The sequence below is a fragment of the Arthrobacter sp. JSM 101049 genome, from assembly GCF_041679245.1.
Classification (GTDB): Bacteria; Actinomycetota; Actinomycetes; order Actinomycetales; family Micrococcaceae; genus Arthrobacter_H.
The window spans coordinates 115,344-230,686 of sequence record NZ_JBGFFC010000001.1 but is presented as its reverse complement, the minus strand read 5'-3'; the positions used below and the strand labels follow the sequence as shown (position 1 = coordinate 230,686).

Genomic DNA, 115,343 nt, shown 5'->3' with positions numbered 1-115,343 from the left:
GTTCACGCTCCGCTTGCCGCGAGTCGGCCATCGCGACGCTGACCTATGTCTATGCCGACTCCACCGCCGTGTTGGGGCCCTTGGCCACCTACCCGGAACCGCATTGTTACGACTTGTGCCACGAGCACGCCCAACGCCTGACGGTGCCGCGCGGCTGGCAGGTGCTGCGCCTGGAATTGCCCGACGCGCCGCGGCTGGCCTCGGACGAGCTCTCGGCCCTGGCCGATGCCGTTTCCGAGCCCCGCCGTCCCGCACAGCACCGCGCCGAGACCACCGTCGAGCCGCAGGGCGGCGGTGCCCCGTCGTCGTCCGCCCGGAACGCGCCGGCACCCATGGAACCGCCGGCCGACGCCGACGGCGGCCGCGGATCCCTGCGCATTCTGCGCGAGCCCCGCTAAGCCCATAAACTGGGGCGCATGGCCCATATTTCATCTGAACTGCTCGGGATCCTGCGCTGCCCCGTGACCGGTTCGACACTGGAGCAGCACGGCGCCGAACTCGTCGCCACCGCCCAGGACGCCGCCGGCAACACCCCGCGCTACGCCATCCACGAAGGCATCCCCGTCATGCTGCGTCCCGACGACGCCGCCCCCGCCACAGCACAGGAGTCACCCACAGCATGAGCTTCGACTACAAGATCGCCGACATCTCCCTCCACGAGGCTGGCCGCCACCAGATCCGGCTGGCCGAGCACGAGATGCCGGGCCTGATGGCCCTGCGTGCGGAATACGGCGCCTCCCAGCCGCTGGCCGGTGCCCGCATCGCCGGCTCGCTGCACATGACCGTGCAGACCGCGGTGCTCATCGAGACGCTCACCGCCCTGGGCGCCGAGGTACGCTGGGCCTCCTGCAACATCTTCTCCACCCAGGACGAGGCCGCCGCCGCCGTCGTGGTCGGTTCCGGAACGCCCGAGGACCCGGCCGGCGTGCCCGTGTTCGCGTGGAAGAACGAGGCCCTCGAGGACTACTGGTGGACCGCCGAGCAGATCCTCACCTGGCCCGGCGCCGACCAGGACCCGGAACTGGGCCCGAACATGATCCTGGACGACGGCGGCGACGCCACCATGCTCGTGCACCTGGGTGTCCAGTTCGCTGCCGCCGGCGCCGTGCCAGGGGCCACCGACGCCGACAGCCACGAATACACCATCGTGCTCGAGACCCTGCGCAAGGCCCTGGCCCAAGACCCGCAGAAGTTCGTGCGCATCGCCGCCGGCATCCGCGGGGTCACCGAGGAGACCACCACCGGCGTGCACCGGCTGTACCAGCTCGCCGCCGCCGGAGAGCTGCTCTTCCCGGCCATCAACGTCAACGACTCGGTCACCAAGTCCAAGTTCGACAACAAATACGGCATCCGCCACTCCCTGCCCGACGGCATCAACCGCGCCACCGACGTGCTCATCGGCGGCAAGGTCGCCGTCGTCTGCGGCTACGGCGACGTCGGCAAGGGCGCCGCGGAGGCCCTGCGCGGCCAGGGCGCCCGCGTCATCATCACCGAGATCGACCCGATCTGCGCCCTGCAGGCCGCCATGGACGGCTACCAGGTCGCCCGCCTCGAGTCCGTCGTCGGACAGGGCGACCTCTTCATCACCACCACGGGCGGGACGGGCATCATCATGGCCCACCACATGGAGGCGATGAAGGACAAGGCCATCGTGGGCAACGTCGGGCACTTCGACGACGAGATCGACATGGCCGGCCTCGCCGCCGTGCCGGGCATCCGCAAGGTCGAGATCAAGCCGCAGGTCCACGAGTGGGTCTTCGGTGCCGACACCGCGGACGCGCATTCGATCATCGTGCTCTCCGAGGGCCGCCTGCTCAACCTCGGCAACGCCACCGGCCACCCGAGCTTCGTCATGTCGAACTCGTTCGCCAACCAGACGATCGGCCAGATCGAGCTGTTCACCCAGCACGGGAAGCAGAACGACGCCGGAACGGGCCCCGTGTACGACAAGCAGGTCTACGTGCTGCCGAAGATTCTCGACGAGAAGGTCGCCCGGCTGCACCTCGACGCCTTGGGCATCGAGCTGACCGAACTGAGCCAGGGCCAGGCCGACTACCTCGGGCTGGACCCCGCCGGCCCGTACAAGGCGGACCACTACCGGTACTGAGCCGGCAGCGGGGGACCGGCCGTCGTCGGCCGGACGATGACCGGTCCCCGGCCCCCGGTCAGGCGTCGAACGGCAGGCGGTGGATGCGTTCGCGGATCGACTGCTGCCGTTCGGCCAGGGCACCCAGCCGCCGGTAGTCCCGCTCGCGCCGTTCGGCGACCACTGCGACCAGAAACTGCTCCGGCGGGCAGCCCGGCGGCGGGGCGGGGGAGACATGGGCCAGCAGGTGCCCGGCAAGCTCCGCGGCAATGCGCTCCCGCGAGCCCGGCGCCATGGACGGGGCCTGCCGGATGAACCGGGCCATCCGCCCGGCCAACGCGTCGGGGATCCGCCCGACATCGGCCAGTTCGGCCCACGGCCGCAGCTGTTGCGGGACCGGCACCACCAACGGGGCCACCTTCCCACGGCGTTCCCGCATCGAATAGGTGCCGGCGAGCATGTCGCCCAGGCGCTTTCCGCGTTCGTTGGAGAAGGAGACGATCAGCGCCAGGGAACCGAACAGCGCCAGGATCTCCAGCAGGGCGAGCATCGCGCGGATGAACGCATGGCGGAAACGGATGGCCCCGCCGTCGTCCCTCACGATCCGCAGGCCAGTGGCCAACCGGCCCAGTGACTTGCCCCGGCCCCACGTCTCCACGGCCACCGGCACCGCCACCAGCCACAGCACCACCACGGCGATGACCAGCGCCCGGCCGGCCGACGCATCGAGGCCCCCGGAGAGCCGGTCCAGCAGGATGAGCGAGCCGATGAGGCCGATCGCGTAGACGAGGTAGTCGATGATGGAGCCCACGGCGCGCAGCACGAAGCTCGCCGGGCGCAGGTGCAGCACCACGGCTTCGCCGGTGATGATCGTGCTCACGGGATCCCTCCGAGGCGGCTGGGTGGCTGGAGGCCGGTTCCCGGGCTGACCCGGCGCAACGCGGCCCTCCTCCCAATCTAGCCGACACCGCCGGGATAGGCTGGGACGGTGGATCTCGACGCGTTTGTTGCCGTGCATCGGCAGGAGTGGGACCGCCTCGACGTCCTCTCCGGCCGCCGTCGGTTGACCGGTGCCGAGTCCGACGAGTTCCTCGGCCTCTACGAGCGCGTGTCGACCCACCTGTCGCTGGTCAGCTCCATCGAACCCGACGCGATCGTCTCCGCCGACCTCTCGGCGCGCATCTCCCGCGCCCGCACCCGCTTCACCGGTGCCCGGACCTCGCTGCTGGAGGAGATCGCCACGTTCTTCGTCTATTCGCTGCCCGCCGCGTTCTACCGGATCCGCGTGCTGACCGTGGTGCTGGGCCTGCTGTTCTGCGTGATAGGGGTGGCCGCGGGGCTCTGGGCGGCGAACACGCCGGGGGTGCTCAAGGCCATGGGCTCCGATGCGGACCTGCAGCAGTACGTGCACCACGACTTCGTCGACTACTACTCCCAGAACCCGGCGGCCTCGTTCGCCGGCGCCGTCTGGACCAACAACGCGCTGATCGCCGGCATGTGCGTGGCGTTCGGGATCACCGGGCTCTACGTGCCATACGTGCTCTACCAGAATGCCGTCTCGGTGGGCATGGCCGGTGGGACGATGTCGGCCCTGGGGGAGCTGGACACGTTCTTCCTCTACATCCTGCCGCACGGGTTCATGGAGCTGACCGCGATCTTCATCGCCGGGGCGGCAGGCCTGCGGATCTTCTGGGCGTGGGTCGCCCCCGGGCCCAGGACACGGATCCGGTCGCTGGCCGTGGAGGGCCGTTCGCTGATGACGGTGGCACTGGGCCTGGTCCTGGTGCTCTTCGTCTCCGGGCTGGTCGAGGGGTTCGTGACGCCCAGCAACCTGCCGCACTGGATGCGGCTGGGCATCGGGCTGCTGGTACTGGCCGGCTATTGGACCTACACGCTGGTCCTCGGAAAGCGGGCCGTGCAGGCAGGCGCCAGCGGGGACCTGGGGCAGTACGACGCCGGGGCAACTGTCGACGTCGCATGATGACTTTGAACGCGAACAGGGAAGGACACACCCATGGAGAACAAGAACGCCGTGCCCGACGGGGACGAACGGGCGGGCGGGCCGAGCCCTCGACCGGCATCGCGGGTTCCCGACGCCGAACTTCCTGAGTTCCTCAAGGGCCCGGATCCGGAGGACCCGGAGCCGGCCCACCCCGAGTCGGGGACGGCCGGCGGCGAGGCCGCATCGGCCGATGCCACCGAGTCGGCTGGTTCCGACGGTTCCGCGGCGGCGTCGGAGACGTCGGGGGAGGCGGCCATGGGCCGCGACGACTGGGAATCGGCTTTCGCGGACGCTTCGGACGCGGAACCTGACGATGTGCCGGCAGGCACCGCCCGCGCAGACGCTGCGCGCGAGGACAGCTCACGCGAGGACGGAACCCCGGTAGCGGCGGCCGTCGCAGCCGACCACGACGCATCGCACACCCAGGCCCTGCCGGCGTGGGACCAGAAAGACTCCGGGACCCGCGCCATGCCCACGACGCCTGACGCCGGGGCAGACGACCGGAAGGCAGCCGCCCCGGCAGACGGGGTCGGAGACCGCGAGGCGGACGGTGGGCCAGCCGACGAGCCGGCTGCCGCCGGGGACCACGACACCACCGCCGCAACTGGCGAAGGGGCGGCCGCTGCGGCCGGAACGGCGGGACCCGACACCGGCACTGCCGACGAGACCCAGCGCACGGATGCCGTGGCGGCGGCCAAACGCCGCGGCGGGACCCCGCGCCAGCCCGCTGCCGACGCGGACCCCGAAGCCCAGCGCCGGCACGAGGCCCGGGAAGCGGCCCTGACCGCCAAGCCCATGTTCGCTCGCGTCGTGCAGACCCTGCTGGCGATCGCCTTCCCGTTCATGCTGGTCATCGCGGCCATCCGCGTCGTGGCAAGCCCTTGGTTCCTCTGGCTGGAGTACCACCGTCCGGGATTCCCCGCCGACATGTACGGCTTCAGCCCGGACGAGCGGCTGACGTACGGGAACTACGGGGTCGACTACATCAACAACTCGGCTCCCTCGGCCTATCTGGGCAACCTCATGGACGCGAACGGCAACCCGCTGTTCCTGGCCACCGAGGTCTCCCACATGGCGGACGTGAAGGCCGTCGTCGGGGCCAGCTATGCGGCCGGGGCGATCCTGTTCGTGCTGGCCGTCATGGTCTGCCTGTACCTGGGGCGGCGCTACGCCGGGGGCATGCGCCGGGCGTTTTTCGCCGGGTCGGTGGCCACGCTGGTCGTGATGATCGTGCTGACCGTGTTGGCCGTGCTGAACTTCCAGACCTTCTTCACGGACTTCCACGAACTCTTCTTCTCGCAGGGCAACTGGACCTTCCACGCCAACGACACGCTGATCCGGCTCTACCCCACGCAGTTCTGGATCGACGCCGGCATCGTCATCGCCGCCCTGGTGCTGGTGACCTCGCTGGTCTTCCTCATCACCACCTGGCCCACACGCCGGCGCCGCGAGCGCTCGCGGCTGCTGCAGGTCAACCGGGACCTCGGCCTGGACTGAGCAGGCAGACGACGACGGCGGGCCGTGGCCCCGGGAATCCCGGGCCGCGGCCCGCCGTGCGTGCGCCGGCAGCCGGTGGGGCCTACCGGGAGTAGAGTGCCTCGATCTGGGCCTGGTGGGATTCCAGGACGGCCGAGCGCTTGAGCTTCAGGGACGGTGTCAGGTGCCCGGAGGCCTCGGTGAAGTCCGCGTCGAGGACCATGAACTTGCGGATGGCCTCGGCCCGCGAAACGGTGGCATTGGCCGCGTCCACGGCCGCCTGCACTTCCGCCAGCACCGCAGGGTCGGAGGCCGCCTCGGCGGGGCCGAGTGCCGCCGCGCCGCGGTTCCGCTGGAACACGCGCAGCTCCTCGGCGTCCAGGGTGACCAGGGCCCCGACGAAGGGCCGGCCCTCGCCCACCACCACGGCCTGGGAGACCAGGCGGGAGTTGCGGATGAGCTCCTCCAACGGGCCGGGCGAAACGTTCTTCCCACCGGCGGTGACCAGCAGGTCCTTCCGGCGCCCGGTGATGGTCAGGAACCCGTCACCATCCAACGAGCCCAGGTCCCCGGTGCGCAGGAAACCGTCGTCGTCGAAGCATTCGGCCGAGGCCTCCGGGTTGTCGTGGTAGCCGGCGAAGACGCCGATGCCGCGGATGAGCACCTCCCCGTCCGCGGCGATCCGCACCGTGGTGCCCGGCACCGGGATGCCCACGCTGCCCACCCGCGTGTTCGCCGGCATGTTCACGGTCGCCGGGGCGGTGGTCTCGGTCAGCCCGTAGCCCTCCAGCAGCACGACGCCGGCCCCGCGGAAGAAGTGCGCCAAGTCCGTGTTCAGCTCGCTGGCCCCGGAGATCGTGTACTTGGCCCGGCCGCCGAGCACGTCACGCAGCTTCGGGTAGAGAACCCGGTTGAACACGGCGTGTTTGGCCCGGTCCAGGGGCTTCACGCGGGCCGCGGGACCGGTCAGGCCCCGGGCGCGGGCGTCCCGGGCCCGCGAGACGGCGATCGCCACGCGTTCGGCCTCCAAGAACAATCCGGCCTTGCCCGCGGCCTCGGCCTTTGCGTAGGCGCCTGCGCGGATCTTCTCGAAGATCCGGGGAACGGCCAGCAGGAAGTCCGGGCGGAAGTCCCGCAGGTCCGCCAGCAGGTCGGCGGCCCCCGCGGTGTGCCCGACGGTGACCCCGGCGTATACGCAGCACTGCTGGACCGCACGGGCCAGCACATGGGCCAGCGGCAGGAACATCAGGGTGCGGCTGCCCTCGGCCACGACCTCGCGCATGTGCGGCACCAGGTTCACCGCGATCTCCGCGAAGTTCCCGTGGGTCATCATGCAGCCCTTGGGCCGGCCCGTGGTGCCGGAGGTGTACACCAGGGTCGCCACGTCGGCCAGGCCGCGGGAGCGGCGGGCCGCCTCCACGGCCGCATCGGTGACCGCACCGGCATGGCCGGCGGCGGCCAGCGCCGCGATCCCGGGGGAGGCGACCGCATCGGCGGGCACCGGCGTCGTCCCGGAATCCCGGGAGGCGGGGCCGGGCACCGGGGCATCGTCGGCGAGGGCGTCGAAACCGAGGACGAGCACGTCCGCGTCGAGGGCCGCCGCCGCGGAGCGGACCACGGCGGCCCGGGCCTCGTCCTCGGTGAAGACCACGCGGGCCCGCGAATCGCGCAGGATCCATTCGACCTGGTAGGCCGAGCTGGTCTCGTAGATCGGCACGGAGACCCCGCCGGCAAACCAGATGGCCTGTTCGGCGACCGCCCATTCGTACCGGGTGCGGGACATGATCGCCACGCTCTCCCCGGGGGCCAGGCCGGCGGCGATGAGGGACTTGGCCACGCCCCTCACGGTATCGGTGAAGGCGGCGGTCGAGACGTCGAACCAGGTGTCCCCCCGCTTGACGCAATGGATCGGGGCGCCGCCACCGCGGGCCAGCCGGTCCACCAGCAGCTGGCTGGTGTTGTAGCTCGGATCGAGCTGGGTGCGCAGCGTCGTGCTGGCTTCGCGCATGGGGTCCTCCGGGGGATCGGGGTGCTTCTGGCTCGGTTCGATCGTATCCGCCGGCTCAGCCCCAGCTGGGCATCCACAGGCGCAGCCGCCACGCCTCGTAGGGGATGGTCTGCCCGGTCCACACCGGCCAGAAGAACGCCGAGACCAGGACCACGACCGCCAGGAACGCGGTCACGCCGAGCAGTCCGGCCCGGCGTCGGGCCACTGTGGTGCCGGCCCCGCCCAGCGCCAGGGCCAGCACGAAGACCAGCGCCAGGACCATGAAGGGCTCAAACGTGATCGTGTAGAAGAAGAACATGGTCCGCTGCGAGTACATGAACCACGGGCCGAACCCGGCCAGCATGCCGGCCAGGATGGCGCCGGCGCGCCAGTCGCGGCGGCCGGCCCACCACAACAGCACCACCAGCAGCGCCAGGGTGGCGGCCCACCACAGGATCGGGTTGGGCAGGTCGGTCACCACGGTGGAGCAGGAGCCGGTGGGGCAGCCGGGGTCGCCGGCTTCGCTGCCCTGGTAGTAGAAGAGCACCGGCCGCCCGGCGAAGAGCCAGGTCCACGGTCCGGACTCCCAGGAGTGCGGGGAGCTGAGCCCCTGGTGGAACTCGTAGGCGCTGCGGTGGTACTCCCACAACGAGCGCAGTGGAGCCGGCAGCCAGCCCACCCCCTCGCCGGGGTGCTCGGCGGCCCAGTTCCTGTCGTAGCCGCCCGCGGTGGCGAACCATCCTGACCAGGTCGACAGGTAGGTGAGCACGGTCAGCGGGATGATGAGGAAGAACGCCGGGACGCCGTCGCGCAGGATGCCGGCGGTGAACCAGTGGCGCACGCCGACCACGCGCCTGGCCTGCAGGTCCCACAGCACCGAGAGCAGGCAGAACACCGCAACGAAGGAGAGCATCGACCACTTCACGCCCAGTCCGCCGCCAAGTGCCAGGGCGAACACCAGCCGCCACGGCCGCCAGGCCATCCAGGGTCCATGGTCCAGGAACCCCGGAGGCGGCATGCCGGTGGCAGGATCCACCGCCGCGGCGACCTTGCGTGCGAGCATCCGCCGGCCCTGGGTGCGGTCCAACAACAGGGCGTGGAAGGCGGCGACGATGAAGAACATCTGGAAGATGTCCAGCAGGGAGGTCCGCGAGAGCACCAGCTGGTGCCCGTCCACCGCGCTCAGCCCGCCGGCCACCGCGCCGAGCGTGACCGAATTGAATAGCCGTTGGGCGATCAGCGTGACCAGCAGGACGGCCAGCGTGCCGACGACCGCCGCCGAGAACCGCCAGCCCAGCCCGTTGTCGGTGCCGAAGAGCAGCATCCCGACGGCGATCATCCACTTGCCCAGCGGCGGATGCACCACGTATTCGGCACTGTCCAGCGGCGCGGGGTTGCCGTCGATGAACGCCTGGTTGGGGTCGTCCGGCCACTCCATCGGGTGGCCGTGCGAGATCATCGTGTAGGCGTCCTTGACGTAGTACGTCTCGTCGAACGTCAGCGCGTGCGGCTCATCCAGGTTGACCAGCCGCATGGCCCCGGCGATGAGGGTGATGACCAGCGGGATGAGCCAGTTCAGGTACGACGCCGGTGCCGCCACCCCCAGCAACCTGGTCTTCAGTGCCTCGTACGTGAACGCCGAGCGGGGGGTCTGGACCCAGCGGGGGCGGGACGTTGTCGGGGCGCTCACGCCACAACTCTACCGGCGTCGTCCACCGGTAGGCTGGCCCGGTGAACAACGATCCCGCAGCCCCGACGCCAGAGTCCATCGCCCCCGCAGCGGCCGGGGGATTCGGTGGCCAGATCGTCCTGGCCGCGACCCCGATCGGCAACCTCGGGGACGCCTCCCCGCGGCTCATCGAGCTGATGACCAGCGCCGACATCGTCGCCGCCGAGGACACGCGCAGGTTCCACCACCTGGCCCAGGCCCTGGGCCTGAAGGTCGCCGGCCGCGTGGTGAGCTACCACGAGCACAACGAGGACGTGAAGACCGCCGAACTGCTCGCCGAGGTCCGGGCAGGCAAGACGCTGCTGATGGTCTCCGACGCGGGCATGCCGGCAGTCTCCGACCCGGGCTTCCGGCTGGTGGAGGCCGCCGTCGCCGAGGACCTGGTCGTCACCGCCGCCCCGGGCCCTTCGGCCGTGTTGACCGCCCTGGCGCTCTCCGGGCTGCCCACCGACCGGTTCACGTTCGAGGGTTTCCTGCCGCGCAAACCCGGCGAGCGGGCCTCCCGGCTGGCCGAACTGGAGAAGGAACGGCGCACCATGGTCTTCTTCGAGGCCCCGCACCGCCTGGCCCCGATGCTCCGCGCGCTCGCCGACGCGTTCGGGCAGGACCGCAGGGCCGCGGTCGCCCGGGAACTGACCAAGCTGCACGAGGAGGTCCGCCGCGGCACCCTGCTCGAACTGCTCGAATGGGCCGAGGGGCAGGTCCGCGGCGAGATCGCAGTCGTCGTCGGCGGTGCCGCGGAGGACGCCCCGGCCCGGGCCGTGGACCATGTGGCCTCCGTCCAGGAGCTCGAGCGCGGCGGGCTGCGGCTCAAGGACGCGGTCGCCGCCATCGCCGAACGCGAGCGCCTGCCCAAACGCGAGCTCTACGCCGCCGTCCTGGAGGCCCGCCGGTAATTGGCTCGAGCCCGGTAGGATCCTAGATCCAGCCCAGCCGTTCGATCCGGGACACCGACAGGACCACGTGGTCGGCGAATTCACGGGTGGCGGGATGGGTGGACACCAGTTCATCCCGCACCGATTCAAATGCCTCCAGTGCCCGGGAACGGATGCGCTCGACCTCCTTCGCAGCCCACCCGGAGTCTATGCGTAAGGTCTTCGCCGCCGCTGCGAGTGTGGTTGGGCTGATGGACTCGAACCGGTATTCTCCGCCGACTTTCATGGCCGAATACGTCGTGGCGCCTTCCTGCCGGTAGGGGGCGAAGGTGGCCAAGTCATACAGTGGCGATGCGGCTACACGGGTCCCGTCCAGCATGAGGGCGAAGTTCTTGTCGTGGGCATCGGTGCACTCGAGTGTGACATTGAAGACCAGCCACCTGTAGAACGCCGTCGCCACGGCGGCACGGTCGGTGGCTTCCGGCAGGCCAGCAAACAGTGCCCCGCCTCTGCGACACCCGGCCCGCCGTCTTCATGCTGGTATTTCTTGGCGGGCGGGACCGAAAGCGCCTGGCACAGGTCTTCCTGGTGCAGGCGCCGCCACCGACCGTCCTCGACCCGTCGGTCGTACGGGGTGGTCACGAATGCCTGGACCGGGCCGAAGTCCTCCAACCACGTCTCGGCCACGTCGAGTCCCAGGTGGGCTGCGGCCTTCATGGTGAGGTGCTCGACGACGTCGATGCGGCGGAAGTCCCCGGACACGGGTTTGAGGATGTGGGTGCTCGGCGTGGATCCACGTGGTGCGGCCCACTGGCCGTCCGCGGTCAGGCACAAGGCGGTCTTCGCCTGCGCTCCGGCGAGGCCGAATAGGCAGCTCCGGCCCTCGGGTGCGCGCCCGTCGCGGTACTCCTCGAGCATCATCGCGAGCTCCTGCTGAACCTCGGCGTTCGTGAGGACGACAAGATCCGTGGACCAACCTGCGCCATCGGTGGGGTGGACGCTTCGGGAAGGATTTGCAGGGCTCCAGCCACGTCGGCGCCCATATGCGCCAGAAGGCCGAACGGGTTGTTCGGGCTGACGCCGAAGCGGGTGGCCGTGGCCTGGCGGGCCTTGTCGTTATCCGCAATGAGGCCCCCGAAGAACGGCCGAGCGACACGATTGGGGTGCTTTGAGAAAGCCAGCGGCATGGAGAGTGAGATGGGCGTCGCCGAAGAAAGAGATCGGTTTTCCGATTCATAGTGGAAGGTGGTGTCGCCGGATCTTGTCCGTTCCAGGTGTCCGGACAGGATGCCATCGAGGTGGACGTTCAGAATTGCCACGCTCCACCATCCCGGTGGGTGATCTGCAAGGTGGCGCCGAGGGCATCGAAGCATTCCAAGACCAGGGGAAAGTCGACGTTGGGCTTCCCCTTCTCCAGATTGAACAGGCAACGGGGCGATACACCGGCCTTTTCGGCGAGTTCCTCGCGGCTGAGGCCGGCCTCTTCGCGCATCCTGCGCACGGCCATGCCGAATTCCCGTGTGGTTCTCATGCGGCCTCCCTCCGAGTTGGTTTGCGGTGGCACATACGTGCATTCAAACCAATTGGCACGTACGTGCAGTTTGGCAGAGAGGCACGTACGCGCGTATGGCTGTGCCACGAGCCGTGCGGGACAATGGGTCTCCAAGAGTGCGTGAATCTTTTCAATGCATTCGCCGTGATCATTCTGGCCATCGCAACCGCTCGTCTTGCGGGTCCCCGCATCATCGCCGTTGACCGCCCGGTCACTCCGGTGCGGAAGTGAGATCCGACGGAATTGCAGGAGCTCACATCCGCGGCTGCAGCGGTGGCAGGTGGCACCTGTTCGAGTACTCTGAATCTGCGCAAACTGGCCTCACCGCAGAACAGTGTGGCCTATAGAACCGGCGACGAAAATGCTGTCCATCCGCGACCCTATGCAACTCCAATCCGGCGCCGTAACGTGGGCAGATGGAAGCACTGCTCGTTCCCCAGCGGATCACGCACGCGGTCGGCACCAGCCGGACCTCCGAACAGGTCGCCGACGCCCAGGAGCTGGTCTATGGCCCGATCCTGGACTGGGCCCGCAACAGCCCGTTCCACACCGGTATCCTCGGCCACTCCCTGCACCCGATGCTCACCGACGTCACTCTCGGCTGCTGGACCGGTGCGACCATCCTCGACATGGCCGGCGGCCCCACGGCGCGGCGCAGCTCCCTGGTCCTCGTCGCCGCCGGGTTGGTTGCCGCCGTCCCGACGGCGCTCGCCGGCGCCGGGGACTGGGCGGGCATGACGGGCGCGGACCGCAGGATCGGGGCCGTCCACGCCCTGGGGACGGACCTCGCCATCTTCCTGTTCGCGGGGTCCCTCATCGCCCGGGCCCGGGGCCGCCACCGCCTGGGGGTAGGGCTCGGGATTGCCGGCAACGCCGTCGCCGCGGGAGCCGGATTCCTCGGCGGGCACCTGGCGCTCAACCGCGGGACCGCCCGGCGTTAGCGGCGTCCGGGCGGATGCACAACAACCCCCCGGCGTCATGATGCAACCCTGCATTTACACTGGCTCGCCCGTCTCGCTAACGTGACGGGTGATAGAACGCCATCCATCCTGACGTGGGAGAGACCAACGATGACCATCACCCCCGAGCGCGAAGCAGAACTGCTCGCCACCGTGCCCACCGGCCTGCTGATCAACGGCGAATGGCGCGATGCCTCCGACGGCGGCACGTTCGACGTCCACGACCCGGCCACCGGCAAGGTGCTGGCTACCCTGGCTTCGGCCACCAGCGAGGACGCGATGGCGGCCCTGGATGCAGCCGACGCCGCCCAGGCGTCCTGGGCCCGCACCGCACCGCGGGAGCGCGCCGAGATCCTGCGCCGTGCCTTCGACCTGGTCCAGGCCCGCGCCGAGGACTTCGCCCTGCTGATGACCCTGGAGATGGGCAAGCCGCTGGCCGAATCGCGCGGCGAGGTCACCTATGGCTCCGAGTTCCTGCGCTGGTTCTCCGAGGAGGCAGTGCGCGACTACGGCCGCTACCTCACCACCCCGGAGGGCAAGAACAAGATCCTCGTCCAGCGCAAGCCGGTCGGCCCCTGCCTGCTGATCACCCCCTGGAACTTCCCGCTGGCCATGGCCACCCGCAAGGTCGGCCCCGCCGTCGCCGCCGGGTGCACGATGGTGCTCAAGCCCGCGAAGCTGACCCCGCTGACCAGCCAGCTCTTCGCCGCCACGATGATGGAGGCCGGCCTGCCCGCCGGAGTGCTGAACGTGACCTCCTCGAAGTCGGCATCGGGGATCTCCGGGCCGATCATGCAGGACCCGCGCCTGCGCAAGGTCTCCTTCACCGGATCCACCCCGGTGGGCAAGCAGCTGCTCAAGGACGCCGCCGACAACGTTCTGCGCACCTCCATGGAACTCGGCGGCAACGCCCCGTTCCTGGTCTTCGCCGACGCCGACCTGGACCAGGCCGTCGAGGGGGCGATGGCAGCGAAGATGCGCAACATGGGCGAGGCCTGCACCGCGGCCAACCGCTTCCTGGTCGAGAAGTCAGTTGCCGCCGACTTCACCGCCAAGTTCGCCAAGGCCATGGGCGCGCTGACCCTGGGCCGCGGCACGGAGGACGTCTCGACGGTCGGCCCGCTGATCGACGGCGGCGCCCGCGATGACGTGCACTCCCTGGTCACCGCCGCCGTCGAGGCTGGCGCCGAAGCCGTCACCGGCGGTGCCCCACACGAGGGCGACGGCTACTTCTACCAGCCCACAGTGCTGGCAAACGTCCCCAACGATGCGGAGATCCTGCGCAGCGAGATCTTCGGCCCGGTCGCCCCGGTGACCACGTTCGAGACCGAGGAGGAGGCCATCTCCCTGGCCAACGCCAGCGAATACGGCCTGGCGTCCTACCTCTACACGGCCGACTACAACCGCATGTTCCGGGTCTCCGAGCAGCTGGAGTTCGGCATGGTCGGCTTCAACGCCGGGGTCATCTCCAACGCGGCGGCACCGTTCGGTGGCGTCAAGCAGTCCGGGCTGGGCCGCGAGGGCGGCTCCGAGGGCATCGCCGAGTACACCACCGCCCAGTACATCGGCATCGCCGACCCGTACGCGGTGTAATCCGACAGGGGAATCCCGGAAGCAGGATCAGAAGCCGATGGCAGGGGCTGGCGCCCCTGCCATCAGCCTGCCGGTTGGTGGCACGTCCACGGGAGCCGGGGACTCTGGCGGGTCAGCCGCCGTAGCCGCCTTCGTCCAGCGCCGCGATGTCCTGCTCCGCGAGGCCGAGGTCCTGCAGGATGGCGCTGTCGCGTTCGGTGTCCACCTGTTCGGGCAGATCCCGCTGCGCCTGTTCCACCTTCTCTCCGCCGCCATGGGACGTGAGGTATTCAAGGATGTTCGCGCGGCCGATCAACATGGTGTTTCCTCCCTCTGGCCCCGAGGTCAACGCCCCGGGGTCGCGATTCTCCTGGCTGTAGCACTAGCCAAACACATCGAGTCCGCGGGCAAAAGAGGCGGGGTGTGGACGTCATCTCCCCCAGCTGCGCAGCAGCGAGACCGGCCACGCACGGGCCAGGAACTGGCGCCCCGGGGTGGCCGCATCGGAGAGCTCCTGTTCGATGTCGTCCAGCGCTGCGGTCAGCGCCTCATCGAGCGGCAGTTCGCGGGTGGCCCGTTGCCGGTGGATGCCGAGGGCCGGGCCGCGGGGGACCAGCTGCGGACGCGGACCGGCGTCGCGGGAGAAGACCGCCCGCTCGTAGGCCTCGCGGACCCTGCCCACCGAGGGGGCCACGTCGGGCAGGTGTGCCTGGAGCCGGAGGGCGTAGGCGGCGTCCGTTTCGCTGGGTCGCTGGGCCAGCCCGTAGTCCCGCCCCAGCGCCAGCAGCTCCTGCCAGGCGGCCCGGGGCCCGTCGCGCCAGTCGACCGGTTGCCGGATGCGCCGCAGGCGCCGCGCCCGGGCCCAGCGCCGCACCCCGAAGGGTCCGAAGAGCCCGGCCAGCACCACCAGCATGGCCCCCGCCGGGGCCGCCCAGGAGGCACCGGCGTCGTCCATGGTTTCCTGGGAGCCGGCGGCGGCGGGCGTGGAGGGTTCGGCGCTGGGGCTGCTGTCCCCGCCCGTGGCCGGACGGGTCGGCGCGTCGTCCTCGGCCGGTGCCGGCAGCGGCCCGCCCGCCGGGCTGTCGCTGGCGTAGGAGGGAGTGGTACCGCGGCCCGGGGTGGGTTCGAAGGGCACCCAGCCCAGGCCGGGGAAGTAGAGTTCGGGCCAAGCATGGGCGCTGCGGGCGCTCAGTTCGTAGCCGGCCCACTGCTGGCCGTCGGTGCCCAGGGCGCTGGCCCCGTTGGTCCGGCCCGGGGCGTAGCCGACGACGATGCGGCTGGGGATGCCCAGCGAGCGGGCCATCAGCGCCATGGCCGCGGAGAAGTGGGTGCAGTAGCCGGACTTCTGCTGCAGGAAGGCCTCGACGACGCCGACTCCGTTGCCGTCGTAGCCCTGCTCCAGCGGGGTCTGCTCGGAGTATGTGTAGTCGGGGCTGCGCAATTCCTCTTGCAGTGCCACGGCCTGGTCGTAGGCCGTGGTGGCACCGGCCGCGCGCGTGATCCGGCGGGCGGTCTCGGGGATGACCCGGGGCAGGTTGGCGGGGATCTCGGTGTAGGCGGGGGCCAGTTGCCGGCCTGCGTACCCCGGGTCCGCTGCCAGGATCGCCGAGCTGGCCTCCAGGGCCGCGGCATCGATGACCGGCACCTCGGAGGTGACGGTGTAGTCCAGGTCCAGGCTTGCGGTCCGGGAACCGGAGAACATCGTCTCGGTGTCCGGGTTGTAGCCCCAGATGCCGGCCAGGCCGGTGGCCCGGATCGCCTCGCGGGGCATGGGCAGCCAGGGGCTCTGGTAGTTGCCCGTCACGATCCGGGTGTGCACCGTCGTCGTGCTGGCCGGCGCTGCCAACGAGGCCCCCGGGACCCTGCCCGCGGCTGCCGGACGGAGGTTGGCGGTGGTGGTGTCCCGGTCGACGTCCACGTCGCTGGGCTCCCAGCGGTCGGCACCCAGGTCGGAGATGACGGCCGTGCGCAGGTAGAGCGGATCGGGCGAGTCGGTGTAGTACGTGATGTTGGTCAGGCCGAGGCGGTCGCGCAGGTTCACGCCCAGGTTCAGCACGGGGTTGACGCCGCTGGGTTTGCCGAACAGGTACAGCCGCTGGCCCTGCGGCATCACGCCCTGGGAGAACCCGGGCAACGCCAACGGGACCAGCAGCATCAGCGCCAGCGATCCGGCCGCGATCACCGCCGCCTGGCGGGCCACCCCGGTACGCAGGGCCGACCGGGGCGCCGTGGAACCGGCGGCCAACCGTGCCGCGGCCAGCACCGCCAGGTAGCCCAGGGCCGTCAGGCCCACGTGCAGTAGGCCGGCACCATCGGTCTTGACCAGCGAGGCGGCGACCAGGAAGACCGAGAGCGGCACGGCCCCCCAGGCCGGGGCGCGCAGTCCGACGACCACCAGGTGTGCCATGAGGGCCGTGAGCCCGGCGGCCAGGCACGTGACGAAGACGATCGGGTCCTCGGGCAGCACCGGTTGCGACTGGGTGAGCACTGCCTGTTGGGCTTGGGGGTACAGTGCGAGCGCCCGGCGCAGGGTCTCGGCGGTGGGGAGGAGGCCGAGCACCGCCGTGGCCGGGAAGAACTGCAGGGTCAGCACCATGGCCAGCCCGGCGACCGCGGCGCCGAAGGACGCGGCATACGGGCGGACCAGGGTGCGCACGAGGGTGGCGGCGGCCAGCGTGGCGGCCACGGTGACGGTGGCGTTGTCGAACCAGCGGCGGCCGTCGATCACGTCCCACAGGCCGCTGACCGGCGCCAGGATGGCGGCGAGCAGGGCGGCGAAGAGCAGCCACTGGGCTCCCCGGGGGCGCCGGTTCCGGCCGGGGGGCGCCGGGGGTGGCGTCGGTGGGGCAGGTGCCGGGGCCAGTGTGGTCATGGCCGCACCTGCGGGCCGGCCCGCCGTTCGCCGGCGGCCAGTCCGAGCCAGGCCTCCACCAGTCCGGTGGCAGGGTCCGTGGGCAGCGCCGTCCATCCCGCCGCGCGGAAGGTGCGGGTCGCCGTCCGGGCCCCGGCGGGGCGGCTGGCGACGACCAGGGCGACGACGTGGCGGTGGGTGCCGATCGCCTGCACCCAGGCCCCGGCCTGCTCCGCGGTGAGGGCACCGGTGAACAGCAGCAGCGGGTGGCTCCCCGCGCCGGCCGCGAACAGGGTGGGGTCCGCCGGTGCGCCGGCGGGCTTCAGCCCGACCGGGGCCAGGACCAGCTGCAGGTCCACGGCGGCATCCGGGCCGGCGAACCTGCCGGGGCCGCGGGAGCCGCCGGAGCGGGGGGCATCCGAGGGGCCGGCCAGCGGCGCGCCGGTCTCGTCCAGGACGTCGAGCTCGTGGCCCAGCGAGGCCAGGTGGGCGCCGATGCCGATGGCGGCGCGGATGGTCCAGTCGAAGCAGGCGGTCGTGGTGCCGGGGGCGGCCAGGAAGTTCGGGATCGCGGTTTGCGCGTCGGAGCCGACGTAGCTGCCTTCGTAGGGCCCGAGCCGGGTGTCCACGACGAACGTGGTCTGTGGGGTGCGCTGGAATTCCTCCTGGCGGACCATCAGCGTCTGGTGCCGCGCGGTGGCGGGCCAGTGGACGCGCCGCATGGAGTCCCCGTCGCGGTATTCGCGGGTCATGACGTCATCGTTTTCGGGGGTGGCCTGGTGGTGCGAGGTCGCGGTGCCCTGCGCGCCGATGCTGCCCAGCACGCCGGTGGGTGGCAGATGGGTGATTGGCGGGACGACGGTCAAGGGCGAGGGGCGGTCCACGGACAGCGGGCGCACCGCCAGCCCGAAGGGATCGCCCAGCCGCGCCCGGAGGGGGCCGACGGCGTAGACCCCGCGGTGGGTCGGGCGCAGCCGGTAGCGGTGGATTGCCGTCGTCCCATTGGCGGTCCTCCCGTTGGCGGTCCTCCCGTCGGCGGCCGCTTCGGCGTCCCCGTCGACGGTGAACGAGGGCGTGCTACCGAAATCGGCGGGCAGCTGTTCGTCCAGGACCGTCCCGGCGGGCAGCGGCCGGGGATGGTGCACCGCGAGGGTGACGACGGTCGAGGAGCCGGCGGCAACGGGATCCGGCTCGAAGGTCCGCCGCACGTGCACGCGGGTGCGTCCGAGGCTGACCGCGGCGGCGGCGAGCAGCGGTGCGGCCAGGAGGAACACGGCGATGTTGACCAGTTCGCGCCGGCCCAGGAACCAGGCCAGCAGCAGCGCCCCGGCACCACAGACCAGCAGGGCCCAGCCGCGCGGGGTCAGGAACGCGGGTTTGAGGCGGGCCCGCAGCGGCAGGAGGGATCCGCCGTCGTTCCCGGGGCCCCGTCCTGTCTCCACCGTGTGTTCCCGCTGCCCTAGCGCTGGGCCGGGGCGCGCACCGGGACCTGGGCCAGCAGCGTCTCAACGAGGTCCTGCACGGTCATCCCGCCGACCTCGGCCCGGCGCTGGAGCACCAGGCGGTGGGCCAGCACCGAGGGGCAGTTGGCGACCACGTCGTCCGGAAGCACGAAGTCGCGCCCATTCAGGGCGGCCTCGGCCTTGGCCGCCCGCAGCAGCTGGAGCAGCGCGCGCGGGCTGGCACCGAGCCGGATGTCCGGGTGGGTGCGCGTGGCCTGGCCCAGCGCCACGATGTACTCCTTGACGGGGCCGGAGACGTGTACCGCCTGCACGGTGCCGATCAGCCGCAGCAGCGTCTCGGCGTCGACCACGGGGCGGACCCGCCCCAGCGGGGACTCGGACTGGTGGGTCTGGAGCATGGCCAGCTCGGCGGTGGTGTCCGGGTAGCCCATGGAGACCCGGGCCATGAAGCGGTCGCGCTGGGCCTCGGGCAGCGGGAAGGTGCCCTCCAGCTCGATGGGGTTCTGCGTGGCGATCACCATGAACGGTTCGGCCAGCGCGTAGGTGGCCCCGTCGACGGTCACCTGGTGTTCCTCCATGCACTCCAGCAGCGCCGATTGCGTCTTGGCCGAGGCCCGGTTGATCTCGTCGCCGATCACCAGGTTCGCGAACACGGGGCCCCGGCGGAACTCGAACCCGTGGGTGTCCTGGTTGTAGATCGACACGCCCGTGACGTCGGAGGGCAGCAGGTCGGGGGTGAATTGGATGCGGTTCACACTCGCGTCCACCACGCGGGCCAGGGTCTTGGCCAGCAGCGTCTTGCCCACCCCCGGCACGTCTTCCAGCAGCAGGTGGCCCTGGGCGAGCAGCACCCGCAAGGCGGTCCGGGCGACCTCGGCCTTGCCGTCGATCACGGTGGCCATGGCCTGAAGGATGCGGGTGGTGACGGCGTCGAACTCCTCCGCCGAGGGCAACGCGAGATCCGTGGCTGTCGACACTGCGGGTGCTCCCTCGTTCGCTCCGGCGGGTTCCTGCTGCCCAGCCTACCCATCCCGGGCGTGACGTGGGACACCCTGCGGAGATCATTCCGCCTCCAGCTCCGGGAACGGGGCCGAGGGCGGGGCCGCGGACGGGGCGCGGACGGGGCCGGGCACGCCGGCGTCGGCGGTACCCTAGGCACGACGCCGTTGCCCCCTTTTTGCAGGAGTTTGCCCCATGTGCCCTTCCGATCCCGCACAGCAGCCGGACGCCACGCCGGCGCCGGCCGGTGCCACCCCTGCGGCCTACCGCGCCGAGGCGGCGGACGGAACCGCCGGAGGACCGGCGGCCGGGGAGCCGCGACGTGACCCGCAGGCGGCCAACGGCAAGAAGCGCGACACGTCCTACCCCCCGGCCCCCGAGCCGCTGGCCGTGCCCGTGGTCGACAACCACACCCACCTGGACTTCCGGGACGGCGAGGTCACCGTGTCGGTGGGCCAGGCCCTGGATGCGGCCAACGCCGTCGGGGTCGCCGGCATCATCCAGGTCGGCTGCGACGTGGAGTCCTCCCGGTTCGCCGTCGAAGCGGCCGAAGCGGACCCGCGTGTGCTGGCCGCGGTGGCCATCCACCCCAATGACGCCGCCCGGCTGGCGGCCCGCGGCGACCTGGACGCCGCGCTGGCCGAGCTCGACGCCCTGGCCGCGCACCCCCGGGTGCGGGCGGTGGGGGAGACGGGGCTGGACTACTTCCGCACCGGCGTGGAGGGCCGCCCGGCCCAGCAGGACTCGTTCCGGGCGCACCTGGAGCTGGCCGTGGCCCACGGCAAGGCCGTGCAGATCCACGACCGCGACGCCCACGAGGACATCGTGCGGATCCTCGGGGACGGCCCGAGACCGGACACCGTCGTCTTCCACTGCTTCTCCGGGGACGCCGACCTGGCGCGGATCTGCAATGCGCACGGCTGGTACATGTCCTTCTCCGGCACCGTGACCTTTAAGAACTCGACGGCGCTGCGCGAGGCACTGGCCGTGGCCGACCCGGCCCTGGTGCTGGTGGAGACCGACGCGCCGTTCTTGACCCCTCACCCGTATCGCGGCCGACCCAACGCCAGCTACCTCATCCCCTACACCGTGCGCTCCATGGCGCAGACGCTGGACGGGGACGTCGATGCCCTCTGCACGCGGATCGCGGCCAACACGACCGCCGCCTACGGCCGGTTCCGGCCCTAGCCTGCCGGTCGCCCGGTGGCAGGTCACGACGCGGTCACCGCCGGGTGAATTCCATCACGGCCCGGACTCGGGAATCCCGGCCATGCCGCAGGCTTTCCACGGTCGGCGCGGGTGGAAGCTTGTCACAAAATAACGAATCGGTTACGGTAGTGGCTGAGTAGCCGGGATCGGGGAAGGTCTTCGGGGCTCAACCACAGGCAGCTGCCGCCGCTTGGACGTTCCGTTCGTACGCCCAATCAACGCCTGCCTGCGGGCGAACCACTGCAGAACAGCCAGGGCCCGGCCCTCCGTGCGATTCGGAGGGAACCACCCGTCCCGGCTCTCTCCCCGTGCCCGGAGCACCACTATGACTGGAAATCCGTGCAGAAAGCCTTCAAGAACCGCTGGGTCAAGACCGGCGCCCAGGCGGTTGCCTTGACCGCATTGATCCTCGGCCTCGTCTCCTTCGTTGGGGCCAACAAGACCGTCGCGGTGACCGTCGACGGCCAGACGCAGAGCGTCCAGGCCTACGGCAACACCGTCGCCGACATGCTCGCCTCCGCCAGCATCCCGGTCGGCGCCGGCGACAAGGTCTCCCCGTCGCTGGACGCCGCCGTGGACGACGGCGCCGCCATCACGGTCAACCGCAACAAGTCAGTTGATGTCTCGATCGACGGCGTCGACCGGGTCGTGCACACCACCGGGCTGACCGTGGCCGACGTGCTCGACCAGCTCGACGTCGGCGACTCGGCGGATGTCTCCACCGGCCCCCAGCTCGAACTGGCGGCATTGAGCAGCCCGCTGGAGATCTCCACCGAGAAGACGCTCGCGCTGACCGCCGACGGCAAGACCCGCAAGCTGACGACCACCGAGGCGACCGTCGGCCAGGCCCTGAAGGACGCCGGAATTACCGTCGGCAAGGACGACCACCTCTCCGTGGACCCCGACACTGAGGTCAAGGACGGGCACGAGGTCATCCTGGTCCGCGTCGAGACCACCACCGAAACCGTCACCGAGGCCATCGACCACGACGTCGAGAAGACCAAGGACAACGACCTGGCCGTGGGGAAGACCAAGACCCTCGAGCAGGGCCACGACGGCGAGCGCACCCTGACCTACACGGTCACCACCCACGACGGCCGCGAGTTCTCCCGCAAGCTGCTCGACTCCAAGGTCACGACCCAGCCCGTGGATACCGAGGTTGCCGTGGGCACCAAGAAGCCGGAGAAGAAGGAACCGGCCAAGGCCTCCACCGGCGGCGGGACCACCGCCTCGGCCGGCGGCGTCTCCTCCGCCTGGCGGGCCCTCGCCCAGTGCGAATCCGGCGGGAACTGGTCCATCAACACCGGCAACGGCTACTACGGCGGACTGCAGTTCAGCCGGAGTAGCTGGCTCGGTGCCGGCGGTGGCAAGTACGCCGCCTACCCGCACCAGGCCAGCCCCGCCGAACAGGTGGCCGTCGCCGAGAAGCTGCGCGCCAGCGGCGGATGGGGACACTGGCCGGCCTGCTCCTCCAAGCTCGGCCTGCGCTAGGCCCACTGGCCACCGGCCCGGCGCCGGCCACGCACCCTCGAAGGGCCCCGACCGCGGGGCCCTTCGCCATCCCGGGGGCGGCGGGCTCTCCACGCATGCCATCGAGCGCATGCGGCCACCGGGCCGACCTCAACTAGGATTGGACCCGTGACCGACGACCCCCAGAACCCCCAGACCGCCGCCAAGCCGGCAGCCGACGCGTCCGCCACCAGCGACCCGGCCGGTACCCGCCTGCTGGGGGCCACCGAGATCCGGCGCCTGGCCGGGGAACTGGACGTGAGGCCCACTAAGACGCTGGGCCAGAACTTCGTCATCGACGGCAACACCATCCGCCGCATCGTCGCCGCGGCCCACCTGGCTCCCGACGAAACCGTTCTGGAAGTCGGCCCCGGCCTGGGATCGCTGACCCTGGGCCTGCTGGACGCCGCGGCCCGGGTCGTGGCCGTGGAGATCGACCCCAAGCTCGCCGCCCGGCTGCCGCAGACGGCCGCCGAGTTCCGCCCCGGGAAGGCGGGAAACCTCGACGTCGTGCTCTCCGATGCCATGAGGGTCACCGAGCTGCCGCACGCCCCGACCGCGCTGGTCGCCAACCTGCCCTACAACGTCGCCGTCCCGGTCGTGCTGCACCTGCTCGAGCACTTCCCGAGCCTGCGCCACGGCCTGGTCATGGTCCAGGACGAGGTGGCCGACCGGCTCTGTGCCGGGCCCGGCAACAAGACCTACGGCATCCCGAGCCTGAAGGCCGCCTGGTACGCCGGCATGCGCAAGGCAGGGGTCATCGGGATGAACGTCTTCTGGCCCGCGCCCAAGATCCACTCCGGGCTCGTCGGCTTCGAACGCCGCGAACCGCCGGCTACCACGGCGAGCCGCACCGAGGTCTTCGCCGCCATCGACGCGGCCTTTGCCCAGCGCCGCAAGACCCTGCGTGCCGCACTGGCCGGTTGGGCTGGGGGAGCGGACGCCGCCGAGCGCGCCCTGCGCCTGGCCGGCATCGACCCGCAGGCCCGCGGTGAACGCCTCGTCATCGGCGATTTCGCCCGCATCGCCGAAGCCCGGAACCAGCTGCGTGCCGAACAGGGGGACCGCCCATGAGCCAACCGGTCACCGCCCGGGCCCCCGGCAAGATCAACATCTACTTCCGCGTCGGCCCGCCGCGGGCCGACGGGTACCACCCGGTGGCCAGCCTCTACCTGGCCGTGTCCCTCTTCGAGGACGTCGCGGCCACACCACGCGAGGACGGGGAAATCACCGTCGGACTCAGCGAGGCCTCCACCGCCGTCGAGGATCCCGAGGCGTTCCCGCTGGGCGAGGACAACCTGGTCGTCCGGGCCGCCCGGCTGCTGGCCGAACACACCGGCCATGTCGCCGGCGTGCACCTGGACATCACCAAGCGCGTGCCGATCGCCGGGGGCATGGGCGGCGGCTCGGCCGACGCCGCGGCCGCCCTGGTGGCCTGCAACAGCCTCTGGGGCACCGGCCTGACGCGCGCGGAACTCGGCCGCCTCGGGGCCCGGCTCGGCGCCGACGTGCCCTTCGCGCTCTCCGGGGGAGCCGCCGTCGGACTGGGCGTCGGCGACGAGCTCTCCCCGCTGCTGCTGCGCAGCCGCACCGATTGGGTGCTGGCCCTGGCCAGCTACGGGCTCTCCACCCCGGCGGTCTACCAGCAGCTGGACGCCCTGCGCGGCGACGCCGAGGCGGCCATCCCGCAGGACGTGGATCCCGACGTGGTCCATGCGCTGGTGGACCACGACCTGCTCATGCTCCCGGGCCTGCTGGGCAACGACCTCACCGCCGCCGCCATCCACCTGGCCCCCGAACTGCAGGCCGTGCTGGACATGGGACGCAGCGCCGGGGCCCTGACCGCTCTGGTCTCCGGCTCCGGCCCCACCGTCGCGCTGCTGGCCGACGGGCCCGGCCACGCCCGCCAGCTGGCCACCCAGCTTGGCGACGAATCGGGCATCGACACCCGCATCGTCCACGGACCCGTCCCCGGGGCACGACTCATCTGAACCGCCACCGGCCCGGGACGGGCCGGTCCATGGCCTGCACACCACCACCACGAAGGACACACCTTGGCACACCTGCTCGGCGCGGAGAACGTCTCCGTCGCCTTCGCCACCCGCACCATCCTGGACGGGGTCACCCTCGGACTGGAGGAGGGCGACCGCATCGGCATGGTCGGGCGCAACGGCGACGGCAAGTCCACGCTCATGCGCCTGCTGGCCCAGCGCCAGAGCCCGGACTCCGGCCGCGTGACCCGGCGCAAGGACGCCACCGTCGGGTACCTGGACCAGCAGGACGTGCTGGACGGGGACCTCGAAGTCGGGACGGCCATCGTCGGCGACGCCGCCGACCACGAATGGGCCTCCAACCCCAAGATCCGCGACGTCATGGGCGGTCTCGTCGGCGAGGTCGACTGGCACGCCACCGTCTCCAGCCTCTCCGGCGGCCAGCGCCGCCGCGTCGCCCTGGCCAAGCTGCTCATCGGCGACGACGACGTCATCATGCTCGACGAGCCCACCAACCACCTCGACGTCGAGGGCGTCGCCTGGCTGGCCCGCCACCTCAAGCGCCGCTGGCGGGCGACCGAGGGCGCCCTGCTCGTGGTCACGCACGACCGCTGGTTCCTCGACGAGATCAGCACCCGCACCTGGGAGGTCCACGACGGCATCGTCGAGCCCTTCGACGGCGGATACGCCGCCTACGTGCTCGCCCGCGCCGAACGCGACAGGATGAACGCCGTCGTGGAGAACAAGCGCCAGCAGCTGGTCAAGAAGGAGCTTGCCTGGCTGCGCCGCGGCGCCCCGGCCCGCACCTCGAAGCCGAAGTTCAGGATCGAGGCAGCCAACGACATCATCGCCGACGTCCCGCAGCCGCGCGACACCGTCGCCCTGTCGAAGATGGCCACCGCCCGGCTGGGCAAGGACGTGCTGGACCTCGAACACGTCTCCCTCGCGTACGACGGCGCAGCCCCCTTGTTCAAAAACGTCACCCTCCGCCTGGCACCGGGTGAGCGCCTCGGCATCGTCGGGGTCAACGGTGCCGGCAAGTCCACCCTGCTGCGCCTGCTCAACGGCGAGGTCGAGCCCACCGAGGGGCGGATCAAGCGCGGCAAGACCGTCCAGACAGCCGTGCTGACCCAGGAGGTCACCGAGCTCGACGAGCTGGCGGACCGCCGGGTCATCGAGGTCATCCAGGACGAGAAGAACGTCTTCCAGATCGGCGGCAAGGAGGTCTCCGCCGGGCAGCTGATCGAACAGCTCGGCTTCACCCAGGAGAAGCAGTGGACCCCGGTCCGCGATCTCTCCGGTGGCGAGCGCCGGCGACTGCAGCTGCTGCGCCTGCTGGTGGGCGAACCCAACGTGCTGATGCTCGACGAGCCCACCAACGACCTGGACACCGACACCCTGGCCGCGGTCGAGGACTTGCTGGACTCCTGGCCGGGCACGCTCGTGGTGGTCAGCCACGACCGCTACCTGCTCGAACGCGTCACCGACCACCAGGTGGCATTGCTCGGCGACGCCAAGCTGCGCGACCTGCCCGGCGGCGTCGAGCAGTACCTGCAGCTGCGCGAGGAGGCCGGCAGCGGCGGAGGCGGGGCGACCACCGGCCCCGCGGCCCCGGACGCACCGGGCGGCGGCACGGCCGGGGGCGGACCCAGCGAGGCCGAAAAGCGCGAGGCCCGCAAGGAACTGAACAGGGTCGAACGGCAACTGGCGAAGCTTTCCGCCCAGGAGGACAAGCTGCACGCCAAGATGGCAGCAGCCTCCGAGGTCGGCGACTTCGACGAGCTGGGCACGTTGAATGCCGAACTCAAACGGATGCAGGTCGAACATGAGGCACTCGAGGAGGCCTGGCTCGAGGCAGCCGAAACCGCCGGGCAGTAGCGGCCCTCGTTTATGGCAGAATAGATAACCGTGTTCCCCCGGGAGCATGATCCGCCCTGGTGTAATGGCAGCACCCCAGCCTTTGGAGCTGTGGAGTATAGGTTCGAATCCTATGGGCGGAACCACGCGCTTTCGGCCGTCGTCGAAAACTTGCCACTACGAACTAGGATATGTCGTGATGGCTCCTCGACTATTCCAAGGACGCCTCAACGGTTCCTTGGGGAGGGGGCGGAGTGCACACCTATCGGCTGGCTCATGGCAGCGACGAGGAAGCCTGGAGTTTGCCCGGCGACAGGGAATGGGTCGAATCGGTGGCCCAGACGGCCGCCGCGGGCAACGGCATCGTCCTCTATGGCGAGCCCGGGGCCGGGCAAGACGAATTCGCTTGGCGCATCGCCCGCCGGATCGCTGCGGACAGCGGCGTGCTGGAACTCGCCTGTCCACCCGACGCCGCAACGACCTCCTCGCTCACCGCGCTGGCTGATGGCCAGCGCGCCAGCGGCCGAGTCCTCCTCATTCCTGACATCGCCGCGTTCGCCGGTCCCGACGCCGAAGTCGTCGCACGGCTGGTGCTACGCCACCGGGCCATCGTCGTAGCCATTGCCTCGGACCCCCAGGGAGCGCCCGAAGCGCCGCTAATGCAACTGCTGCACCTGGACAAGGTCCGGATCCGAAGCCTCCCGGCTGCGGCCGGAACCAGCTATCTGGAAAACGGGCTCGGGGGGCCGCTCAGTGACCGCTCGGCCTACGCCGTGTGGGACAGCGGTGCCGGAAACCGGGCGATGATGCGCATGATCGCGGAGGATTGGCGGGAGTCCGGCTATCTTGTCCGCGAGGACGATGTCTGGGTCATCCGGGGCGCCAACCCGCCGGCGGGCCGGCGTCTGGCAGCCTACTGGCACCAGTGGCTGGCAGAGCAGACACCGGCGGTCCGGGACCTATTCGAGATCTTGGCCCTAGCGGGGGACGTTCCGCTGCCCATCGTGCTGCAGGTCTGCGGCACCGAGGCCGTCGACAGGGCCCACGAACTGGGGTACTTGCGCTTGCGTGAATCCACCGGACGGGAGGTGAGCCTGCGCGGAATGATCAATGCCCAGTCCATTGCCGGACAGGTGCCGCCGGGCAGGAGCAGGACGCTGTTGGACCGGGTGACGGAGTACGTCGATGGCCAAGGCCTGCACCGGCCAGCGGGCCTGGTCCCCTGGCGGTTGCACTGCGGTCTGCCCGTCAGGCCGGAGCGGTTCATCGAGGGGGCGGAACACCTGTTGGCCCACACTTCGCCGAGCGACGCCCTGGACATGCTGAAACGGCTTCCCGGAGACGTCGAGCCCGATCGGGTGCATGCCCTGCGCATCGGCGCCCTGCTGGCCGCTGGACAGTTCGTGGACCTGTGGACCCACATCGGGCACTTGAGGCTGGCCGCGGCAGCAGGCGACCGACCCAGCCCGACCGGGGCAGGCGACGGCGACGATCGCCTCACAACAGCACCCGCTTCCGAGCTGATTGCCGCCTCCTGGAGGGGGGACTTCCAGCCGATCCTCGGTGCGTCCGCTGCCCAGCCGCGGTTGTCCGATGCCGTGGGCTGGCTGTGGCAACAGGTGACCCACGAAGCACAGGTCCTCACCGGCAAGGTCCAGGAGGGGCTCCATGCGGACCGGGAACTCGTCCACCTGCTCGAACAGTCGGATACGGCGTCGTTCCTGGTCCAACGAGGACGTCTGGGCCTGTTCGACATGGAGTGCCTGGCCGGGGAATGGAAACGGGCCGCCGCCACCCTGGCCGGAGGGTGGAATGCAGCATCCGGTGCGCCCGGGCAGGGCAGGACCGGCGCTCTCTACAACGCCACGGCCCACGTCCTGAGCGCAGAGTTCTCCCGCGCCGCCGAGGTCCTGGGCCGGGAGATCCCACAGCTGAGGGCCGTCGGACGCCACGACCTGCTGCCGCTCGCCTATTCGCTCCATGCCGTCTCGTTGGCCCGCATCGGCCGCCGTGCCGAAGCGCTGGTCGCGCTCGCTGCCGTGGACATCCCGCGGATTGAAGGCGGGGGCATCTGGAGGCTGATCTGGGCAGCCACCTACTTTTCGGCCCAAGCCATGGGGTACCTCGGACGGGCGGGCACCGCAGTTGAGCGTCTGGTCGCCTTCGCAGAACTCGACCGGCGGCTGGGAAACCATTCGCAGGAGCTTCTGACGCTGACCGCTGCCGTCCAGTGGGGGCACGAACCGGCTCTCGACATGCTGGCTGCCGTTGCCACCCGGTCCGATGGCCGCTTCGCCGAGGCCTGCACGTGGGTGACCCGGGGGCTGCAGCGCGGGGACCCGGAGGAAGTGGAATACGGAGCCCTGCTCTCACGTAGCCTGGGGCAACACTTCTTCGCGGACTACGCTCAGACCAAGCTGGAATCACTCAATGGGCCCTGTCCCCACGCTGCCGTCGACGACCGGCCGGACGACCCAGATGAGCCGCAGATCATCGTCGCAGCCTCTCCGGCAGCGAGCATCCACGTGCTGACGCCACGCCAACGCGCTGTGGTCCAGGACGTACTCGACGACAGGAGCAATGGCGACATCGCCCGCAGCATGGGGGTCTCCGTCCGGACCGTTGAGAGCCATCTGTACCAGGTCTACGCGAAACTCAATGTCACAAGCCGGACAGAACTGCGATCCGCACTCACCGGCCACTCTGTGGATTCACGCGGGAGCGGCAAAAACACTTAAGTACTGACCCGTGAAAACAAGTAGCCCGCCCCGCAGGGTACTGGTGTTTCGTCCGCTGATTCGATCTACGATGATGAGCAATTCGGTACCACCCGGTACGTAGCCGGGTGGGACCGCAGCGTAGGAACCGAACTGGGGCGGTATTCAAGTGCAGGCGATGTCGAATGCGAAGGTCCAAACGGCGGGGGAGACCCCGACACGGCATGCCGAGCGCGAGCACCCGGCGGCACTGACAAAACATGCGGCGGAACTGCGGGCCCACCTCGCGGAAGGGGCCACCGGGGGGGCTATCGTCGTGGGCCGTAGCGGCAGTGGCCGGCGCGTGGCGATCGAGGAGGCCCTGGCGCATCTGCCGGCACCGGCGAAGGTTGTCCATCTCAGCGGGAGCGCCTACGCCGCGCGGATGCGCCACGGGGCCTTGACCTTCCTGCTCTCGCAGCTCACGGCCAACCAGCAGGGCGCGAGCCGCCACGAACTCGTGCACGGGCTGGCACGGCTTCTGTGCCCCGAGGGGAAACGCACCATCATTACCCTGGGCAGCCCGACCCTGATCGACGCCGAATCGGCTGCAATCCTGGCGCAGCTGGCGGCGATGAGGAAGATTGCGCTAGTGGCCGTGTGCGAACGGCTCGCCGACCTCCCGGAGGACATGCTGGCCCTGCACCGATCAGGCCAGCTGCCCCGCGTAACCGTTCCGAGCATGAACCTCATCGAAACACGCACCTTCCTCGAAGCGGAGATCGGTGGCCCGATCTCGATATTCGCGGCGGCCGCACTCTGGCACCTGACGCACAGCAACCGCGACCTCCTCCATGAGCTGGTCAGGGATCTGGTAGCGGACGGGAAGCTAACGCTGGAAGACGGCTGCTGGGTGTTCGCCCCCGGGTCGATCCGGTTCGGACCGGCGCTCATGGCCTATCGGGCCCGCGCGTTGGCCGGCCTGGACCACGGCGAGCGCTGTCTGCTGCGTGCCCTGGCCATCGGTGGTCCGGTCACAGCCGCGGAATTGCGCCGCGCTGACCTCGTGGACGACCTGGCGGGACTGCGTTCACGCGAACTCGTCACCGTAGGAGAGGCACCGGTCGGGTCGATCGGCATCACCGTTCCCATATTGGGGCACATGCTGCGCGACATGGAGGACGAGCACCAGGAGGAAGTCGACCAGACGACGGCCAGATTGCATGCCGACGAGCACGCCTCACGGATCCTCACCGAGGTGCGTGGCATGCAGGAACTGGGCAACCAGGAGGCGCTGGTTGCCGTCGTCGACGACTTCGCTGACTGCGGTGGGTTCTCGACCGAAGCATGGCAAGCCGACGCCGTACGGCAGGCAGCAATCCTGAAGACCGGCGTCGAGACGTTGTGCGCCCTGGGCGAGCGCAAGCGTGCCGAAAAAAGACTGTCGCGTGCGACGGCACAGTTGATGGCTGCCCTGCAGGAGCATCCCGACGAGGCGCAACTGAACCGCGCAGCCCAGCTGTTGCATGTCAAGAGCGCCCGGATCGCGTTGCTGGACACCCATGCCGAGGCGGTGCCCGACCTGCTCGCGACGGCGACGAGAGCTGCCCACGCCAACCCGTCCACGGCCGTTGCCACGTCGGACGGACGGACCCGCCCGATTGAGGGCACAACGGTGGGCACCGTGTGGGAAACGGAAGCCCTGCACTTCAAGGCCCTGGCCGTTGAGGCCGAAGCCTGGGCCATGACGGCGAGGCAACGCGAGGCGGTGCTGGTGGTCCAACGCATCCTCTCCGACATCGAAGGGCTGCAACTGACTGGAGTCCTGGACCAGGTGATGACCCCTTCGGACTGCGCCGACATCGAATGCACCCTCTTGCGCGTCCAATTACTCGCCGGCGAATGGCAGTCCGCCGCCGAGGCGGCAGCCGGACTCGCCGCAGGGCGCTACGCGGATCCCCGTTCCATCGCCTACGGCGAGCTCGTTGCCGGCCTACTGAAGGCGCTGTCCGGCGAAGCCGACGCGGCACTCGGTATGCTGTTGCCGTCCCTGCACCAGCTCACAGCCTCGGTCGATGCAGCCGAACTGGCCGTCGTCGAGGCGGCCATTGCATATTGCATGGCCGACCAGGAACGGAACTCCGAGGCCGTCGAACTGCTCCTGCGCAGCCCCCGCATCACGGAACGGGACATGCCCCTGACCTTCTTCTCCTGGGCTGCAGAGATCTTCTCCTCGTTGGCCGTCGCGCGTATGGACAACAGCCAGGCCGCAGCCGTTCGTCTCATGGCCCTGGCGGACAAGGCGCGGGACCATGGAACGACCACCCTGGAGATGAATTCGCTGGCCTTGGCGCTCAGGTTCGGCCGTTCCGACGTGGCCTCCCGGCTGGGGTCCCTCTGCAATTCAGCGCCGGGCCCCGCGGCCAGCGGGTTCCTGTCGCTGTCCCGGGGGACGCTCGAATCAGACCCGTCCCTGATAGCCCAGGGGCTGGAGGAACTCGCCGACCACGGGCTCATGTTGTACGCAGTCGAGGATGGCAACGCCTTGTTCTCCGCTCTGGGCCATAAGGATAGGAGACGCGTCTTCGCTGCCATGGTGCGGTCACGCGACGACCGTGGACCCGGTACAGCCACGGAGTCCGTGCCGGCCGGGCATGCGGACGACAAGCCCGCCTGGCTCGACCAATTGACCAAACGCGAGGCACAAGTGGCCCAGCGCGTTATCGCCGGCATGTCGAACTCCGACATCGCCCGACTGAGTGGAGTCTCCGTGAGGACCGTCGAAGGGCACCTCTACCAGGTCTACTCCAAACTCCAAGTGCGCAACCGTCAGGAACTGACGTCGCTGGACCGCGCCAGCCGCGGGACCGTGGAGGCCCGGTGACCGCCGAGCACCGGCTTCGGGTGGACCGGTCAGCCGAGTATGCCGAACTCGTCACCATCCTCACCGGCCGCGGTCCCGGAGGCGCGCTGGTGCTCGGCGGGCCGGGAATGGGCAAGACCAGCCTGGTCCAGGCAGTCCTCTCCCGATCTGGTGTACCCACACCGGCCATCCGTCTTCACTGCACGCCGACCTTGGCGGCCATACCCTACGGGGCGTTGTCCCCCTACCTGAGTACTTTGGACCGCGTCGAAGATCCCGTCCAGGTCCTCCGCGAGGTCAAATCGACCCTCGAGGATGCCGGGAATGGTGAGGACATCCCCATCGTCGTCGTCGAGGATGCCCAGTTCCTGGACGCGGAGTCCTCCTTCGTGCTGTCCTTGCTCGTCGAAAACGCCGCCATTAAGCTCGTTGCCATCGGCGCGGGCCGGATCGACGGGGAATCGACGCTCTTTTCGCTCACCGAATCCGGGCTGCTCTCCACACTTGTCGTCCAGCCATTCGACGCGGCCGGCGTCCGCTTCCTTGCGGAAGAACTGACCTCGGGCACGCTGACCGAGGGGGCTGTCGAGACCATTCGGCAGATGACGGGCGGCAACCCGAGCTTCGTCAAGGCGTTCGTGCAATCCTGTCTGGACCAGGGCATCCTGGTGCGCGACAGCGGATCGGCGCCGGGCCTGGAACACCGGGACCTCTGGCTTCTGGCCCGGTTGTCCCCGGAACCCGACGAAGGACTCATCGAACTTGTCCGCGAAATGCATCTGGCCCTTCCCGAGCGACAACAGCGGATCTTGGACCTGCTGGCATTGGGAGGTCCAGAGCCGCGGGAACTGCTCGTTGCCTGTGGCGGCGGTGATTTCCGGTACCTGGTGGAGTCGGGCATTTTGGCTGTCAGCCGCGAGGGGCTGGTCGGCATCCGCGCCGAGATCCACGCGTCGGTCCTTCGACACGGCGTGCCGCCGGGACGGAGCACGGAACTCTACGGGCAGTGGGCCACCCATCGCGCCGAGCTGGGGATTCCGCCGACGCCCCTGCAGGTGCTCTGGGCGTTGGAGATCGGGGCCAGGACCTCTGCCGACGAGGTGATGAACGCCGTCGCACGCGCGAACAATGACCTCGACTATGCACTCGCCTGGAAACTGTGTGCCGTGGCGGGGCTGTCGGCAGAATCCGAGTCCGGTATGTTGCTTGAAGCACGGACGCTGTTGGGCCTGGGCCGCTACTACTCCGCGCGTGCCCTGCTCATGGGCCTGGCCGGGAAGACCAACGACCCGACGATTCTGCAACGGGCCTTGAACATGCTCTTCATGGTCCTCGTGCAGCTGGGGCTCGATGACCATGAATTGGATGCCCTGGAGCAGCTGTGGGAGGAACGGTCCTCACGTCCCGGCAATCATGAGGCGTTCACAGCCGCTTCTGCCCAACACCGAAGGACCAACGAGCTGTTGGCTCTCTGGCGTCGTGTACAGGACGCCGATACGGAGGAGCTCCCGATTGCGGAAGCGCAACGAATCCTCGCGAACCCGGAGCTAGCCGCCGAGGGGCGGGCTATCGCGCTGCTGGTCCTCAGCGATCTGCATTCCATCTTCGGTCGCACCGAAACGGCTTTGGGGTTGGCACGCCAAGCCATGTCGGAGCTCGACCAGGACCCCAGTCTGGCCGGCAACTACCAGTTGAGCGTGCTTGTACGCATCGGCTGGAACCTGGTGCTCTCGGGACGATACGACGAAGCCGACGAGTTTCTGGCGGCGCATCGTGGCGCTACCGTGCGACTGCAGAGGCACCGTCACGGATCCCTGTCACTGGTCCGGGGCGTCGGCGAATTGCTTCGGGGCCGCTCCGGCCGGGCCCGTCGAGCCTTGGCCGAATCCATTGCAGATTTCCGGCTGCATGACCCGTCCCAGCTGCTTCCGCTGGCACTGGCCCTGGACGGCTTCGCCGAGCGCCGCGTCAGGAACGTGTTGTCGGTGCGAATGCCGACTGCACGGGACGACCACAGGCAACAACCCGGGGCCGGGGCGCCTGCTTCCACCCCTGGGAGATTGCTCGTCCGTGTCATTGCCGCCGGGGCTGAGGGATCGGGAAGCGACACCATAGATCGCTATCCCTTATTGGCCCGCGAGGTCTTGGCGGGATCCTCGGCACGGTTGCTGGGTACCCGGAAGGAAGCCCAGGAGTTCGGCTCCCGCCTGCACGAGCTGGCAAGTGGTATGGAAGGACAGCGTTCAGCTTTCCTGGCCCGGATGGCAGACCCGCAACTGGCCGGGGATGCCCCGGCCGCGGAAACTCTGGCACGCGAGGCACGGGATGCGGGTGAGTTCCAAGTCGCGGCGGAATCCCTGGCACGGGCGGCGACGTTGTTCTCTGCGGCGGGGGAGAGCCGTCGATGTGGTGCCATCCTGCGGGAGTTGATGGAACTGGTGCGCGAACGGGAACTGACCCCGGATGCCTATGTGGCGCGGGCCCTGGCGCTGGCTGAATTGACCACGAGGGAGGAGGAAATCGTCGAACTCGCCCGTTTGGGGAAGAACAACGCAGAGATCGCCCGGGCCCTGACGGTCTCCCAACGCACGGTTGAGGGTCACCTGTATCGGGTTTTCTCCAAGCTGGGGATCGCCGAACGCTCCGAGCTTGCCGGACTACGCCTCTACGCGGGTACCCAGCGTGGCCAAAACGCGTAGTCCGACATCGAAGATGGGGTACGGTCCACGCGTGCAGGGTCGGACACCGTTTCATAAGCTCACTGCAGGAACAGGGGGCCGAGCCGGACTCGCCGCTGATCCCCGAGGCACCGGTGCAGCAACTTCGCTGCCGGCACTGGTGTCTCCCCAGAACGGAGTCGGCGGTTAGTGGGTCCCTTGTGGATCCAGCCCCCCAGCGGCCGCCGACTCCTTGAATGACGGTCCCGCACCCCTCCCCACCAGGACGGGTGCGGGACCTTTTCCATGGGTGGAAGGGCCCTCGTAGGACAACCGTGACGCCCTGAGTACGTACCGAGTAGGACGCGGGTGCCCGCGCGGTAACGAACCGGCCAAAACGAGTATCCCGTCACTCGTGTGCTGGTGAGGGCCGCGACCTAGGCTCGGTGCCAGCAGGCCGACGAGGCCAGCCCGGCCGCTGGGCCGGAATGCCAACTCAGCACTTTGGGGGGACTCACCAATGCGAATGAACACGGCCCGAAGGGCCGCCGGATGCGGCGGTCTACCGGAACAGATCGCGAGGCCAGGGCATGTCGCAGCTTAGCGGGAGGATGTCCGGTACCGGTTTCGAAGCGGTCCCTGAGTGGGCGCCCGGGGCCAGCCGGAGAGGAACCCAGCGTGCGGCCTCGGCCATCCACTGGCGCCAGCAATACCGCCGTCGTCTTCTGGCGACCGACGTCCTGCTGGTCCTGGCGGCGGTGACCATTCCGGTCCTCGTGGCCGCCGCCGGACTCCCGGGCACGGTCGGCGCCGGGACACGCGTGGCGCAGTGGACCGGGTCCATCGCCGGCCTGGAGGGCGGATTGGCCAGGACGGCGGGCTTGGCGCTGCTGGTCGCCGTCTCATGGCTGCTCATGCTTCATCTGTTCCAAACGCGGGCGGCAGGCAGGATCGCCATCGGCGTCTACGAATACAAATCGGTGGTCGATGCCACCGCGGCGCTCGCCGGCTGGGTCGCAGTGCTGGCCGTGCTGGGCACGGATACGGGCCTTCGCGGCTTCCTCATCATCGCCCTGCCCTTTGGTCTGCTGGCGCTGCTGGTGGGCCGCTGGTCGTGGCGCCGTTGGCTCCAGGCCCAGCGCCGCCTGGGACATGCGCTCAGCGACGTCGTCGTCTATGGCCAGGCCAAAGACGCCCCGTATGTGGTGCGTCAGATCGGCAAGAAATCGGGCGCCGCCTACCGCGTGGTCGGCGTCGTCCTGGACGGCGCCCCGGACGCAGACGCCGAGAACCTCATCCGTGCGACCAGTCCTGGGCTGCCATTGATGCACGGGGGCGCCGGGATCGAGCAGGAAGTGAGTCGGCTGGGTGCCGACGCCGTCGTCGTCGCCGGGGCGCTCCAGGGCGGCAACCGGGCGATCCAGGACCTGGGCTGGCGGCTGGAACGTACACGTACAGAGGTCATTCTGGTCTCCTCGCTGACCAATGTGGCCGGTCCGCGTATCCGCATGCGGCCCGTCGAGGGGCTCCCGCTGATGCACGTTGAGCTGCCCACCTTCACCGGTTGGCGGCATGTGCTCAAGCGGGCCATGGACATCGCCGTCTCGTCCGTTGCGCTGCTGGTGTTAGTCCCCCTATTCCTGGTCATCGCGCTGCTCATCAGCCGCGATAGCAAGGGCGGCGTGTTCTTCAAGCAGGAGCGCACCGGGCGCCGGGGCCAGCCGTTCACGATGTACAAGTTCCGTTCCATGGTCGCCACCGCGGAGCAGGACCTGCAGGACCTCAAGGACCTCAACGAGGGGGCGGGCCCGCTGTTCAAGCTCAAGCAGGATCCACGCATCACCCGGGTCGGGACTTGGCTGCGGAAGTTCTCGCTCGACGAGCTGCCCCAGTTCTACAACGTCCTCAGGGGCGACATGGCCGTCGTCGGCCCCCGTCCTCCGCTTCCCTCCGAGGTTGCAGCCTATGAGGGCCATACCCACCGTCGCCTCTACATCAAACCCGGGGTCACCGGGCTGTGGCAGGTCAACGGGCGTTCCGACCTGGATTGGGAAGAAAGCGTCCGTCTGGACCTCTATTACGTCGAAAACTGGTCCGTCACGGGAGATCTGATGATCATGTGGCGCACCTTCAAGGTCATGATCAACCCGTCGGGAGCCTACTGATGAGCATCGCACCGGAAACCACCGTCCACCCCGCACTGCGCGTCGCCGTGATCGGCGCCGGCTACTGGGGACCGAATCTTGCCCGCAACTTCGCCATGAACACGGAGTGGGACCTGGTCGCGATCTGCGACATGGACGCCGACCGGGCGGCAGCACTGGCCCGCAAAACCGGGGAACCGGCCGTGGTCACCTCGGTCGACAAGCTGCTGCGAGACCATGACCTCGACGCCGTCGCCATCGCCACGCCCGCCCGGACGCACCACGCCGTGGCCATGCAGGCCATTGCCGCCGGCAAGCACGTGCTGGTCGAGAAGCCATTGGCCGACAACAGCATCCACGGCCGCGAAATGGTCCGGGCGGCCCGCGCCGCCGGAACCATCCTGATGGCCGACCACACCTATTGCTACACACCGGCCGTGCTGAAGATCCGCGACCTGCTCGCGACCGGAGAACTCGGGGAGATCCTCTACATCGACTCGGTGCGCATCAACCTCGGGCTCGTCCAACCCGACGTCGACGTCTTCTGGGACTTGGCCCCACATGACCTGTCGATCCTGGACTTCATCCTCCCGGGCGGTCTCAAGCCGGTCGGAGTCTCCGCACAAGGCGCCGATCCGCTCAATGCCGGCAAGGCGTGCGTAGGGTACCTCAGCCTGCCTCTGGACAACGGGGCACTGGCCCACATCCACGTCAACTGGCTGTCCCCGACGAAGATCCGCCAGATGGTCATCGGCGGGAGCCGCAAGACGCTGGTCTGGGACGATCTGAATCCCCAGCAGCGCCTGAGCATCTTCGACCGCGGTGTCGACCTGGACCGCCAGGAAATGATCCGCGGCGACAGCGCCGGACGACAGGGCGCCGCCATCTCCTACCGGCTCGGCGACACCTGGTCGCCGGCCCTGTCCGAATTCGAACCACTCGGTCTGCTCGTCTCCGAATACGCCGCGAGCATCCGCTCGGGGACACCGGCCCCGACCGACGGCGAGTCCGCGCTGCGCGTGCTCTCCGTCCTCGAGGCGACCACCCGGAGCCTGGCCAACCGCGGCGGCAACGGACGACTCGTATCCACCACGTCAGTCCTGGAGGCAGCACTGTGAACAACTACCAGCAGAAGATCGCCGGTGGCCGGTACCTGGTCACCGGAGGAGCAGGAACCATCGGTTCCGAGATCGTCCACCAGCTCCTGGCCGCCGGGGCCGAGCACATCGACGTCCTGGACAATCTGGTGCGGGGACGGCGCGACAACATCGCCGGTCCGCTGGCCAGTGGCCGCGTCAATCTCGTCGAAGGCGACCTCGCCGACCGGCACCTGGTGCGCGAGCTCGTCCAGGGCAAGGACGTGGTCTTCCACCAGGCCGCCATCCGCATCACCCAGTGTGCCGAGGAACCCCGGTTGGCGGTCGACGTGATGGTCAACGGGACCTTCAACGTCCTCGAAGCGGCCGTCGAGGCCAAGACACCGAAGATCGTCGCCGCGTCCAGCGCCTCCGTGTACGGCATGGCCGACGAATTCCCCACCACGGAACGCCACCATCCGTACAACAATGACACGTTGTACGGTGCCGCCAAGACGTTCAACGAGGGGATGTTCAAGAGCTTCCGTTCGATGTACGGGCTGGACTACGTGATGTTGCGCTACTTCAACGTCTATGGCCCCCGGATGGATGTCCATGGCGCCTACACCGAGGTGCTCGTGCGCTGGATGGAACGCATCGACGACGGTTTGCCGCCGCTGATCTTCGGCGATGGGAGCCAGACCATGGACTTCGTCTTCTCCGAGGACATCGCCCGGGCCAACCTGCTGGCGGCCGCCAGCCCGGTCGTCGATGGCATCTACAACATCGCCAGTGGAAAGGAAACCAGCCTGCGCCAGTTGGCCGAGACGCTGCTGCGAGTCATGGGCTCCGACCAGCGCATCGAGTACGGCCCGGAGCGCGCGGTGAACTCGGTGGTGCGGCGGCTGGCCGACACGAAGGCCGCAGCCCGCGACCTCGGTTTCCGCTCCACCGTCAGCTTGGAGGACGGGCTGCTCTGGCTCGTCGAGTGGTGGCGACCCTTGCGCGAGCAGGTCGCCGCCGGACGGGCCCTGAAACGTGAACCCGCCAACACCTGAGACAACTACCGAATACTGGGGAGACGGAACATGAGCAGAATCAGCGTGATGAAGCCGTGGCTCGGCGCCGCCGAAAGCGAAGCCGTGGCTGAGGTCATCGCCTCGGGCTGGGTCGCCCAGGGGCCACGGACGGAGGCCTTCGAGCAGGCCTTCGCCGAGCACCAGCAGGTGGGCCACGCCGTGGCCACCTCCAGCTGCACGACGGCGTTGCACCTCGCCCTGGTCGTCGCCGGCGTGGGGGAGGGCGACGATGTCGTGGTCCCGTCATACTCCTTCATCGCCACGGCCAACGCGCCTACCTACATCGGCGCGCGGCCGGTCTTTGCCGACGTGGACGCGGTCACCGGCAACGTTACGGCCGACACCGTCGAGGCGGCGCTGACACCGGCCACCCGCGCCATCATCGCCGTCGACCAGGGTGGCATGCCCCTGGACCTCCAGCCGCTGCGGCGCCTCTGTGACGAGCGGGGGATCGCCTTGGTGGAGGACGCCGCTTGTGGGGCAGGTTCGACCTACCGGGGTGCACCCGTCGGTGTCGGGGCCGACATCAGTGCCTGGTCCTTCCACCCGCGGAAGCTGCTCACCACGGGGGAGGGCGGCATGCTGACGACCAACAATGAGGCGTGGGCCACCCGTGCCCGCCGGCTCCGTGAACATGCCATGGACGTCTCTGCCGCGGAACGGCACGGTTCGCTGCTGGCACCGCAGGAGAGCTATTCGGAGGTCGGATACAACTTCCGGATGACCGACCTGCAGGCGGCGATCGGGCTGGTCCAATTGGACAAGCTCGATGCCATGGTGGCCCGCCGTCGGGAACTGGCCGACATCTATCGTTCAGCGCTCGCAGACGTCCCCGGGGTGCGCTGCGCCACGGATCCCGACTACGGCACCTCGAACTTCCAGTCCTTCTGGATCGAGGTGCTCCCCGAATTCCCCATGGGGCGCGAGCAGCTCCTCGAGAAGCTGGCCACCGACGAGGTCTCAGCGCGTCGGGGCATCATGGCGGCGCACCGCCAGCCGGCCTACGCCGGGCACCCAGGCCAGATGGTGCCGCTACCGGTTACCGAACGGTTGACGGACCACACGTTGATCCTGCCGCTCTACCACGGTCTCGAAGCGACGGATCAGGCGCGGGTCATCGAGAGCATCCGCACCGCTGGCGGTGCATGACCATGGCGAGCGTCCTGATGGTGGCAGCCAGCGGGCTCGCCCGCGAGGCGATCGCCTCCATCCGGGAAACCGGAGACCACCAGATCGTCGGCGTGCTCGACGACGACCCGTCCTTGCACGGACGGCAGGTCGCCGGTGCCCGCGTACTCGGCGGCATCGAGTTGGCCGCACAATCGGGAGACAAATTCCTGGTGTGCGCCGGTTCCGGCAGCGCACGGGCAGCGATTGTCTCCCGTCTCGAATCGCTGGGTGTCATGCCCGAACGTTTCGTCACGCACGTGCATGTTTCCGCGGTCGTTGGCAACGGTTCGACCATCGGAGCCGGAAGTATCGTCCTGGCCGGATCGGTCCTGACCGCCGACGTCCGCGTGGGACGACACGTGGTCATGATGCCCGGGGTGACCTTGACCCACGACAACGCCGTCGCCGACTACGCGACCTTTGCCGCAGGCGTTTCCGTCGGAGGCCGAGTGGGGATCGGACGCTGCGCATACCTCGGTATGAACGCCTCCGTCCGGCAGAACGTGCATGTCGGCGAGCAAGCGGTCCTCGGCATGGGGTCCGTGCTGCTGCGGGATCTGCCCGCGGGACAAACCTGGGTCGGCAATCCGGCCCGTGCCATCAACCGCGCCGATCTACGGCCGGACATGGCTACGCCTCAAGGAGGAGACGCATCATGAAGGTTTTGGTTTGCCCACATCAGCTGGGCATGGGCGGAAGCCAACTCAATGCGATCGAAATGGCCGTCGCCGTCCGACGGCACGGGCATGAACCCACCGTGTACGCGCCTCCGGGAGTGCTGACCGAGGCGTTGGAAGCGACCGACGTGCCGTGGATTCCCGCGCCGGATGCGCGAATCCGTAGCGGCAAATGGGCTGCCCGGCTGGGCCAGGTCATCCGGTCCGAACGTTTCGACCTGGTCCATGCGTATGAATGGCGCCCGTGCCTGCAAGCATCCTTCGCCGGCGGATGGCGCACACCGGTGCTCATGTCCGTCATGGCCATGGAGGTGCCGTCGTTCCTTCCCACCCATCTGCCACTGGTCGTAGGGACTCCGGCCTTGACCAACAGGATGAAAAACGAGGGCCGGACAGCTTATCTGTTGGAGCCGCCGGTCGATATGCACCGGCACCAGACACGGGACGCCGCCGGTGCACGCCAAACGTGGGGGATCGGGGACGCCGAGATCGTTGTTTCGGTCGTCTCCATGTTGACCACCGACCTCGAGAAGCTCCAGGGAATCCTCTCGGCCATCTCCGTGGTCGACCGCCTCTCCGACACGGCCCCGCTGCGGATGCTCATTGCCGGCGACGGCGAGGGCCTGGAAACCGTCAGGATGCGGGCCGACGACGTGAACCGGCGGCACGGCCGCATGGTCATCCAGCCAGTCGGGTTCCAGATGGACCCGACCTCGGTCTACGAGTCGGCCGACATCGTCCTGGGCATGGGAAGCTCCGCCATCAAGGGGCTCGCCCATGGAAAGGCACTGATCGTCCAAGGCGAAGGCGGGTACTGGCAGCTCGTGGACGAGTTCTCGGCCGAAGGCTTCATCACGAACGGCTGGTTCGGTAGCGAGGGTGCCGGCGTTCGTGACCTCCTGATCGCGCTGACCGACCTCATCGAGGACCCGTGGAACCGCCGCCGGCTCGGCGCCTTGGGACGCGAACTCGTCGAGCAGCGGTACAGCCTGTCCCGGGCCTCCGCGGAACTCTCCGGAATCTACGTCGACACGGTCATGCGGCCACAACGTATCGCGCAGGCCACGCGATCGCTCGCCCGCAGTGCCGTGGCGAGCGCCAGGTACTACGCCACAATGCAGTTCGGCAGCGTAGTCGAAAAAGAAGAATGGGCACGACGGGGGGCCAACGCGTGAGTATCAACAACATTCCGCTGGTCGATCTGGGTGCGCAGCAGCTGGAGATCGACGAGGAAGTCATGGTCGGGCTCAAGCAGGTGTTTGCCACGACGTCGTTCATAGGTGGGCCGCAGGTCGGGCAGTTCGAGACGGACTACGCCGACTATTTGGGCGTGAAGCATTGCATCGGTGTCGGAAACGGTACCGATGCCCTCGAGCTTGCGCTCCGGGCCTCGGGCGTTGAGGCCGGGGGTGAAGTCATCCTTCCGGCCAACACCTTCATCGCCACGGCAGAAGCGGTATGCCGCATCGGCGCAGTTCCGGTCCTGGTGGATGTGGACCCGCAGTACCTGCTCATCGATCCAGAACGGGTGCGGGAAGCCGTGACCGAGCGGACCCAGGCGATCATCCCTGTGCACCTCTTCGGACAGACGGCCTTCGTCGAGCAGCTGGAACCCATCGCCAGGGAATGCGGCGCAGTCATTGTGGAGGACGCGGCGCAGTCCCAGGGGGCGACTCGGTTCGGACGTGCCGCAGGTACCCTTGGCCGGGCCGCAGGGACCAGCTTCTATCCGGGGAAGAACCTCGGTGCCGCAGGGGACGCGGGAGCGGTGCTGACCGGCGACGACGACGTTGCGGCGCGGGTGCGGTTGTTGTCGGCGCACGGAAGCGCACAAAAGTATCGGCATGACGCGGTGGGAATGAATTCGCGCCTCGACACCGTCCAAGCGGTTGTACTCAACGCCAAACTGGGGCGGTTGGAACGCTGGAATGAACGTCGACGTAATGCCGCAGCCCGGTACAACGAACTTTTGAGCGGCATTCGGGGTATTGAACTGCCACGGTCTGCCCCTGGGAACATCGATGTGTGGCACCTGTACGTAATTCGTGTCGAAGACCGTGATCATGTCCTTGCGGAACTCAACGCGGCGGGGATCGGTGCCGGTATCCACTACCCGACGCCCGTTCACCTGACAGATGCGTTCGCCCGACTGGGACAGGGGCGGGGAACATTCGCGGTAGCGGAGGAATCCGCGGCACGCATCCTGTCATTGCCGCTGTATCCGCATATCACAGTGGAACAGCAGCAACGAGCGGCTGAAGCCGTTGCTGGCGCGGTGACTTGATGGCGGCGCATCGATTGATGGGACGCGCTCGGCATGGAACATCGGGCAGTATCGGGGCATCTGGCCGTTCTAGCGCTAGCGGTGCATTCGCGTGGAGCCTAACGAACACGCTCGTCTCCCGGCTGGGGACCTTGGGCATCGGCATACTCCTCGCCCGGGTCCTAGGGCCGGAGGAGTTCGGTACTTTTGCGATCGCATTAGTCGCCCTCATGGCGGTCCTCAGCTTTAACGAGCTGGGTGTGAGCCTCGCCATTGTCCGCTGGCCCGGTGACCCTGCGGTAATCGCGCCCACGGTGAATACACTGTCGCTGCTGGGCAGCGCGTTGTTTTGTGCCGCCAGCTGGTTGGCCGCCCCCGCCTTCACTGCGGCCATGGGCGACCCAGGAGCGACCGATGTCGTGAGGATCCTGATCCTCAGCGTATTGATCAACGGTGCTGTAGCGGGGCCAGCCGCCTTGCTGCAACGCGATTTCCGTGAGAAGAAGCGCATGGGCATCGACCTGGTCAACGTCTGGGTGGGTGCCATTGTGTCTGCGATCTTGGCACTCATGGGCATGGGAGCCATGTCTCTGGCCGTCGGCCGCGTGTTGGGGAGCCTCATTGCGGCCGTCCTGTTCGTTCGCGCGTCGCCGCTTCCCTATCGGGTGGGGTGGCACAAGGAGAAGGCTAGGGCTTTGTTGAACTTCGGCCTTCCATTGGCCGGGACCAGCATAATTGTCTTCACCATCGGTTACTCGGATCAGCTGGTCGCTGGATCGGTTGCCGGAACCATCGCGTTGGGATTCTACGTTTTGGCCTTCAACCTCTCCAGTTGGCCGGTCAGCATCGTCTCCCAACCGCTGCGTCGTGTTGCACCTGCCGCCTTCTCCGCCATCCAGCACGATCCCGCTCGGCTCCGTGCGGTGATCCTTGGACTATTTGGCGTTCTGGGGTGTGCCACAATCCCGGCATTCCTGGCTCTTGCGGGAGCAGCAACGCCTATTGTCCGATTCGTCTACGGGGATGTCTGGCTGCCTGCTGCGGCCGTTCTCAGCTGGTTGGTGCTCTCCGCTCTGGCAAAGGTCTTCTGCGAGTTGGCGTATGACTACATGGTGGTCATCGGTCGTACCAGCAAGGTCCTGATGATCCAGGCTGTAGGGCTAGTGGTGTTGATTCCAGCTCTGATATTCGGGGCCGTGTGGGGCGGCATAGTGGGCATCGCGGCTGCACAGGCGATTGTTTCCATGGTCGTGCTTCTACCCCTCTATCTTTGGCAACTTCGCGGCACCGGTGTCCGCATCCTCGATGTGCTCGGAAAACTATGGCTTCCCACGCTCGTCGGTGTGGCAGTGGCCTGCACGGCTTGGTGGGCAGCGAGTCTGTTCGGTCAGGTGATCATTGCGCTATTGGTGGGAGGTCTCTCAGCTGGGCTTGGGATAGCAGGCCTCCTCTATTTGAGGCGTAGCGACCTACGGGCCATCCGTGGAATTGTTCGAGCCGAGAAAGCTGGGGCGATCACGTGAGAATCCTCGTCTACCCGCACGATATGGCGATTGGCGGGAGCCAACTCAATGCTGTGGACCTCGCCGCCGCCGTCCACGACCGCGGACACTGGGTAGGAGTCATCGGTCAGCCGGGCTCTCTTCAGTCCCATATTTCCGAACGAGGGCTGGAGTTCATCGAGCTTCCGCCTCCGGGACGCCGTCCTAGCCCGCGAGTCATCGGCGCAATTCGAAAGGTTGCCGAGGATCGGAACGTCGACGTAATCCATGGCTATGAGTGGCCGCCCGCCCTGGAAGCGGCTATCGCCTCGCGCGGACGCCGCGCGACCGCTGTGGCTACTGTGCTATCGATGTCCGTGGCCCCCTTTATTCCGTATGATCTGCCATTACTCGTCGGCACCGAGCAGATCCTGGAGGTCGAGCGCTCTCGGGGACGAACCGCAACGGAATTGATGGAGCCACCTATCGACATCACGGTCAATAGCCCTGAGGCTGATCTCAACGTCGGGGAATTCGCTACGAAGTGGGGTCTGGACACCGAGTGCATGACAGTCGTAATTGTTTCGCGCCTGGCCAACGAAATGAAGTTGGAGGGCATCTTGACCGCCATGGACGCGGTCGGTTCACTGAGAGATTCCCCCCCGGTACAGCTGCTCATAGTAGGAACGGGGCCAGCCGCGGAGCAGGTCCGTAGACTTGCCAACAAAGCCAACCAGAAGGCAGGACGGCGATGCGTGATACTAGCGGGGGAGATGCAAGACCCTCGTTGCGCCTATGCCGTGGCTGATGTGGTCCTTGGCATGGGGAGCTCGGCTTTGCGAGGAATGGCTTTTGGAAAGCCTGTCATCGTGCAGGGTGAAAGTGGATACTGGCGTACCGTGACGGAACGATCTCTCCCCGATTTCCTCTGGCAGGGGTGGTATGGAGCCGGACCAGAAGCCAGCCAAGGCGCATCACGGCTCTTGTCCGAACTCGGGCCATTGTTACGGCAGGAGGCGCTGCGGAACCACCTCGGTGAGTTTTCGCTGTTGACGTTGCGCGACCGCTTCTCTCTGGACGCCGCTGCAGAACGCCAGATTGATTTCTACGACAACGCCATCTCGCATGTTTCCAATGGACGCGGCACGCTGGCCGCTGAGGTCGCGGCCGGGACGCGCTTCGTCGCCTACAAGGGGGCCCGTCTTCTAGCTCGACTGCGACGCGCCACCGTGGCAGACGATTTCAATGCTCGACCGGTGGCTCGAACTGCACCAGACGATCCCCGGACGGTGGTGGCCCGATGAAACATGACCTCGGTAGAGACTGGCTGGTTCTCATAGCAGGTTCCCGCTGGGAAGGCACGCGGGGAACGGACCACCGCCTAGCTGTGGCTCTGGCCAAGACCCATCAAGTGCTTTGGGTCGATCCTCCCGTTCCGCTCATCGGGCCGGCTGCCCAGGGACGACCCAGCATCTTCCCCGGCTTCAAAGTGGACCCAATTGGTGAAGGGCTGGTACGGCTGCGCGTGCTGGTGCCGCCGAAATTCACCAAGCCGTTGGTTCGTCCCGTAGCGAGTCTCCTCCTTCATCGGGCCATACGACGGATCGTCGATACCCAACCAACCCGGCCATTGGCCACGATCCTGATGTCCCCCCGTGAGACCTTCCCGCACGGCATGCCCGGTCGCAAGGTCCTGCACGTAACAGACGATTGGGCTGCAGGGGCGGAGCTGATGGGCTTGCAGCGCGAGAAGATCGAGGGAATTCTCAGAGCGAATCTGAAAAGAGCGGATATCGTTACCGTTGTCTCGCCGCACCTGATTGGGATCCTGCCGAGGCTGGGCACCTCGGCCGATCCCGTTGTCCTGCCCAACGGCTGCCATGTACCTGCGGGCGTGGAACCGGTGGACGAAACCGTCGAGCGCACGACTGTCGGGCTCATCGGCCAGCTCAATGAGCGGCTCGACATGGATTTGCTGGAGCGATTGGCTGACACCGGACTGCCCATCGATGTCATAGGACCTCGGAGGGAGCGCAATCCTGAGACGACCCGACGTCTGGACCACTTCCTGGCTGCACCGAATGTCACATGGACCGATGAAATTCCGGAGTCAGACCTCTGGGGCCGATCGCTCGCCATGGCGGTAGGGATCACACCGTATGCAGACACGGAGTTCAACCGGGCTAGTTTTCCACTCAAGACCCTGGATTACCTGGCGGCCGGACTGCCCGTCGTTTCGACGAATCTACCGGCCGTCCGATGGATCGGCAGCCCGCTCATCAACGTGGGGCATTCGGCTCAGGAGTTTGTCGACTTGGTCAAACGAGCGCAAAGTGCACCCCTGCACGCCAGTGAGCGGGGCGAGCGCCAGGCTCTTGCACGTCGCCATTCCTGGGACGCGCGAGCCGCCGAGATGTTGCGGCTCCTAACTGCCTCGACGGTGAAGCCATGACCCCTAGAACGATGACGCAACCAGCGAATTGGTCACGGTCCCTCCTGGCAGTCGTTTTTGGGACTGTTCTGGTCACCGGCTGCACCTCGACAGTTAAACCTGAAGCATTGGTCGATCCTCCATCTAAGACCGGCGCCTTGGGCTTGCCACTGGTGCCTTGGGAGGGTGGCTCTGGATATTGGAAGAAGTTTGAGAAGGCCGACCGGGCCGGGTGGTCAGATCCTGCCTTTTTTCCCATCGTCGCGTGGTATGACTCGGCATCCAACGCGTCAGAGATCGACTTCGATAAGAAGTTGGGAATCAACACCTACATCGGCATGCCGGACTCCCTGGACTCGCAACTACTCGATGACGGGGGCATGTATTGGATCGGAGGAGCCCTCAACGAAACCTTCACCAGCAAAACCACGAGCTGGGTCGGCTACTTCCTTGACGATGAAGTTGATGGCCGTTTTCCCCCCGAGGAAGGCAAGGCCCATCTCGCATCCCGCAAAGACGCGGCACCCGGGGGCTTGTTTTCCTACGCCAATTTCACCTACATGGTGTTGGAGAACGATCTAGACCCCAGAGTGTCGAGCGCCTACGTGAACGACTACACCGACGTGGTGTCCGTCGACAAGTACTGGTATTCGATTCCCCATTGTTCCGCCGAGCCCTACCGAGACGTCTCCCTGCTGCCCATCGAACAAGAATCATGTCGATCATCCTCCAGCTACGGAACTGTCATGAAAGCATTGCGCCAACGCGATGCCGAGGACGGAAAACTGCAGCCATTGTGGCAATTCGTGGAGAATCTTGGCGGAACCGACCAACCTCAGAATTTCTCCGGCTACATCCAGGCGGCGCAGATACAAGGAGCCGTGATGAGCTCGATCATCAATGAAGCGCGTGGCATTGTCTACTTCAACCAGAGCTTCAGTGGCCCGTGCCAATCCAGCAATGTCTTCCGTTCCGCGCAGGTCGTTCCTGACTTCTGTGGACAGCAGCAGGTCCAGGCGGTGAAGCAAGTGAACCAGCGGATCCATCGCCTAGCTCCGGTCATCAATACCCAAACCCTTCAATGGGATTTCGGCGACGACACGTCGACCATGCTGAAGGTCCTCGACGGATACGCGTATCTCTTCTCGATGACCGACGGCCAGGCAAGACCCGGAACCCGCCAATTCCAGTGGCCCGCCTCGGTGGCCGGACGTACCGCCGAAGTGCTGTTCGAGTCCCGGAAGGTCACCATCGATTCAGATCGACAGATGTCCGACAATTTTCCGTCCGAATCCACCTACCACATCTACAAGGTGAAGATATGAGCTCCTCGTTGTCACATGTCATCCTGACCCGCTTCAATCTTCCGACTCCCGGAGTCGAGAGCGTGGTCAGGGCCAGAGAGGGTTGGCTACGTGAACGCCAGCAGTTATTCGAGCGTTACTGCTTGCCTTCCATGCAGTCCCAATCCGAGGGCAACTTTCACTGGATCGTCTACTACGACGAAGAAAGCCCGGACTGGCTCAAAGAACGCACCACAACGCTCAGTTCCCTCGGTAAATTCACGCCGTTGTATCGGCAGGCAGTACCCCGCGACCAGTTGCTGGCGGACATCGAGGGAGTCGCCAATGAACGAAGCGATCTGCTGCTGACGACGAACCTCGACAACGATGACGCCGTCGCGTCGGATTTCGTAGCCCGCCTGCAACACAGCGCGGAGACCAGGCGGGCAGTCGCGCTCTACATCGACAATGGGCTGATTCAGCACGGTGACCGGGTCTATCTTCGCACCGATACGACCAACGCATTCTGCTCAGTCAGTGAGCCGTGGGACAGCCCAGTAACTGCCTGGGCGGATTGGCACAATCGACTTGAACGGCACATGCCAGTTCGCCATATTCAGGGTGAGCCTGCGTGGCTGCAAGTCATCCACGATGGAAATGTCAGTAACAGGGTCCGGGGGCGACGCGTAGACCCCGGGCACTACCGGGCCGGATTCGGGGCACTGCTCGATGTGGCCCGTCGCCCGACGACCGCTGAACTCATGGTCGACAGGTACGCAGCCGCCCCAGCCAGACTGGCCAGGGACGCTGTGCGTTGGGGGGCGAAGTCAGCCATCATGCGGATCGGCGGCAAACAGGGACTCAATCAGATGAAGCTTGCCGCTGCCCGGGTGGCCCCAAGGCAGGAAAGATGACGTGGCATCACCAGCTGGCCCGCGCCGACCAGCGTCGAGCCCAACCGAAGGGGGCAGGAAATGTTTGTCCGTGACCTGATCCAGAGCTGCCTGCGCCGGTGGTACCTCGTTGTCGTGGGACTATTGATGACCGGAGCGGCCTCCTATCTAGTCTTTCAAGCTGTCCCGCCCACCTACGAGGCGAAGGCGAGCATGGTTCTTGTCCCTCCGCAGGTAGCGGTCACCACCGGTGAAAATCCGTTCCTATATCTTGGCGGCCTGGATCAGGCACTTGGCGTTCTGCAGGTAAAGGTCACCGGACCGGAAGTGGCCGAGCCGCTATTGGAAGAGTATCCGGGTACCGCAATCACGGTGGCCCAGGATGAATCGACCACTGGACCGATTATCGTGGCGGATGTCACCGGGCCGGACGCCCTGTCCACCATGGACATGCTGGAAGCCATGAAGACCACGATTCCGTCAACGCTCGCGACACTCCAAACCGACTTGGACGTTCCCAAGGCATCAGTCATCACGGTGCTGCCTCTCGCAGCGGATGCCAGCCCCACGGTGGTGTACAAAAAGCCCATCCAATTCACCGGAATAGTAACGGCAATGGGGTTGGCGGCTACCTTCTTGCTGGTGGGATTGGCCGACGGCTTTCTGGAACGCCGGAAAATGCGCAAGTCCAGGCCGAACGACCTGGTTTCGGTTCCTCAGCTCTCGACCCTCGAGGGAGAATGGGAGCACCACGGACATACTCCGGGAAAGCCACAACAGGGGAAAGGCAGTCAGCCAGCTAAGAGCAACAGGGGAAAAGGTTCCCCGACAACGTCGACACCGCCGGAAACCGAGACCAAGTTGGTGGGTTCGCGACGTGAAAACCGCCGTTGACCTGAAGCCTTCGCCTCCCCGACTCAGAAGGCGACAGAGCCTGGACGCCACCTCGGTCCTGACAATCTATTTGGTACTCCTTCTCGGCGTGCCCTCAGACCAGGGGATTGGCCCCTTGGGCGGCGCAGGTTCACCATCAACTCTCTTTGGGCTGTGCATGCTGTTGTGGTGGGCCTGGCACTACCTTCGCAATATCGGGTCCCATGGTTCACGCCGGCGACAACCTGTTAGGACTGCACTCACCGTCTTCGTGGGATGCGTTTTGGTTAGCTACGTACTGGCCGCTTTGACGTCGCTACCCTATACGGACGGTAACGGATCAACGCTCATGCTCATCAATACCGCCTCGTATTGCGGGGTAATCCTGGTGGCCAACGACGGAGTACGCGACCGCAGTCGGTTCCTCGTGTTGATGCGCCGTCTTTCACTGTTTGTGGGGCTGTATGCCCTGCTCGGAGCCATCCAGTTCTTCAGCGGTGTTAACTTCGTCGACCAGTACCATTTGCCTGGCCTGACCGCGAATGGAGTCGAAGGTATCGATTCTCGTGGGGGATTCATCCGTTCCGAGTCCACCGCCAGACATCCGCTGGAATATGCCGCAGTCCTCGCCATGGTTCTGCCCATCGCACTGACGCTGGGAATCCGCGACACTCAACGCGCTCTTCTTCGCCGGTTCCTTCCACCAGCGTTCATCTTTCTGGCGGCCTTCATCTCCGTCACTCGGTCCGCACTCCTGGGCATCGTCGTGGGATTGCTCGTCCTCGTGCCGACCTGGGAACGCCGGATTCGGATACGCCTCATCCTGGTTGGCCTGGCTGGACTCTCGGTCCTGTACGTCGTAGTTCCCGGGCTGGCGGGAACGATCGTCGGCATGTTCTCAGGATCCGACCCCAGCGTGGACTCACGCACGTCGAGTTTCGGCGCGGCTCTGGGCTATTTTTCGCTGACCCCGGCATTTGGCCGCGGCCTGGGCACGATGAATCCGACTTATCACATCTTTGATAATCAATACTTCGGTTTGCTGATAGAAGTTGGGCTCGTCGGCACACTCGCGTTCTTGGCGATGATACTGGCCGCTGCCTTGGTTGCATGGCGGGGGCGCAAGCTTGGGGGCCCGATGCTTGGGGGATTAGGGCCGGCTCTGGCGGGGGGCATCTTGGCCGGGGCACTCCTTTGCGCTTTCTTTGATGCATTCCATTTTCCCCAGGCAGTGGGAATGCTGATGCTGATGCTTGGACTGTGCGGAGCATACCGGAACGTGGAAATCGATACGACAGCAACAGATGCACGTCGGCGTTCTATAGCGCTCGCTTCCGCGACAATCGGGGCCCAGAGAATCGGGGCTATTCTCCTGAGGCGGTGGTACGTGATGCTTCTGGTGCTGCTCATGGCCATTCCCGCGTGCTACCTGGCCATGGGGGCCAAAGGGGTGTACTACGCCAAGTTCGAGATTGGATTCGACGCGCCACCTGGTTCCACTATGAATAACGCCTTGCGTACAGAGGGGTTCTACGTGGTCGATTTTACGGCCATGGTGCAGCGCATGTATGAGGGCCGGTACCCGAATCCGGTGGTCATCCCTACATCGGCACCGTTGTATGGGACCGGCATGAAACACGCTAGCGCGGTATTCCTGCCTAGTGCGGGTGGACAGTGGCAGACGAACTTCAACAAACCAAGTATCAACGTGGAGATCGTCGGCACCAGTCCCGAAGAAGTCTACTCGCGCGCTACGTCGGTTGCCCGGGAGCTGGAGAGCCTAGCCGTCATCCCGCAAGAACAGATGGGGGTTTGGAAGTCTGCGTTGATCACCACGGACATGAGGCCATCCGAGGTTCCCATTTCATACGTTCCGGTGCGCGGCAAGTACGCGGTGGTGGGGATCTGCCTCCTGGGGGTTGGCGTTTCCGGCGCTCTGGCGATCGGTGTCGAAAGGCTGTTCGGCAATCTCTCGAAAAGGCGGCATAAGCTTCCGGGCGCCTCTGCAGTCTGAGCCGGTCGAACCCGCCGAATGATGCTCCATCGTTCAGGGAATGGATCACGATGGCTAGAGTCGTGGGCATGGACCTGTGTTAAGACGGAGCTTTCGGTGGCGCATGTGTATGCATCCGGTAGCACGGGCGCGGGCATCGGATAGCGCCTTTCGGCGCCCGCGCCTGAGCACAGGTCTGTGGTCTTGGCGATCGCGCGGTGCGAGCCGGCAGGCATCGTTTCGATTTACCGATATGGATGACCCAGCAGAAGCAGTGCCAACACATGGCGGTAGTCAGTCATGAGCGGATTCCTTCCGAATTCACCCGGGGCCGTCGTTGACCGCGGGTTGAACCCATGGTCGGTCGAACCCCCGCCAGAGCGCTACCCGATACCCGCACTCCTGCTACCGCTTCGTTACACAGGCGCTATCCGAAGCTCCGTCTTAACAGACCTGCGGGTCCTTCGACTGGAGACTCCGACAGGCTTGCAGTTGTGGCACAAAGTGCGAGCCATGGGATGGCAAGCGCCAGCCGACGGCTGCCAACGATGGAATGCGGCAAGCGACCATAAATAAACAGGATTCCGATGAGTTGGCCTGAAGAAACCGTGGCCACGGAAGCCGGTGAATTCTGTGCGGTCTATACGTTCCGGCTGCTGTTGTCACGTTCCCACATCGATCCTGTCCCCGAAGGGGGCTTGCGCCGACGCTTGAGCCGGGCAGCCGCGACAAATGCTGCGTAGACGACGGCGTCCGCGGCGCTACGCGGACTACTGATCGAGCCCAGTAGTTCACGAAAGGACTGCCGCGTGGAGCTCACTGGTGTCGGGGCAGGGACTTGAGCTGCTCGATCAGGGGCCGCCAGTTCGGCTTGCCCCCGGTAATTACGGCGCAGGATGGCCAGCAGGGATCGACGGTCCCGAGGAGTCACGACGTTCACGGGCGGAGTGTGCAAGATGGCCTTTTCGGAGCTCGTGTATAGCCCGTCTACGTAGAGGTCGTCTGCGGTCACATCGGGAAACTGCGGTATGCGTTGGTGCCCGGCCTCGCTAAGCGCGTAGGCACCTGCCCCCCACAGCGCACGATTCGTCGTGGGCATCCGACGGCGGGCCCGGTAGAAGGCCTTGACAGGCCACGAAGCACCCGTATCGTCGTACCGGAAAGCCGGCCGTGCAGCCAAAACATCTCCGCGCCCCAAGCGGTCCAGGACCATTCGAAGTGCTGTTGGGCTAATGCCTATGTCGGCATCGAGATAGAGCCGCGGCCACGCTGTGGCCACGGCGTCGGCGGCGTTGAGTGCTGCGATCTTGGAAGCGGTCGCAACCTCGATGACTCGGACTCCGTCGAAGGCCTTCGCGATGGTTACCGTCTCGTCAACACATCCGTTGCAGGCCACTATTACCTCGACACGGCCCGTTGTCAGGACCGGCGATAAGGCGGCCAGCGTACGGCCAATCACGGCCGCTTCATTGTGTGCAGGAATGATGACTGTACCCTCTGGGAAATTGCGGAGAACCCGGTCCAATCGCTGCGCAGCTGTAGGCCCGGGAAGTGCATCCCAGCTGGCTTCGTCCATGATGGAGCGCAAAATCTGCAGCCGTGTGGGCTTGTAGAACCGAAGGGCTTCTGTCAATGCCACACCCCTGCGGAACCACCTGGCATATCTGTCATCGTGATACTTGCGGATGTACCGGATGCGGTTCACCGCCAAGAGGGTATTCAACTGCGCTGACACCCCCGAGCCGCCCCCGTGATGAGTCATTACGGCCGCTGGCTCGTACCATGCCGCCACGCCAGACTCACGTGCCCGACGAAAGTAGTCGACTTCTTCCGAATAAAGGAAGAACTGTGCGTCCCATTCCCCGAGCTGTTCGGCCAATTCGGACCGGATCATGATGGCCGCTCCGGATGCCCAGTCGACGTGGTGAGCGTGCTGGTAGCTTTCTGGCGCGTAGTCGGTTTCCGCGAGCCAACCAGGGCGAGTCGGCCATTTTGCGCCGAAGAACGCATCACCGAAGGCAGTTGCCACCGTCGGTTCGCGCCTCAGCGATGGGTAGATCGTGCCATCCGATTCGAGCAGCTTGGGTACCGCGAGCCCCGTGCCCGTAACGAGGAGCCGTCGGAGAAGAGTTCGAATGGCGCCTGGTAGAACCGCCAAATCTGGATTGAGGATGAGCACGGCGCTGCTGTTGCCAGAGACGCGCCGTGCGGCGTTGATGCCGTGGGCATACCCGAGGTTTCCGCCGGTGGACAACGTGTAGGCGTCAGGATAGGTGGCCAACGCCCCCAGGGTTCCGTCGACCGAGTCGTTATCCGCCACGATGACACGCAGGCGCAGGAATCGGGCTTCGTGGCGCAGGCTGTCCATCAGTGCGTGCAGCGAGTCCTCGCTGTTGTAGGTGACAATGTAGACCACGACGTCCGCGTGCTCGTGCTCCGGGACGAATGCCCCGGATTCGTGCCCTACCAGGCCATTGACCCTCGGAAGGGAAGGCACTGCGGAGCTGGCTTGAGAGGATTCCAAGCTGCTGTTCCGCCGAAGCTGGAGCAGGCTGGGCGGATCGTCCACTAGATAACGACGGGCTAGTCGCCGCGGTTCCAAGGCAAGCCGCCAAGCCCACTCGAGGCCATGGGCGCTGGCCCACTCTGGTGCTCGCTGAATGGCGCCGGCCAGGAAGTCCACCACGGCCCCGAACGCGAGTAGAACTTGTGCCCCGGTGGCGTTGCCGTACTTGGCCATCCAGAGCTCCTGCCGTGGCTTGCCCAATCCGACTACCAAAATCTGGACTCCGGCGTCCCGGATCGTCTGGGCCAGTTCCCGGGATTTGGCATCGTCGGCCAGTGTTTCCCGGTCAGGGGACCACAACCCGGCGAACTTCAGGTTGGGGCGCGTTTTGGTCAATCGGCGGGAAAGCAGACGTTGGATGATGTATGAGCCGCCGAGGAATCCCACTGTTGCACCCGATGCCTCCGCCGCGTCCAGGACCGGACCGATCAGGTCACTGCCGGCAAGCCGGGGCCAACTGCGTCCGGTCAGCCGATTCGCCTGGGCGACCAAGGGTGCCCCATCCAAGAGAATGAGCCAATCCATGCGCATCGTTTCCATAACCGCCCCATCAACCCCATCGGTGGCTTGGACGGTCGGCCGCATGGAGTCCCCGAGGGTCTGGTGCCACCGGCCCCCTCGACCGAACTGGGCGATGTGGTCGAGATTAGCCGAGACGACGGACAAGGGGACCACCTCTCCACCATCCACCCCGGAGATCGTCTGCGTGTGGCCGATGATGCGCTCGACTGCACCATTTTCATCGAAGAGATCGACGACGACGTCTGCGAGATTGACTCGTTGGTATTCGGGGGTCATGTCCAATTCCTTTTTCGGAACAAATGGCGGGCGCGTCTGATGTGGTTAGAAGATGGGCGGCACCTGTGTGCCAGAATCCTCTGGAAATGGGCCTGCTAGACCGGTTCCAAGTCGTCGCCTGATTCGACGTAACGGCGGCCCGTCGCCGGACATGTCCAGGTCCCATCGCCGTCTGATCGCAGAGGGTGCCCCGCTTCTCCGACCCAGCCTCGGCGTCGCGCTGGCACCCCGGCGACCACCGCATATGGCGGTACATCACGGGTGACCACTGCCCCAGCGGCAACCGTTGCCCAGGCGCCGATTTTCACGGGTGCGATGCACACAGCCCGTGCACCGATAGAGGCTCCTTCGTCAATGACCACGCCGACCTGTTCCCAATCCTCATTGTTCTTCAAGGTGCCGTCGACGTTGATGGCCCGAGGAAATTGGTCATTGGTCAGGACGGCGGCAGGACCGACGAACACGCCATTTCCGAGTCGGGCCGGCTCGTACACGAGGGCGTAATTTTGGATCTTGCAGTTGGCCCCGAGCTCCACGTCCGGTCCAATGTAGGCTCCGCGGCCGATGTTGCATCCTGCGCCGACGACCGCGCCCTCGCGGATTTGCGCCAAGTGCCAAATGTGCGCCCCGTCGCCCACGACGGCATTCGTGGCCACATCAGCACTGGCCTCACTAAGGTAGTTCACCATCGTCCCCCCAAATATTGGCAAGAGGCGTCTCGTTGGGGGTTTCCGTATGTGCCCGGCCGCCCAATTTGCAATGCCCTTGTGCCGCCGAGACTAGGGGAAGTTGCCATGTGTCTCAACGAGGAGCGAGTGAAGCGCGTGATAAACGAGTGTCCCTAGATGGGGAAGCGTCTGGTGCAAGTGTCGCGGCGCGTGGAGACCACCCTTTTGGCATGAAATACCGCGCCATATGCTTGGTCTAGCACAACCGCTTCGGAGGTTGCGTGCCAAATCCCCGGGGGAGCAAATGAAGTCGAAATACTTGGTAGCGGCAGTCGTGGCCGTTGCACTGCTGCTGACCGGAGTCGCGTGGTCATTGGATTCCGGGCTCCTGGGCCGCCCAACCGCCGACGGGGACCAATCCATTTCGCCGAGTGGTGGAAGTGCTTCATCGGTGGGTGGCACAAGCGCCTTGCCCGACGGCAGCGGAAAAGTAGAAGCTCGACTGCCAGCGAAAACGGAGCCTGCCCGGTCGAGCGCAGCGGGGAGTGAGCCGAAAGCTTCATCGCCTGCCGTTATGGACGATCGAGCGGCCAAGGCCACCCGCCCCTCCTGGAATCCGCAACCTGCGGCATCAGAGACTGCTGGCCTGGAGATGCCAACCGCCACACCAGGAACGCACAAGACGCTGCCCAAATCCAAGGTGAAAAGGCCGACTCTTTCCGTCGCCCCCAAGAACGGCGTGGCCAAGGGAAAACTGACCTCGAGCTTCCCCAAGAAGGCAGTGCCCGTGCCTCCCCATCTCAAGATAACGTCGTCATCCGTGGCCGCCCAAGGCACCCGGGTACTCGTCGGCGTCGATGGGCGGTCGAAATCATCTTCCGCGTCGATCTTGGCATTCTTCAACCGCGACTTCGCGGCCAGGGGCTGGACCGTAACACGTTCCACCCCCGCTGATCTCACGACCACCCTCCGGGGCACCTACGGACAAGACGCCGTCGTGGCGACCGTTCGGCAGTTGCCCACCGGGCAAACTGCCCTCACGGTCGCAGGCACCTTCAAGGTGGGGGACTAGGCGTGTACCTCAGCTTGTCCGACTGGACAGCGCGGCGTCAGGCTGCAGGAGCCCATCCCGCAGCCACCGTAGCCTTCAAGGCTTCTCCAACGGTTATCGCTCTCGGCATCGTCAGCATGCTGACCGACATATCATCGGAGTCAGTTGCCGCCATTCTTCCCCTGTACATCACCGGCGCCCTCGGCCTGTCCATGGTGGCCTATGGCTTCCTTGACGGGCTGAACCAGGGGACGAGCGCCATCGTGCGCATAGCGGCTGGATATACGGCGGATCGTACGAACCGGCCCAAGCCGGTCGCCGTGGTCGGCTACGGGCTCTCCATGGTCGCCCGGATTGGCCTGCTATTCGCGCAGGGCTTCGCTGGTATCACGGCCATCATCGGTGCCGACCGCATCGGCAAGGGCATTCGGACCGCTCCACGCGACGCCATGATCCAGTCCTCATCCCAACCGGAACATTTGGCGCGTTCGTTCGGGATACACCGCATGCTGGACACAATCGGCGCAACTATCGGGCCGTTCCTGGCTTTCGTTGTCCTGTTGCTCGTCCCCGACGGCTACCGGGTCGTTTTCGTGGTATCTCTGGCAGCAGCAATTCTGGGTGTAGCCGTATTGGGACTCATCGTTCCCAACCTTCGACTGCGCCGTCCCGTCGTCGAAACGGCAGGGGCGCCGTCGGAATCGAAAATCGGCCTGGCTGCCCGACCCTCGGTGCGGTTCCGTGACGTCGTCAAGGGGAGACTACGCTACGTCCTGTTCGCCGCAGGTCTCCTGGGCCTCGTGACAGTCGGCGATGGGTTCGTGTACCTAGCGCTCATGGACCACGGACACCTCCCGACCTATTGGTTCCCTCTGCTGTTCGTCGGTTCAAATGCGGTCTTCCTGACCCTGGCCATACCTCTGGGGCGGCTCGCCGACCGGACGTCACGTGCCGGAGTTTTTATCGTCGGACACTTGGCATTGGCTGCATCCTACCTATGTGCAGGCCTGGATGGTTCGATCCCCACCGTGCTGCTGTGCCTGGTGTTGCTGGGGGCCTTCTACGCAGCGACAGACGGAGTACTTGCTGCACTCGCCGGTCAGATCTCCCCGGAAGGAGCCACCTCAACCGGAATCGCATCGGCCCAAACCGTGGTGGCAGTGACAAGGCTGATAGCCTCCACCGGCTTTGGCTTCCTCTGGTTCCTGTTCGGTGCAGGGCCAGTCATGATCGGTGCGGCCGTCATGATGACACTCTTAGTTCCGGTCGCCTGGCGAGTGATCTCGAAACGAATCACCCAGCCCGTGGACAGGGCAGCACCGTGACGGGTCGGACGCAGTGGTCCACGCGTCGTGTGCGATGGATTGCACTGGTGGCCGTCGCCGCCATTGCGCTGGGTGGTTCGGTGATCTATGCCCTGCAGGCATACCAGCGATATCAGGACCGGAGCTCGGGTGTTTCCGCGGCGTCCGTGACGGAACAATTGCCCAGTGGCAGCCGGATCGTTTTCCGGAACACCGCGTCCGGCGAGGGGTACGGGAAGATTGCAGCCGTTCCTCTGGACGACCCCCATGGTCCACGAGGCCTGGGCGACGTGGCCTGCGATCGTGTGTATGCCGCCGAAGGTCTGGTCTCGTGCATGCGCATCATCAGGGGCAGACCGACAACCTTCGAAACCCAGATTCTTGATTCGGCGGGTCGCCAGATCCAGGTCTGGTCATTGCCGGGAATCCCCAGTCGCACACGCATATCCAACGACGGGCTCGTGGCAACGACGGCTTTCGTCACGGGACATTCCTACGCAACGAATTCATTCTCGACGGAGACCACTATCCGTGGTACGGATGGACGGGATTATGGGAATCTGGAGAATTTTCGCATGCTCATCAACGGATCGGAATTGACTGCCGTCGATCGCAACGTGTGGGGCGTGACCTTTGCCTCCGACGATGCGTTTTTTGCGACGGTGGCTTCCGGCGGGAAGACCTGGCTGGTGTCAGGCAGCCTGCAGGACAAGACACTGACGTCAGTGGTGGAGAATGCCGAATGCCCATCGATTTCGCCTGACGGTACCCGCGTCGCCTTTAAGAAGCGGCGAGCTGGGGTGGGTGCCGTTCATTGGGATATCGCGGTACTTGATTTGGCCTCGGGCGATGAAACCCAAATACCTCTTGAACGAAGCATGGACGACCAGATCGAGTGGCTGGACAATGACACGATGCTGTTCGGGGAGCCACGGGAAGGGGCAGTTGGCGACAGCGACATTCTCTCCCTCAGTCCAGTGGCAAACGCGAAGCCACGGCTCTTCATAGAACACGCATGGTCTCCATCTGTCGAGCGCTGACCTTACTGAGGAGTTGCGACTGATGGCCCGGTGACGCTTCCCGACCGAGGGATTCATCGTGATCGACGGCAACGACGATCGAGATAACGCATGACGTTGAATTGCCTGGCGACCACGTGCCACAGGCTTCGCGAGGAACTGGCGACGCACGGGCCGCCGCCGTCATCCAGATGTTGAGCCGCGATGCTCGTCCACTCGCGTCTCGCCTCGGCGGACCACACGGGTCGGCTGAGGGCGGCCCGCGTTCCCGGCAGCAGCTCGTACGATCCATGCGTGTTGCGGTGACGGATCGGGTTGCAGATTTGCCAGGGATGGTTCCCCAGGGGATCCGGGCAACTAGCCAGTTTCGTCCGGAATGAAGGCCAAATCGACGAAATAGTTTGTCGATTTCCAGGTGGAAGTGGGAACCGTGCCTCCCGCTGCACCATAGCGATATCGTCCGTTCGTCGACGTGGCGGCGACTGGTCCGATCGCCACGGATCCGAAATCGGTCGATTCGGCCCAGGTATAACTGCCGTGCGGGGCGTAGTAGCTAACCGTATAGGTTCCCGGGCCAAGGGGGACCGGATCGTCGAACAACGCACCTTGCCAACCAGAAGCGGATTCTGATGTGAAGTCGGCCGTCGCCACGACTTCCCCGCTGCTGGAGTAGATGTAGCCACGATGCGTCCCGGCGTTCTGTGGTGACTTGTCGAAGGCGATGCCGTACGCGGTGATTGGTTGGCTCACCTCGAGCTGGAGACCCAGCTCAACGGCGTCCGTCTCCCCTGAATAGGAGGAGTCCTTCGGAGCCCCTCCGGTGTGATCGAACAACCACGACACTCCGTCGGGGAAGCTGACGGACGCACTAGGGGTTGGCGTGGGCGCAGCGCTAGCGGACGTCGAAACGGACGGAGCAGGCGAGGTCGGAGATTCTGTCGGAGTTGGCGATGACGTTTCACTCGGCCCTCCGGAAGGCGAAGCAGCGGGGCTCGTCGGCTGCTCGGACGCCGAAGTGGGGATCGAATACAAGAAGTCGGCAAAGTAGTTCGAGTTGTTCCAGGTTCCCGTGGGAAGGCCTCCCTCGGGCCCGTAGACGAAGCGGCCATTGGACGACTCAAGACCCAACGGGCCCGAAACGTGCCCCGAGGCGAAATCGCCGCCGGTGAACACATACCCGCCGCTTGGTGCGAAGTACGAGACCGCGAAGGTGCTGCCGGCTTCAATGGTGACCGGTTGGCTCAGGAATGCTGTCTGCCATCCGGTCGTTGTACCGGTCCCGAAAGTGACCGTGGCCAGGCGCTCCCCGTTGGACCCCCAGATCGTCCCGGTGTGCTTTCCTGTCCCCAGCGGTCCCCGGTAGTAGCGGATTGCGTGAATCTCGACTGTCTTGGAGGTGGACAACTGCAGCCCCAGTTCGACTGGTGCGTTGTCTTGAGGATCGGTCTGCGCGGGGGTGGTCTCTTCGCCCAGGAATGAGCTCAGAGTCTGTCCCTGACCAGCCGTCCGGAACGTCCAGGGCGCGATCTCCGCCGGACCCGAGTCGACTCCGGAGACGTTCTGGGGGGCAACGGTATAGACGTTGCCGTCGCCGAGGGCATCCGATGGGGTGAAGGTCAGCGTTTTGCTGTCGCCGGATACTGCCGTTGTTCCGTCCACGATGCCATCCGGCCCAGACACCGTCAGAACAGCCCCGGACTTGAGAGGCTCCGAGAAGGTAGCGGAAATTGGCGCCTGCTGATTCACACCGTCGGCTCCCGCAGCGGGCTGACGCTCTGACACCGTGACAGGCGGCGCGTCCTCGACGAAACGGACGTCTACCAGATAGCTGGAAGTTACTTGTCCGTCGGGGAATCCGTTGCCGTAAGTGAAGGAACCAGCCGCGAAACTTGTCCGCAGAGGGCCGCTGACTGTGTCTGTCGAGAAAGCGCCTGGAATGGCCGGATAGGTCCCGTTGCTGCGGTACGCGGCGATGTATTCGACGCCGGGCTTGATGGCGACGGGATGGTCGAATTCCGCGTACTGCCAGCCGGAGACGGAATCGTCAGGGAACTGGACTTCGGAGAGGACTTCGCCGGAAGCGGTGTAGAGCCAGCCGGGATGGGGGCCGGTCTCGCCAGGACTCCGGTAGAACTTGAGTCCGGTCACGGTGCCGCCGACGCTGCTCGAGAAGCGTGTTGCGAGCGTGACAGGGGTTCCGTCCTTGATGCTGTCGATAGCGGGAACGGTAGCGTCCTGGTACAGGCCGCACGGGCACACGGATGGGTCAACCGGTGCCATGACGGTTCGGAATCCCCAAGTACCGCCTCGTTGGACGCCGTTGCCAGCTTGGTCTAGCGCCGTCAATTGAGCCGTGTATTCCGTACCTTGGGCGAGTGGGGAGCCTGGGGTAAAGGTAGCGGTTCGGGTGTCCGGATCGTACGTCGTCGTGCCGGGAACCGTTTCGCCGTCGGCGTCGCTGAGTTTGATCCTGACGCTGGAAGCGGTCACCGGCTTCGACAGCACAGCGCTGATGGGAGTGGTCACCGGGACGCTGTGGGCGGTGTCCGACGGAGTCGGCTTGGCCGCCGAGAGCGGTATTGCATCCGAAGTCTCGAAAATAGCGTCGACATAGTAATTGGAACGTAGATAGGAGCTCTGCGGGAAACCGCCACCACTCCAGTACAAGCCGGATTCCGGTGCCTCGAAGCCACCGCCAACATGGAGGGGAGGGGCATTCACGCCACGGTAGGCGAAGTATTCAAGATCCGCGGAGTAGTGCCCATTAGGGGCGAAGTAGGAAACCACGTACTCCGTGCCGGCGGTCGCCTCGACTGGCTGGTCGAACTTCGCGCTCTGCCAACCTTCCGTCGACTCCTGGGTGAAGGTCACGGTCGCCAGCCGTTGGCCGTCGACCGACCAGAGTGTCCCCGTGTGGGTTCCCGTGTTGGCCTTGCTCTTGTAGAACCTCACGCCCGTGATATATCCATCCGTCGTAGGGTTGAAGCGCAATCCCAATTCGACGGCAGATCCGTCACCCGAATCGATCTGGCCGGGCACGGCCGAACCGAGTGCGCTGTACGGACCCTTGACATTGATGGGGACCACGGTCCCCGTGCTGGAGTAGTTTCCGGAATCGTCGATGCCCCGAACGAGAAGTGAAGCATCACCGGAACCGTGTTGGATGGTGCTGAAGTTCCACGTCGTGGTGCCTGCCGCCGGTTTCCAATTGGCACCCCCGTCGGTGGAAAATTCAACGCCAGCGACTTGCCCGGCCGCGTCGCGAGCCGTCCCCCTAATGGTAATAGTGTCGCCATTGGCGACTGTTCCTGATGGGGAGGAAGTGATGGCTACGGTGGGCGCAGTCTTGTCCGTGGAGGCCTGTGCTGCGACGAGTCCGTCCATGAGCGTCGAGGGCTGGGCTCCCATGTCGGCAAGGAGGTTTACCTCGGCTTGTTGCATCCGGGGATCTGCTGGCGCTCCGTCGCCGTCGTGCCATTCGTCCAAGCCCCAGGTCCACTGGACGCTGCCAGCAGAGAATACGAGTGCCCCGCTGGCGGCCTTGTACAACGTGACGTGGTGCGTCGTAGTGCCTGCGGCCACTACATTGCCGAAGTCCTGCAAATACTCGGGTACGTCGCCGGTAGTCGTCGACAAATTGACCAGCCCCGGCGGTCGGAAGCCGTTTTCGAGCGGTTCATCGGACTCATATCCGACAGTATGAGGGGCGAGAGCTACTTTTTGACCGGCGGCAAGATCTTCCAGTGGAGTATGCTGCCACAATCGCATTTTGCCTTCCCGAGCGTTAACGGTCACGGGTAGGTCCCCATTGTTCACGACGTAGGCGGTGCCGGTGAGTCCGTTCTCGGGAAGGCCAGCCCCATCGTCCGGGGAGGCGAAGCGTGGGTCACGCCAAGTTCCCGTCCACTCATCCTCGGGATCGATCTTGGCGTTCGCCCAAGTTTCCTTGTAGCTGACCAGCGTGCGGTAGTCGTTGCCACCGGTGGACGACGGCTCATAGCGGGTGCGCCAATAGACCTCGTTTCCGGAAAGAAATTGTAGGTTGACGCCGGAATCACGCGCGGCTTCCACGTTCTTGCGCTGGTTGCCGGACCAGTACTCGTCGTGTCCGACCGAGAGGAACGTCTTGTGGTTGGTCAGGAGGGAGCCATATCGGTCCGTATCGACGCCGGAAAAGTAGCTGACATCGTATCCATTGCGTTCGAGGAACCGGACCATCGGGTATTCCGCGCCGAAGTAGAAGTCGCGGGCTTCAATGCCGGCCCTAGTGGCGAAGGGGCGGTTGTAGCTGATTTTGTATGCGCGTCCATTGGCCGCACCAGAATAGAAGTCGGAACCACCATAGGTGTTATAGGCGTGCCATGTAGGGTCCGAGGTCTGGAACAAGATGTCGGAGTGGCTCGACTCATCGCGGACGATGAAGGTGATGTGGCTGTCGTCTCCGTTGTCCTTGCGGGTGAGCTTGGCGATGTAGACACCGGATACGGCGTCGTCGGGCACATTCCATGAGGCGGATACCGCCCACGTCCCGCAGTCGGTCAGTTCGGTCGACACGTCCTGGAGGCATTCGGGCTGCGTTTGCGGCAGGGTGGCACTTGGCGTCACGGAGGCAATCTTGCGTGCGCCGAGGCCTTGGTACCAGCCGGTCCGGTAGATGTCGATGGAGTACGCCGAGGCGTCCGTGTCGATCTTGAAGTCGATCTTTCCGCCCACGTCGACGCTGATGTCGGTGGCGAAACCCTGAATCGACTCATCGCCGGCTCCGATGACTTCCCACTCCTGCCAAGGAGATCCCGGCTTGGAGTTTTCGCACACGATGGGGTTCTCATCGGGTCCGCACGGGGTCGCAGCCGCAGACCCGGGCACGACGACTACCGGGACGACGAGCGTTGCGACGGCCATCAGGACTGTCCCGAGGCGGTGATGCCACCGAGGGGGCGTGCTGTGACGTTTGCTGGTGAAATCCTTCGTGGAAGACACGTTGCCCCTCGAATTTCCTAGGCCTTAGCCGACGGTCGGCGCCGACGTGGAAAGCCCATGACGGGTTTCCCGCTTCAGCGTATTCCGGCCGATTCTTCAGGGGTAGAGAGGAGCGCCAATCCAAGCAATTAACGGGTATGACCGCGCTGCGTGACCTTAATGGTATTCGGCGGTGTACGCCCCTGCATCCGCGTCAAAGAAGGCATAGTCGATACCCTTGATCGTCCGTACTGTGAAATCCACGTCCTGGCCGCCCCGGTGAAGTGCGGCCAAGGTACCCGTCGCTGATTGGACGGGGAGCATCGTCTGGAGCATGCCTGCTACCCGGGGATCCGGGTCCACGGTGAAGTTCACGGAACCGGCCACGGCGTGGAGCCCGCTGATGGTTGACTCGTTGCGGCCGTCGGTGAAGTCGAGCAGCTGTCGAGCGGAGATCATGGGCACGTCGTGTTTCATTGCTGCATCCATTAGCTGACGGTCGAACGAATCACTGTAGTCGTAGTGGGTCCCAAGGACACCGAAATAGCCCTCGGTTCCGTTGGCGGCAGAGATCAGCTTTTCGATGCCCTCGGTCGAACCGTTCCAGGTTTCGTTGACGAGGTGGGTTTCCTGTTGGAAGACGTTGATGAGTTGCCCGTCGTCAGATCCGAAGCGCATGGGGAGAGCCGACCCCGTCATGTAGCCGGGGCGGCCCTGGATCCAGGTCGGCGGCCAGTTGTAGTAGTTCATGTCCAACCGAATTCCCCAGCTGCGCTCCACGTGGGGCTGGGAGGTCCAGTCGCTCCAGGCAATGCAGTGAAGGCGGCTGCCCACTTGCTCGGGCAAGGAAGGGTACTTCTCACGAAAGGCGGAGAGCGATCGGGCAAAGGAGACGTCGAGGGAGGCCGGCGTCCAGTTCTGGCACTGCGTGGTGACGTGCGCGCCCATGTCGAAACCGTCGTCGAAGAATTCCGCGGCTTCGCCGTCGGTCATCGGTGATGAAGGATAGATCCAGGAGGTCGCCCGGGGGCATTCCCACAGTCGGACGCTGCAGTCGGCCGGATCGAGTGTGAGCATATGCTCGAACGACGACTTGGTGCCGTCGCCGGTTGCGTGGTCGTCGGACGCCATCAGTAGGGCGACATTGGCTCCGTGGGGTAGGTACCAGAACCGTGGGAGTGGAGCGGCATCTTGGTGCAGTTGCTCGATGATGTTGGTGAGCAACCTCATTTGCTCGTCCGCTTGGGGGATGCCGATCTTGTCGAGGTCTAGGTAGTCGGCTGCGCCGTCAGTGCCTCGGAAGAGATCGTCGGGTCGGATCGGGGGGGGATCCCATCACGCTCCTCACCCGACCATTCCGGGTTCCCCTGGCGGCTATACATCACCGATGTGGCCAGGTCGTAGCTGAATGCTGCCACGTGACCGTGTAGATCAGCGGCGTCCCGCAGGGTGACTGCGGGAAGTGCGGTGCGGCGGTTGGCAGTGGCGAACAACGAAGCGACCACCTCGGTGCCCGGCGACACGTCATATCCGGTTGCTGTCCCGTGGAATTGCATGGTCTCCCCGGTGATGCCCCTACCGGGGACCCGGGACGTATCCACTTTGAGGTAGTCATCGGTAAACCGCTGTCCGGTGGCCTTCAGACCGGCAAGGGTGGCGAGGCGGCCACGTGGACGCATGAAGACGGCATCACCACCGTCGCGCACCCACCCCTGGAGCTGGTCAGCGAGTTCGTCGCTGCCGCTATGGGCGCCGATGATGGCGACCGAGTGCCGCTCAAGGACATCGGCGGTGACCAATTCCGGTGCCACCGTATCGAAGCTGTTTAGACCCTCCGCTCTGAGGATCTCCGCCAGGTAGGAATCACGTGTTCCGGGATCTGCTACCAGTAGAACGGAACCGCCGTTTCCGTTGACCAGATCAACAGGCTGCTTGACCTGGAATCTCCAGCTGTCCAGCATCTTTTCTGTTCCGCTGGAGTCCGGCAGCTTGACCTCGACAGTGTACGCGCCCGGCTTGAGCCGGTCCGTGGGTTGGAGGGTCGCCGTGTCTAGGGCACCGTTGAACCGGAGCGAACCCGGGACCGATACCCCGGTGCTGTCGGTGACGACGATGTCCAACTGCTCTGCAGCACCCTCTAGGGGTTGTGAAAACGAGGACATAATCTTGATGGTGGGCGGCGCTTTACGGGTGCCGTCGGAGGGGAAATGGGAAACCACCTCCACGGCCGCCGAGGCCGGTCGCAGGACCATGAATGCCGCCCCGCCGGTTATGAGCAGCGCTGCGCACGTGACGACGGCCGCCGCCATGCGGAACCAACGACGTGACACCCGTCGTTCCCTGTTCAACATACTCATGTGCATTTCCCCCAAGATCCCCAGAACCTCTTGTCGTTCACAGTAGATGCGTTTCTTTGCCGCAGAGGGGGAGGCAAGGCGATCCAAGCAAATAACGAGTATGACGAGTTGGTCACTGCTGCGTTGGGGGCGGCGCGACGTCTCGTCGTGGGACCGCCAACCCAAGGCGGTAGACTGGCGTGGCCCGGCCGTGCGCCGGGACCGAACCACCAAGACCGCAGGGAGTTCACAACTTGAGCGTGGAAGCCACCACACCGGCCGCCGTCATCGTCCTCGCAGCAGGGGCAGGGACCCGGATGAAATCGGCGAAGCCGAAGATCCTCCACGAGATCGGTGGCCGCTCCATGGTCGGCCACGCGATTGCCGCCGCGAAGGGTCTGGGCCCCGAGCGCCTCGTCGCCGTCGTCCGCTTCGAACGGGACATCGTCGTCAAGCATCTGCTGGACATCGAACCGGGCATCACCATCGCCGACCAGGACGAGATCCCCGGCACCGGTCGTGCCGTGCAGGTCGGACTCGAGCAGGTCCCGGCGGACCTCGAGGGCACCATCGTCGTCACCTACGGCGACGTGCCGCTGCTGACCACCGAGCTCATCGGCGAACTCGTGACGGCCCACGAATCCGAGGGCAACGCCGTCACCGTCCTCAGCGCGGAGCTTTCCGACCCGACCGGCTACGGGCGCATCGTCCGCGCCGCCGACGGCACCGTCGAGGGCATCGTTGAGCACAAGGACGCCACCGCCGAGCAACGCGCCATCAACGAGGTCAACTCCGGCATCTACGCCTTCGATGCCGAGGTCCTGCGCAATGCCCTGGCCAGCGTCACCACCGACAACGCACAGGGCGAGATGTACCTGACCGACGTGCTGGGCATCGCCCGGAAGGACGGCGGACGGGTCGCCGCCGTGGTCACCACCGACAGGTGGCAGGTCGAGGGGGCCAACGACCGCGTCCAACTCTCGGCCCTGGGCAAGGAAATGAACCGGCGCATCCTCGAGCAGTGGATGCGCTCCGGCGTGACCATCATCGACCCGGACACCACCTGGATCGACGCCTCCGTCGCCTTGTCCCCGGACGTCACCATCAAGCCCGGCACCCAGCTGCACGGCTCGACCGCCATCGGAACCGGCGCGGTCATCGGCCCGGACACCACGCTGGTCGACACCCGGGTGGGCCAGAACGCCGAGGTCAAGCGCAGCGATGTCACCTCCTCGGAGATCGGTGCCGGCGCGTCGGTCGGCCCTTTCGCCTACCTGCGCGCGAAGACCCGCCTCGGGGAGGCCGGCAAGATCGGCGCCTTCTACGAGACCAAGAACGTCACGGTCGGCCGCGGCTCCAAGCTCTCCCACCTGGGCTATGCCGGTGACGCCGAGATCGGCGAATACACCAACATCGGCTGCGGCAACATCACCGCCAACTACGACGGCGTCAACAAGCACCGCACGACCATCGGCTCGCACGTGCGCACCAGCTCCAACACCGTGTTCATCGCACCGGTCACCATCGGCGACGGGGCATACACCGCCGCCGGCGCCATCGTCCGCAAGGACGTTCCGGCCGGTGCCCTCGCCCTGTCCGTGGCACCGCAGGCCAACAAGGAGGGGTGGACCGCGGCCAAGCGCCCGGGTAGCCCGGCCGCCGAGGCCGCCGCATCTGCCCTCGAGAAGAGCACGCCCACCGCCGGCTAGCCGACGGCCCGCTCACTCACACGACCAACCGCTCCATCCACCACGACCAGACCGCACGAACCCCTCACAAGTGAGAAAGTGAACACATGAGCGAACTGAGCCACAACGTCGACAAGAAGCTGGTGTTGGCATCCGGCCGCGCACACCCGGAGCTGGCCGAGGAGATCGCGTCGGCACTCGACACCGAGCTCCTGCCCATGTCTGCCTACGACTTCGCCAACGGGGAGATCTACGTCCGCTCGGGGGAGAGCGTGCGCGGCAAGGACGTCTTCATCATCCAGGCCCACCCGGCCCCGCTGAACAACTGGCTCATGGAACAGCTGATCATGATCGACTCCATGAAGCGTGCCTCCGCCCGCCGCATCACCGTCGTCTCGCCGTTCTACCCCTACGCCCGCCAGGACAAGAAGGGCCGCGGCCGCGAGCCGATCTCCGCCCGCTTGGTCGCGGACCTCTACAAGACCGCCGGCGCCGACCGCGTCATGAGCGTTGACCTGCACACCGCGCAGATCCAGGGCTTCTTCGACGGCCCGGTCGACCACCTGTTCGCCATCCCGCTGCTGGCCGACTACATCCGCACCCGCGTGGAAGCCGACAACGTCACCGTCGTCTCCCCGGACACCGGACGCGTCCGCGTCGCCGAGCAGTGGGCCGAGCGCCTCGGCGGCGCCCCGCTGGCCTTCGTGCACAAGTCGCGTGACCTCACCGTCCCGAACCAGGCCATCTCCAAGACCGTCGTCGGTCAGGTCCAGGGACGCACCTGTGTGCTCATCGATGACATGATCGACACCGGCGGAACCATCTCCGGGGCCGTGCGCGTGCTCAAGGACGCCGGTGCAAAGGATGTCATCATCGCCGCGACGCACGCCGTCTTCTCCGATCCGGCGGCGCAGCGCCTCTCCGAGTCCGGCGCCCGCGAGGTCGTCGTGACGGATACGCTGCCGATCCCGAACGCCAAGCGTTTCAAGCAGCTGACCGTCCTGTCGATCGCCCCGTTGATCGCCCGGGCGATCAAGGAGGTCTTCGAGGACGGCTCCGTCACCAGCCTGTTCGACGGGAACGCCTAGTAAAGGCACGACGCCGATGCGCAGCCCCCTTTCCGAGCCGGGAAGGGGGCTGCGGCGTCTCCGGTCGGCGCGGCCCCCACCGGCTGCTAAACTTGTGTGCAGTGCCCAGGCGAGGGAACTGCCCATTCGGGCGGAATCCGTGATCGACAAGGCCCAACGCCCCACGGCGTCCATCCTGCGGGAATGGCTTCGTTCGGTGTCCGGACCCGATCTGTCTGGACAGACCGCACAATCCATAACACCCAGGAGATACCCATGAGCCACGACAAGGTCGTTCTGCCCGCAGAGGTCCGCACCGACTTCGGCAAGGGCGCCGCCCGCACCGCCCGCCGCGAATTCAAGATCCCGGCTGTCATCTACGGCCACGGCGCCGAGCCGCTGCACATCCTGCTACCGGCCCAGGAAACCACCCTGGCCGTCCGTACGTCCAACGCCCTGCTGACCATCGACGTCGAGGGCCAGACCCACCTCGCCCTGGTCAAGGACATCCAGCGCCACGCGCTGCGCCAGACGGTCGACCACCTCGACCTGCTGACCGTGAAGAAGGGCGAGAAGGTCGCCGTCGATGTGGCCGTGCACATCGAAGGCGAAATCGCGCCGGGTGCCATCCTCGAGGTCGACCACTACACCGTTTCGCTCGAGGCCGACGCCACCAACCTCCCGGAACAGGTCACCGTGAACGTCGACGGGCGCGAAGTGGGCAACCACGTCCTCGCCTCGGACCTCGTCCTGCCCGCCGGCGCCGCGCTGCTCATCGAAGCAGACACGGTCATCGCCACCGTTGACGAGCCGAAGGTCCAGGATCTCGGCTCCGAGGACGAGGAAGCCGCTGCTCCGGCCGCGGAAGGCGCGAAGCCCGCCGCAGCTGCCTCCGCAGAGTAGGGAAACCACCTGCCCTGATGGGAAGCAACACCTGGATCGTAGCCGGGCTCGGAAACCCCGGGCCCGGCTACGCCCACAACAGACACAACGTGGGCCAGATGGTCCTCGACGAGCTCGCTGGACGGATGGGCGGATCGTTCAAGTCGCACAAGTCCAACGCCCAGGTCCTCGAAGGCCGCCTGGGCATCGGCGGGCCCCGGCTGGTGCTGGCCAAACCCATGACATACATGAATGTCTCGGGTGGCCCGGTCGCAGGTCTGGCGCGCTTCTTCGACGCCGACCCGTCGCACATTGTTGCGATTCATGACGAAATCGATATCCCCTTCAACACGATCAAACTCAAGATCGGTGGAGGCGAAGGCGGACACAACGGGCTGCGCGACATCTCCAAGGCGTTGTCGACCAAGGACTACTACCGCGTCCGCGTCGGCGTCGGTCGGCCACCGGGACGCATGGACACCGCGGATTTCGTGCTGCGGGACTTTGGGACGGTCGAACGCAAGGAGCTGCCGTTCCTCATTGACGACGCCGCAGATGCCGCCGAATTGCTGATCCGGGAGGGGCTGCAGGTCGCGCAGCAGAAGTTCCACGGCGCCTAAAGCCCGACGGGCAGCACGGATTATCGTTTGACAACAATTTCACATATCATTGCTCCATGCCTAACGGCTCCCTTGAGCGGGGCCGGTAGCGGGCGGCCTCTGAGACTGGGCCACCCCCATCCCGCTACCGGCCCCTTTTTCTGTGCCCGGGGGTATTTCTGCCGTTAGACGACCGCCCGGGAAGTGCGGTTTTACCACGATGCCCGCACCGGGTAAGGCCGGACTCACATGAACCGGTACCGGTCGACGTGCCATGATTAGGTCATGGATTCGTTGCGGAATCCACGGGGCTCGAGCCCCGACGACCACTCCCGATCCAAGGACTTGACGCGCGTGGAAACAATTTCCGGACCCCGCGGGGCAGAACCAGCCGAACCGGCCCTGGCACCCCTGGACGACACCGAAGTGCGCCGCCTGCGAGCGGACTTCACCCTGCTGGAACGCACCGTTAATTCCGTGCCACTGGTCTACCTCGACTCTGGGGCGACGTCGCAAAAACCGCAGTCCGTCCTGGATACCGAACAGCATTTCTACGAGACGGTGAATGCGGCCGTCCACCGCGGCGCCCATGCTTTGGCCGTCGAGGCGACGGACGTCTACGAGCAGTCACGCGAGACCGTGGCACGCTTCGTGGGGGCCGGTCCCGACGAACTGGTCTGGACCTCGAACGCCACCGAGGCCCTGAACCTGCTGACCTATTCGTTCTCCAACGCCAGTGCGGGCCGTGGCGGCGAGGCAGCGCGCCAATTTGCGCTCGGACCCGGCGACGAGATCCTGGTGACCGAGCTGGAACACCATGCCAACCTCATCCCCTGGCAGGAATTGGCCTTCCGCACCGGAGCCACGCTGAAATACATCCCGGTCGACGCCTCGGGCGGCCTCCGGATGGATCTGGCGGGCGAGCTCGTGGGCCCCCGCACCCGCATCGTCGCCTTTACCCACGTTTCAAATGTCCTGGGTACCGTGGCCGACGTTGGAGCCCTCGTGCAGCTGGCCCGCGGGGTTGGCGCCCTGACCGTCCTGGACGGCTGCCAATCCGTTCCCCACCTGCCCGTGGACGTCAAGGCCCTGGACGTGGACTTCATGGCATTCTCCGGGCACAAGATGCTCGGCCCCACCGGCATCGGGGCCCTGTACGGCCGGCGCGAACTGCTCGATGCCATGCCCCCGTTCCTCACCGGCGGCTCCATGATCACCAGGGTGACCATGGAAAACGCCGAGTACCTCGAGGCACCCACCCGCTTCGAGGCCGGTACCCAGCGCATTTCCCAGGCAGTAGCGCTCGCCGCCGCCGTCAATTACCTGGAGGAGGTCGGCATGGGGCGCATCGCCGCCTGGGAGGAGAACCTGGGCCGCCGGCTGGCCGAGGGGCTGGCCTCCATTCCCGGCGTCCGTCAGCTCGGACCCGACGCCGGCCCGCGGATCGGTACCGCAACCATCGACATCCCCGGCGTCCACCCCCATGACGTCGGCCAGTTCCTCGACAGCCGCGGCGTCGCCGTGCGCGTCGGCCACCACTGCGCCCAGCCGCTGCACCGGGCCCTCGGGGTCACGGCCAGCACCCGGGCGAGCACCTACCTGTACAACACCGTCGACGACGTCGATGTCTTCCTGGGGGCAGTCGCCGACGTGCGCGGATTCTTCGGGGTGGACGCATGAGCGACTTGGAACAGCTGTACCAGCAGATCATCCTCGACCATGCCAAGCGCCGGCACGGCGAAGGCCTGGTCGATGCGCAGCCCGGCCACGCATGGGGTGAGACGCACCAGCACAACCCGGTCTGCGGCGACCAGATCCGTCTGCGCGTGGAAACCGACGACCAGACGATTACCCGCATCAGCTGGGAAGGCGACGGGTGCTCGATCTCCATGGCCTCGGCCTCGGTGCTGACCGAGCTCGCCGTGGGGGAGAGCCGGGATGCCCTGCGGGGGCTGGCCTCGGAGTTCCGTGCCGTCATGCGTTCGCGCGGTAGTGCGGACGCCGACGAGGAGGTTCTCGGGGACGCCGCCGCCTTTGCCGGGGTCTCGCGCTTCCCCGCCCGCGTGAAGTGCGCGATGTTGGCCTGGGTCGCCGCTGAGCAGGCACTGGAAGCAGCCGACACCTCCGGCGGGCGCGGGTAGGACGACCTAGTCCTGCTCGTACACGTCCGGGATCCCGTCCCCGTCGTCGTCCCGGCGCTCCTCCTCCGCCAGCTGGCGGTAGTAGCGGTTCCGCGGGGCCAGCCAGATCGCCCCGAGGATCGCGGCCAGCAGCGACCCGGTCAGGATGGCGACCTTGGCGTGTTCGTAGTGCGGGGATTCCAGGCCGAAACTGAGCTCGGAGACCAGCAGCGAGACGGTGAAGCCGATGCCGGCCACCAGGGTCACTCCGAGCAGGTCGCCCCAGCGCACCAGAGGGTCCAGGTTGGCATGCCGGGTCCGGGTGAGCAGATAGGTCGAGCCCATGATCCCGATCGGCTTGCCCAGGACCAGCCCGACGACGATGCCCCAGACCACCGGGTCCGTCAACGCCTTGCCGATGCCCTCGGCACCGCCCAGCGCTACACCGGCGGAGAAGAACGCGAAGACCGGCACACAGATGCCCGAGGACAGCGGGCGGAACCGGTGTTCGAGCCGTTCCGACAGCCCGGTCCCGTCGCCATGGTCGCGGCGCAGGACCGGGACGGCGAAACCGAGCAGGACGCCGGCGATCGTCGCGTGGACCCCTGATTCGTGCAGCAGGGCCCAGGCGATCAGACCCAGCGGCAGCAGGACGACCCAGGCGGCCCACCGGCGGGTGGCAAAGAGTCTCTGGAAGCGCTGCGCGACGAAAAAGAACACCAGCAGGGGGATGAGGAACAGGCCCAGGTACACCGGCTGCAGGTGGTCGGTGTAGACGAATGCGATGATGACGATGGCGATGAGGTCATCGACCACCGCCAAGGTCAGCAGGAACAAACGCAGCGGCGCAGGCAGGCTGGAACCGATGACGGCCAGCACCGCCACGGCGAACGCGATGTCGGTGGCGGTGGGGATGGCCCAGCCATGCAGGGTCGACCCGCCTATGCTGATGTTGAAGGCGACGTAGATCAGGGCCGGGACCAGCACGCCGCCGAAGGCGGCGGTGACGGGCACGATCGCGCGACTGAAGTCCTTCAGGTCGCCGATGACGAATTCCTTCTTCAGCTCGAGGCCGGTGAGGAAGAAGAACACCGCCAGCAGGCCGTCCGAGGCCCAGTGGCCGACGCTCAGGTCCAGGTGCAGTCCGGGCAGCGGAACGGCCAGATGGAAGTCCCGCAGGGCGAAGTAGGCGTGGCCCCAGGGGCTGTTCGCCCAGATGATGGCCACGGCGGCGGCGACGATGAGGATCAGCCCGCCAATGGTTTCCTTGCGCAGGATCTCGCCGATGCGCAAGGTCTCGCCGTAGCTGCCGCGGCCCAGGATGGTGCTGCGGGGAGGTTTGGGATCGGGGGTGGTCATCGGATTCCTCAACTTCGAGTGGGCACACTGCTGTCATTGCCGACCAGACTTCCCGGCTCACCACGAACGACCCTACCGCGTGTGGTGGCGCCGAACACAACTGATGACGAGCGGGAAGGTCGCGGCACAGAACAGCACGCCAAGGACCGCTCCCAGGGTGTTGGCCGCCACGTCCGCAGCCGAAGCATAGCGCTGGTCCAGCAGCAGGTACTGGGCCATCTCGATGGCCGTGCTGGCCAGCAGGGCCGCGGCCGGCACCAGCCACCACCGCCGCGGGGTCAGCAGGACCGCTCCAAAGGCGCCCCACGGCAGGAACATGGCGACGTTGGCGAGCCATTCGACCGCGCCGTAATCGAACCACGTCGGCACGCCACGGCCGTGCAGCATGTCCAGCAGCCGGTGCAGGCCCCCGGAGATCGGGCGGTCCACGGGGGACGGCCAGAACACGACCGCCAGCACGGCGAGCAGGTACACCAGGGCAGGGACGAGGACCAACGCCACTCGCTGGCGCGGCGGAACCCGGCTGGCGAGCGGTCGGCCGCCGCCCGGGACGCCGGAGGTCAGGCGGCCTGGTCCAGCCACTTCTTGGCCTCGGCGGCCTGCAGGTTCAGTGCCTTGGCCAGGTACGGCTCGGCGGTGGCGGCGATCTTCCCACCGAGGAAGGGGATGGAGGAGGTGACGTCCCCGGTCAGCTCGATCGTGGTGCTGCCGGCGGCAGCGACCAGCTTCTGCACGGCCTTCACCTTCACCGGGGCCCCGGCGATGTCGACGCTGATGTCGGCCGAGCGGCTCCCATCGGCCGCCGGGGCCGACCAGGATTCGTGCTGGGTGACATTCAGAGTCGCACCGACGAACTTCTTGACCATGTCGGGGAACCGGTCGGTCGGCATCGTGCGCACGGTGGTCGTCGTGAACGCGCCATCGGCCGGACCCGAAACGGTGAACTCCGTCAGGGTGGCACCGGCACGCTGGCTGACATGCTCGACGAAGTCACGGCGGGTCAGCACGTCGAGGACGGCATCGGCGGAGTGCGGCAGCGTGGTGGAGGCATTCAGGGCCATGGGGTCTCCTGGTCTTGAGGTCGGGGTATCGGTGTCCATGCTACGGGGTGGCGCCGGGAATGGCGGTAGGCTGGAGGAACCCCGGCGTCCTCTGGACTCCGGGCTTTTGTGCTGTTCTCCGTGCTGTTCCCCGGAAGGAAACCCATGGCCCTCACTGGCCTCCGTGCGGCATTGGCCGCCGATCCGTCCTACGCGCGCGTGCGCTCCTACGCCTCGAAGGACTTCGAACACCGGAGCCAGGACCTGGAGGTCGCCGCTCCCGCCGGACTGCGCGCCGCACTGGTCACCGAGGTGGTCGACGGGCTGGCAGCCGGTGGTGGCATGGTGCTTGCCGTGACCGCGACCGGCCGGGAAGCCGAGGAACTGGCCGGCTCGTTGCGGGCCTATCTGCCCGACGGGGCGGTCGAGGAGTTCCCCAGCTGGGAAACGCTCCCGCACGAGCGGTTGTCCCCGCGCTCGGACACCGTGGGCCGCCGACTGAACGTGCTGCGCCGCCTCGCGCACCCCGAACACGACGGGGACCCGCTGAAGGTCGTCGTCGCCCCGATCCGCGCCGTCGTGCAGCCACTGGTGCAGGGGCTGGGGGAACTGGCCCCGGTGCGGTTGGCAGCCGGCGAGGAGAAGGCCTTCGACGCCGTCGTGCAGGAACTGGCCGCGGCCGCCTACGCCCGCGTCGACATGGTCACCCACCGGGGCGAATTCGCGGTACGCGGCGGGATCCTGGACGTCTTCCCGCCCACCGAGGACCACCCGATCCGCATCGACTTCTTCGGCGACGAGGTCGAATCCATGCGCTGGTTCGCCGTCGCCGACCAGCGGTCCTTCTCCAAGGCGGACAAGGCCGAGGGCGGGATCGCCGACCCGACGGTCCTCTACGCCCCACCCTGCCGCGAACTGCTGATCACCCCGGCGGTGATGTCCCGCGCGGCCAAACTCAAGGCCGCCATGCCCGCCGCCGCAGACATGCTCGAGAAGATCGCCGGCGGCATCGCCGTGGAGGGCATGGAGTCCCTGGCCCCGGTGCTCGTGGACGCCATGGTGCCCTTCGTGGGGCAGCTGCCGGCCGATTCCGTGGCCGTGGTCATGGAGCCCGAACGGGTGCGGTCCCGCGCCCACGACCTGGCCGACACCAACGCCGAGTTCCTGGCCGCAGCCTGGTCCACCGCCTCCGACGGCGGCGCCGCCCCCGTGGACCTGCTGCAGGCCGAGGGGCTCACCGACGCCCTGGACGCCGGGAACTTCTCCACCCTGGCCGACACCCGCTCCAACGCCCTGGACTCACAGGTCAGCTGGTGGTCCATCACCTCGCTGACCCGCGACGGCGAGGTGGAACTGGACATCGACTCGCTGAACGTCGCCGCCCGCGAACCCCGCGGCTACCAGGGCGACGTCGCCGAGATGATGGACTTCATCGGCTCCCGCGTGCGCGACGACTGGCGCGTGGTCGTGGCCACCGACGGCCCCGGACCGGCCCAACGCCTCGCCGAGCTCTTCCACGACGCCGGGATCCCCTGCCACCGCGTCGACTCCGTGGACGGCACCCCCACCGCGGGCCTGATCGAAATCACGACGGCGGTGGCCGGCCGCGGCTTCGTGTTCGACTCCCTGAAGCTCGGGTTGCTCACCGAAGCCGACCTGTTGGGGCGCTCCAGCGCCTACTCGGCGAAATCCACACGCAAACTGGCCTCCCGCCGTCGCAATGCGGTGGATCCCCTGCAGCTGACCGAGGGCGACTTCGTGGTGCACGAGCAGCACGGCATCGCCCGGTTCGTCGAGCTGATCCAGCGCAAGGTCGGCGGCACCTCGGGGTCCATGCGCGAGTACCTGGTGCTCGAATACGCCCCCTCCAAGCGCGGTGCGCCGGGCGATCGGCTGTTCGTGCCCACCGACCAGCTGGACCAGGTCACCCGCTACGTCGGCGGCGAGACCCCCTCGCTGTCGAAGATGGGCGGCAGCGACTGGTCGAACACCAAGTCCAAGGCCCGCCGCGCGGTCAAGGAGATCGCCGCTGACCTGATCCGGCTCTACTCGGCGCGCATGGCCTCACGCGGGCACTCCTTCGCGAAGGACACCCCGTGGCAGTCCGAGCTGGAGGAGGCCTTCCCCTTCGTCGAGACCCCGGACCAGCTGACCACCATCAACGAGGTCAAGGCCGACATGGAGCGCGAGATCCCGATGGACCGGCTGATCTCCGGCGACGTGGGCTTCGGCAAGACCGAGATTGCCGTGCGGGCGGCCTTCAAGGCGGTGCAGGACGGCAAGCAGGTCGCGGTGCTGGTGCCCACGACCTTGCTGGCCCGCCAGCACGTCGAGACGTTCTCCGACCGGTTCTCCGGCTTTCCGGTTCGCGTCGCCTCGCTCTCGCGCTTCCAGACCGCCAAGGAGGCCAAGGACGCCGTCGAGGGGCTCAAGAACGGCTCCATCGACGTGGTCGTGGGCACGCACCGGCTGCTGTCCAAGGAGGTCGAGTTCAAGGACCTGGGCCTGGTGATCGTCGACGAGGAGCAGCGCTTCGGCGTCGAGCACAAGGAGGCGCTGAAGCAGATGCGCACCAACGTCGACGTGCTGGCCATGTCCGCCACCCCGATCCCGCGCACCCTGGAGATGTCGCTGACCGGCATCCGCGAGACCTCCACGCTGGCGACGCCGCCGGAGGAGCGCCACCCGGTGCTCACCTACGTCGGCCCGCACACCGACAAGCAGGTCTCCGCGGCGATCCGCCGCGAGCTGATGCGCGAGGGGCAGGTCTTCTTCGTCCACAACCGGGTCTCCTCGATCGACAAGGTGGCCGCGCAGCTGCGCGAGCTCGTCCCGGAGGCACGCGTGGAGGTCGCCCACGGCAAGATGAGCGAGGCGAAGCTGGAGCAGATCATCGTGGACTTCTGGGACAAGAAGTTCGACGTCCTGGTCTCCACCACGATCATCGAGACCGGCCTGGACATCTCCAACGCGAACACGTTGATCGTGGACCGGGCAAACAACTACGGCCTGAGCCAGCTGCACCAGCTGCGCGGGCGCGTGGGCCGCGGGCGCGACCGGGCCTATGCCTACTTCCTCTGGGACGCCGAACGGCCGTTGGGCGAAGTCGCCCTCGAGCGGCTGAAGGCCGTGGCCGCGCACAACGAGCTCGGCTCGGGGTTCCAGCTGGCCATGAAGGACCTCGAGATCCGCGGCGCGGGCAACCTGCTCGGCGGCGAGCAGTCCGGGCACATTGCCGGCGTCGGATTCGACCTGTACATCCGGCTGGTGGGCGAGGCGGTGGCCAGCTTCAAGGGCGAGACCGAGGAGAAGGTCGCCGACATGAAGATCGAGCTGCCGGTCAATGCCCACCTGCCCCACGACTACGTGCCGGGGGAGCGGCTCCGCCTGGAGGCCTACCGCAAGCTGGCCGCGGCGACCGATGCCGAGGGCATCGACGCCGTCGTCGCCGAGCTGGTCGACCGCTACGGAGAGCCCCCGGCCGCGGTGGCGAACCTCATCGAGGTGGCCCGCTTCCGGGTCAGGGCGCGGGCGGCCGGCCTGACGGATGTGGCGATGCAGGGCAACTTCATCAAGTTCGCCCCGGCACAGCTGCCCGAGTCGAAGCTGCTGCGCATGAACCGCATGTACAAGGGCGCGCAGAACAAGCCGGCCCTGGACGCCGTGTTGATCCCCAAGCCGAAGACCGCGCCAATCGGCGGCCGGGACCTGGCCGACGCCGAGATCCTGGCCTGGGCGTCGGGCGTGCTGAAGGCACTGTTCGAGGACTGACGCGGAGGATTGCCCGCGTTTTGTGATGCGCGTTACGTTGCGGATCTGGGCGGGTCGAGACCGGGAACCCCGCGGTCGCGGGCGCCCAGTGCCCCCCTGCACGACGACGCATCCCTGGGAGAACTTGTGCCCGCATCCAACACCCCGACCTACCCCACCGTCCCGCAGAAGGGCTTCTTCGGCCACCCGCGCGCCCTGCTGACCCTGTTCGGCACCGAGATGTGGGAACGCTTCTCGTACTACGGCATGAAGGCGATCCTGCTGTTCTACATGTACGGCCGCGTCAGCGAGGGCGGCCTGGGCATGGACCACAGCACGGCGATCGCCCTCGTGTCCGCCTACGGCGCCTCCATCTACCTGTCGGCCATTGCCGGCGGCTGGGTGGCCGATCGATTGCTCGGCGCCCGCAAGACGGTGCTGTGCGGCGGCGTGCTGATCATGGCCGGGCACATCGCTCTGGCCCTACCGCTGGCGGTGCCGGGGCTGCTGGCCTCCATGGTGCTGATCGTCTCGGGAACCGGCCTGCTCAAGCCGAACATCTCCAACTCGGTCGGAAGCCCGTACCCGCCCGAAGACCGCCGCCGCGACGCCGGTTTCAGCATCTTCTACATGGGCATCAGCGTCGGTGCGGTCCTGGCCCCGTACATCGTCGGCACGCTCGGCCAGAAGGTCAGCTACCACCTGGGCTTCAGCATCGCGGCCATAGGCATGTTCTTCGGCCTGGTCCAGTACGTGCTGGGGTGGAAGCACCCGGACGACGTCGGCTCCCGCGCCCCGAACCCGTTGCAGCTCGATGCCGCCGGCCGCCGGCGCGTGGGCATCATCGGCGCGGTCGTCGGTGTGGTCCTGCTGGCCCTGGTGCTGGCGGGAATCACCGGCCTCCTGACACTCACCGGCGCCGTGGCGCTGATCAGCATCGTCTGCGTGGTCGTGCCGGTCTGCTACTTCACGACCATGATGCGCAGCCCGAAGGTCACCGGCGTCGAACGCTCGCGCCTGACGGCCTACATCCCGTTGTTCATCGCGGCCGCCTTCTTCTGGCTCATCCAGGAACAGGGTGCCAGCATGTTGGCCGCGTACGCCGACACCCGGACCGACCTCGACGCCTGGGGATTCGCGATACCGTCCTCCTGGTTCCAGTCGATCGGTTCGGCGGTCCTGATCGTCCTGACCCCCGTGTTCGCGACCGTCTGGACCCGGCTGGGCCACCGCATCACCACGCCGCAGAAGTTTGCCGTTGGGCTGGCCTTCGCCGGCGGGTCCTACCTCTGGCTGACCATCCCGGCGTTGGGCGCGGGCCAGACCCCGGCCCTCTGGCTCACCGGAAGCTTCGCCCTGGTCACCATCGGCGAGATGTGCCTCTCGCCCATCGGCATGTCGGCGACCAGCAGCCTGGCCCCGGCCGCCTTCCAAAACCAGACCATGGGACACTGGCTCGCCGCCAGTGCGGCCGGCCAGGGCGTCAGCGCGCAGATCGTCCAGTTCTACTCGCCGGACCACGAGATCGCCTACTTCGGTGCCATCGGCGGGGCCGCCGTGGTCCTCGGGGTCGCCATGCTGCTGCTGGGTCCGGCCATCACCCGGCGCATGCGCACGCCCGAGGCCATCGGCAGCGACGCGGTGCACGAGAGCATCTAACGGCGGGGGCGCGGGCCGAGTCCCGGCCCCGCAGACGAGCAGGGGCGGGAGGCCGGTGCCAAGGCACGGTCTCCCGCCCCTGGCGGCCGGTGGGGGCTTAGTTCCCGGTGGCCGGTCCCGAGGGCGTGGCCCCGCCTTCGGCAGCCCATTCGGTGCCGTCGGGCCCGCCGTCCTGCGGGCGGGCCGCCGACCCGAGCGCCGGATCAGAGGTGTGGTCCGGGGTGTATTTCAGCGTCGAGGACGCCTTGCCATCGGTACTGTCGTCGGCGCTGTCGCTGGAGCCGGTGGCGCGGTGCGTGGCGCTGGCCGCGGTGTCCTTGACCTTCCCGGCCACGGTACCGGCGGCCGATGCGGCCGCGGCGCCGACGTCGGGGGCCTTGTCCTTGAGGGCGGAACCGACGTCGTTCAGCTTTTCCTGGGTGTGGGGGTCGGTCCAGAGCTCCTGGGCCTTGTCGCGCAACTGGTCGTACTTGTCGCGGCCGGCACGGGCCCCGAGGACGTATCCCACCGCTGCCCCGGCCAGAAATGTGAAGATGCGCATTTCATTCCTCCTCTGCTCAAGCGTGGGATCCGGTGTGGAACCCGAATCCCACACTAACGTGTCCGCCGCCGGCCCGCAGTGCATTGGTCGCCCACGCTCCGACCGGGCGCGGGCAGCCGCTGCGGTGCTTCCGTGGCGGCTGTAGGGGCGCTGCCGGGACGGGCACGCACGAAAACGGGTGCCCGCCGGACGAACCAGCGGGCACCCGTGGACGGTGTGTGGGGGGGGCGCTACTTCTTGACGACCTGCGCGGCCGGACGACGCTCGGACTGGTGCGAATCGGAGCGGCCCAGGATGGTCTGCGGGATGCCGAACGCCAGCAGGGCCAGCACGAAGCAAGAGATGCCGGGCAGCCAGGCGTTCTCCAGCGTCCAGAAGCTCAGCGCATACAGGCAGCCCAGGAACAGGATGAAGAACACCGCGAAGGCCAGGAAGTTGCCCACGAAGTTGCCCTGGCCGGAATAGGCCTTGCTCTTGCCATCTGAGTACACTGCGTTTCTCCTTGTTGTCCTGCGCCGGCTGGCGGTGGTGCGCGCTCGCGCTAGTAGCCGGCGGTTCCCTGCTCACCCTCTACAATAGCAACTCCCGAGCTGGCCCCGAGCCGCGTGGCACCGGCGTCGATCATGGCCTGCGCGTCCGCGAGCGACCGCACCCCGCCGGAGGCCTTCACGCCGAGGTCCGGACCGACGGTGCGGCGCATCAGCTCCACGTCGTGCACGGTCGCCCCGCCGCCGGCGAAGCCGGTGGAGGTCTTCACGAAGTCAGCGCCCGCCTCGACCGCCGCCTGGCAGGCCAGGACCTTCGCCTCGTCGTCGAGCAGTGAGGTCTCGATGATCACCTTGAGGATGGCCCCGCCGTCGTGCACCTGGGCGGCGACGCCGCCGATGTCGGCGACCAGCGCCGCCCGGTCCCCACGGCGGGCTGCGGCGATGTCGATGACCATGTCGATCTCGCTGGCGCCGTCGGCGATGGCTCCGGCGGCCTCGAACGACTTCACGGCCGTGGTGGTCGCGCCGAAGGGGAAGCCGATCACCGAGCAGGTCAGCACGCCCGAGCCCTGCAGGGCCCCGGCGACGGTGGAGACCCACAGCGGGTTCACGCACACCGACTTGAACCGGTACTTGGCGGCCTCGGCGGCGATGGCCAGCACGTCCTCGCGGGAGGCGTCCGGCTTGAGCAGGGTGTGGTCGATGTAGGAGGCGATGGTGGCTGCGGTGGGGTCGGTCATGGTTCCCTCTCAGGTGGGTGGGGTGGGGGTCGGCGCGGGAGGCTGGCCCGCGGCCGGGACGCTAGAGGCCGAGCGCGGTGCAGGTGTCGGCGCGCACCCCGGCCAGCCGGTCGCCGGCGCGCTGGCGGGCTGCGGGCAGGTCGTCGGGGGAGGCGACCGGTTCGATGACCTCCAGGTAGCACTTCAGCTTGGGCTCGGTGCCGCTGGGGCGCACGATGACCCGGCTGCCGTCGGCGGTGGTGTACCGCATCGCATCGGTCGGCGGGAGCTGCCCGGACCCCCGGCCCAGGTCCTCTGCCGTGGTGACCGGGGAACCGGAGAACGACGCCGGTGCCTCCGAACGCAGCCGGGTCATCAGTGTGCCGAGCTCCACGAGGGAGGCCACGCGCACGGACAGCTGGTCCGTGGCGTGCAGGCCGTGGGCCAGGGCCAGGGCGTCGAGCTCGTCGAGCAGGGTGCGGCCGGTGGACTTCAGCCCCGCGGCGAATTCTGCCAGCAGCAGGGCCGCGGACATGCCGTCCTTGTCGCGCACGAGCCCAGGCGCCACGCAGTAGCCCAGCGCCTCCTCGTAGCCGAAGGCCAGCCCCGGCACCCGGGAGATCCACTTGAAGCCGGTCAGCGTGGTCTCGTGGGCGATGCCGGCGTCGGCGGCGATGCGGGCCAGCAGGCGGGAGGAGACGATCGAGTTCGCGAAGACGGGGGAGGCCGCAGGCGTTGCGGATCCGGCCGACGCGGTGGCGGTTCCGGCCAGCCGGGCCGCCACGTGGACGCCCAGCAGCGCGCCGACCTCGTCGCCGGTGAGCATCCGCCAGCCGGCGGCCGGGTCGTTGACGGCCGCGGCGCACCGGTCCGCGTCAGGGTCGTTGGCGATGACCAGGTCGGCGTCCGACTTCCGGGCCAGGGCGAGCGCGAGGTCGATGGCGCCGGGTTCCTCCGGGTTGGGGAACGCGACGGTGGGGAAGTCCGGGTCGGGTTCGGCCTGCTCGGGCACGAGCCGGACGTCGGGGAAGCCGGCAGTGGAGAAGGCCCGTGACATCGTGTCCCCGCCGACGCCGTGCATCGGGGTGAGCACGATCCGCAGGCCGGCACGGCGGCCGCGTTCGGCCTCGTCCGCCGGGACCAGGGCGGTAATGGCCTCCAGGTAGCGGGCCTGCACGTCGCCGGGTGCGCCGGCGCCGGGTAGCACCGTCCAGCCGTCGGCGGCCAGGTCGATTCCGGACAGCGGTCCGCTGGCGGAGATCCGCTCGGCGATATCGGCGTCCAGGGGGGTGACGATCTGTGCGCCCTGCCCGGCACCGGTGACGGCCTGGCCGCCGAGGTAGACCTTGTAGCCGTTGTCCTGCGGCGGATTGTGGCTGGCGGTCACCATGACGCCCGCCTCGCATTCCAGCGCTCGCACGGCCCAGGCCAGCACCGGGGTGGGCAGCCGGGAAGGCATCAGGAACGCCTCGATGCCGGCGGCGGTGAAGACGGCGGCGGTCTCCTCGGCGAAGATGTCCGAGTTGTAGCGGGCGTCGAACCCGATGACCGCCCGCGGCGTGTAGGCCCCGGCAGCGGTGTCGAGCAGGTACCGGGCCAGCCCGGCGGCGGTGTGCCGCACGACGACCCGGTTCATCCGGTTCGGCCCCGCCCCCAGGGCCGCACGCAGCCCGGCGGTGCCGAAGGACAGGGTGCCGGCGAACCGGTCGGCGAGCTCGGCACGAGCCGCGTCGTCCGCCCGGTCGGTGGCGAGCAGTTCCCGCAGTTCGGTGGCCGTGGCCGGGTCCGGGTCCTCGGCGGCCCAGGCTTCGGCGCGGGCGAAGAGGTCTCCGGATGGCTCGGGTGCGGGGTTCATGCTGCTCCTGGGAGGTACGACGGGGGTGGATCGGCGGGGGACCGGTTCAGATGCGTCCGACGATCTCCGCCAGCAGTTTCGAGATCCGCGGTCCCGCGGCCTGCCCGGCCTCGATGACCTCGGCGTGGCTGAGCGGGACGGGGCTGATGCCGGCGGCCAGGTTGGTCACCAGGGAGACCCCGAAGACCTCCATGCCGGCGTGGCGGGCGGCGATCGCCTCGAGCGCGGTGGACATGCCCACCAGGTCGGCGCCGATCCGCCGTGCGTACTGGACCTCGGCGGGGGTCTCATAGTGCGGACCGGTGAACTGGGCGTACACACCCTCGTCCAGCTCCGGGTCGACCTCGCGGGCGATGGCGCGCAGACGTGCCGAGTACAGGTCGGTCAGGTCCACGAACGTCGCCCCCTCGAGCGGGGAGGTGGCCGTGAGGTTGAGGTGGTCGCTGATGAGCACCGGGGTCCCGGGCGCCCAGGCCTCGTTGAGGCCACCGCACCCGTTGGTCAGCACCAGGGTGGAGCAGCCGGCCGCCGCTGCGGTGCGCACCCCGTGCACGACCGCGCGCACGCCCCTGCCCTCGTAGAAGTGGGTTCGCGCGCCGAGCACCAGCACGCGTTGGCCGGCCGGGGTCAGGATCGAGCGGATGGTGCCGGTGTGCCCGACGACGGCGGAGGAGTGGAAGCCGGGGATGGTTGCCGCGTCGAGGGTATGGGTGGTCTCGCCGATCAGCTCGGCGGCCTCACCCCAGCCGGAGCCCAGGACCAGTGCGATGTCATGGGATTCGACGCCGGTCTGACCGGCAATGGCGGCGGCTGCCTCGGCGGCCAGCTGGAAGGGTTCATCGTTGGATTCGCTCACGGCACTAACCTACCGTTGGATGGCCAATGCCCGGTACCGGCGCGGGCGTGCAAGTTACGGGCAGGTAGTGGAGAATGGGCTGACGTGAGCGTAGAACAAAGCAAAACGTCCCAGCGGTTGATCATCCTCGGTGGCGGTCCCGGCGGCTACGAAGCCGCGATCGTCGCCGCGCAACTCGGGGCCGACGTGACCATCGTCGAGCGCCAGGGCATGGGTGGTTCCGCGGTCCTGACCGACGTCGTGCCCTCCAAGACGCTGATCGCCACCGCCGACGCCATGCGCCGCGTCAGCGGCGCCCAGTCATTCGGCGTGACCGTCGAGGGCAAAGCCGATGCCAGTGCAGACCTCAGCGTCGTCAACGCCCGCCTCATGGAGCTCGCCCGCGAACAGTCGGCCGACATCCGCATCGGCCTGGAACGCGCCGGCGTGCGCGTCGTCCTCGGAGAGGGCCGTCTGCTCGACAACCGCCACATCGCCGTCACCGGAAACGACGGCGGCGAGGAGACCATGGAGGCCGACGCCATCCTGCTCGCCCTGGGTGCCCACGCCCGTGAGCTGCCGACGGCCAAGCCCGACGGCGAACGCATCTTCTCCTGGACCCAGGTCTACAACCTCCAGGAGATCCCCGAGCACCTGATCGTGGTCGGTTCCGGGGTGACCGGCGCCGAGTTCGCCTCCGCCTACAACATGCTCGGGACCCGCGTGACCCTGGTGTCCTCCCGCGACCGCGTGCTCCCGGGCGAGGACGCGGACGCCGCCGCCGTGCTGGAGGATGCGTTCGAGGCCAACGGCCTGGAGGTCGTGGCCAAGTCGCGTGCCCAGTCCGTGGACCGGACCGCGGACGGGGTGCGCGTCACGCTCTCCGACGGACGGACCCTGGACGGCAGCCACTGCCTGGTGGCCGTCGGCGGCATCCCGAACACCGCGGGCATCGGCCTGGAGGAAGCCGGCATCGAGCTCTCCGAGTCCGGCCACATCAAGGTCGACGGTGTCTCGCGCACCACGGCCCCGAACGTCTACGCTGCCGGCGACTGCACTGGCGTCTTTGCGCTGGCGTCCGTGGCCGCCATGCAGGGCCGCATCGCGATCGCCCACCTGATGGGCGACGGCGTGCGTCCGCTGAAGACCCACGAGGTCTCCTCGAACATCTTCACCAGCCCGGAGATCGCCACGGTCGGCGTGACCGAGGCGCAGGTCAAGGAGGGCAAGTACCAGGGCGACATCCTCAAGCTCGACCTGGCGACCAACGCCCGCGCCAAGATGATGAACGTCAAGGAGGGCTTCGTGAAGATCATCGCGCGTAGCGGCTCCGGCACGGTGATCGGCGGTGTCGTGGTCGCCCCGCGCGCCTCTGAGCTGATCTACCCGATCGCGCTCGCGGTGCAGAACCGCCTGCACGTCGACGACATGGCCCAGACGTTCACCGTCTACCCGTCGCTGTCCGGATCGGTGTCCGAGGCGGCCCGCCGGCTGCACAAGCACCTATAGCGATGTAACCGGAAGCGGCGCCTAAGCGGGGTGCGGTGGCGCGTCTCGCCGGTGTATTCCGGAGGCGGGGAGCTGCCGGTACCGGTCCGTGACGCTGTGTGACCGCCAGAGCGGTCCAATATGTGGACACATTCACCGGCGAGTGGTCAAAAGTTCTAGTATTGCTCGAAGCATTGATCAAACCCGCACAAGAGGTGTCCCCATAGTGTCCAGTCTGCCCACCACTGCCGCTCCGGAGGCGAACACGCGCGGTCGCGTGATCTTCTCCAGCATGATCGGCACCACCGTCGAGTTCTACGACTTCTACGCGTATGCCACGGCATCGGTCCTGGTCTTCCCGGCGTTGTTCTTCCCCAACGCCACCAACATCAACGCGATCCTCAGCTCGTTCGCGATCTTCGGCGTCGCCTTCGTCGCCCGTCCCCTCGGGTCCGTGGTTTTCGGGCACTTCGGAGACAAGATCGGGCGCAAGGGCACCCTGGTCGCCTCGCTGCTGACCATGGGCATCGCCACGTTCCTGATCGGCTTCCTTCCGGCTGCCACCGGCGGCTTCGTGGTCCTGGCGCCGCTGCTGCTGGTGCTGCTGCGCTTCGCCCAGGGCCTGGCCCTCGGTGGCGAATGGTCCGGCGCGGCCCTGCTGGCCACCGAGAACGCCCCGAAGAACAAGCGGGCCATCTATGGCACGTTCCCGCAGCTGGGCGCGCCGATCGGCTTCATCATCGCCAACCTCGTCTTCGTGGGCCTCCAGCTGGGCCTGAGCCCAGAGCAGTTCCAGCAGTGGGGCTGGCGCGTGCCGTTCATCCTCTCCGCCGTGCTCGTGGCCGTGGGCATCTACGTCCGCCTGAAGCTGGTCGAGTCGATCTCCTTCCAGAACGTCCTCAAGCAGGAAAAGGTCGTGAAGTCCCCGGTCAAGCAGACGTTCCGCTTCCACTGGCGCCCCGTCCTGGCCGGCACGATCATCATGTTCGCCACCTACGTGCTGTTCTACCTGATGACCTCCTTCACGCTGACCTACGGCACCGCCGCGGCGACCGTGGACCAGGCCCGCGCCGCCGCCGAGGCCAAGGGCAAGGTGTTCGACGCCGCTGCCGAGGCGGCCTTCGTCCCGGGCCTGGGCGTACCGCGCACCGAGTTCCTCTGGATGCTGATCGTCGGCGTCGTGTTCTTCGGCATCTTCACCGTCATTTCCGGACCGCTGGCCGAGAAGTTCGGCCGCCGCAAGTTCCTGCTCGGCGTCTCAGTGCTGATCCTGCTCTTCGGTGCCACCTGGACCCTGATGTTCGGCCCCGGGACCGGTGCCGCCATGGTCGGACTGATCATCGGGCTGTCCCTGATGGGCCTGACGTTCGGTCCGATGGCCGCTTACCTGCCCGAGCTCTTCCCGGCCAACGTGCGCTACACCGGATCCGCGGTGGCGTACAACCTCTCGTCGGTGATTGGTGCCGCACCGGCATCCTTCGTGGCCATTGCCCTGTGGCAGGCCGGGGGAGGAAACACCGTGTGGGTGGGCGTCTACCTGGCCGCCGCCGCGGCACTGACGATCATCGCGCTGCTGATGACCCGCGAGACCCGCGACCAGGACTTCGAGAACAACCTCGCCTGACCGCTTCGCCACGCACAACGGCCTGCCGCCCCGCACAGGGGTGGCAGGCCGTCGTCGTTCCGGCTGGTGGTTAGTCCTGGATGCTGGCGAGGATCGCACCTGCGGAGACGGTGTCGCCGGCAACGGCGGTGAGCCCGGAGATGGTGCCGGCGCGGTGGGCGGTGAGCGGCTGCTCCATCTTCATCGCCTCCAGGACGACGACGAGGTCGCCTTCGGCCACGATGTCGCCGTCGGCCACGGCGACCTTGACGATGGTTCCCTGCATCGGTGAGGTGAGGCTGTCGCCGGTAGCTGCCCCACCGGAGCTGGACCGGTTGGCGCGCTTGCGCTTGGACTTGCCGTTCTTGCCGCCACTGGCCACCGCGCCCAAACCTGCGGGCAGGACGACCTCGAGCCGCTTGCCGCCGACCTCGACGGTCACCGACTGACGCTCCTCGGCGGCCTCGGCGGTGGCACCGGTCGGCGTCCACGGTTCGATGGTGTTCTCGAACTCCGTCTCGATCCACCGAGTGTGGACGAGGAAGGGGCCGGAGGTAGGGACGAAGGCCGGATCGGCCATCACGGCGCGGTGGAACGGCAGGACGGTCGGCATGCCCTCGATGGCCATCTCGTCCAGGGCACGGCGGGCCCGGGTCGCCGCCTGGTCGCGCGTGGCTCCGGTGATGATGAGCTTGGCGATCATCGAATCGAAGTTCCCGGAAACCGATTCGCCTTGTTCGACGCCGGAATCGACGCGGACGCCGGGGCCCGTGGGCAGACGCAGCGTGGAAATGCTGCCCGGCGCCGGCATGAAGCCGCGGCCGGCGTCCTCGCCATTGATGCGGAACTCGAACGAGTGGCCGCGCAGCTCGGGGTCTCCGTAGCCGAGCGCCTCGCCGCGGGCGATGCGGAACTGCTCGCGCACCAGGTCGATGCCCGAGACCTCTTCGGAGACGGTGTGCTCGACCTGCAAGCGGGTGTTGACCTCGAGGAAGGAGATGACGCCGTCCGTGCCGACCAGGAACTCGCAGGTCCCCGCGCCGACGTAGCCGGCTTCGCGCAGGATGGCCTTGGAGGATTCATACAGCCGGGCGACCTGGTCCTCGTCGAGGAAGGGGGCCGGGGCCTCTTCGACGAGCTTCTGGTTGCGGCGTTGCAGGGAGCAGTCGCGCGTGGAGATGACCACGACGTTGCCCTGTGAGTCGGCCAGGCACTGGGTCTCGACATGGCGGGGGGAGTCCAGGAAGCGTTCGATGAAGCATTCGCCGCGGCCGAAGGCAGCGGTCGCCTCTCGGACTGCGGACTCGTAGAGTTCGGGGATCTCCTCGCGGTTCCGGACGACCTTGATGCCCCGACCGCCACCACCATAGGCCGCCTTGATGGCCAGGGGCAGGCCGTGCTGGTCCGCGAATTCGAGGACTTCCTGCGTAGACCGCACCGGTTCCTTCGTCCCGGGCACCAGGGGCGCGCCGACCTTGGTGGCGATGTGCCGCGCCTGGACCTTATCGCCGAGTTGTGCGATGGCGTGGGGGGAAGGCCCGATCCAGGTCAGTCCGGCATCGATGACGCGCTGGGCGAATTCGGCATTCTCAGAGAGGAAACCGTAGCCGGGGTGGACGGCATCGGCGCCCGAGGCGGCGGCCGCCTCGAGGATCTTGTCCATGACCAGATAGGACTCCGCCGCGCTCTGGCCACCGAGGGCGTAGGCTTCGTCGGCCAGCCGCACGTGCAGCGCCTCGCGGTCGGGCTCTGCATAGACGGCGACGGAGGCGATGCCCTCGTCACGGGCCGCGCGGATGACGCGGACGGCGATCTCGCCACGGTTGGCGATGAGGACCTTGGTCAGTTGGGGCATGGCAGATGGAACTCCTTCACGTTGCTGTTTGGAGCCTACCCGCGCTTGTTGGTTGTGCACGTAATTCCACGCCGGTCCCCGGGAGTCCGTCGTCGAATTTTGTAGAAGTCCTACAAATCCGACGCCGGCAGGGATTCGTTGGCGATCTCGCGCAGGGCCCCCAGATGCTGTTCCCACGCCGTGCGGCCCGCCGGGGTCAACGCGAACCAGGTGCGCGGGCGCTTGCCCACGAACCCCTTGCGGATCCTGACGATGCCAGCGGCCTCGAGCTGGGAGGCCTGCCGGCTGAGGACGGAGTCGCTGACCTGCAGGTGATCGCGGACGACGGCGAATTCGGATTCCTCGGTTCCGGCGATGGCGGCGACGAGCGAAAAGCGCACGGGATGGGACAACTGGTCCGAGAGCTTCAGGCGCGGATGCTCGTCGTGGTCTTCCTGGCCCGAATTCCTGCCCGTCATTTCCGGGCCTCGAGCCAGGCGCCGGTGACCGAGTTGACGGTGATTGCCGTGGCGATCAGCAGGGTGAACCACAGCTCGCCGGCGAACAGGGTGCTGCTGAGCACGATGCCGACCACCCACAGGCCGGCCCAAATCATCATGAACGTCATCCACCGGCGTCCGAAACCGCGTTTGGTGGAGCGGCCGAAGGCGAACATGAAGGCCATGAAGATCCCCAGCCAGACGAGCATGGCGATCATTGGCAGCGCGACCAGGGACTCGTCGTAGCGGGCGACGAACCAGAAGGACAGCATGCTCAGCGAGGTGATGGCCCCCAGGCCGAGCAGCATGGTGATGTGCGGCCAGCCGGCCCCCGCGCGCGAAGCCGACTCCAGGCGGCTCGCCTCCTGCAGGAGGTCGTGCGCTGCCTGCGGCGAAGGACGGACTGGAGTGGTTGCCGTGGCTGCCACGGGCTCCGCTCGAGTGGTCCGCTGGACGGCCGCCTTCCGCGCGGCCGCCGCCGAGGCCCAGATGGTGCCGAGGAGGGCGGCGAGCGTGCCGGCCATCACGGCGAGCTGGGGTTTTCCCGTGGCCAGGCCGGCGATGAACAGCGCCGTCATGCACACGATGCCGGCCGCGTAACCGATCCAGGTGTAACGCTGTCCGGACTGCTGGGGCGAGTTCATGAATGGCTCCCGTGGTCGATGTGGACGAGGCCGGGGAGGACCTCTACCTAGAGCCTAGAAAGTACTTTCCGTTATTGCAAGTACTTTCTGAAACGTGCACGGATCCATTGCAATATGCAGGTCCGATGTCATTGTTCGGGGATGTATCCTGCTCGACAGTTCCCGCCTACGCCGCGTGCGATGGGGCATGCATTGCCGCAGGGAACCGCACGTCGGTAATCCACCTGCTCCTCGCGCTCTGTCCTTCGGAGGAGGTTGGTCCCCGGAGGAAAGCTATTCAGGAATGCGGTCCCTCGTGCAGAGGGGGCGTGACCTCCCGAGCCAAAACCACGGCGGTCGCGCTCATCTCGTCGGAGAGTTTCAGGACGTCGTACATGCCCATGACGGTCCGGTCACCGCTATGCGCCGTGATGCGGGTTCGGCCATTGGCGTCATCGATGTGGAAATGCACCTCGGTCGTGGTCTTGAGATGATTGGCGGCAGAACCATGGAACCAGGCACCGCCAGTCCAGTTCCTTCCGATCTCGACCCACACGTCGCGCTCGACCGACCTTGTGCGCAGCCCCGGCTGACTGAACGATCGAACAACTGCATGCAGGGCAGTTTCGGGGGCAACGCGGTGATCCACTGCTCCGTGTGCTGGAAGCGCCGGGAATTGGACCGGAATTGGCCTAGGATCCACATGGCCATCATGAGCGGCCAGGTTGCGGCCGCCACGGTGGCTTCTGGACCGGCCAAGAAGCCTCAGACCATGGCGGCAATACCGACGACGGCAAGGGTCGGCAACGCGAAGCGTCTCCACCGGCCCCGGACCATTACCAAGGTGCCTGCCTTGCCCCGGCCGAGGGCAAGATAGAGACCGGCGCCCAGCCCCATCAGCACCTGACATCCAAGGATGGCGAGTGAGGCAGGGTTCCATTGGAAGCGACCGGCCAGGAGTGGCAAAGCCACTGGCAGAACCGATAAGGCAATGATGATCCATCCGGCAGCGATCCGGATCCGCTTGTCCCGCGCCGAAGGCCGCATGGCATCATGCGAGCACGTGCCAGCGGGAATGTCCACAGGATTTGGACCGAATGGTCAAACACGGTGGACGACAGCTGTACCCGGCGCACGCATTCGATGCGGCGCCAGAATCGACGGGGTGCGGTGCTCTCAGTCCCAGAGGTCGGTAATGGACAGCTCCGCGGAGGCCAGCAAGGCGCGCAATGTATTTACCGACAGGCCGACCACCGCATGCGGGTCGCCGTCGATGCCCGTGATGAACGCCGCGCCGCGGCCGTCGATGGTGAAGGCGCCGGCGCAGGGGAGGGGTTCGCCCGTAGCCACATAGGCCTCGATCTCCTCGTCGGCCACGTCGGCGAAGCTGACCGACGTGGAGGCGACGGCACCGAGTGTGGCTCCGGTACCGCCGTCGTCCTCATCGGTGCTGCGGTTGTCGACGAGCCAGTGGCCGGTGTGCAGGACGCCGGTGCGTCCGCGCATTGCTCGCCACCGATCGATGGCGACCTCGGGCGTGTAGGGCTTGCCGTAGGAGACGCCGTCGAGCTCGAACACCGAGTCGCAGCCGAGCACCACGGCTCCGTCGGCGGCATCGAGGGCCGCGACGGCCTCGGCTTTGGTGCGGGCCAGCAGCAAGGCCATGGAGGCCGAGTCCAGCTCGCCGCCGAGGCGCTCGGTGGCCTCGGCGACGGCTGCGTCCTCGTCCACATCCGAGACGATGGCCTCGAACCCGATGCCCGCGTCCGCCAGGATCCTGGCCCGCCCCGGTGACTGGGAGGCCAGCACCAGCAGCGGTTGCTCCTCGTCGGGGGAGGAGGCGGCCAGATCCGCGTTGATGGCCAGGGGCGAGGGGTCAAAGGTGCTCATGGCTCTACCGTAGTGCGTCCTGCCGCTCGTCGGGATTGTGTGCATCGCCGAACGGGAACCAGTCGTTGGGGGATTCGGCGGTGGCATCCTGATCGGCATGGCGCGGTGTGGTCCCGCTGCCGGTGGACCCGTCGCCGGATCCGCCGTCACCGTTTCCCCCGGTGCCGTCCGGGCCACCGGCCTCGGGGCCGGAACCGCCCGTGGAACCACCCGTCGCGCCGCCTGCGGTACCGCCGCCGGACAGGGCGGCGATCTTCGATCCCTCGACGTCGACATCGGGCAGGATCCGGTCCAGCCACTTCGGGATGTACCAGGCGTGGCGGCCGAGCAGGTGCATGATCGCGGGCGTGATGGTCATGCGGACCACGAAGGCGTCGAGCACCACGCCGATGGCCAACGAGAAGCCGATGGCGCGGATCATCGTCAGGTGGGAGAAGATGAAGCCGGCGAACACGCTGGTCATGATCAGCGCGGCGGCGGTGACCACCGGTGCCGAATGCGCAAACCCGGAACGGACGGCCGCCTTGGCGTGCTGGCCGTGAGCGAACGATTCGCGCATGCCCGAGACCAGGAACACCTGGTAGTCCATCGCCAGGCCGAACAGGATGCCGGTCAGCAGGATGGGCAGGAAGCTCATGATCGGGCCGGGCGTCTCGACGCCGAACACCGTAGAGAGCCAACCCCACTGGTAGACCGCGACCGTGGCGCCAAACGCGGCGACCAGCGAGAGCAGGAAGCCCACGGTGGCCAGCAGGGGCACCACGATCGAGCGGAACACCAGCAACAGCAACACCAGGGAGAGTCCGACGACGATGCCCAGGTAGAGGGGCAGGACCTCCGCCAGGCGCTCGGACACGTCGATCTGCGCGGTCACCTGCCCGGTCAGCGCCAGGTGGGAACCGGTCTCCGCCTCGATCTGCGGCGTCGCGTTGCGGATGTCCGTGACGACCTGCTCGGTCTCCTGGCTGGCCGGGCCGTCCTGCGGGACGATCTGCAGCACCCCGAGCGTGTGCTCGTCGTTGGTGCCCACCGGCACCGCGGCGACGACGCCGTCGATCCCGCGCAGCTCGTCGGCGATGTCGAGCGTCTTGATCTCCGCCTCCTCGGCGTCCAGACCGGCCGGCAGATCCGCCAGGGCGATGATCGGGCCGTTGTAGCCGGCGCCGAACTTCTCGCTGAGCAGATCGTAGGCCTGGTGGGCGCTCGAATCCACCGGTTCGGCGCTGCCGTCGGGCAGGGCCGTGCGCAGCTGCAGGGCAGGCAACGCCATGAGCCCCAGGAGGAGGACGCCGACCACACCCATGAGCACGGGACGCTTGGTCACGAAGGCGCCCCACCCGCGGTTGCCCGCGGCATTGGGGTGGGCCGTCGAATCGGTGTCCGCGTCGGCGTGGCCTGCCGTGGCACCGGCGGAGGTCTGCGCGGCGGAATCCGCCGCTGCCTTGCGCCAGGCCCGCTTGCTGACCAGCCGGGTGCCGATGATGCCCAGCAGCGCCGGGGTCAGGGAGATCGCGATCAGCACGGCCATGGCCACCGTGAAGGCCGCCGAGAGGCCCAGCACGGACAGGAACGGCAGGGCGGGGACGGCGAGTGCGGACAAGGCGATGATCACCGTCAGGCCCGCGAAGACCACGGCGTTGCCGCTGGTTCCGGTGGCCCGCCCGATGGACTCCTCCATCCCCATGCCATCCAGCAGCTGGCGGCGGTGCCGGTGCACGATGAACAGCGAGTAGTCGATGCCCACCGCCAATCCGAGCATCAAGGCCAACGCCGGGGTGATGGAGGCCATCTCGATCACGCTCGACAGGGCCAGCGTCCCGCCCACGCCCGCGCCCACGCCGAGGACGGCCATGAGCAGCGGCAACCCGGCGGCGACGAATGTGCCGAGCATGACCATGAGCACGACGGCGGCAATCACCAGGCCGATGATCTCGGCTGCCCCGAAGATGGAGGAGATGTCCTGGACGATCTCCTTGGAGAAGTAGGTGTCCACGCCACTGGAGGTCGCCGCGTTGGCGATGTCCTTGATCTGGTCGCGCACCTCGGGGGTCAGGGCATCGGCCGAACCGGTGAAGCTGACATTGACCGCCGCGGTCGTGCCGTCCTCCGACACGAAGCGCATGCCCTGGGTTGACTGGGCCTTGCGCTCGCCGAGGGCAAGGTCATGCTGCCCGTCCTCGAGCTTCTGCTGGGCTTCCTCGAGTTCCTTCTCGGCCGCCGGGAGCTTGGCCTCCTCGGCCTTGAGCTTCTTTTCCCCGGCGTCGAGCTTGGCGGTGTTCTCGTCGATCTCCTGCTGCCCGGCGTCCAGCTTGGCCTGGTTCGCCGCGATCTCGCGCTCGCCGGCGGTGACCTTGGCCTGGCCGGCGGCGAGCTGCGCGGCGCCGTCGTCGAGCGTTTCCTGGCTGGCGGCGATCCTCGCCCAGCCGGCGTCGAGCTTCTTCTTCGAGGCCTTGAGCTTCTTTTCGCCTGCGGCCAGCTCCTGCTTCTGGTCGGCGAGCTGCTGCTCCCCGGCCTGCAGCTTCGCCGCGTTCGAATCGAGCGACTTCTGCGTGGCGTTCAGCTGCTTGAGCGCGGCACGCGAGTCGTCGATCTGCTTCTGCGTCATCTTGGCATTGCCGGGGTCGTCCTCGAGGGCCTTTTGGGCGGCGTCCAGGACGGCGGGAACCTGCGAGAGCGACGCGACACCGAGGCTTTTGGTCAGCTGTTGGGCGCCCGCTTCATACTGCTTGCGTCCTTCGGAGATCTGGGCTTCATTGGCCTTCAGGTCCTTTTCGGCCTGGGCGAGCTGCGACTTGCCGGAAGCCAGCTTGGCGGCACCGTTGTCGTATTGCTGTTGCCCCTGGGCCAGCTGCGCCTTGGCGGCCTGCAGCTTCTGGCGGCCGTTGGCGAGCTTGGCACGGGGTGCCACCAGCTTCTGCTTGCCCTGGGCGAGTTCGGCCTTGCCGTCGGCGAGCTGGGCGCGGCCGTCGTCGATCTTGGCCTGGGCCTTTTTCAACTCGGCCCGGCCGTCGGCGATCTTCTGCTTGTTCTCGGCGATCTGTTCCTTGCCGTCGGCCAGCTGCTGCTTGCCGTCTTCGAGCTTCTTCCGCCCGTCGGTGAGCTTCTGGTTGGCCTTCTTGACCTGGACGGCGGCGTCGTCGAGCTGGTCCTGGGTGGTGAAGGGGTTGGACGCCTGGCGGACGTCGTCGAGGTCCTCGAGGTTCTCGAGCGCGTCGCCGATGGCCTTCTTCTGGGCCGTGGTGAAGCGTTGCCCGTCCGAGGTCTGGTAGACGATCGAGCCGCTGCCGCCGGAAAACTCGGGCATCTCGGCCTTGAGCTTGTCCAGGGCGCGCTGGGTCTCGGTGCCGGGGATGGAGAAGCTGTTGGTCAGCTTGCCCATGAAGGCGCCGGCGGACAGGCCAATGGCCAGCAGGACGACCGCCCAGATGGACACGAAGATCCAGCGGCGGCGGTAGGCCAGGCGGCCGAGCTTGTAGAGGAAGGTGGCCATGGGTTCAGGCCTCTCGGATGGGGGCCGATGCGGCCGGGACGTTCAGGGTGGGGAAGCCGTCGCGCAGCTGGGCCAGCGCGGTGGTGAGGTGTCGTTGCAGGCGGGCGAGCGAGGCATCGGACAGGTCGCCGTCTGCGGTCTGGATCCAGTGTTCGAAGGCCGCGCGGCCGGCACCGATGATCGAATTGGCGAAGACGGACACGGTGAGGGGGTCCGACCCGGGAAGGCGGGCGGCGATGGCCTCGACCAGGCGGGCGGCGCAGTCGTTCCACGCCTCCAGCTGGAGGCGGTCCAGCTGCGGGCTGGAGTGGGCTGCGGCAGCGAGTTCGGCGACGGGGGCCAGCAGGCTGCGGTCGGCGAGGGCGTTGAGGGCGTTGACGGCGGCCGACATGATCGGCAGGTCGCGGGGCTGGGTTTCGAAGATCCGCAGCACGTGCTCCACGAAGGCCTCCGTGGGCCCGTTCAATGCGGATTCGAGCGTGGAGAAGTAGTTGAAGAACGTGCGGCGCGAGACGCCAGCGGCCTCGGCCACGCGGTCGGCGGTGACTGCCTCGAGCCCATCGGTGCGCAGCACTGCCAGGGCGGCGTCGATGATCGCCTGGCGCGTGGCGGTCTTGTTGATTTCGCGGCGCGATGGCGCGCTCGCCGCAGGCGGGGGCATGTTCAGGGAGGCACTCACGCTGATTACACTACGTGCAAGTTTGCACCCTGTGCAAATTGCGGGAGAGTGGCCTTCCGCACGCAGAACACCGGGCCCGGTTCATGCCGAACCGGGCCCGGTGCGGGCGGGATGGTGCGTTGCTACCGTGCGGCGGCTACCGTGCGGCGGGTACCGCGGCGTCCCCGGTGGCCGCGGCGGCGTCGTCGGCGGCCGCCTCGTCCTGGGCAGCGGCGAACTCGTCCGCGAACGGGTTGCCATTGCGTGGGGCGTTGTAGAGCTCCAGGTCCAGGATGCCCTCGCGCTTGGCGACGATCGTCGGGACCAGTGCCTGGCCGGCGACGTTCAGCGCCGTGCGGCCCATGTCGATGATCGGGTCCACGGCCAACAGCAGACCGACGCCGGCCAGCGGAAGACCCAGCGTGGACAGGGTCAGGGTCAGCATCACCACGGCACCGGTGGTCCCGGCCGTCGCGGCCGAGCCGAGGACGGAGACGATCGCGATGAGGATGTACTGGGTGGCGTCGAGCTGGATGCCGAAGAACTGGGCGACGAAGATCGCGGCCACGGCCGGGTAGATGGCGGCGCAGCCGTCCATCTTGGTCGTCGCGCCCAGCGGCACCGCGAAGGAGGCGTAGCCGCGGGGGACGCCGAGGTTGCGCTCGGTCACGCGCTGGGTCAACGGCAGCGTGCCGATCGAGGAGCGGGAGACGAAGCCCAGCTGGACTGCGGGCCAGACACCGGAGAAATAGGAGCGCACGTTCAGGCCGTGGGCGCGGACCAGGATCGGGTAGACCCCGAAGAGCACGATCGCCAACCCGACGTAGATCGCCACGACGAACTTGCCCAGCGCGCCCATGGTGTCCCAGCCATAGGACGCGGTCGCGTTGCCGATGAGCCCGACGGTGCCCAGCGGGGCCAGGCGGATGATCCACCACAGGATCTTCTGGATGATGGACAGCAGCGAGGCGCTCAGATCCAGGAACGGCTTCGCCGCGGAACCGATCTTCAGGGCGGCGATGCCCACGGCGATGGCGATGACCAGGATCTGCAGGACGTTGAAGCTGACCGAGGTGCTCACGTCGCCGGTCTCGGCGACCTTGGAGCTGGTCTGCAGCCCCAGGAAGTTGGTGGGGATCAGGCCGGTGAGGAAGGCCCACCAGTCTCCTGTCTTGCCGTCGTATTCCGGCGGGGCGGTCTGCCCGGTGTTGGCACCGGGCTGGAACACGGTGCCCAGGCCCATGCCAATCAGGACGGCGATCAGGGCCGTGATGGCGAACCAGACGATGGTCCGCCAGGCCAGCCGGGCCGCGTTGGTGACCTGGGCCAGGTTGGCGATCGAGGCCACGACGGCGAAGAAAATCAGCGGGATCACTGCGGTGCGCAGCAGGGCCACGTAGCTGGAGCCGATGGTGTCCAGGGTGGCACCGAGCGCGTTGGGGGCGTCCTCGGTGCTGCCGGTGTACTTGGCGACCAGGCCGAGGATGACGCCGAGGACCAGGCCGGCGATGATCTGCGGGCCGAAGGAGGTCACCCAGCGGGGAAAGGTGCGGTGGGGTGCAGTTGATGTGCTCACCGGACGACGGTAGGGCGGAAACTTACACCCGGGGGAGTCCTTGTTGCGCTTTATGACGCGGGGGCGATGGGGCCGGTCGACGGGCGCTGCCGTCGATCCCGCGTGGCACAAGGGATCCGCCGGTTCATTCCCGATTGCCCTATGGCGAATGCCACACAGGGGTTCCCGAAATAATACGACGCCGGTGCCTCCGTGATCGCGTTGGATCCAGAGGCGCCGGCGCCGTGTTCCGGTGGTGCGGAGTGGTGTGGGCGGGTCAGCTGGCGGGCAGCAGGGCCCGGCGCAGCGTGTCGAGCCCGACCGAGCCCATGTTCAGCGCCTCGGTGTGGAAGGCGCGCAGGTCGAACGCGTCGCCCTCGGCCTCGCGGCGGGCGTCGCGGATCTGCTCCCAGAGGCGCTGGCCGACCTTGTAGGAGGGGGCCTGGCCCGGCCAGCCGAGGTAGCGGGTGAACTCGAAGCGGCGCTGTCCCTCGGAGATGTCCAGGTGCTGCGAGAGGAAGTCGTACCCCTTCTCCGGGGTCCAGGGTCCGGAGCCCCAGCGTTCGGGCATGTCCAGTTCCAGGTGCACGCCGATGTCGAACACGACGCGGGCCGCGCGCATCCGCTGCATGTCCAGCATGCCCATGTGATCGCCGGGATCGGCGAGGTAGCCCAGGTCCAGCATCAGCCGTTCGGCGTAGAGCGCCCAGCCCTCGCCGTGGCCGGAGACCCAGCAGGCGTTGCGGCGCCAGTTGTTCAGCGTGTCCTTGCGGTAGGTGGCGGTGCCGACCTGCAGGTGGTGGCCCGGCACGCCCTCGTGGTACACCGTGGTGGTCTCGGCCCAGGTCGTGAACTCGTCCTCGCCGGCCGGTACGGACCACCACATGCGCCCGGGACGGCTGAAGTCGTCCGAGGGGCCGGTGTAGTAGATGCCGCCCTCCTGGGTGGGGGCGATCATGCACTCGAGCCGGCGCATCGTGTCGGGGATGTCGAAGTGCACGCCGGCCAGGTCGGCGACGGCGCGATCGGCCTTCTCCTGCATCCAGGTCTTCAGCGCGTCGGTGCCCTTGAGCTGGCGGTTGGCGTCGGCGTTGAGGATCTCCTTCGCCTCGGCGATCGAGGCCCCGGGCTTGATGGAGTTGGCCACGTGCTCCTGCTCGGCGATCAGCCGGTCCAGTTCGGCCACGCCCCACGCGTAGGTCTCGTCCAGGTCGACCTCGGCGCCGATGAAGCGGCGCGAGCACAGGGCGTAGTACTCCCGGCCCACCGCGTCCTTCTCCGGGGCGGCCGGCAGGAGCTCGGTCTCCAGGAAGTCGGCCAGGCGGGTGTAGGCGGCCGCCGCGTCGGCGGCGTTCGCGGACAGCTCGAAGCGCAGGGCCTCGTCCAGGGATCCTTCGGCCGGGCTGGCGTCGGCGGCAAGAGAGGTGAAGAATCCGCCGTCCTTGGCGTAGTCGCGGGACTGCTCGACGACGATGCGCACCTGGCGCTGTGCCGCGACGTGGCCCTCGTCCCGGCTCTTGCGCAGCGAGGCGATGTAGCCGTCGATGGCGGCGCCGACGTTCGCCAGGCGGCCGGCGATGTGCTTCCAGTGTTCGACGGTGTCGGTGGGCATCAGGTCGAAGATCGCCCGGATGTCCTGGGCCGGGCAGGCAATGTTGTTCAGCTCGGTGATCCCGGTGGCGTGCAGCTCCAGGTCCAGGCCGAGCCGCTCGCGCATGGCATCGAGGGTGATGGCGTCGACGTCGTCGACGGGCTCGAGGCCCTGGAGTGCGTCGAGGGTCTCGCGCGCGGCTGCGGCGTAGGCCTCCTGCCCGGCGGGGGAGTAGTCGGAGTACTCGGTTTCGTGGCCGGGGATGCCCAGTGAGGTGGCAAAGTCCGGGGCGAGTTCGAGCAGGCGGTCGAAGAAGCGGTCGGCGACGGCGTCGATGGCGCTCGGGGTCCGCGTGGCGGATGATGTGGCGTTGGTCATAGTGACCAGCGTAGCTGCATGTGAAGCCGTTGCTGAAGGCTTCCGGCGACGGATACTCGCGGATCAGAACCGGCCGCTGCGCCAGGCGCCGGGGTACCCGGAGAGCTGGCGACGGCGCCGGACCTGGCTGCGCAACGCGTCGCGGCGCGAGCCGCTGGTTCCCGCGCCCTCGCCATCCTGTCCGTTCCCTGCTTCACCGGACAGTGCCGCGAGGACGGCAGCCAGGGCCGCGACCTCCTCGGTGTCCGGGTTGCCGCGTACGACCCGGAACAGTGTCGGCGCGGTGCCCGCGGAGGGGGAACCGCCATCGTGCTCGGTTGTTAAGGTCCTTGATCCACTGCCGGAGACCATCTGCTCGCCGCTCACAGGGGGATGTTCCCGTGCTTCTTGGCCGGCAGCGACGCGTGCTTGTCGCGCAGGGCGCGCAGGCCGCGGACGATCTGCGTGCGCGTGTCCGCCGGGGCGATGACGGCGTCGATGTAGCCGAGCTCGGCGGCCTGGTAGGGGTTGAGCAGCTCGGCCTCGTAGCCCTCGATGATCTCGGTGCGGCGGGCCTCGACGTCCCCGCCTGATTCGGCGACGGCGGCCAGGTCGCGGCGGTAGAGGATGTTGACCGCGCCCTGGGCGCCCATGACGCCGATCTGCGCGGTCGGCCAGGCGAGGTTCAGGTCGGCGCCGAGCTTCTTGGAACCCATGACGATGTAGGCGCCGCCATAGGCCTTGCGGGTGATGACGGTCAGCTTCGGGACGGTGGCCTCGGCGTAGGCGAAGAGCAGCTTCGCGCCGCGGCGGATGATGCCCTGGAACTCCTGGTCCTTGCCCGGCAGGAAGCCCGGGACGTCGACGAGGGTGAGGATCGGGATGCCGAACGCGTCGCAGTGGCGCACAAAGCGGGCGGCCTTCTCCGAGGCGGCGATGTCCAGGGTGCCGGCGAACTGCATCGGCTGGTTCGCCACGATGCCCACGCTGCGGCCCTCGACGCGGGCGTAGCCGATCATCACGTTGGGCGCATAGAGCGCCTGCATCTCCAGGAAGGCGCCGTCGTCGACGATGTGCTCGATGACGGCGCGCATGTCGTAGGGCTGGTTGGCCGAGTCGGGGATGAGGGCATCGAGCTCGAGGTCCGCCCCGGTGACCTCCAGTTCCTCCTCGAATTCCGTGGCCGGGGCCTCGGTGAGGTTGTTGGAGGGCAGGTAGTCCAGCAGTTCCCTGACGAAGTCGATGGCATCGGACTCGTCGGTGGCCAGGTAGGTGGCCGTGCCGGTGTTCGCGTTGTGCTGGCGCGCACCGCCGAGGGTCTCCATGTCGACCTCCTCGCCCGTGACGGTCTTGATGACGTCGGGGCCGGTGATGAACATGTGGCTGGTCTTGTCCACCATGACGACGTAGTCGGTCAGCGCGGGGGAGTAGGCCGCGCCGCCGGCGCAGGGGCCGAGGATCAGGGAGATCTGCGGGACGACGCCGGAGGCGTGCACGTTGTTGCGGAAGATGTCGGCGAACATCGCCAGCGAGGCGACGCCCTCCTGGATGCGGGCGCCGCCGCCGTCGTTGATGCCGACGACCGGGCAGCCGTTGCGCAGGGCGAATTCCTGGACCTTGACGATCTTCTCGCCGTTGACCTTGCTCAGCGACCCGCCGTAGACGGTGAAGTCCTGGGAGTAGACGGCCACCAGGCGCCCGTCAACGGTGCCGTGGCCGGAGACGACGCCATCGCCGAGCGGGTGCTTGGCGTCCATGCCGAAGGCGGTGGTGCGGTGCACGGCCAGGGCGTCGAATTCCACGAACGAGCCCTCGTCCAGCAGCAGCTCGATGCGCTCGCGCGCGGTGTTCTTGCCGCGCGCATGCTGCTTCTCGATCGCGGCCTGGCCGGAGGGCGCCTGCGACAGTGACTGCCGGCGCCGGAACTCGGCGATCTTGCCCGCGGTGGTGGACACGTCGATCTGCTCGTCCGGATCCTGGAGGCCGGTCTCGCTCATGCGGGAGACTCCCGTTCTGCTTGGAAATAGTAGGAATGGCACAACCAACGTGCCCGCATGGCCAGTCTAGTGACGGGACGTGCCCGTTTGGCTGTAGGAACCCTACAAAGTCGGTGGCCGCACCTCGGCGGGAAGGCGGCGCAAAACCCTTGTTACCGGCGGGTAACATTTGGTCGGGTTTTACCGTACGCTAGGGCCATGACCGAGTCCCCAGCACCCCAGCACCGTCCCGTCGACGCCTCCGATGGCCCCGGCACGTTCGCCGGACGCACCGTCCTGATGAGCGGCGGCAGCCGCGGCATTGGGCTGGCCATCGCCCTGCAACTGGCAGCCGGCGGGGCGAACATCGCGCTGATGGCCAAAACGGCCACGCCCCATCCCTCGCTCGAGGGGACCGTCTATACGGCCGCCGAGGAGATCCGCTCCTACGGCGTCGGCGCCCTGCCGATCGTCGGCGACGTGCGCAATGACGAGGACGTCCAGCGCGCCGTCGAGGCCACAGTCGCCGAGTTCGGTGGCATCGACATCGTGGTGAACAACGCCTCCGCGATCGACCTCTCCGGCACGGACGCCGTGTCGATGAAGCGCTACGACCTGATGCAGGACATCAACGTCCGCGGCACCTTCCTGCTCTCCAAGCTGAGCCTGGACGCCCTGCGCGCATCGGACAACGCCCACATCCTCACCCTGTCGCCGCCGCTGAACCTGGATCCGAAGTGGGCCGGCGCCAACCTGGCCTACACGATGGCCAAATACGGCATGTCGCTGACGACCCTGGGATTGGCCGAGGAGCTGAAGGGCGACGGAATCGCGGTGAACTCGCTGTGGCCGGCCACCCTGATCGACACCGCCGCCATCCGCAACATGCCCGGCGGGCTGAAGATGATCCGCGGCGCCCGCAAGGACGTCATCGTCTCCGACGCGGCCGCCGCCATCCTCGCCCGGCCCGCTGCCGAGTGCACGGGGAACTTCTTCATCGACGAAGAGGTCCTGCGCGCCGAGGGCGTCACCGATTTCAGTGGCTACAGCCTGGGGGCCCCGGAGGACCAGCTGGTCCCCGACATGTTCCTCTGAAACGCAGCAACCTCTGAAACGCAGCAACCGCGGGACGTTGATCCCTCGACGGCACCCGGACGCCGCGCGTGCAGTCGAAAGGGAGGCCACCCAGCGGCCCACGAGGACGGAGGCAGCAGGAATGTTCGGCTCAATCGGGCAACCCGTCTCGGGAGGCAAGAACGACCAGACGGCCCGGATGTTCCTCAGACACCTGCGTGCCGAAGCCGACCGGTCCGGCGACCGTCGGAGCCGGGAGCGCCGCCGGAACCTGTGGCGCCGCGTCAAGGGCTGGCTCGCCCGCCACTGAGTACCGCGCACCGCATCCGGCCAGCGACCGTGATCGCCTCGGCCGACGCCGCGGCAGGGCAACCGGGCTAGGGTTGACCCATGAACGACCCCGCCGCCCTGCGCGCCCCGCTCGATGCCACGGCACTGCGCCGCGACCTGGTCGAACCCGGGACGCTTCACCGGCTGGACGTCGTCGAATCGACGGGCTCGACCAACACGGACCTCGTCCGGTCCCTTGCCGCCGACCCCGGGGCATGGCCGGAGATCAGCGTGCTGGCCACCGACTTCCAGTCCGCTGGACGCGGCCGCCTGGAGCGGACGTGGCAGGCACCGCCGCGCAGCTCGCTGGCAGTGAGCATCCTCTTCCGCCCGGAACCGGCCGGTGCCGCAGTGCCGGAGGACGCGTACGGTTGGCTCTCCATGCTCTGCGCCACCGCGCTGGCCACCGCACTGCGGGAAACCGCAGGCGTCACCGCCGAACTCAAGTGGCCCAACGACGTGATCGTCTCCGGTCGGAAGGTCGCCGGCGTCCTGGCCCAACTGGTCCCGGCCGTCGACGGGCCACCGGCGGTCGTGGTCGGCTCGGGGGTCAACGTCACCCTGGGGCGCGACGAGCTGCCCGTCCCCACGGCCACCTCGCTGCTGCTCGAGGGGGCGACGACGGTGGACACCACGGTCCTGCTCACGGCCTACCTCCGCCAGGCAGCCAGCTTCTACACCGGGTTCTTACGCGCGGGCGGCAACGCCGGGCAACCGATCGACGGCGGGGCGTCCCTGCGCGAACGCGTCGCCGCCACCATGGCCACCATCGGCGCGCCGGTCCGGGCCGAACTGCCCGGCGGGGCCACCGTGGAGGGCACCGCCGTCGGGCTCGAACCCGACGGCGCGCTCACGGTGCGCACCACGGACGGCACCACTGCGGTGGTCCGCGCCGGGGACGTCGTCCACCTGCGCCGCACCGACGGCCGCTACGCCTGAACCAGCCGCCCGGAGGCCCCGGACGGGAGCACGACGGGAGCACGGCGAGCGCGCGGCCGCGGCACCAACGCGCCGCCTAGAATTGACGGTGACAGGAAGGGGAATCGCGGATGAGGCTGCGGCTGGCCGAGGACGAGTGGGTGATCGTCAAGACCCGTGCGCACCGCCGCGTCCTGAACCGTCCGGCCGTCGTCTTCGTCCTCCTCGCCGGGCTGACGGCCTTCGCCCTGGGGGTCCTGACCCGCGACGACCTGCCGAAGGCGGTGCTGGAGACCGTGCCGCTGCTGCAGGTCGTGGTCCCGATCGTGGCGGCCGTGCTGCTGCTGGCCTGGTGCGTGGTGCCCCTGGTGCGGTGGCGGCGAACGGTCGTCTTCCTGACCAACCGGCGGATCGTGGTGCGCCGGGGAGTCGCGGCGAAAAACCAGTGGGAACTGCCCCTGGCGTTCGTGCGGACCCTGAAGACCAGCCAGAAGCTCCTCGAACGCGGCAGCGGCTCCGGGGCACTGGTGCTGGACACCTCCAACGGGGCGGTGCGGCTACCCCACCTGCCGCGGGTGGAGCGGGTTCGGGACCTGGTCGTGACGGCCATTGAGCGTTTACCCAGACCCATGGGGTTCGATGGTGTAGAAATTGGTACAGAGGAACGCTTGGATGGGATCGGACATGGATGATGGGCAGGACGCCGGTGGGCAGCACGCGGACAACCCCGCAACCACCAGCCCGGAGCCCACTCCCCGCACCGCTGAACTGCCCATCGTCGAGGCCCCGGCGGACCACCCGGAGCCGGCTCGTCCCGCACCGTCCACTGGGTCCCTGCCGGCACTGAGCCCCGATGCCGGACCCGAAACCCGTGCCCTGCCGCTGGCCCAGGCGCTCGAGCGCGAGAAGGTCAAGGAATCGGCCCAGGGCCTGGAGATGATGCTCCTCGGATCCAAGCGCACCATGCGCCGCCGTGATGTGGCCGCCGCCGCCGGCATCTCGCTGCTCAGCGCCCGCAAGCTCTGGCGGGCCCTCGGCTTCCCCAATCTCGGGGACGACGACGTCGCCTTCACCGAGAACGACCTCGAGGCGCTGCAGACCATCATCGGCAACGTCCGCAGCTCCGCACTGACCGAGGAGGCTGCCGTCTCGATCACCCGCTCGATCGGGCAGATGACCGACCGCATGGTCGTCTGGCAGATCGAGGCGCTCGTTGAGGACATGGTCCAGAACCAGGGGATCAGCGACCCCGAGGCCCGGCGCCGGCTGGTCGACCGCCTGCCCGAACTGGTCGACCCGCTCGAGAAGCTGCTCGTCTACTCCTGGCGCCGCCAGCTCAATGCAGCGGTCCACCGCCTCGGCGTCCGCGCGGATTCCGGGCTGGCCTCGTCCGAGGCCGGCCGCGACGGCACCGAGGACGACGCCCCGCTGCCCCTGGCACGTGCCGTCGGCTTCGCCGACCTCGTCTCCTACACCTCGCTTTCGCGCCGCATGAACGAACGCACCCTGGCCCAGATGGTGCAGCGCTTCGAGAACAAGTGCGCCGAGATCATCTCCATCGGCGGCGGACGCCTGGTCAAGACCATCGGCGACGAGGTCCTGTTCATTGCCGAAACCCCCCAGGCCGGCGCCCAGATCTCGCTGGCCCTGGCCACCGAGTTCGCCAACGACGACTTCCTGCCCAAGGCGCGTGTCTCGGTCGTCTGGGGCCGGATCCTCTCCCGGCTCGGCGATGTCTACGGACCCACCGTCAACCTGGCCTCCCGGCTCACCGCGCTCGCCGACCCGGGGACCGTCTGGACCGACTCGGTCACCGCCGGCACCCTCGAGGGCGACAAGCGGTTCGTGCTCACCCCGCAGCCGACTACCCAGGTACGCGGCTTCGGCGACATCAACCCCGTAGTGCTCTCCATGGGGGAGGGCGAAGGGCTCGTCCTGGACTGATTCCAGCACGACGGCGGTACTCCTTTCACCGGGAAACTCCCCAAACGCTGGGTGTTTGCTGGGAGTTACCGTGGCATATGGGGAGTTCTCCCCATGTCCCCGAATTCATCCATCCCTTAGAATCGTTCGTGGCCGGATCTGCGTCCCGTTGGGGGGCACGGAAGAACACGATGTTTGATGAGGAACCCACACCATGTCCCGATGGGGAGTGAGCCCGGGCAAGAGCACCGGCTTCAAGGCCGCTGCCGTGTCGGTGGTCTCCGCCTTGGCCATCACCGGCGCCATTATCTATCCGGGGTTCAAGACCGCCGACGTCGACCTGAACGACGGCGGCGTCTGGGTGGTCAACAAGACGCTGAACAAGGTCGGCCACCTCAACTACCAGTCCAAGGTGCTCGACGGCGGTGTCCTCACCCCCTTGCCGAGCTACGACCTCGAGCAGAATGCCGACAAGGTCTTCGTGCGCAACCTCGAGCAGGGCGCCTTGACCACCATCGACCCGGCGATGGTCCAGTTCGCCGACGACAACGCCCTGCCGGCGAACTCCTCCTTCTCCTACGGCACCAACGTCGTCTCCGTCGCCGACGCCGAGCACGGGATCGTCTACGCCACCGCCACCGAGGACCTCGGCAGCTTCGCCTCACAGGACACCCCTCCGCTCATCGACGCCAAGGGCAAGGTCCTCACGGCCGTCGGAGTGGACGATACGGTGTGGGCCGTCGACGTCGATGCCCAGACGTTCATCAGCTGGACCCGTGAGCCCGATGGCACCTTCACCCAGCAGGACGAGCGGCAGGTCGACGGGATCGCAGAGGCGTCGAAGCCGCAGTTGAGCGTCGTTGGGGACACCGCCGTCCTCTTCGACGAGGCTTCCGGGTCGGTCATGACCTCGGACGGGGAGCGGTCCTCGGTGGTGGACCCGGCCGGCGGCAAGCTCCAGGCCCCCGGTCCCGAGGCAGACCACGCGGTCATCGCGCTGGGCAACAAGCTGGCCAACGTGCCCCTGCGTGGCGGCGACGCCGCCTACATCCCACTGAAGTCCAGCGGCAGCGCGATCCAGCCGGTCCGGGTCGGGCAGTGCTCGTACGCCGCGTGGCAGGGGAGCGCCGAGTATCTGCGTGATTGCGATGACGACAGCCAGGACGTCGCCCGGCTGGTCCCGGACATGCCGGGTGGCGCCAAACTGCAATTCCGCGTCAACCGCGACGTCGTGGTGCTCAACGACGTGACCTCCGGGCAGGTCTGGCTGGTCAACGACGGCATGCAGATCGTCAGCAACTGGAGCGACCTGGAGCCGCCCAAGGGCAAGGGCGAGGCGAAGAAGGAGGACTCCAAGGAGATCACCGACGCCATCGAACTGCCCAACCGGACCGAGGAGAACAAGAAGCCGATCACCAAGCCGGACACCTTCGGCGTGCGGGCCGGGCGGACCACCGCCTTGCCGGTGCTCTTCAATGACGTCGACCCCGACGGCGACCTGCTCACGGCCTCGTTGGAGGGCAAGCAGCCTTCGGTGGGGACCTTGCAGCAGATCCATGATGGCACCGGGTTCCAGCTGGTCGTGCCGCAGGATGCCACCGGCCGGACCTCCTTCACCTACAAGGCCTCCGACGGACGCGGTGGCGAGGCCACCGGAACGGCCCAGGTCCGGGTCGTGCCGGAGGACGAGAACCACAAGCCCACGCAGGAAAGGGTCACGACCCTGCGCGTCCAGCAGGGCGAGTCCGTCACCCAGGACGTCCTCAGCGACTGGATCGACCCCGATGGCGATGACCTGCAGCTGCTGGGCGGGGCCAGCGATGACAAGGACGTCGTCAGGGTCCGCCCCGACGGCGCACTGACCTTCCAGGACAACGGCAAGAAGGTCGGCCGCAAGGAAGTCACCGTGCAGGTTTCCGACGGCCGCGAAGGCGCCCAGGGCCGCGTCGTGGTGGAGGTCTTGGCCAAGTCGGCAAACCCACCGGTCACCGCCACCGACCACGTGACCGCCAACGTCGGCGAGGAGGTGACGTTCTCCCCGCTGGAGAACGACACCGACCCCAGCGGAACCGACCTGCGGCTGGCCAACGTCGAATCCGTCAACGGGCTGGAACTGGACAGCAATTCGGACACCGGCACCGTCACCGTCCGCGGGCAGCGCACCGGGACGTTCTACGCGAAGTACGTGGCCAGCAACGGGCCCGCCAGCGCCCCGGGCCTGATCCGCATAGACATCGAGGACCCAGAACAGAACTCCGGAAACCCCATCGCCGTCCGCGACGTCGCCCTGCTCCCCGCGGGGCAGAACGTGCTCGTGAACGTCCTGGGCAACGACTCCGATCCGGCAGGCGGGGTCCTGGTGCTCACCGGGGCCGAGGTCCCCGAGGATGCGCCCTTCACCGTCTCCGTCGAACGCAACAGCTTCGTGCGGGTGACCGACGTGCGCGGCCTGACCGAACCGATGAAGGTCGAATACACGGTCTCCAACGGCAGCGGCATCTCCACCGGCGAGATCAGCGTGATCCCCGTCCCCGCCCCACCGAAACTCGACCCGCCGCGCCCGAACACCGACGACGTCGTCGTGCGGGCCGGGGACGTCGCCACCGTCGACGTGCTCGAAAACGACATCCATCCCAACGGGGCGGAACTCACCCTGCGCCCCGGCCTGAAGGAAACCGACAACCTCGGCGAAGGGTCCCTGGCCAGCGTGGCCGATGACACCGTGCGCTTCCGAGCCGGCGAATTCGACGGCAAACCCGCCACCGTCTCCGCTGTCTATACCGTCGCCGGGCCGGACGGCCAGGAGGCCAACGCCCGCGTCGTCTTCCACGTCAAGCCCGTCGACGTCGCCTCCAATGCACCACCGGCGCCGGAACAGGTGACCGGCCGCGTCTTCGCCGGCGGCACCACCGCCATCAAGATCCCACTCGGGGGCATCGACCCCGACGGCGACTCCGTGACCCTCGTCCAGCTCGGCGGAGCCCCGAAGCTCGGCTCGGCGAAGATCAAGGGCTCCTCGATCGAATACACCGCCAGCAAGACCGCCAGCGGCACCGATGTCTTCTCCTACGTCGTCGAGGACCGGCTGGGCGCCCGCGCCACCGGAACCGTCATGGTCGGCATCGCCCCGCTCTCCTCCACGAACAACCCGCCGGTAGCCGTCAACGACTCCATCACCGTCCGCCCCGACCGCCCCGTTGCCGTGGACGTCATGGACAACGACACCGACCCCGACGGGGACCGGACCACGCTGGTCGACGACGTGCGTGCCTCCGATGGCGTCGATGCCACGGTCGTCAACGGCCGGATCCAGGTCACGTCCCCGGCCGAAAAGGGCTCGCTGTCCATCCGCTACAACATCACCGATGGACGCGGCGGCACGGCCAGTGCCACGCTGACGGTGCAGGCCGACCCGGAAGCGAAGCTGCTGGCGCCGATCGCTCGCGATGACCGCGCCACCTTGCAGGAGACCGTCGGCAAGGACGAGATCACCCTGCCCATCCTCGAGAACGACGAGGACCCCGACGGGCGAACCGACGACCTGGAAATCACCTTGCCGGATCGTCCGGGCTCGGCCAGCGTCACTGGGGACAACCAGCTCAAGGTCGTCGTCGGCGACGATTCGCAGGTCATTGCCTACACCGTCACCGACCAGGACGGGCTGTCGTCCACGGCCTTCGCGCTCGTCCCGGGCGCCGGCGGCGCCCGCCCGGTGCTGCGCAGCGACAAGGCCCACGAGGTCATGGCAGGGGAGACCCTCGCCTTGGATCTGGCGGAACTGGTCCAGGTCCGCGAGGGGCACACGCCGCGGTTGACCGGCGAGGACAAGGTCAGCTCGGTTCCTGAGAACGACGGCGAATTGGTCCGCTCCGCCACGGAACTCACCTTCAAGGCCGACAAGGAATACTCGGGCCCGGCATCGGTGACCGTCGAGGTCACCGACGGGTCCGGACCCGATGACCGCGACGGATTGACCAGCGTGCTCTCGATCCCCATCAAGGTGCTGCCACGCCCGGAGGACAACAAGCCGCCGACGATCCAGTCCAACTCCCTGGACGTCGCCCAGGGCGAGGACCCGGCACAGCTGGACCTCAAGCAGATCGCCAGCGATCCGGACCCCGATGATGCCGGGAAACTGGAGTTCTCCGTCGGGGAGCAGGCCATCGACGGCGTCGACGTGAAGCTGGTCGATGGGCACATTCTGACCGCCGCCGCCGAGGCCAACACGCCCAAGGGCACCAAGGGCTCGGTCAAGGTCTCCGTCACCGACGGCGAGAACGATCCGGTTTCGGCGAACATCGCGATCAACGTGCTCGCCTCCACCCGGGAAATGCCGGTGGCAGTCAACGACACCGTCGAGGACGCCCACCAGGGACGCACCGAAGTCGTCCCCGTGCTGGCCAACGACCACAACCCGTACGAGGACCAGGGCCCCCTGACGATCGTGGGTACCGCCGGGCAGCAGGGTGACGGTGCAGCGGAAATCCGCGGGGACCAATTGGCCATCACCCCCGCCGAGGACTTCGTGGGGACGATGACCGTGCAGTACACGATCGGCGACGTCACGGAGGACCCGGACCGCCAGGCCAACGGCACGGTGACCCTGAACGTGAAGGGCAAACCGGATGCGCCAGGGCTGCCGCTGGTGGAGTCCACGGGTGATTCTAAGGCAGTGATCAGTTGGGATGCCCCGTCGAACAACGGGTCCCCGATCGAGTACTACACCGTCTCCGGCGACGGGGTGACGCAGCAATGCAAGACCACCACGTGCACCATCACCGGACTGACGAACGACAACGTCTACAACTTCACCGTCACCGCCACCAACGCGGTCGGGGAATCCGAGGCGTCCGCCTCGTCCGCCGACGCGAGGCCGGACGTCGAGCCGGAACAGCCCGGGGCCCCCACGGCAAAGTCCGGGGACGAGCAGGTGAAGGTCGACTGGACCAAGCCGGAGAACCACGGTTCGCCGATCACCAGCTACACCTTGGAGATCTCGCCTGCCCCGGCCAACGGAGTCAGCCAAGTCACCGGCATCACCGGGACCGGTTACACCTGGAAGGGCCTGAAGAACGGGGTCTCCTACCAGTTCAGGGTCCAGGCCGTGAACAAGGCGGACCGGCCCTCCCCATGGAGCACCTATTCCTCATCCGTGATCCCGGCGGGCAAGCCGTTCCAGCCGGGTGCACCGACAGCGGTCCGCTCCAAATCGTCGGTCAACGGCGGCGTGGTGAACGTGAAGTGGAACAAGCCGGACGACAACGGGGCACCGATCCAGGGCTACACGTTGAAGGTCTTCGAGGGCGGTTCGCTGGTGCGTACCCTCGGGGGGATCGGGGCGGATACCACGAGCCAAACGGTGACGGGATTGGAGACGACCGGTTCCTACCGGTTCGCCGTGACCGCGAAGAACAAGGTCGGCAGCTCGAAGGAGAGTGCCCGCTCGACCGCGGTCACCCCCTACGGGCGGCCGAAGGTCATCGGTAAGCCGAAGGCCACTGCGACCGGGACGAGCAAGCAGATCCAGCTGTCCTTCAAGAAGCCCGCGGCCAACGGCTCGGCGATCACCGGGTACCAGTACTCCGCCGATGGGGGTGTGTGGAAAACGATTTCCGGGCCCGGGGGGAAGATCACGACGGGCTCGAACGGTGATCCGCATTCCTGGCGGGTCCGTGCGCTGAATGCCGCGGGGCCGGGTAACCCGAGTTCGCCGTCGAACTCCACCAGTTCCTACGGCCCCCTCCGCGACGGCAAGGGACGCTCCGCCACGCATGGGGACCACTCGATCACCTTCAACTGGAACGAGAAGGAGGGGGCCTACGAGAACGGTCGCAAAACCACGGTGACCGCGACCATCAACGGTGTCGGCAAGGTGTCCAACACCGGAAGCTACACCGTCAAGAACCTTGACTGGGAAGAACAGCGCACTCTGACGATCACCGCCACCGACGCGGCAGGGCAGAAGCTGACGAGGGAGATCAGCGAACGGACCAACAAGGAACCACCACCACCGGACCCGCCCAAGCCCTCGGCCACGGTGCGGTCCGGAGACTACGTCTCAACGGACGGCTGCAGGGTGAACTGCTACAAGCTTGCTGTCCAGTTGAAGAATTTCGAGAGTGGGACGTGGAATGCGCAGTGTTATGACAACGGCCGCTCCCATAAGTTCAGCGACTACACGTACAAGGTGGACGGTGCGAAGACGGGCAAGCAGCAGCTCGGCTGCTGGCACGGGGCGAACTACCACATGCCGATCACGGTGAAGCTCACCAAGGACGGAACGACCATCTGGACGAACGGGGCGAGCAGATGGCCCAACTAGCCGTGGCGATGCCACTGCCCGCACGATCAAACGAGGGAACTGAAACACCATGACGATGACCAACGACCAGGCCGAATGGTTTGCCGGCACATTCGAGAAGCTGGCCGCCAACGTGGGCCAGGCCGTGCTCGGCAAGCAGGACGTGATCAAGCTGATCCTCACGGCCATGCTCTCCGAGGGACATGTGCTGCTGGAGGATGCCCCGGGCACCGGCAAGACCATGCTGGCCCGTTCGCTGGCGGCCACCGTGCAGGGGACGAACTCGCGCATCCAGTTCACCCCGGACCTGCTGCCCTCCGACGTCACCGGCATCACCATCTACGACCAGAAAACCCAGCTCTTCGAGTTCCACCAGGGCCCGATCTTCGCCAACATCGTGCTGGCCGATGAAATCAACCGCGCCTCGCCGAAGACCCAGTCCGCGCTGCTGGAGGTCATGGAGGAAGCCCGCGTCAGCGTGGACGGCAAGACCTACACGCAGGACCGCCCGTTCATGGTGATCGCCACCCAGAACCCCATCGAACAGGCGGGAACCTACCGGCTTCCGGAGGCCCAGCTGGACCGCTTCCTCATCAAGACCTCCATCGGCTACCCGGACCGCGAGTCCACCGTCCGGCTGCTTTCGGGTGCCTCGACCCGCGACCGCTCGCTGGCGCTGAAGCCGATCATCACCACCAGCGCGATCGCCGACATGGCCGACCTGGCCAGCACCACCCACGTCGACGACGCGGTGCTGCACTACATTGCCGAACTGACCGAGCAGACCCGTGAGGCCCCCGAAACCCGGCTGGGCGTCTCCGTCCGCGGCGCCCTGGCCATGGTCCGCGCGGCCAAGGTGTGGGCCGCGTCGGAGGGCCGGAACTACGTGCTGCCCGACGACGTGAAGGAACTGGCGCCGTTCGTGTGGACGCACCGCTTCGTGATGGACCCGGAAGCCGAGTTCGCCGGGGCCACCGCCGGCTCCGTGCTGTCCCGCGTCCTGGCCGAGACCGCCGCGCCCCAGCAGCGCTCCGGCGCCAACGCGTAGGCGCTGGCGGAAGGCATCCCACCGAGCATGAGCACCCCCACCCAGGCCACCGGACGCCGCGCCAACCGGAACGCGCCCCCGGCAGCGTCGAACCGGCCGCCGCAGGCCTCCCGGCCGCCACGCGCGAAACGCGGCAGCCGCCGCACGCCCCCGGCGCAGCGCTCCCGCCTGCACCCCACCTCGCTGTGGGCCGAGATCGCCCAGCTCATCCGCCTTGAGGCCGCCCCGGCCTGGCAGCGCATCTCCGCATGGACCGCGCAGCGCCTGGAGCCGGCCACCGAGGTGGTGAGCCCCCTGGGGTGGCTGCTGGCCGCCGTCGTCCTGGTCCTGGCGGTGCTTGGCGGGATCTTCGGCTGGCAGGAGGCCAAGATCGCCGCGCTCATGGGCGCGTTGCTGCTGCTGCTGGCGATCGCGTTCATCCTGGGCCGCTCGGTGTACCGGGTGACGCTGGACCTGAACCGCACCCGGGTCGCCGTCGGCGACCGGGCCGTGGGTGGGATGGACGTGGCCAACGCCTCGCCCAAGACGCTGCTGCCGGTGTCGATGGAGCTGCCTGTCGGCGCGTCCACCGCGTTCTTTCGGATCCCGCGGCTGGCCCCGCAGGCCACGCACGACGAGCTGTTCACCATCCCCACGCACCGCCGCGCCGTCATCCAGGTCGGCCCCGTGCGCTCCATCCGGCAGGACCCCTTCGGGCTGCTGCGCCGGCAGGTGAAGTGGACCGAGGCCCAGGACCTCTTCGTCCACCCGCGCACCACCGCGCTCGGTGCCACCAGCTCCGGGTTCATCCGCGACCTGGAGGGCCAGCCCACCCGCGACCTGTCCTCCTCCGACGTCTCCTTCCACGCCCTGCGCGACTACGTCCCCGGCGATGACCGCCGGCACATCCACTGGAAGACCACCGCCCGCACCAACGAGCTGATGGTGCGCCAATTCGAGGAGACCCGCCGCTCCCACCTGGCCATCGCGTTGTCCTCGAACACGGGGGAGTACTCCTCGGAGGACGACTTCGAACTCGCAGTCTCCGCGGCGGCGTCGATCGGCCTGCAGGCCGTGCGCGAGCAGCGCAACCTCTCGGTCCTCACCCAGGCGGGGCCGGTACGCACCGAGACCGGCCGGAACCTGCTCGACGACCTCACGCGCGTCGAGGGCAGGGCCCGGCGCACCGACCTGGTGGACCTCTCC

Annotated in this window: 86 protein-coding genes and 1 tRNA gene (2 of these 87 cut by a window edge); 52 read left to right on the top strand and 35 right to left on the bottom strand. The window is 67.4% G+C overall.

Going from position 1 to position 115,343, the window contains the following annotated elements; genetic code table 11:
- The 3 genes in view from AB8M85_RS00965 to ahcY are tightly spaced (at most 18 nt apart) and all read left to right on the top strand, a layout consistent with a single transcriptional unit that may run on beyond the window.
- A protein-coding gene (locus AB8M85_RS00965; protein WP_372696908.1) for a DUF3499 domain-containing protein crosses the window boundary here: on the top strand, window positions 1–398 show its 3' portion. Its footprint begins 19 nt before the window's first position; 398 of the gene's 417 nt are visible here — the last part of the coding sequence; its start codon lies off the left edge, out of view; its stop codon occupies window positions 396–398.
- An 18-nt stretch (window positions 399–416) separates the two neighbouring features.
- Window positions 417–623, top strand: coding sequence for a Trm112 family protein (locus AB8M85_RS00960; protein ID WP_372696907.1), 207 nt, complete (start codon window positions 417–419; stop codon window positions 621–623).
- A complete protein-coding gene (gene ahcY / locus AB8M85_RS00955; protein WP_372696906.1) occupies window positions 620–2,107 on the top strand; it encodes an adenosylhomocysteinase in 1,488 nt (495 codons plus the stop codon). Before AB8M85_RS00960 ends, ahcY begins: the two co-directional genes overlap by 4 nt.
- A gap of 58 nt (window positions 2,108–2,165) precedes the next feature.
- On the opposite strand, the gene AB8M85_RS00950 is transcribed toward ahcY, so the two are convergent.
- Entirely contained in the window at window positions 2,166–2,966 is an 801-nt protein-coding gene (locus AB8M85_RS00950) for an RDD family protein (RefSeq protein ID WP_372696905.1), read from the bottom strand.
- Window positions 2,967–3,074: 108 nt separating this feature from the next.
- Between AB8M85_RS00950 and AB8M85_RS00945 the strand changes: the two genes are divergently transcribed.
- Together AB8M85_RS00945 and AB8M85_RS00940 are read left to right on the top strand one after the other, a co-directional pair.
- Window positions 3,075–4,067, top strand: coding sequence for a stage II sporulation protein M (locus AB8M85_RS00945; protein ID WP_372696904.1), 993 nt, complete (start codon window positions 3,075–3,077; stop codon window positions 4,065–4,067).
- A 33-nt stretch (window positions 4,068–4,100) separates the two neighbouring features.
- Window positions 4,101–5,585 (top strand): TIGR01906 family membrane protein, encoded by a 1,485-nt coding sequence (locus tag AB8M85_RS00940; RefSeq protein WP_372696903.1) that lies wholly within the window; start codon window positions 4,101–4,103, stop codon window positions 5,583–5,585.
- Window positions 5,586–5,667: 82 nt separating this feature from the next.
- On the opposite strand, the gene AB8M85_RS00935 is transcribed toward AB8M85_RS00940, so the two are convergent.
- Both AB8M85_RS00935 and AB8M85_RS00930 read right to left on the bottom strand, forming a co-directional pair.
- Window positions 5,668–7,572: a long-chain fatty acid--CoA ligase gene (locus tag AB8M85_RS00935; RefSeq protein ID WP_372696902.1), complete on the bottom strand. Its 1,905-nt coding sequence runs from the start codon at window positions 7,570–7,572 to the stop codon at window positions 5,668–5,670.
- 55 nt (window positions 7,573–7,627) lie between these two features.
- Window positions 7,628–9,241, bottom strand: a complete 1,614-nt coding sequence (locus AB8M85_RS00930) for a dolichyl-phosphate-mannose--protein mannosyltransferase (RefSeq protein ID WP_372696901.1) — start codon at window positions 9,239–9,241, stop codon at window positions 7,628–7,630.
- A 77-nt stretch (window positions 9,242–9,318) separates the two neighbouring features.
- Here AB8M85_RS00930 and rsmI point away from each other — a divergent pair, with 77 nt between their 5' ends.
- A complete protein-coding gene (rsmI, locus tag AB8M85_RS00925) occupies window positions 9,319–10,176 on the top strand; it encodes a 16S rRNA (cytidine(1402)-2'-O)-methyltransferase (RefSeq protein WP_372697683.1) in 858 nt (285 codons plus the stop codon).
- A gap of 22 nt (window positions 10,177–10,198) precedes the next feature.
- Here the strand turns inward: rsmI and AB8M85_RS00920 are convergent, their stop codons facing one another.
- Genes AB8M85_RS00920 through AB8M85_RS00905 form a run of 4 tightly spaced genes read right to left on the bottom strand, consistent with a single transcriptional unit; the run spans window position 10,199 to window position 11,686 of the window.
- Window positions 10,199–10,615, bottom strand: coding sequence for a HipA domain-containing protein (locus AB8M85_RS00920; RefSeq protein ID WP_372696900.1), 417 nt, complete (start codon window positions 10,613–10,615; stop codon window positions 10,199–10,201).
- The gene (locus tag AB8M85_RS00915) at window positions 10,513–11,073 is read right to left on the bottom strand and encodes a HipA domain-containing protein (RefSeq protein WP_372697682.1); all 561 of its coding nucleotides are present in this window, start codon (window positions 11,071–11,073) and stop codon (window positions 10,513–10,515) included. Before AB8M85_RS00915 ends, AB8M85_RS00920 begins: the two co-directional genes overlap by 103 nt.
- Window positions 11,073–11,474 carry a HipA N-terminal domain-containing protein gene (locus tag AB8M85_RS00910; protein ID WP_372696899.1) on the bottom strand — a complete coding sequence of 134 codons (402 nt, stop codon included), beginning with the start codon at window positions 11,472–11,474 and terminating at the stop codon, window positions 11,073–11,075. The genes AB8M85_RS00915 and AB8M85_RS00910 overlap by 1 nt, the downstream gene beginning before the upstream one ends.
- Complete coding sequence (locus tag AB8M85_RS00905) at window positions 11,462–11,686, bottom strand: helix-turn-helix domain-containing protein (RefSeq protein WP_372696898.1); 225 nt, start codon at window positions 11,684–11,686, stop codon at window positions 11,462–11,464. The genes AB8M85_RS00910 and AB8M85_RS00905 overlap by 13 nt, the downstream gene beginning before the upstream one ends.
- Before the next feature lie 437 nt (window positions 11,687–12,123).
- Between AB8M85_RS00905 and AB8M85_RS00900 the strand changes: the two genes are divergently transcribed.
- Both AB8M85_RS00900 and AB8M85_RS00895 read left to right on the top strand, forming a co-directional pair.
- Window positions 12,124–12,648, top strand: coding sequence for a DUF2231 domain-containing protein (locus tag AB8M85_RS00900; protein WP_372696897.1), 525 nt, complete (start codon window positions 12,124–12,126; stop codon window positions 12,646–12,648).
- Window positions 12,649–12,777: 129 nt separating this feature from the next.
- Window positions 12,778–14,259 carry an NAD-dependent succinate-semialdehyde dehydrogenase gene (locus AB8M85_RS00895; protein ID WP_372696896.1) on the top strand — a complete coding sequence of 494 codons (1,482 nt, stop codon included), beginning with the start codon at window positions 12,778–12,780 and terminating at the stop codon, window positions 14,257–14,259.
- A 112-nt stretch (window positions 14,260–14,371) separates the two neighbouring features.
- Here the strand turns inward: AB8M85_RS00895 and AB8M85_RS00890 are convergent, their stop codons facing one another.
- The 4 genes from AB8M85_RS00890 to AB8M85_RS00875 form a co-directional block, all read right to left on the bottom strand.
- Window positions 14,372–14,557 (bottom strand): hypothetical protein, encoded by a 186-nt coding sequence (locus AB8M85_RS00890; RefSeq protein ID WP_372696895.1) that lies wholly within the window; start codon window positions 14,555–14,557, stop codon window positions 14,372–14,374.
- Between the two features lie 111 nt (window positions 14,558–14,668).
- Window positions 14,669–17,110 (bottom strand): DUF3488 and DUF4129 domain-containing transglutaminase family protein, encoded by a 2,442-nt coding sequence (locus AB8M85_RS00885; protein ID WP_372696894.1) that lies wholly within the window; start codon window positions 17,108–17,110, stop codon window positions 14,669–14,671.
- A complete protein-coding gene (locus AB8M85_RS00880; RefSeq protein ID WP_372696893.1) occupies window positions 17,107–18,531 on the bottom strand; it encodes a DUF58 domain-containing protein in 1,425 nt (474 codons plus the stop codon). Before AB8M85_RS00880 ends, AB8M85_RS00885 begins: the two co-directional genes overlap by 4 nt.
- Before the next feature lie 17 nt (window positions 18,532–18,548).
- Entirely contained in the window at window positions 18,549–19,529 is a 981-nt protein-coding gene (locus AB8M85_RS00875; protein ID WP_372696892.1) for an AAA family ATPase, read from the bottom strand.
- A 217-nt stretch (window positions 19,530–19,746) separates the two neighbouring features.
- On the opposite strand from AB8M85_RS00875, the gene AB8M85_RS00870 reads away from it, so the two are divergent.
- The 23 genes from AB8M85_RS00870 to AB8M85_RS00760 all read left to right on the top strand — a co-directional run bounded on the left by AB8M85_RS00870 (window position 19,747) and on the right by AB8M85_RS00760 (window position 51,717).
- Window positions 19,747–20,739, top strand: coding sequence for a TatD family hydrolase (locus tag AB8M85_RS00870; protein ID WP_372696891.1), 993 nt, complete (start codon window positions 19,747–19,749; stop codon window positions 20,737–20,739).
- A 360-nt stretch (window positions 20,740–21,099) separates the two neighbouring features.
- The gene (locus AB8M85_RS00865) at window positions 21,100–22,251 is read left to right on the top strand and encodes a transglycosylase family protein (RefSeq protein ID WP_372696890.1); all 1,152 of its coding nucleotides are present in this window, start codon (window positions 21,100–21,102) and stop codon (window positions 22,249–22,251) included.
- A gap of 147 nt (window positions 22,252–22,398) precedes the next feature.
- The gene (gene rsmA, locus AB8M85_RS00860; protein WP_372696889.1) at window positions 22,399–23,343 is read left to right on the top strand and encodes a 16S rRNA (adenine(1518)-N(6)/adenine(1519)-N(6))-dimethyltransferase RsmA; all 945 of its coding nucleotides are present in this window, start codon (window positions 22,399–22,401) and stop codon (window positions 23,341–23,343) included.
- The gene (locus tag AB8M85_RS00855) at window positions 23,340–24,260 is read left to right on the top strand and encodes a 4-(cytidine 5'-diphospho)-2-C-methyl-D-erythritol kinase (protein WP_372696888.1); all 921 of its coding nucleotides are present in this window, start codon (window positions 23,340–23,342) and stop codon (window positions 24,258–24,260) included. Before rsmA ends, AB8M85_RS00855 begins: the two co-directional genes overlap by 4 nt.
- Window positions 24,261–24,323: 63 nt before the next feature.
- Entirely contained in the window at window positions 24,324–26,138 is a 1,815-nt protein-coding gene (locus AB8M85_RS00850) for an ABC-F family ATP-binding cassette domain-containing protein (protein WP_372696887.1), read from the top strand.
- A gap of 50 nt (window positions 26,139–26,188) precedes the next feature.
- Window positions 26,189–26,263 (top strand) — tRNA-Gln (locus AB8M85_RS00845).
- Window positions 26,264–26,371: 108 nt separating this feature from the next.
- Complete coding sequence (locus AB8M85_RS00840) at window positions 26,372–28,855, top strand: LuxR C-terminal-related transcriptional regulator (RefSeq protein ID WP_372696886.1); 2,484 nt, start codon at window positions 26,372–26,374, stop codon at window positions 28,853–28,855.
- 157 nt (window positions 28,856–29,012) lie between these two features.
- Entirely contained in the window at window positions 29,013–31,697 is a 2,685-nt protein-coding gene (locus AB8M85_RS00835) for a LuxR C-terminal-related transcriptional regulator (protein WP_372696885.1), read from the top strand.
- A gap of 368 nt (window positions 31,698–32,065) precedes the next feature.
- Window positions 32,066–34,375, top strand: a complete 2,310-nt coding sequence (locus tag AB8M85_RS00830) for a response regulator transcription factor (RefSeq protein WP_372696884.1) — start codon at window positions 32,066–32,068, stop codon at window positions 34,373–34,375.
- Between the two features lie 548 nt (window positions 34,376–34,923).
- Entirely contained in the window at window positions 34,924–36,498 is a 1,575-nt protein-coding gene (locus tag AB8M85_RS00825; RefSeq protein WP_372696883.1) for a sugar transferase, read from the top strand.
- The gene (locus AB8M85_RS00820; protein ID WP_372696882.1) at window positions 36,498–37,595 is read left to right on the top strand and encodes a Gfo/Idh/MocA family protein; all 1,098 of its coding nucleotides are present in this window, start codon (window positions 36,498–36,500) and stop codon (window positions 37,593–37,595) included. Before AB8M85_RS00825 ends, AB8M85_RS00820 begins: the two co-directional genes overlap by 1 nt.
- A complete protein-coding gene (locus tag AB8M85_RS00815) occupies window positions 37,592–38,611 on the top strand; it encodes an NAD-dependent epimerase/dehydratase family protein (protein ID WP_372696881.1) in 1,020 nt (339 codons plus the stop codon). Before AB8M85_RS00820 ends, AB8M85_RS00815 begins: the two co-directional genes overlap by 4 nt.
- 30 nt (window positions 38,612–38,641) lie before the next feature.
- Complete coding sequence (locus tag AB8M85_RS00810; protein WP_372696880.1) at window positions 38,642–39,781, top strand: DegT/DnrJ/EryC1/StrS family aminotransferase; 1,140 nt, start codon at window positions 38,642–38,644, stop codon at window positions 39,779–39,781.
- The gene (locus AB8M85_RS00805) at window positions 39,778–40,461 is read left to right on the top strand and encodes a NeuD/PglB/VioB family sugar acetyltransferase (RefSeq protein ID WP_372696879.1); all 684 of its coding nucleotides are present in this window, start codon (window positions 39,778–39,780) and stop codon (window positions 40,459–40,461) included. The genes AB8M85_RS00810 and AB8M85_RS00805 overlap by 4 nt, the downstream gene beginning before the upstream one ends.
- Window positions 40,458–41,654 (top strand): glycosyltransferase, encoded by a 1,197-nt coding sequence (locus AB8M85_RS00800; RefSeq protein WP_372696878.1) that lies wholly within the window; start codon window positions 40,458–40,460, stop codon window positions 41,652–41,654. Before AB8M85_RS00805 ends, AB8M85_RS00800 begins: the two co-directional genes overlap by 4 nt.
- Window positions 41,651–42,763, top strand: a complete 1,113-nt coding sequence (locus tag AB8M85_RS00795) for a DegT/DnrJ/EryC1/StrS family aminotransferase (protein ID WP_372696877.1) — start codon at window positions 41,651–41,653, stop codon at window positions 42,761–42,763. The genes AB8M85_RS00800 and AB8M85_RS00795 overlap by 4 nt, the downstream gene beginning before the upstream one ends.
- A complete protein-coding gene (locus AB8M85_RS00790; RefSeq protein WP_372696876.1) occupies window positions 42,763–44,265 on the top strand; it encodes a lipopolysaccharide biosynthesis protein in 1,503 nt (500 codons plus the stop codon). The genes AB8M85_RS00795 and AB8M85_RS00790 overlap by 1 nt, the downstream gene beginning before the upstream one ends.
- A complete protein-coding gene (locus AB8M85_RS00785) occupies window positions 44,262–45,527 on the top strand; it encodes a glycosyltransferase (RefSeq protein ID WP_372696875.1) in 1,266 nt (421 codons plus the stop codon). The genes AB8M85_RS00790 and AB8M85_RS00785 overlap by 4 nt, the downstream gene beginning before the upstream one ends.
- A gap of 83 nt (window positions 45,528–45,610) precedes the next feature.
- The gene (locus AB8M85_RS00780; RefSeq protein WP_372696874.1) at window positions 45,611–46,675 is read left to right on the top strand and encodes a glycosyltransferase; all 1,065 of its coding nucleotides are present in this window, start codon (window positions 45,611–45,613) and stop codon (window positions 46,673–46,675) included.
- Window positions 46,672–47,979: a hypothetical protein gene (locus AB8M85_RS00775; RefSeq protein WP_372696873.1), complete on the top strand. Its 1,308-nt coding sequence runs from the start codon at window positions 46,672–46,674 to the stop codon at window positions 47,977–47,979. The genes AB8M85_RS00780 and AB8M85_RS00775 overlap by 4 nt, the downstream gene beginning before the upstream one ends.
- A complete protein-coding gene (locus tag AB8M85_RS00770; RefSeq protein ID WP_372696872.1) occupies window positions 47,976–48,851 on the top strand; it encodes a glycosyltransferase in 876 nt (291 codons plus the stop codon). Before AB8M85_RS00775 ends, AB8M85_RS00770 begins: the two co-directional genes overlap by 4 nt.
- 60 nt (window positions 48,852–48,911) lie before the next feature.
- A complete protein-coding gene (locus tag AB8M85_RS00765) occupies window positions 48,912–49,724 on the top strand; it encodes a hypothetical protein (protein ID WP_372696871.1) in 813 nt (270 codons plus the stop codon).
- A 328-nt stretch (window positions 49,725–50,052) separates the two neighbouring features.
- The gene (locus tag AB8M85_RS00760) at window positions 50,053–51,717 is read left to right on the top strand and encodes an O-antigen ligase family protein (RefSeq protein ID WP_372696870.1); all 1,665 of its coding nucleotides are present in this window, start codon (window positions 50,053–50,055) and stop codon (window positions 51,715–51,717) included.
- 619 nt (window positions 51,718–52,336) lie between these two features.
- Here AB8M85_RS00760 and AB8M85_RS00755 read toward each other — a convergent pair.
- Together AB8M85_RS00755 and AB8M85_RS00750 are read right to left on the bottom strand one after the other, a co-directional pair.
- Window positions 52,337–55,060 carry a WecB/TagA/CpsF family glycosyltransferase gene (locus AB8M85_RS00755; protein WP_372696869.1) on the bottom strand — a complete coding sequence of 908 codons (2,724 nt, stop codon included), beginning with the start codon at window positions 55,058–55,060 and terminating at the stop codon, window positions 52,337–52,339.
- Between the two features lie 95 nt (window positions 55,061–55,155).
- The gene (locus AB8M85_RS00750) at window positions 55,156–55,749 is read right to left on the bottom strand and encodes an acyltransferase (RefSeq protein WP_372696868.1); all 594 of its coding nucleotides are present in this window, start codon (window positions 55,747–55,749) and stop codon (window positions 55,156–55,158) included.
- A 553-nt stretch (window positions 55,750–56,302) separates the two neighbouring features.
- On the opposite strand from AB8M85_RS00750, the gene AB8M85_RS00745 reads away from it, so the two are divergent.
- From AB8M85_RS00745 to AB8M85_RS00735, 3 genes are read left to right on the top strand one after another with little or no spacing between them, the layout of a single operon-like run.
- A complete protein-coding gene (locus tag AB8M85_RS00745) occupies window positions 56,303–56,800 on the top strand; it encodes a hypothetical protein (protein ID WP_372696867.1) in 498 nt (165 codons plus the stop codon).
- A gap of 2 nt (window positions 56,801–56,802) precedes the next feature.
- Window positions 56,803–58,104 carry an MFS transporter gene (locus tag AB8M85_RS00740; RefSeq protein ID WP_372696866.1) on the top strand — a complete coding sequence of 434 codons (1,302 nt, stop codon included), beginning with the start codon at window positions 56,803–56,805 and terminating at the stop codon, window positions 58,102–58,104.
- A gap of 47 nt (window positions 58,105–58,151) precedes the next feature.
- Entirely contained in the window at window positions 58,152–59,123 is a 972-nt protein-coding gene (locus AB8M85_RS00735; protein WP_372696865.1) for a hypothetical protein, read from the top strand.
- A gap of 336 nt (window positions 59,124–59,459) precedes the next feature.
- Here the strand turns inward: AB8M85_RS00735 and AB8M85_RS00730 are convergent, their stop codons facing one another.
- From AB8M85_RS00730 to AB8M85_RS00720, 3 genes are all read right to left on the bottom strand, one after another.
- On the bottom strand, window positions 59,460–64,004 hold the full coding sequence (locus AB8M85_RS00730) for a DUF4082 domain-containing protein (protein WP_372696864.1): 4,545 nt from the start codon (window positions 64,002–64,004) through the stop codon (window positions 59,460–59,462).
- A gap of 234 nt (window positions 64,005–64,238) precedes the next feature.
- A complete protein-coding gene (locus AB8M85_RS00725; RefSeq protein WP_372696863.1) occupies window positions 64,239–65,285 on the bottom strand; it encodes a hypothetical protein in 1,047 nt (348 codons plus the stop codon).
- A 44-nt stretch (window positions 65,286–65,329) separates the two neighbouring features.
- Window positions 65,330–66,418, bottom strand: a complete 1,089-nt coding sequence (locus AB8M85_RS00720) for an Ig-like domain-containing protein (protein WP_372696862.1) — start codon at window positions 66,416–66,418, stop codon at window positions 65,330–65,332.
- A gap of 233 nt (window positions 66,419–66,651) precedes the next feature.
- Here AB8M85_RS00720 and glmU point away from each other — a divergent pair, with 233 nt between their 5' ends.
- The 6 genes from glmU (at window position 66,652) to sufU (ending at window position 72,774) form a co-directional block, all read left to right on the top strand.
- Window positions 66,652–68,106 (top strand): bifunctional UDP-N-acetylglucosamine diphosphorylase/glucosamine-1-phosphate N-acetyltransferase GlmU, encoded by a 1,455-nt coding sequence (glmU, locus tag AB8M85_RS00715; protein ID WP_372696861.1) that lies wholly within the window; start codon window positions 66,652–66,654, stop codon window positions 68,104–68,106.
- 86 nt (window positions 68,107–68,192) lie between these two features.
- The gene (locus AB8M85_RS00710; RefSeq protein WP_372696860.1) at window positions 68,193–69,173 is read left to right on the top strand and encodes a ribose-phosphate diphosphokinase; all 981 of its coding nucleotides are present in this window, start codon (window positions 68,193–68,195) and stop codon (window positions 69,171–69,173) included.
- A 255-nt stretch (window positions 69,174–69,428) separates the two neighbouring features.
- The gene (locus AB8M85_RS00705) at window positions 69,429–70,055 is read left to right on the top strand and encodes a 50S ribosomal protein L25/general stress protein Ctc (RefSeq protein WP_372696859.1); all 627 of its coding nucleotides are present in this window, start codon (window positions 69,429–69,431) and stop codon (window positions 70,053–70,055) included.
- A gap of 17 nt (window positions 70,056–70,072) precedes the next feature.
- A complete protein-coding gene (gene pth / locus AB8M85_RS00700; protein ID WP_372696858.1) occupies window positions 70,073–70,654 on the top strand; it encodes an aminoacyl-tRNA hydrolase in 582 nt (193 codons plus the stop codon).
- Between the two features lie 333 nt (window positions 70,655–70,987).
- Window positions 70,988–72,313, top strand: a complete 1,326-nt coding sequence (locus AB8M85_RS00695; protein ID WP_372696857.1) for a SufS family cysteine desulfurase — start codon at window positions 70,988–70,990, stop codon at window positions 72,311–72,313.
- Complete coding sequence (gene sufU / locus AB8M85_RS00690; RefSeq protein WP_372696856.1) at window positions 72,310–72,774, top strand: Fe-S cluster assembly sulfur transfer protein SufU; 465 nt, start codon at window positions 72,310–72,312, stop codon at window positions 72,772–72,774. Before AB8M85_RS00695 ends, sufU begins: the two co-directional genes overlap by 4 nt.
- A gap of 6 nt (window positions 72,775–72,780) precedes the next feature.
- Here the strand turns inward: sufU and nhaA are convergent, their stop codons facing one another.
- From nhaA to AB8M85_RS00675, 3 genes are all read right to left on the bottom strand, one after another.
- Window positions 72,781–74,112 carry a Na+/H+ antiporter NhaA gene (gene nhaA / locus AB8M85_RS00685; protein ID WP_372696855.1) on the bottom strand — a complete coding sequence of 444 codons (1,332 nt, stop codon included), beginning with the start codon at window positions 74,110–74,112 and terminating at the stop codon, window positions 72,781–72,783.
- Window positions 74,113–74,184: 72 nt separating this feature from the next.
- Window positions 74,185–74,694 carry a VanZ family protein gene (locus AB8M85_RS00680; protein WP_372696854.1) on the bottom strand — a complete coding sequence of 170 codons (510 nt, stop codon included), beginning with the start codon at window positions 74,692–74,694 and terminating at the stop codon, window positions 74,185–74,187.
- On the bottom strand, window positions 74,673–75,173 hold the full coding sequence (locus tag AB8M85_RS00675) for a DUF2505 domain-containing protein (protein ID WP_372696853.1): 501 nt from the start codon (window positions 75,171–75,173) through the stop codon (window positions 74,673–74,675). The genes AB8M85_RS00680 and AB8M85_RS00675 overlap by 22 nt, the downstream gene beginning before the upstream one ends.
- Before the next feature lie 144 nt (window positions 75,174–75,317).
- Here AB8M85_RS00675 and mfd point away from each other — a divergent pair, with 144 nt between their 5' ends.
- Both mfd and AB8M85_RS00665 read left to right on the top strand, forming a co-directional pair.
- Complete coding sequence (mfd, locus tag AB8M85_RS00670; RefSeq protein ID WP_372696852.1) at window positions 75,318–78,923, top strand: transcription-repair coupling factor; 3,606 nt, start codon at window positions 75,318–75,320, stop codon at window positions 78,921–78,923.
- 126 nt (window positions 78,924–79,049) lie between these two features.
- Window positions 79,050–80,561 (top strand): peptide MFS transporter, encoded by a 1,512-nt coding sequence (locus AB8M85_RS00665; RefSeq protein WP_372696851.1) that lies wholly within the window; start codon window positions 79,050–79,052, stop codon window positions 80,559–80,561.
- A gap of 97 nt (window positions 80,562–80,658) precedes the next feature.
- On the opposite strand, the gene AB8M85_RS00660 is transcribed toward AB8M85_RS00665, so the two are convergent.
- The 5 genes from AB8M85_RS00660 to AB8M85_RS00640 all read right to left on the bottom strand — a co-directional run bounded on the left by AB8M85_RS00660 (window position 80,659) and on the right by AB8M85_RS00640 (window position 85,020).
- Entirely contained in the window at window positions 80,659–81,102 is a 444-nt protein-coding gene (locus tag AB8M85_RS00660; RefSeq protein WP_372696850.1) for a hypothetical protein, read from the bottom strand.
- 230 nt (window positions 81,103–81,332) lie between these two features.
- Window positions 81,333–81,593, bottom strand: a complete 261-nt coding sequence (locus AB8M85_RS00655) for a hypothetical protein (protein ID WP_372696849.1) — start codon at window positions 81,591–81,593, stop codon at window positions 81,333–81,335.
- Window positions 81,594–81,643: 50 nt separating this feature from the next.
- Complete coding sequence (deoC, locus tag AB8M85_RS00650) at window positions 81,644–82,330, bottom strand: deoxyribose-phosphate aldolase (RefSeq protein WP_372696848.1); 687 nt, start codon at window positions 82,328–82,330, stop codon at window positions 81,644–81,646.
- A 61-nt stretch (window positions 82,331–82,391) separates the two neighbouring features.
- Window positions 82,392–84,164: a phospho-sugar mutase gene (locus AB8M85_RS00645; protein WP_372696847.1), complete on the bottom strand. Its 1,773-nt coding sequence runs from the start codon at window positions 84,162–84,164 to the stop codon at window positions 82,392–82,394.
- Between the two features lie 46 nt (window positions 84,165–84,210).
- Entirely contained in the window at window positions 84,211–85,020 is an 810-nt protein-coding gene (locus AB8M85_RS00640; protein ID WP_372696846.1) for a purine-nucleoside phosphorylase, read from the bottom strand.
- Window positions 85,021–85,104: 84 nt separating this feature from the next.
- Here AB8M85_RS00640 and AB8M85_RS00635 point away from each other — a divergent pair, with 84 nt between their 5' ends.
- The gene (locus tag AB8M85_RS00635) at window positions 85,105–86,508 is read left to right on the top strand and encodes an NAD(P)H-quinone dehydrogenase (protein ID WP_372696845.1); all 1,404 of its coding nucleotides are present in this window, start codon (window positions 85,105–85,107) and stop codon (window positions 86,506–86,508) included.
- A 205-nt stretch (window positions 86,509–86,713) separates the two neighbouring features.
- A complete protein-coding gene (locus AB8M85_RS00630; protein ID WP_372696844.1) occupies window positions 86,714–88,111 on the top strand; it encodes an MFS transporter in 1,398 nt (465 codons plus the stop codon).
- A gap of 70 nt (window positions 88,112–88,181) precedes the next feature.
- On the opposite strand, the gene AB8M85_RS00625 is transcribed toward AB8M85_RS00630, so the two are convergent.
- From AB8M85_RS00625 to AB8M85_RS00575, 11 genes are all read right to left on the bottom strand, one after another.
- Entirely contained in the window at window positions 88,182–89,945 is a 1,764-nt protein-coding gene (locus AB8M85_RS00625) for a biotin carboxylase N-terminal domain-containing protein (RefSeq protein ID WP_372696843.1), read from the bottom strand.
- A 110-nt stretch (window positions 89,946–90,055) separates the two neighbouring features.
- Window positions 90,056–90,403 (bottom strand): winged helix-turn-helix domain-containing protein, encoded by a 348-nt coding sequence (locus AB8M85_RS00620; RefSeq protein WP_372696842.1) that lies wholly within the window; start codon window positions 90,401–90,403, stop codon window positions 90,056–90,058.
- Complete coding sequence (locus AB8M85_RS00615) at window positions 90,400–91,068, bottom strand: hypothetical protein (RefSeq protein WP_372696841.1); 669 nt, start codon at window positions 91,066–91,068, stop codon at window positions 90,400–90,402. The genes AB8M85_RS00620 and AB8M85_RS00615 overlap by 4 nt, the downstream gene beginning before the upstream one ends.
- A 277-nt stretch (window positions 91,069–91,345) precedes the next feature.
- Window positions 91,346–91,696 carry a hypothetical protein gene (locus tag AB8M85_RS00610; protein ID WP_372696840.1) on the bottom strand — a complete coding sequence of 117 codons (351 nt, stop codon included), beginning with the start codon at window positions 91,694–91,696 and terminating at the stop codon, window positions 91,346–91,348.
- A gap of 527 nt (window positions 91,697–92,223) precedes the next feature.
- The gene (locus AB8M85_RS00605) at window positions 92,224–92,937 is read right to left on the bottom strand and encodes a nucleoside triphosphate pyrophosphatase (protein ID WP_372696839.1); all 714 of its coding nucleotides are present in this window, start codon (window positions 92,935–92,937) and stop codon (window positions 92,224–92,226) included.
- A gap of 4 nt (window positions 92,938–92,941) precedes the next feature.
- Entirely contained in the window at window positions 92,942–96,427 is a 3,486-nt protein-coding gene (locus AB8M85_RS00600; protein WP_372696837.1) for an MMPL family transporter, read from the bottom strand.
- A gap of 4 nt (window positions 96,428–96,431) precedes the next feature.
- Window positions 96,432–97,106, bottom strand: a complete 675-nt coding sequence (locus AB8M85_RS00595; RefSeq protein ID WP_372696836.1) for a TetR family transcriptional regulator — start codon at window positions 97,104–97,106, stop codon at window positions 96,432–96,434.
- A gap of 136 nt (window positions 97,107–97,242) precedes the next feature.
- A complete protein-coding gene (locus AB8M85_RS00590) occupies window positions 97,243–98,661 on the bottom strand; it encodes a dicarboxylate/amino acid:cation symporter (RefSeq protein ID WP_372696835.1) in 1,419 nt (472 codons plus the stop codon).
- 256 nt (window positions 98,662–98,917) lie between these two features.
- Window positions 98,918–100,609, bottom strand: a complete 1,692-nt coding sequence (locus AB8M85_RS00585; RefSeq protein ID WP_372696833.1) for a DUF885 domain-containing protein — start codon at window positions 100,607–100,609, stop codon at window positions 98,918–98,920.
- A 63-nt stretch (window positions 100,610–100,672) separates the two neighbouring features.
- A complete protein-coding gene (locus tag AB8M85_RS00580) occupies window positions 100,673–100,975 on the bottom strand; it encodes an acyl-CoA carboxylase epsilon subunit (protein WP_372696832.1) in 303 nt (100 codons plus the stop codon).
- On the bottom strand, window positions 100,972–102,585 hold the full coding sequence (locus AB8M85_RS00575) for an acyl-CoA carboxylase subunit beta (protein WP_372696831.1): 1,614 nt from the start codon (window positions 102,583–102,585) through the stop codon (window positions 100,972–100,974). The genes AB8M85_RS00580 and AB8M85_RS00575 overlap by 4 nt, the downstream gene beginning before the upstream one ends.
- A 198-nt stretch (window positions 102,586–102,783) precedes the next feature.
- Here AB8M85_RS00575 and AB8M85_RS00570 point away from each other — a divergent pair, with 198 nt between their 5' ends.
- From AB8M85_RS00570 to AB8M85_RS00535, 8 genes are all read left to right on the top strand, one after another.
- Window positions 102,784–103,659, top strand: coding sequence for an SDR family oxidoreductase (locus AB8M85_RS00570; RefSeq protein ID WP_372696830.1), 876 nt, complete (start codon window positions 102,784–102,786; stop codon window positions 103,657–103,659).
- A gap of 121 nt (window positions 103,660–103,780) precedes the next feature.
- Window positions 103,781–103,948: a hypothetical protein gene (locus AB8M85_RS00565; RefSeq protein ID WP_372696829.1), complete on the top strand. Its 168-nt coding sequence runs from the start codon at window positions 103,781–103,783 to the stop codon at window positions 103,946–103,948.
- 80 nt (window positions 103,949–104,028) lie between these two features.
- Complete coding sequence (locus AB8M85_RS00560) at window positions 104,029–104,907, top strand: biotin--[acetyl-CoA-carboxylase] ligase (RefSeq protein ID WP_372696828.1); 879 nt, start codon at window positions 104,029–104,031, stop codon at window positions 104,905–104,907.
- A 110-nt stretch (window positions 104,908–105,017) separates the two neighbouring features.
- Window positions 105,018–105,578 (top strand): PH domain-containing protein, encoded by a 561-nt coding sequence (locus AB8M85_RS00555; RefSeq protein WP_372696826.1) that lies wholly within the window; start codon window positions 105,018–105,020, stop codon window positions 105,576–105,578.
- On the top strand, window positions 105,571–106,830 hold the full coding sequence (locus tag AB8M85_RS00550; RefSeq protein ID WP_372696825.1) for an adenylate/guanylate cyclase domain-containing protein: 1,260 nt from the start codon (window positions 105,571–105,573) through the stop codon (window positions 106,828–106,830). The genes AB8M85_RS00555 and AB8M85_RS00550 overlap by 8 nt, the downstream gene beginning before the upstream one ends.
- A 193-nt stretch (window positions 106,831–107,023) precedes the next feature.
- On the top strand, window positions 107,024–113,131 hold the full coding sequence (locus tag AB8M85_RS00545) for an Ig-like domain-containing protein (RefSeq protein ID WP_372696824.1): 6,108 nt from the start codon (window positions 107,024–107,026) through the stop codon (window positions 113,129–113,131).
- Window positions 113,132–113,180: 49 nt separating this feature from the next.
- The gene (locus tag AB8M85_RS00540; protein ID WP_372696823.1) at window positions 113,181–114,158 is read left to right on the top strand and encodes an AAA family ATPase; all 978 of its coding nucleotides are present in this window, start codon (window positions 113,181–113,183) and stop codon (window positions 114,156–114,158) included.
- Window positions 114,159–114,185: 27 nt separating this feature from the next.
- A protein-coding gene (locus AB8M85_RS00535) for a DUF58 domain-containing protein (protein ID WP_372696822.1) crosses the window boundary here: on the top strand, window positions 114,186–115,343 show its 5' portion. 237 nt of this gene lie beyond the right edge of the window; the window shows 1,158 of its 1,395 coding nt (coding positions 1–1,158); it begins with the start codon at window positions 114,186–114,188; its stop codon lies off the right edge, out of view.

What these genes read in the sequence shown, in the direction of transcription:
- AB8M85_RS00890 (WP_372696895.1), bottom strand. Translation starts at nt 14,557, where the DNA reads ATGTTGATCGGCCGCGCGAACATCCTTGAATACCTCACGTCCCATGGC.
- AB8M85_RS00800 (WP_372696878.1), top strand. Translation starts at nt 40,458, where the DNA reads ATGAAGGTTTTGGTTTGCCCACATCAGCTGGGCATGGGCGGAAGCCAA.
- AB8M85_RS00895 (WP_372696896.1), top strand. Translation starts at nt 12,778, where the DNA reads ATGACCATCACCCCCGAGCGCGAAGCAGAACTGCTCGCCACCGTGCCC.
- ahcY (WP_372696906.1), top strand. Translation starts at nt 620, where the DNA reads ATGAGCTTCGACTACAAGATCGCCGACATCTCCCTCCACGAGGCTGGC.
- AB8M85_RS00705 (WP_372696859.1), top strand. Translation starts at nt 69,429, where the DNA reads ATGAGCCACGACAAGGTCGTTCTGCCCGCAGAGGTCCGCACCGACTTC.
- AB8M85_RS00615 (WP_372696841.1), bottom strand. Translation starts at nt 91,068, where the DNA reads ATGAACTCGCCCCAGCAGTCCGGACAGCGTTACACCTGGATCGGTTAC.
- deoC (WP_372696848.1), bottom strand. Translation starts at nt 82,330, where the DNA reads ATGACCGACCCCACCGCAGCCACCATCGCCTCCTACATCGACCACACC.
- AB8M85_RS00805 (WP_372696879.1), top strand. Translation starts at nt 39,778, where the DNA reads ATGACCATGGCGAGCGTCCTGATGGTGGCAGCCAGCGGGCTCGCCCGC.
- pth (WP_372696858.1), top strand. Translation starts at nt 70,073, where the DNA reads ATGGGAAGCAACACCTGGATCGTAGCCGGGCTCGGAAACCCCGGGCCC.
- sufU (WP_372696856.1), top strand. Translation starts at nt 72,310, where the DNA reads ATGAGCGACTTGGAACAGCTGTACCAGCAGATCATCCTCGACCATGCC.
- AB8M85_RS00645 (WP_372696847.1), bottom strand. Translation starts at nt 84,164, where the DNA reads ATGAACCCCGCACCCGAGCCATCCGGAGACCTCTTCGCCCGCGCCGAA.
- AB8M85_RS00760 (WP_372696870.1), top strand. Translation starts at nt 50,053, where the DNA reads ATGCTCATCAATACCGCCTCGTATTGCGGGGTAATCCTGGTGGCCAAC.
- AB8M85_RS00555 (WP_372696826.1), top strand. Translation starts at nt 105,018, where the DNA reads ATGAGGCTGCGGCTGGCCGAGGACGAGTGGGTGATCGTCAAGACCCGT.
- AB8M85_RS00550 (WP_372696825.1), top strand. Translation starts at nt 105,571, where the DNA reads ATGGATGATGGGCAGGACGCCGGTGGGCAGCACGCGGACAACCCCGCA.
- AB8M85_RS00565 (WP_372696829.1), top strand. Translation starts at nt 103,781, where the DNA reads ATGTTCGGCTCAATCGGGCAACCCGTCTCGGGAGGCAAGAACGACCAG.
- AB8M85_RS00885 (WP_372696894.1), bottom strand. Translation starts at nt 17,110, where the DNA reads ATGACCACACTGGCCCCGGCACCTGCCCCACCGACGCCACCCCCGGCG.
- AB8M85_RS00915 (WP_372697682.1), bottom strand. Translation starts at nt 11,073, where the DNA reads ATGCTCGAGGAGTACCGCGACGGGCGCGCACCCGAGGGCCGGAGCTGC.
- AB8M85_RS00820 (WP_372696882.1), top strand. Translation starts at nt 36,498, where the DNA reads ATGAGCATCGCACCGGAAACCACCGTCCACCCCGCACTGCGCGTCGCC.
- AB8M85_RS00605 (WP_372696839.1), bottom strand. Translation starts at nt 92,937, where the DNA reads ATGAGCACCTTTGACCCCTCGCCCCTGGCCATCAACGCGGATCTGGCC.
- AB8M85_RS00835 (WP_372696885.1), top strand. Translation starts at nt 29,013, where the DNA reads ATGTCGAATGCGAAGGTCCAAACGGCGGGGGAGACCCCGACACGGCAT.
- AB8M85_RS00540 (WP_372696823.1), top strand. Translation starts at nt 113,181, where the DNA reads ATGACGATGACCAACGACCAGGCCGAATGGTTTGCCGGCACATTCGAG.
- AB8M85_RS00585 (WP_372696833.1), bottom strand. Translation starts at nt 100,609, where the DNA reads ATGACCAACGCCACATCATCCGCCACGCGGACCCCGAGCGCCATCGAC.
- AB8M85_RS00710 (WP_372696860.1), top strand. Translation starts at nt 68,193, where the DNA reads ATGAGCGAACTGAGCCACAACGTCGACAAGAAGCTGGTGTTGGCATCC.
- AB8M85_RS00675 (WP_372696853.1), bottom strand. Translation starts at nt 75,173, where the DNA reads ATGGCCCTGAATGCCTCCACCACGCTGCCGCACTCCGCCGATGCCGTC.
- AB8M85_RS00755 (WP_372696869.1), bottom strand. Translation starts at nt 55,060, where the DNA reads ATGACCCCCGAATACCAACGAGTCAATCTCGCAGACGTCGTCGTCGAT.
- AB8M85_RS00825 (WP_372696883.1), top strand. Translation starts at nt 34,924, where the DNA reads ATGTCGCAGCTTAGCGGGAGGATGTCCGGTACCGGTTTCGAAGCGGTC.
- AB8M85_RS00660 (WP_372696850.1), bottom strand. Translation starts at nt 81,102, where the DNA reads ATGCGCATCTTCACATTTCTGGCCGGGGCAGCGGTGGGATACGTCCTC.
- AB8M85_RS00855 (WP_372696888.1), top strand. Translation starts at nt 23,340, where the DNA reads ATGAGCCAACCGGTCACCGCCCGGGCCCCCGGCAAGATCAACATCTAC.
- AB8M85_RS00625 (WP_372696843.1), bottom strand. Translation starts at nt 89,945, where the DNA reads ATGCCCCAACTGACCAAGGTCCTCATCGCCAACCGTGGCGAGATCGCC.
- AB8M85_RS00935 (WP_372696902.1), bottom strand. Translation starts at nt 7,572, where the DNA reads ATGCGCGAAGCCAGCACGACGCTGCGCACCCAGCTCGATCCGAGCTAC.
- AB8M85_RS00600 (WP_372696837.1), bottom strand. Translation starts at nt 96,427, where the DNA reads ATGGCCACCTTCCTCTACAAGCTCGGCCGCCTGGCCTACCGCCGCCGC.
- AB8M85_RS00960 (WP_372696907.1), top strand. Translation starts at nt 417, where the DNA reads ATGGCCCATATTTCATCTGAACTGCTCGGGATCCTGCGCTGCCCCGTG.
- AB8M85_RS00775 (WP_372696873.1), top strand. Translation starts at nt 46,672, where the DNA reads ATGACCCCTAGAACGATGACGCAACCAGCGAATTGGTCACGGTCCCTC.
- AB8M85_RS00545 (WP_372696824.1), top strand. Translation starts at nt 107,024, where the DNA reads ATGTCCCGATGGGGAGTGAGCCCGGGCAAGAGCACCGGCTTCAAGGCC.
- AB8M85_RS00765 (WP_372696871.1), top strand. Translation starts at nt 48,912, where the DNA reads ATGTTTGTCCGTGACCTGATCCAGAGCTGCCTGCGCCGGTGGTACCTC.
- AB8M85_RS00570 (WP_372696830.1), top strand. Translation starts at nt 102,784, where the DNA reads ATGACCGAGTCCCCAGCACCCCAGCACCGTCCCGTCGACGCCTCCGAT.
- AB8M85_RS00575 (WP_372696831.1), bottom strand. Translation starts at nt 102,585, where the DNA reads ATGAGCGAGACCGGCCTCCAGGATCCGGACGAGCAGATCGACGTGTCC.
- mfd (WP_372696852.1), top strand. Translation starts at nt 75,318, where the DNA reads ATGGCCCTCACTGGCCTCCGTGCGGCATTGGCCGCCGATCCGTCCTAC.
- AB8M85_RS00730 (WP_372696864.1), bottom strand. Translation starts at nt 64,004, where the DNA reads ATGGCCGTCGCAACGCTCGTCGTCCCGGTAGTCGTCGTGCCCGGGTCT.
- AB8M85_RS00810 (WP_372696880.1), top strand. Translation starts at nt 38,642, where the DNA reads ATGAGCAGAATCAGCGTGATGAAGCCGTGGCTCGGCGCCGCCGAAAGC.
- AB8M85_RS00620 (WP_372696842.1), bottom strand. Translation starts at nt 90,403, where the DNA reads ATGACGGGCAGGAATTCGGGCCAGGAAGACCACGACGAGCATCCGCGC.
- AB8M85_RS00870 (WP_372696891.1), top strand. Translation starts at nt 19,747, where the DNA reads ATGTGCCCTTCCGATCCCGCACAGCAGCCGGACGCCACGCCGGCGCCG.
- AB8M85_RS00770 (WP_372696872.1), top strand. Translation starts at nt 47,976, where the DNA reads ATGAGCTCCTCGTTGTCACATGTCATCCTGACCCGCTTCAATCTTCCG.
- AB8M85_RS00720 (WP_372696862.1), bottom strand. Translation starts at nt 66,418, where the DNA reads ATGAGTATGTTGAACAGGGAACGACGGGTGTCACGTCGTTGGTTCCGC.
- AB8M85_RS00905 (WP_372696898.1), bottom strand. Translation starts at nt 11,686, where the DNA reads ATGAGAACCACACGGGAATTCGGCATGGCCGTGCGCAGGATGCGCGAA.
- nhaA (WP_372696855.1), bottom strand. Translation starts at nt 74,112, where the DNA reads ATGACCACCCCCGATCCCAAACCTCCCCGCAGCACCATCCTGGGCCGC.
- AB8M85_RS00560 (WP_372696828.1), top strand. Translation starts at nt 104,029, where the DNA reads ATGAACGACCCCGCCGCCCTGCGCGCCCCGCTCGATGCCACGGCACTG.
- AB8M85_RS00750 (WP_372696868.1), bottom strand. Translation starts at nt 55,749, where the DNA reads ATGGTGAACTACCTTAGTGAGGCCAGTGCTGATGTGGCCACGAATGCC.
- AB8M85_RS00790 (WP_372696876.1), top strand. Translation starts at nt 42,763, where the DNA reads ATGGCGGCGCATCGATTGATGGGACGCGCTCGGCATGGAACATCGGGC.
- AB8M85_RS00900 (WP_372696897.1), top strand. Translation starts at nt 12,124, where the DNA reads ATGGAAGCACTGCTCGTTCCCCAGCGGATCACGCACGCGGTCGGCACC.
- AB8M85_RS00745 (WP_372696867.1), top strand. Translation starts at nt 56,303, where the DNA reads ATGGACGATCGAGCGGCCAAGGCCACCCGCCCCTCCTGGAATCCGCAA.
- AB8M85_RS00940 (WP_372696903.1), top strand. Translation starts at nt 4,101, where the DNA reads ATGGAGAACAAGAACGCCGTGCCCGACGGGGACGAACGGGCGGGCGGG.